The 115,343-nt window shown below is 72.8% G+C and carries 92 protein-coding genes, 1 tRNA gene, 2 pseudogenes and 1 riboswitch (2 of these 96 cut by a window edge); of the genes and pseudogenes, 31 read left to right on the forward strand and 64 right to left on the reverse strand.

Features of this window, described 5'->3' with window-relative positions; genetic code table 11:
• The 11 genes and pseudogenes from AB0J21_RS01565 to AB0J21_RS01615 form a co-directional block, all read right to left on the reverse strand.
• Positions 1–633 carry the start of an anthranilate synthase family protein gene (locus AB0J21_RS01565; RefSeq protein ID WP_363143723.1) on the reverse strand. Its footprint begins 1,302 nt before the window's first position, so the window shows 633 of its 1,935 coding nt (coding positions 1–633); its start codon is at positions 631–633; the stop codon falls past the left edge of the window.
• The gene (locus AB0J21_RS01570) at positions 630–1,253 is read right to left on the reverse strand and encodes an isochorismatase family protein (RefSeq protein ID WP_363143724.1); all 624 of its coding nucleotides are present in this window, start codon (positions 1,251–1,253) and stop codon (positions 630–632) included. Before AB0J21_RS01570 ends, AB0J21_RS01565 begins: the two co-directional genes overlap by 4 nt.
• A gap of 97 nt (positions 1,254–1,350) precedes the next feature.
• Complete coding sequence (locus tag AB0J21_RS01575; RefSeq protein WP_363143726.1) at positions 1,351–2,148, reverse strand: 2,3-dihydro-2,3-dihydroxybenzoate dehydrogenase; 798 nt, start codon at positions 2,146–2,148, stop codon at positions 1,351–1,353.
• Positions 2,149–2,201: 53 nt separating this feature from the next.
• A complete protein-coding gene (locus tag AB0J21_RS01580; protein WP_363143727.1) occupies positions 2,202–3,371 on the reverse strand; it encodes a 3-deoxy-7-phosphoheptulonate synthase in 1,170 nt (389 codons plus the stop codon).
• Positions 3,372–3,524: 153 nt separating this feature from the next.
• Entirely contained in the window at positions 3,525–5,165 is a 1,641-nt protein-coding gene (locus AB0J21_RS01585; protein ID WP_363143728.1) for a carboxylesterase family protein, read from the reverse strand.
• 244 nt (positions 5,166–5,409) lie between these two features.
• On the reverse strand, positions 5,410–6,633 hold the full coding sequence (locus AB0J21_RS01590; protein ID WP_363143729.1) for a transposase: 1,224 nt from the start codon (positions 6,631–6,633) through the stop codon (positions 5,410–5,412).
• A gap of 1,129 nt (positions 6,634–7,762) precedes the next feature.
• Complete coding sequence (locus AB0J21_RS01595; protein ID WP_363143730.1) at positions 7,763–9,790, reverse strand: AfsR/SARP family transcriptional regulator; 2,028 nt, start codon at positions 9,788–9,790, stop codon at positions 7,763–7,765.
• A gap of 194 nt (positions 9,791–9,984) precedes the next feature.
• Positions 9,985–10,932, reverse strand: coding sequence for an AraC family transcriptional regulator (locus AB0J21_RS01600; protein ID WP_363143731.1), 948 nt, complete (start codon positions 10,930–10,932; stop codon positions 9,985–9,987).
• Between the two features lie 228 nt (positions 10,933–11,160).
• Positions 11,161–11,331, reverse strand: a pseudogene (locus AB0J21_RS01605) (chorismate synthase); the annotation flags it as partial.
• 362 nt (positions 11,332–11,693) lie between these two features.
• Positions 11,694–12,005 carry a LysR family transcriptional regulator gene (locus AB0J21_RS01610; RefSeq protein ID WP_363143732.1) on the reverse strand — a complete coding sequence of 104 codons (312 nt, stop codon included), beginning with the start codon at positions 12,003–12,005 and terminating at the stop codon, positions 11,694–11,696.
• 275 nt (positions 12,006–12,280) lie between these two features.
• On the reverse strand, positions 12,281–12,955 hold the full coding sequence (locus AB0J21_RS01615) for a ScbR family autoregulator-binding transcription factor (RefSeq protein WP_363143733.1): 675 nt from the start codon (positions 12,953–12,955) through the stop codon (positions 12,281–12,283).
• Positions 12,956–13,144: 189 nt separating this feature from the next.
• On the opposite strand from AB0J21_RS01615, the gene AB0J21_RS01620 reads away from it, so the two are divergent.
• Positions 13,145–14,125, forward strand: a complete 981-nt coding sequence (locus tag AB0J21_RS01620; RefSeq protein ID WP_363143734.1) for a ScbA/BarX family gamma-butyrolactone biosynthesis protein — start codon at positions 13,145–13,147, stop codon at positions 14,123–14,125.
• Between the two features lie 219 nt (positions 14,126–14,344).
• On the opposite strand, the gene AB0J21_RS01625 is transcribed toward AB0J21_RS01620, so the two are convergent.
• Positions 14,345–15,109, reverse strand: coding sequence for a glucose 1-dehydrogenase (locus AB0J21_RS01625; RefSeq protein ID WP_363143735.1), 765 nt, complete (start codon positions 15,107–15,109; stop codon positions 14,345–14,347).
• A gap of 207 nt (positions 15,110–15,316) precedes the next feature.
• Between AB0J21_RS01625 and AB0J21_RS01630 the strand changes: the two genes are divergently transcribed.
• A complete protein-coding gene (locus AB0J21_RS01630) occupies positions 15,317–16,342 on the forward strand; it encodes an NAD(P)-dependent oxidoreductase (RefSeq protein WP_363143736.1) in 1,026 nt (341 codons plus the stop codon).
• Positions 16,343–16,893: 551 nt separating this feature from the next.
• Here AB0J21_RS01630 and AB0J21_RS01635 read toward each other — a convergent pair.
• A pseudogene (locus tag AB0J21_RS01635) lies at positions 16,894–18,634 on the reverse strand (discoidin domain-containing protein).
• A gap of 475 nt (positions 18,635–19,109) precedes the next feature.
• Here AB0J21_RS01635 and AB0J21_RS01640 point away from each other — a divergent pair.
• Genes AB0J21_RS01640 through AB0J21_RS01650 form a run of 3 tightly spaced genes read left to right on the forward strand, consistent with a single transcriptional unit; the run spans position 19,110 to position 22,322 of the window.
• Entirely contained in the window at positions 19,110–20,000 is an 891-nt protein-coding gene (locus tag AB0J21_RS01640) for an alkaline phosphatase family protein (protein ID WP_363143737.1), read from the forward strand.
• A gap of 1 nt (position 20,001) precedes the next feature.
• Complete coding sequence (locus tag AB0J21_RS01645) at positions 20,002–21,300, forward strand: MFS transporter (protein ID WP_363143738.1); 1,299 nt, start codon at positions 20,002–20,004, stop codon at positions 21,298–21,300.
• On the forward strand, positions 21,297–22,322 hold the full coding sequence (locus AB0J21_RS01650; RefSeq protein WP_363143739.1) for a TolB-like translocation protein: 1,026 nt from the start codon (positions 21,297–21,299) through the stop codon (positions 22,320–22,322). Before AB0J21_RS01645 ends, AB0J21_RS01650 begins: the two co-directional genes overlap by 4 nt.
• 234 nt (positions 22,323–22,556) lie before the next feature.
• On the opposite strand, the gene AB0J21_RS01655 is transcribed toward AB0J21_RS01650, so the two are convergent.
• A tRNA-Pro gene (locus AB0J21_RS01655) sits at positions 22,557–22,630 on the reverse strand.
• A 153-nt stretch (positions 22,631–22,783) separates the two neighbouring features.
• Here AB0J21_RS01655 and AB0J21_RS01660 point away from each other — a divergent pair.
• Both AB0J21_RS01660 and AB0J21_RS01665 read left to right on the forward strand, forming a co-directional pair.
• Positions 22,784–23,500, forward strand: coding sequence for a transketolase (locus tag AB0J21_RS01660; protein ID WP_363143740.1), 717 nt, complete (start codon positions 22,784–22,786; stop codon positions 23,498–23,500).
• Between the two features lie 71 nt (positions 23,501–23,571).
• Positions 23,572–24,480 (forward strand): transketolase, encoded by a 909-nt coding sequence (locus AB0J21_RS01665; protein WP_363143741.1) that lies wholly within the window; start codon positions 23,572–23,574, stop codon positions 24,478–24,480.
• A 22-nt stretch (positions 24,481–24,502) separates the two neighbouring features.
• Here AB0J21_RS01665 and AB0J21_RS01670 read toward each other — a convergent pair whose 3' ends face one another.
• The 8 genes from AB0J21_RS01670 to AB0J21_RS01705 all read right to left on the reverse strand — a co-directional run bounded on the left by AB0J21_RS01670 (position 24,503) and on the right by AB0J21_RS01705 (position 31,811).
• Positions 24,503–25,783: an MFS transporter gene (locus AB0J21_RS01670; RefSeq protein ID WP_363144071.1), complete on the reverse strand. Its 1,281-nt coding sequence runs from the start codon at positions 25,781–25,783 to the stop codon at positions 24,503–24,505.
• Positions 25,784–26,059: 276 nt separating this feature from the next.
• A complete protein-coding gene (locus tag AB0J21_RS01675; RefSeq protein ID WP_363143742.1) occupies positions 26,060–26,449 on the reverse strand; it encodes an MmcQ/YjbR family DNA-binding protein in 390 nt (129 codons plus the stop codon).
• A 71-nt stretch (positions 26,450–26,520) separates the two neighbouring features.
• Positions 26,521–27,477, reverse strand: coding sequence for an alpha/beta hydrolase (locus tag AB0J21_RS01680; RefSeq protein ID WP_363143743.1), 957 nt, complete (start codon positions 27,475–27,477; stop codon positions 26,521–26,523).
• 82 nt (positions 27,478–27,559) lie between these two features.
• Entirely contained in the window at positions 27,560–28,129 is a 570-nt protein-coding gene (locus tag AB0J21_RS01685) for a GAF domain-containing protein (RefSeq protein ID WP_363143744.1), read from the reverse strand.
• Positions 28,126–28,728, reverse strand: a complete 603-nt coding sequence (locus tag AB0J21_RS01690; RefSeq protein ID WP_363143745.1) for an ATP/GTP-binding protein — start codon at positions 28,726–28,728, stop codon at positions 28,126–28,128. Before AB0J21_RS01690 ends, AB0J21_RS01685 begins: the two co-directional genes overlap by 4 nt.
• A complete protein-coding gene (locus tag AB0J21_RS01695; protein WP_363143746.1) occupies positions 28,706–29,077 on the reverse strand; it encodes a DUF742 domain-containing protein in 372 nt (123 codons plus the stop codon). Before AB0J21_RS01695 ends, AB0J21_RS01690 begins: the two co-directional genes overlap by 23 nt.
• A gap of 11 nt (positions 29,078–29,088) precedes the next feature.
• Positions 29,089–29,550, reverse strand: a complete 462-nt coding sequence (locus AB0J21_RS01700; RefSeq protein ID WP_363143747.1) for a roadblock/LC7 domain-containing protein — start codon at positions 29,548–29,550, stop codon at positions 29,089–29,091.
• Between the two features lie 104 nt (positions 29,551–29,654).
• Positions 29,655–31,811 carry an ATP-binding protein gene (locus AB0J21_RS01705; protein WP_363143748.1) on the reverse strand — a complete coding sequence of 719 codons (2,157 nt, stop codon included), beginning with the start codon at positions 31,809–31,811 and terminating at the stop codon, positions 29,655–29,657.
• A gap of 599 nt (positions 31,812–32,410) precedes the next feature.
• Here AB0J21_RS01705 and AB0J21_RS01710 point away from each other — a divergent pair.
• Positions 32,411–33,052, forward strand: a complete 642-nt coding sequence (locus AB0J21_RS01710) for a hypothetical protein (protein ID WP_363143749.1) — start codon at positions 32,411–32,413, stop codon at positions 33,050–33,052.
• Positions 33,053–33,084: 32 nt separating this feature from the next.
• Here AB0J21_RS01710 and AB0J21_RS01715 read toward each other — a convergent pair whose 3' ends face one another.
• A complete protein-coding gene (locus tag AB0J21_RS01715; RefSeq protein WP_363143750.1) occupies positions 33,085–34,140 on the reverse strand; it encodes a LacI family DNA-binding transcriptional regulator in 1,056 nt (351 codons plus the stop codon).
• Positions 34,141–34,405: 265 nt separating this feature from the next.
• On the opposite strand from AB0J21_RS01715, the gene AB0J21_RS01720 reads away from it, so the two are divergent.
• Both AB0J21_RS01720 and manD read left to right on the forward strand, forming a co-directional pair.
• Positions 34,406–36,352, forward strand: coding sequence for a cellulase family glycosylhydrolase (locus AB0J21_RS01720; protein WP_363143751.1), 1,947 nt, complete (start codon positions 34,406–34,408; stop codon positions 36,350–36,352).
• 71 nt (positions 36,353–36,423) lie between these two features.
• Positions 36,424–37,665 (forward strand): D-mannonate dehydratase ManD, encoded by a 1,242-nt coding sequence (gene manD / locus AB0J21_RS01725; RefSeq protein WP_363143752.1) that lies wholly within the window; start codon positions 36,424–36,426, stop codon positions 37,663–37,665.
• 58 nt (positions 37,666–37,723) lie between these two features.
• On the opposite strand, the gene AB0J21_RS01730 is transcribed toward manD, so the two are convergent.
• Complete coding sequence (locus AB0J21_RS01730; RefSeq protein WP_363143753.1) at positions 37,724–41,062, reverse strand: GH92 family glycosyl hydrolase; 3,339 nt, start codon at positions 41,060–41,062, stop codon at positions 37,724–37,726.
• Positions 41,063–41,523: 461 nt separating this feature from the next.
• Between AB0J21_RS01730 and AB0J21_RS01735 the strand changes: the two genes are divergently transcribed.
• Entirely contained in the window at positions 41,524–42,087 is a 564-nt protein-coding gene (locus AB0J21_RS01735) for a DinB family protein (RefSeq protein WP_363143754.1), read from the forward strand.
• 567 nt (positions 42,088–42,654) lie between these two features.
• On the opposite strand, the gene AB0J21_RS01740 is transcribed toward AB0J21_RS01735, so the two are convergent.
• The 3 genes from AB0J21_RS01740 to AB0J21_RS01750 form a co-directional block, all read right to left on the reverse strand.
• On the reverse strand, positions 42,655–43,863 hold the full coding sequence (locus AB0J21_RS01740) for an MBL fold metallo-hydrolase (RefSeq protein WP_363143755.1): 1,209 nt from the start codon (positions 43,861–43,863) through the stop codon (positions 42,655–42,657).
• Positions 43,864–44,006: 143 nt separating this feature from the next.
• Complete coding sequence (locus tag AB0J21_RS01745; RefSeq protein WP_363143756.1) at positions 44,007–44,816, reverse strand: SGNH/GDSL hydrolase family protein; 810 nt, start codon at positions 44,814–44,816, stop codon at positions 44,007–44,009.
• A gap of 254 nt (positions 44,817–45,070) precedes the next feature.
• On the reverse strand, positions 45,071–45,817 hold the full coding sequence (locus AB0J21_RS01750; protein WP_363143757.1) for a LysM peptidoglycan-binding domain-containing M23 family metallopeptidase: 747 nt from the start codon (positions 45,815–45,817) through the stop codon (positions 45,071–45,073).
• 4 nt (positions 45,818–45,821) lie between these two features.
• Positions 45,822–45,982: riboswitch (cyclic di-AMP (ydaO/yuaA leader) on the reverse strand.
• 348 nt (positions 45,983–46,330) lie between these two features.
• On the opposite strand from AB0J21_RS01750, the gene AB0J21_RS01755 reads away from it, so the two are divergent.
• On the forward strand, positions 46,331–47,128 hold the full coding sequence (locus tag AB0J21_RS01755) for a tyrosine-protein phosphatase (RefSeq protein WP_363143758.1): 798 nt from the start codon (positions 46,331–46,333) through the stop codon (positions 47,126–47,128).
• 21 nt (positions 47,129–47,149) lie between these two features.
• Here the strand turns inward: AB0J21_RS01755 and AB0J21_RS01760 are convergent, their stop codons facing one another.
• The 18 genes from AB0J21_RS01760 to AB0J21_RS01845 all read right to left on the reverse strand — a co-directional run bounded on the left by AB0J21_RS01760 (position 47,150) and on the right by AB0J21_RS01845 (position 67,698).
• Complete coding sequence (locus AB0J21_RS01760; protein ID WP_363143759.1) at positions 47,150–47,398, reverse strand: DUF6126 family protein; 249 nt, start codon at positions 47,396–47,398, stop codon at positions 47,150–47,152.
• Positions 47,395–48,060, reverse strand: a complete 666-nt coding sequence (locus tag AB0J21_RS01765) for an XRE family transcriptional regulator (RefSeq protein ID WP_363143760.1) — start codon at positions 48,058–48,060, stop codon at positions 47,395–47,397. The genes AB0J21_RS01760 and AB0J21_RS01765 overlap by 4 nt, the downstream gene beginning before the upstream one ends.
• Positions 48,061–48,148: 88 nt before the next feature.
• Positions 48,149–49,591, reverse strand: coding sequence for an aspartate aminotransferase family protein (locus AB0J21_RS01770; protein WP_363143761.1), 1,443 nt, complete (start codon positions 49,589–49,591; stop codon positions 48,149–48,151).
• Positions 49,588–51,480 carry a 1-deoxy-D-xylulose-5-phosphate synthase gene (gene dxs / locus AB0J21_RS01775; RefSeq protein WP_363143762.1) on the reverse strand — a complete coding sequence of 631 codons (1,893 nt, stop codon included), beginning with the start codon at positions 51,478–51,480 and terminating at the stop codon, positions 49,588–49,590. The genes AB0J21_RS01770 and dxs overlap by 4 nt, the downstream gene beginning before the upstream one ends.
• 180 nt (positions 51,481–51,660) lie before the next feature.
• Complete coding sequence (hpnH, locus tag AB0J21_RS01780; RefSeq protein WP_363144072.1) at positions 51,661–52,683, reverse strand: adenosyl-hopene transferase HpnH; 1,023 nt, start codon at positions 52,681–52,683, stop codon at positions 51,661–51,663.
• A gap of 5 nt (positions 52,684–52,688) precedes the next feature.
• On the reverse strand, positions 52,689–53,363 hold the full coding sequence (locus tag AB0J21_RS01785; protein ID WP_363143763.1) for a 1-hydroxy-2-methyl-2-butenyl 4-diphosphate reductase: 675 nt from the start codon (positions 53,361–53,363) through the stop codon (positions 52,689–52,691).
• Positions 53,363–55,342, reverse strand: a complete 1,980-nt coding sequence (gene shc / locus AB0J21_RS01790; RefSeq protein WP_363143765.1) for a squalene--hopene cyclase — start codon at positions 55,340–55,342, stop codon at positions 53,363–53,365. The genes AB0J21_RS01785 and shc overlap by 1 nt, the downstream gene beginning before the upstream one ends.
• Positions 55,343–55,495: 153 nt before the next feature.
• Positions 55,496–56,647, reverse strand: coding sequence for a polyprenyl synthetase family protein (locus AB0J21_RS01795; RefSeq protein ID WP_363143766.1), 1,152 nt, complete (start codon positions 56,645–56,647; stop codon positions 55,496–55,498).
• Entirely contained in the window at positions 56,644–58,044 is a 1,401-nt protein-coding gene (gene hpnE, locus AB0J21_RS01800; RefSeq protein ID WP_363143767.1) for a hydroxysqualene dehydroxylase HpnE, read from the reverse strand. The genes AB0J21_RS01795 and hpnE overlap by 4 nt, the downstream gene beginning before the upstream one ends.
• Positions 58,045–58,201: 157 nt before the next feature.
• On the reverse strand, positions 58,202–59,140 hold the full coding sequence (gene hpnD, locus AB0J21_RS01805) for a presqualene diphosphate synthase HpnD (RefSeq protein ID WP_363144073.1): 939 nt from the start codon (positions 59,138–59,140) through the stop codon (positions 58,202–58,204).
• Between the two features lie 8 nt (positions 59,141–59,148).
• Positions 59,149–60,057 (reverse strand): squalene synthase HpnC, encoded by a 909-nt coding sequence (gene hpnC / locus AB0J21_RS01810; RefSeq protein WP_363143768.1) that lies wholly within the window; start codon positions 60,055–60,057, stop codon positions 59,149–59,151.
• Between the two features lie 455 nt (positions 60,058–60,512).
• Entirely contained in the window at positions 60,513–61,304 is a 792-nt protein-coding gene (locus tag AB0J21_RS01815) for an ABC transporter ATP-binding protein (protein WP_363143769.1), read from the reverse strand.
• Positions 61,291–62,232, reverse strand: a complete 942-nt coding sequence (locus AB0J21_RS01820; protein WP_363143770.1) for an ABC transporter permease — start codon at positions 62,230–62,232, stop codon at positions 61,291–61,293. The genes AB0J21_RS01815 and AB0J21_RS01820 overlap by 14 nt, the downstream gene beginning before the upstream one ends.
• Before the next feature lie 92 nt (positions 62,233–62,324).
• On the reverse strand, positions 62,325–63,197 hold the full coding sequence (locus AB0J21_RS01825; RefSeq protein WP_363144074.1) for a glycosyltransferase: 873 nt from the start codon (positions 63,195–63,197) through the stop codon (positions 62,325–62,327).
• A 23-nt stretch (positions 63,198–63,220) separates the two neighbouring features.
• Entirely contained in the window at positions 63,221–64,000 is a 780-nt protein-coding gene (locus AB0J21_RS01830) for a CDP-alcohol phosphatidyltransferase family protein (RefSeq protein ID WP_363143771.1), read from the reverse strand.
• Positions 63,978–65,039, reverse strand: coding sequence for an iron-containing alcohol dehydrogenase family protein (locus AB0J21_RS01835; RefSeq protein WP_363143772.1), 1,062 nt, complete (start codon positions 65,037–65,039; stop codon positions 63,978–63,980). The genes AB0J21_RS01830 and AB0J21_RS01835 overlap by 23 nt, the downstream gene beginning before the upstream one ends.
• On the reverse strand, positions 65,027–65,779 hold the full coding sequence (locus tag AB0J21_RS01840; protein WP_363143773.1) for a phosphocholine cytidylyltransferase family protein: 753 nt from the start codon (positions 65,777–65,779) through the stop codon (positions 65,027–65,029). The genes AB0J21_RS01835 and AB0J21_RS01840 overlap by 13 nt, the downstream gene beginning before the upstream one ends.
• Positions 65,776–67,698 (reverse strand): DUF5941 domain-containing protein, encoded by a 1,923-nt coding sequence (locus AB0J21_RS01845; RefSeq protein WP_363144075.1) that lies wholly within the window; start codon positions 67,696–67,698, stop codon positions 65,776–65,778. The genes AB0J21_RS01840 and AB0J21_RS01845 overlap by 4 nt, the downstream gene beginning before the upstream one ends.
• Positions 67,699–67,936: 238 nt before the next feature.
• Between AB0J21_RS01845 and galE the strand changes: the two genes are divergently transcribed.
• The 3 genes from galE to idi all read left to right on the forward strand — a co-directional run bounded on the left by galE (position 67,937) and on the right by idi (position 70,797).
• A complete protein-coding gene (gene galE / locus AB0J21_RS01850; RefSeq protein WP_363143774.1) occupies positions 67,937–68,923 on the forward strand; it encodes a UDP-glucose 4-epimerase GalE in 987 nt (328 codons plus the stop codon).
• Positions 68,924–69,133: 210 nt separating this feature from the next.
• Entirely contained in the window at positions 69,134–70,069 is a 936-nt protein-coding gene (locus AB0J21_RS01855; RefSeq protein ID WP_363143775.1) for a cation diffusion facilitator family transporter, read from the forward strand.
• 134 nt (positions 70,070–70,203) lie between these two features.
• Complete coding sequence (idi, locus tag AB0J21_RS01860; RefSeq protein ID WP_363143776.1) at positions 70,204–70,797, forward strand: isopentenyl-diphosphate Delta-isomerase; 594 nt, start codon at positions 70,204–70,206, stop codon at positions 70,795–70,797.
• 58 nt (positions 70,798–70,855) lie between these two features.
• Here idi and AB0J21_RS01865 read toward each other — a convergent pair whose 3' ends face one another.
• Positions 70,856–71,308 carry an ATP-binding protein gene (locus AB0J21_RS01865; protein ID WP_363144076.1) on the reverse strand — a complete coding sequence of 151 codons (453 nt, stop codon included), beginning with the start codon at positions 71,306–71,308 and terminating at the stop codon, positions 70,856–70,858.
• Positions 71,309–71,647: 339 nt separating this feature from the next.
• Between AB0J21_RS01865 and AB0J21_RS01870 the strand changes: the two genes are divergently transcribed.
• From AB0J21_RS01870 to AB0J21_RS01890, 5 genes are all read left to right on the forward strand, one after another.
• Positions 71,648–72,511, forward strand: a complete 864-nt coding sequence (locus tag AB0J21_RS01870; protein ID WP_363143777.1) for a hypothetical protein — start codon at positions 71,648–71,650, stop codon at positions 72,509–72,511.
• Positions 72,512–72,663: 152 nt separating this feature from the next.
• Positions 72,664–72,789 (forward strand): LPFR motif small protein, encoded by a 126-nt coding sequence (locus tag AB0J21_RS01875; RefSeq protein WP_363143778.1) that lies wholly within the window; start codon positions 72,664–72,666, stop codon positions 72,787–72,789.
• An 83-nt stretch (positions 72,790–72,872) separates the two neighbouring features.
• The gene (locus AB0J21_RS01880; protein WP_363143779.1) at positions 72,873–75,329 is read left to right on the forward strand and encodes a Tex family protein; all 2,457 of its coding nucleotides are present in this window, start codon (positions 72,873–72,875) and stop codon (positions 75,327–75,329) included.
• Between the two features lie 272 nt (positions 75,330–75,601).
• Positions 75,602–76,423 carry an SAM-dependent methyltransferase gene (locus tag AB0J21_RS01885; RefSeq protein ID WP_363143780.1) on the forward strand — a complete coding sequence of 274 codons (822 nt, stop codon included), beginning with the start codon at positions 75,602–75,604 and terminating at the stop codon, positions 76,421–76,423.
• Complete coding sequence (locus tag AB0J21_RS01890) at positions 76,420–77,208, forward strand: SAM-dependent methyltransferase (RefSeq protein ID WP_363143781.1); 789 nt, start codon at positions 76,420–76,422, stop codon at positions 77,206–77,208. Before AB0J21_RS01885 ends, AB0J21_RS01890 begins: the two co-directional genes overlap by 4 nt.
• Before the next feature lie 393 nt (positions 77,209–77,601).
• Here the strand turns inward: AB0J21_RS01890 and AB0J21_RS01895 are convergent, their stop codons facing one another.
• On the reverse strand, positions 77,602–77,865 hold the full coding sequence (locus AB0J21_RS01895; protein WP_363143782.1) for a hypothetical protein: 264 nt from the start codon (positions 77,863–77,865) through the stop codon (positions 77,602–77,604).
• Between the two features lie 209 nt (positions 77,866–78,074).
• Here AB0J21_RS01895 and AB0J21_RS01900 point away from each other — a divergent pair, with 209 nt between their 5' ends.
• Positions 78,075–78,917, forward strand: coding sequence for a helix-turn-helix transcriptional regulator (locus AB0J21_RS01900; protein ID WP_363143783.1), 843 nt, complete (start codon positions 78,075–78,077; stop codon positions 78,915–78,917).
• Positions 78,918–79,112: 195 nt separating this feature from the next.
• Here AB0J21_RS01900 and AB0J21_RS01905 read toward each other — a convergent pair whose 3' ends face one another.
• The 3 genes from AB0J21_RS01905 to AB0J21_RS01915 all read right to left on the reverse strand — a co-directional run bounded on the left by AB0J21_RS01905 (position 79,113) and on the right by AB0J21_RS01915 (position 84,327).
• Positions 79,113–81,077 (reverse strand): LamG-like jellyroll fold domain-containing protein, encoded by a 1,965-nt coding sequence (locus AB0J21_RS01905; protein ID WP_363143784.1) that lies wholly within the window; start codon positions 81,075–81,077, stop codon positions 79,113–79,115.
• 209 nt (positions 81,078–81,286) lie between these two features.
• The gene (locus AB0J21_RS01910; RefSeq protein ID WP_363143785.1) at positions 81,287–82,924 is read right to left on the reverse strand and encodes an ABC-F family ATP-binding cassette domain-containing protein; all 1,638 of its coding nucleotides are present in this window, start codon (positions 82,922–82,924) and stop codon (positions 81,287–81,289) included.
• A gap of 71 nt (positions 82,925–82,995) precedes the next feature.
• Complete coding sequence (locus AB0J21_RS01915) at positions 82,996–84,327, reverse strand: DUF3616 domain-containing protein (RefSeq protein WP_363144077.1); 1,332 nt, start codon at positions 84,325–84,327, stop codon at positions 82,996–82,998.
• Between the two features lie 282 nt (positions 84,328–84,609).
• Here AB0J21_RS01915 and AB0J21_RS01920 point away from each other — a divergent pair, with 282 nt between their 5' ends.
• Positions 84,610–85,590, forward strand: a complete 981-nt coding sequence (locus tag AB0J21_RS01920) for an FAD-dependent oxidoreductase (RefSeq protein ID WP_363143786.1) — start codon at positions 84,610–84,612, stop codon at positions 85,588–85,590.
• Positions 85,591–85,617: 27 nt separating this feature from the next.
• Here AB0J21_RS01920 and AB0J21_RS01925 read toward each other — a convergent pair whose 3' ends face one another.
• The 4 genes from AB0J21_RS01925 to AB0J21_RS01940 form a co-directional block, all read right to left on the reverse strand.
• Positions 85,618–86,889: a M14 family metallocarboxypeptidase gene (locus tag AB0J21_RS01925; RefSeq protein WP_363144078.1), complete on the reverse strand. Its 1,272-nt coding sequence runs from the start codon at positions 86,887–86,889 to the stop codon at positions 85,618–85,620.
• Positions 86,890–87,185: 296 nt separating this feature from the next.
• The gene (locus AB0J21_RS01930; protein ID WP_363143787.1) at positions 87,186–88,082 is read right to left on the reverse strand and encodes an oxygenase MpaB family protein; all 897 of its coding nucleotides are present in this window, start codon (positions 88,080–88,082) and stop codon (positions 87,186–87,188) included.
• A 104-nt stretch (positions 88,083–88,186) separates the two neighbouring features.
• Positions 88,187–88,486 (reverse strand): hypothetical protein, encoded by a 300-nt coding sequence (locus AB0J21_RS01935; RefSeq protein WP_363143788.1) that lies wholly within the window; start codon positions 88,484–88,486, stop codon positions 88,187–88,189.
• Between the two features lie 567 nt (positions 88,487–89,053).
• Positions 89,054–90,295 (reverse strand): ROK family transcriptional regulator, encoded by a 1,242-nt coding sequence (locus AB0J21_RS01940; protein ID WP_363143789.1) that lies wholly within the window; start codon positions 90,293–90,295, stop codon positions 89,054–89,056.
• A gap of 239 nt (positions 90,296–90,534) precedes the next feature.
• Here AB0J21_RS01940 and AB0J21_RS01945 point away from each other — a divergent pair, with 239 nt between their 5' ends.
• The 4 genes from AB0J21_RS01945 to AB0J21_RS01960 all read left to right on the forward strand — a co-directional run bounded on the left by AB0J21_RS01945 (position 90,535) and on the right by AB0J21_RS01960 (position 96,858).
• On the forward strand, positions 90,535–91,908 hold the full coding sequence (locus AB0J21_RS01945) for an extracellular solute-binding protein (RefSeq protein WP_363143790.1): 1,374 nt from the start codon (positions 90,535–90,537) through the stop codon (positions 91,906–91,908).
• Positions 91,909–92,009: 101 nt separating this feature from the next.
• Complete coding sequence (locus tag AB0J21_RS01950) at positions 92,010–92,858, forward strand: sugar ABC transporter permease (RefSeq protein ID WP_363144079.1); 849 nt, start codon at positions 92,010–92,012, stop codon at positions 92,856–92,858.
• Positions 92,858–93,760, forward strand: coding sequence for a carbohydrate ABC transporter permease (locus tag AB0J21_RS01955; protein ID WP_363143791.1), 903 nt, complete (start codon positions 92,858–92,860; stop codon positions 93,758–93,760). The genes AB0J21_RS01950 and AB0J21_RS01955 overlap by 1 nt, the downstream gene beginning before the upstream one ends.
• A gap of 50 nt (positions 93,761–93,810) precedes the next feature.
• The gene (locus tag AB0J21_RS01960; RefSeq protein WP_363143792.1) at positions 93,811–96,858 is read left to right on the forward strand and encodes a glycoside hydrolase family 38 C-terminal domain-containing protein; all 3,048 of its coding nucleotides are present in this window, start codon (positions 93,811–93,813) and stop codon (positions 96,856–96,858) included.
• Between the two features lie 84 nt (positions 96,859–96,942).
• Here AB0J21_RS01960 and AB0J21_RS01965 read toward each other — a convergent pair whose 3' ends face one another.
• From AB0J21_RS01965 to AB0J21_RS01975, 3 genes are all read right to left on the reverse strand, one after another.
• Positions 96,943–98,064 (reverse strand): glycoside hydrolase family 76 protein, encoded by a 1,122-nt coding sequence (locus AB0J21_RS01965; RefSeq protein ID WP_363143793.1) that lies wholly within the window; start codon positions 98,062–98,064, stop codon positions 96,943–96,945.
• 986 nt (positions 98,065–99,050) lie between these two features.
• Entirely contained in the window at positions 99,051–100,049 is a 999-nt protein-coding gene (gene gap / locus AB0J21_RS01970; protein ID WP_363143794.1) for a type I glyceraldehyde-3-phosphate dehydrogenase, read from the reverse strand.
• Positions 100,050–100,157: 108 nt separating this feature from the next.
• Positions 100,158–101,114, reverse strand: coding sequence for a helix-turn-helix domain-containing protein (locus AB0J21_RS01975; RefSeq protein WP_363143795.1), 957 nt, complete (start codon positions 101,112–101,114; stop codon positions 100,158–100,160).
• 121 nt (positions 101,115–101,235) lie between these two features.
• Between AB0J21_RS01975 and AB0J21_RS01980 the strand changes: the two genes are divergently transcribed.
• Positions 101,236–102,015, forward strand: a complete 780-nt coding sequence (locus tag AB0J21_RS01980; RefSeq protein ID WP_363143796.1) for a MerR family transcriptional regulator — start codon at positions 101,236–101,238, stop codon at positions 102,013–102,015.
• 87 nt (positions 102,016–102,102) lie between these two features.
• Here the strand turns inward: AB0J21_RS01980 and AB0J21_RS01985 are convergent, their stop codons facing one another.
• From AB0J21_RS01985 to AB0J21_RS01995, 3 genes are all read right to left on the reverse strand, one after another.
• Positions 102,103–104,289 (reverse strand): 3-hydroxyacyl-CoA dehydrogenase NAD-binding domain-containing protein, encoded by a 2,187-nt coding sequence (locus AB0J21_RS01985; RefSeq protein WP_363143797.1) that lies wholly within the window; start codon positions 104,287–104,289, stop codon positions 102,103–102,105.
• Positions 104,290–104,356: 67 nt separating this feature from the next.
• Positions 104,357–105,571 (reverse strand): acetyl-CoA C-acetyltransferase, encoded by a 1,215-nt coding sequence (locus AB0J21_RS01990; protein WP_363143798.1) that lies wholly within the window; start codon positions 105,569–105,571, stop codon positions 104,357–104,359.
• 33 nt (positions 105,572–105,604) lie between these two features.
• Positions 105,605–106,756: a CaiB/BaiF CoA-transferase family protein gene (locus tag AB0J21_RS01995; protein WP_363143799.1), complete on the reverse strand. Its 1,152-nt coding sequence runs from the start codon at positions 106,754–106,756 to the stop codon at positions 105,605–105,607.
• A 141-nt stretch (positions 106,757–106,897) separates the two neighbouring features.
• Here AB0J21_RS01995 and AB0J21_RS02000 point away from each other — a divergent pair, with 141 nt between their 5' ends.
• Complete coding sequence (locus AB0J21_RS02000; RefSeq protein ID WP_363143800.1) at positions 106,898–107,347, forward strand: DUF523 domain-containing protein; 450 nt, start codon at positions 106,898–106,900, stop codon at positions 107,345–107,347.
• A gap of 12 nt (positions 107,348–107,359) precedes the next feature.
• Here the strand turns inward: AB0J21_RS02000 and AB0J21_RS02005 are convergent, their stop codons facing one another.
• The gene (locus AB0J21_RS02005) at positions 107,360–108,058 is read right to left on the reverse strand and encodes an endonuclease V (protein ID WP_363143801.1); all 699 of its coding nucleotides are present in this window, start codon (positions 108,056–108,058) and stop codon (positions 107,360–107,362) included.
• A gap of 265 nt (positions 108,059–108,323) precedes the next feature.
• On the opposite strand from AB0J21_RS02005, the gene AB0J21_RS02010 reads away from it, so the two are divergent.
• Positions 108,324–108,737, forward strand: a complete 414-nt coding sequence (locus tag AB0J21_RS02010) for an SsgA family sporulation/cell division regulator (protein WP_363143802.1) — start codon at positions 108,324–108,326, stop codon at positions 108,735–108,737.
• A 204-nt stretch (positions 108,738–108,941) separates the two neighbouring features.
• Positions 108,942–109,925: an acyl-ACP desaturase gene (locus AB0J21_RS02015; protein WP_363143803.1), complete on the forward strand. Its 984-nt coding sequence runs from the start codon at positions 108,942–108,944 to the stop codon at positions 109,923–109,925.
• A gap of 120 nt (positions 109,926–110,045) precedes the next feature.
• Here AB0J21_RS02015 and AB0J21_RS02020 read toward each other — a convergent pair whose 3' ends face one another.
• On the reverse strand, positions 110,046–110,294 hold the full coding sequence (locus tag AB0J21_RS02020; protein ID WP_363143804.1) for a WhiB family transcriptional regulator: 249 nt from the start codon (positions 110,292–110,294) through the stop codon (positions 110,046–110,048).
• Between the two features lie 130 nt (positions 110,295–110,424).
• Entirely contained in the window at positions 110,425–113,025 is a 2,601-nt protein-coding gene (locus tag AB0J21_RS02025; protein ID WP_363143805.1) for a lectin, read from the reverse strand.
• Positions 113,026–113,690: 665 nt separating this feature from the next.
• Here AB0J21_RS02025 and AB0J21_RS02030 point away from each other — a divergent pair.
• On the forward strand, positions 113,691–115,070 hold the full coding sequence (locus tag AB0J21_RS02030; RefSeq protein ID WP_363143806.1) for a glycoside hydrolase family 76 protein: 1,380 nt from the start codon (positions 113,691–113,693) through the stop codon (positions 115,068–115,070).
• An 18-nt stretch (positions 115,071–115,088) separates the two neighbouring features.
• Here the strand turns inward: AB0J21_RS02030 and AB0J21_RS02035 are convergent, their stop codons facing one another.
• A protein-coding gene (locus AB0J21_RS02035; RefSeq protein WP_363143807.1) for a VOC family protein crosses the window boundary here: on the reverse strand, positions 115,089–115,343 show its 3' portion. 537 nt of this gene lie beyond the right edge of the window; the window shows 255 of its 792 coding nt (coding positions 538–792); its start codon lies beyond the right edge, outside the window; its stop codon occupies positions 115,089–115,091.

Consider the following 115,343-nt stretch of genomic DNA (forward strand, 5'->3'; position numbering starts at 1 on the left):
GATGTGCCGCTCCGGTGTGGCGCCCACGAGGGTGCGCTCGCCGGTGTGCACGACGAAGGTCCAGTACGCGCCCTTCTCGCGCTCCAGGAGCCGTTTGAAGAAGGTCAGGGCGCTGTGCGGGGTGTAGTCGCAGATGTCGACGGTGAAGGTGCGCTTGATGACGAAGTTGGCGCCCTCGCCGGTGCCGATCTCCTCGGTGATGACGCGCCGGACCGTCTCGGCGTAGGCGTCGTCGCCGACGTCGAAGTGGGCTCCGGTGGTGTGGATGGGTGTGTCGGGCAGTCGTTGCAGTACGGCGGCGAGGGAGGCGGTCTCCTGCCGGGTGACGCTCAGCGCCACCAGGGGGGTGCCGTCGTCGTGCCCGGCGAAGCCCCGTTCGGCGATCTGCCGGTAGGGCACGAGGGCGAGGACGTCGTGGCGGGGGGCGCCGGGGACGCCGGACGGCTCGGGCAGCGGGATACCGGCCAGGGTCGCGGGGTGCGACACCTCGCCGACGAGGATGTCGAGGACTCCGGCGCCGGTGGCCTCGGGGCGGTGTAGCAGGGCGAACGGCGGGGGCGTCGGGCCGAGGATCTCCGTCAGCAGGTCCGCCCGTTCGGGGCGCTGGGCGCGGGGGCCGGTGGTGCCGGTCATGCCAGGACCTCCTTGGCGGTGGTGACGACCGCGCAGCGCGCGGCGGCGTACTCGACGGCCATCCGGTGCCGGCTCTCGTCGAAGTCGGCCACGGCGTCCGCGATCAGGAAGGTCTCGATGTCGTGGCTGAACGCCTCGACGGCGGTGATCAGCACCCCGACGTGGGCGTAGACGCCGCAGACGAGGAGCTGGTCGCGTCCGTGGGCGCGCATCCGCTCCAGCAGGTCGGTGTGGTGGAAGGCGCTGTAGCGCCACTTGGTGACCAGCCAGTCGTCCTCCCGGGGGGCGAGCGCGTCGACGACGGCGCGGTCGGCGGGCGCGGGGCGCATGCCCGGGCCCCAGAAGTCCTTGAGCAGTCCGCGCTGTCTCGCGGTCATGCCGCCGGGCTGCGCGGTGTAGGCGACGGGGATGCCGAGCGTGGCGCAGCGTTCGCGCAACTCCGCGGCGTTGCGGACCAGTTGACTGCGGAGCGGCTCGGGGAAGGGCTTGAGGAAGTAGCGCTGCATGTCGTGCACGAGGAGTACCGCGCGGGCGGGGTCGCAGACCCACGGCGCGGTGTTCGCCGGGAGGTCCGGCGGGGTCGGCAGCGGATACGACTCGATGGTCGGGAGGCCGGCCATGGCGGGGGTGTCCTTTCTCGGGCGGGGACCGCTCTCGGCGGTGTCCGCCAGGTGCGGGTCGGTGAGCGTGCGGGCGGGGGCGGGGCGTGGGCCGGTGTCAGGCCGCGCCGAGGGCGGCGCCGCCGTCGACGGTCAGGGTGTGCAGGGTGATGTGGGACGCGCGGTCGGACAGCAGGTAGGCCACGGCGTCGGCGACGTCGGTGGGGCGGGCGAGCTTGCCCAGCGGGATGCCGACGCGGAACGCGTCGAGGTTGCCGGCGAGGGTGGCGCGCGGTCCCGAGTCGTCGTGCCACATGGAGCTGAGCATCGGTGTGTCGGTGGAGCCGGGGGCGACGATGTTGCAGCGGATGCCGTGCCGGGCCACCTCCAGACCGAGGCTCTTGGTGAACATCTCCGCCGCCGCCTTGGAGGCGGCGTACGCGGCCATCCCGGTGCGCGGGGTGGCGGCCGCGTTGGAGGCGACGGTGACGACGGCTCCCGCGCCGCGCCGCACCATGCGGCCCACCACGGCGCGCGAGAGGTGGAAGACGCCGGTGGTGTTGACGGCGAAGGTACTCGTCCAGTCGTCGTCGGTGCACGCGGTCACCTCGCCGAGGCGCAGGACTCCGGCGGCGTTGACGAGGTAGTCGACGGGGCCGAGGTCCTCCTCGATCCGGTCGACGACGGTGTCCACGGCGGCGCTGTCGGTCACGTCGGCGGCGAACGCCGTCACCGGCAGCCCGTCCGCGGCGAGTTTGGCGGTCTCCTCCTCCAGGCGGCCGGCGTGGCGGTCGACGGCGGCGACGAGGACCCCCTGTTCGGCCAGGGTGCGGACGACGGCCGCGCCGATCCCGCCGGCGGCCCCGGTGACCAGGGCCAGCCTGGTCCCGCTGTCTCTCGTGTGTGCGCTGTGCATGTCGTACCTCTCCTTCACATCCGTTGGGGGGCGGAACTGACGTGCCGGGCGGCTCACCCGTGCCAGGCCGAGACGACGGAGACGGCCTGGCCGGCGTTGAGACGGGGGTCGCAGAAGCTCTCGTAGTCGTCACCGACCAGGTGGGCGGTGCGCGCGTCGGGGACGCACTCCATGACCGCGTCGGGCGTGGTCTCCAGGTGCAGGCCGCCCGCGGTGCCGCCGTGGTCGGTGACCGCCCGGTGGAAGGCGATGACCTCCCGTTCTGCGGCCTCCACGTAGCGGGTCTTGAAGCCGCCCGGCGTGGTGACGGTGTTGGCGTGCAGCGGGTCGGTCAGCCAGATGACCGGGTGCCCGGCCGCGTGCACCGCCGCGACCAGCGGGGGCAGCGCCTCGGCCACCTTGTCGGCGCCCATCCGCGCGATGAGCGTGAGCCGTCCCGGTTCGCGGTCGGGGTCCAGGCGCCCGCACAGGTCGAGCAGCGCCTCGACGCTGGTGGTGGGCCCCACCTTGCAGGCCACCGGGTTGGTGACACCGGCGAGCAGGGCGACATGCGCGCCGTCCGGCTGCCGGGTGCGCTCGCCGATCCAGGGCCAGTGCGTGGAGGACAGCAGCAGGCCGTCGTCCTCGCGGCGCAGCAGCGGCACCTCGTAGTCCAGCAGCAGCGCCTCGTGGCTGGTCCAGACCGGGGGGTCGATGCGGTCGGCGCCGTCGGCGCGCCGCCAGCCGAGGTGGCGCATGATGTCGTCGGCCGCCATGTAGCCGGTCAGCAGGCGCAGCGGGTCGGGGCGGCGGCCTTCGGGTGTGGGCTCGGGGTCGTTGACCATGTGGCCGCGGTAGACGGGCAGTTCCAGGTCGCCGACGCGTTCCGTCGACTGGGAGCGCGGTTTGGTGAACTGCCCCGCGATGCGCCCGGCCCGCAGGACGGGCTTGCCGGTGACCAGCCGGAGGGCTCCGGCCAGCAGGTCGAGCACGGCGGCCTTGCGGGCCACGTGCGCGGGGGTGCACTCCAGGGGGTCCTCGGCGCAGTCCCCGGCCTGGACGACCAGGGCCTCGCCGGCGGCCACCCGGGCCAGGCCCCGGCGCAGGGCGCGGACGTCCTCGGCGCGGACCAGCGGGGGGCGGCCCGCCAGGTCGGAGCGCACGCGGCGCACCTGGGCGGGGTCGTCCCAGTCGGGCTGCTGAGGGGCGATCTTCAGTTCGATGTCGACAAGAGCGTCGTCCACTGGTGTCTCCAGACACGTGCGGTGGCCGGCACGGCGGTGCCGCGGTGCGGGCAGGGGCGGGTAGGGACTCGGCGGTACGGAGCGGGCGGAGGTGGTCGGGAGGAGGGTGGCCGGTGTGGCCGGCCACCGGGTCTCGCGGCGGGCGTGGGCGGGTCAGGGACGCGGGGACCAGCCCACGGCGTCCCAGAAGTCCAGCTGGGCGAGTTTCGGGGTGCGGGTGACCTCGGCGAGGCGGGGTCCGCCCAGCACGAGCGTGCTGGGCCGGCCGGGGGTGTACGGCGGCCAGTCGGGGGTGTGCGCGGTGTGCGGCGCGGACGTACGGGCGAAGGCGGCGACGATGTCGACGAACACGTCGGACAGCAGTCGCTGCGCGGGCCCGTCGCCGAACATCCCGGCGAACTGCGGCAGCCGGTGGGTGCCGAACAGGAACGGCGAGGTCGCCTCGTGCGGGGTGCCGAAGTGGGGCGCCCGCGCGGGGTGGGCGAACTCCATCGCGTACAGCGGGGTGCGGCCCAGGCGGGCGTGGCGGTCGGCGAACCGGACGATCTGGTGGCGGAAGAAGGCGTCGCCCCAGATCTCGGTCCACAGCGACCGCGGGTCGTCCGGCAGTCCGGACTGCCGGGCCGCGGACCGGTGGGCGGCGGCGCAGGCGTGGGCGAGGGCCTCGTCGGCCTCCGGTTCGGCCAGGCTCAGCACCTCGCGCACGGCCCGCACCAGCTCGGCCTCGTCCCGGGGGGCGGGCAGCGGGTCCGGGGCGGCGGGGCCCGTGTAGAACGAGCCCTCGGTGCTGGTGTGGACGCTGAGCACGGGCACGTCGGGCGTGGGCAGGAGATGGTCGGGGGCCGGCATGGTGCGGCCGTCGACGACGGGGCCGCGGTACCAGCGTCCGCTGGAGACGATCCGGTCCCCGGGCGGCGGGGCGAACAGTGCGGTCCAGGCGTCGGTGAGCGCACCGGCCGGTACCTCGCGCAGTCCGGCGACCGTGGTGCCCAGGCGACGGGCGAGGGCGGCGTAGGCGGCGTGCGAGTCCTCGGGGGTCAGCGCGGTCCCGGGCGCGGTGGCGTGGCTGGGGCTGATGCAGACCAGCCGCCGGACGAGGCCGCGCACGGCGGGCAGCAGGGACAGTTGCCAGGCGGTGGCGCCGCCCGCCGAGGTGCCGCACACGGTGATGTCGTCCGGGTCCCCGCCGAAGGCCGCGGCGTTGTCCCGCACCCAGTGCAGCAGGGCGGCCTGGTCCTGGAGTCCCCAGTTGGCGGCGTGGCCGGTCCCGGCGTCGGCGAGGTCCTCGTGCAGGCCGAAGCCGAGGACGCCGAGCCGGTAGTTGAAGGTGACGACGACGAGGTCGCCGCGCTCGGCGAGCCGGGTTCCGTCGTACGCGGGCATGCTGCCGGCGCCCGCCTGCCAGCCGCCGCCGTGGACGTAGACGAGGACGGGGCGGCTGCCGGTCGGGGCGGGCGTGAACACGTTGGCGTACAGCGAGTCCTCGCTGCCGGGCGGCACCGGGCGGTTGGGGATCGCCGCCTGAAAGGAGACGGGTGAGAAGCGCACCGCCTCGCGGACGCCGCTCCAGGGTTCGGGCGGCCGGGGGGAGGCGAAGCGCAGCGGGCCCAGCGGCGGCCGGGCGTAGGGGATGCCGCGGAAGACACAGACGCCGCCGGCGTGCTCTCCGGCCACCTGCCCGCCCGAGGTGCGCACCACGACCCGGGGGCCGGTGGCGGCGGGGCGGGGCGGTGGTTCGGTGACGAGGGCGGCAGCTCCCCGCCACTCGCCTGCGGCCTGCGGCTGGCTGGCCATGGTGACCTCCTGGGCACTCGGTCGGCTGTTGCGCCGATCGTGTGCCTCCCGTTCGGGGGTCGCCAAAGGAGGCCCGGGCAATCCGTCAGCTGCCGGGGAGAGTCCGTCAGCTCCCGGGCCGGCCGGCCGGGGAGCTGACGTACCGGGCGGGAGGAAGGCTGAGATCCTCCCGCCCGGCTCTACACTGCGCCGCCCTCGTCGCGGGCGGGCAGGTCCGCGCGGGCCGCCCGGCCGCTCGCGGTGATCACGCGGCCACCTGTTCCGGCTGCGGCTCGGGGGTGGGAGCGCCCGACAGGACGGCGACGGCGTGGGCGGCGGAGGCGAGGGTGGCGTGGCGGTGCCAGCCGCTGAAGGAGCGGCCGGAGAAGTCCTTGATGCCGACCCGCTCGGCGATGTCGGCGAAGTCCCGGTCCACGCGGCGGGTCAGCCGGCTCAGCCTCAGCAACTGGGCGGGGTGCAGGTCGGTGAGGTCGGTCAGCCACAGCTCGGCCGGCCAGCGCCCGCCGTTCTCGCCGATGCCGAGGAGCACCAGTTCACGGCCCGGGGAGGGGCGGCGTCCGGGGCGCCGGGGCAGTTCCACGCGGACGGCCGCGGTCAGGGCGGCGCGGGCGGGGCCGTCGGTTCCGGGCCGGCGCTGGATGACCGGCTGGCGCAGCGGGCGGGCCATCATCATGATCTGATGCGCCGTCAGTTCGGTCTCGGCGACCGAGCGCGGCAGCCCGGGATCGGTGGCCGCGAGCCGCCGGTTGGCGCTGACGCGCAGCAACAGGGGCGCGTCGGCGGCCTGGAGCCGGCGCACGGTGGCGACGACGTCGGCCTCGCGGGCGTCCATGACGGCGGGCCGCACCGGCAGGCCCCAACCGCGGGTGATGCCCAGATATGCCTCCACGCCGCACTGGTCCATGGTCTCCGGCGCGGCGCTCTCCGGGATGGAGGCCTGGCGGCGCCGGGTGGCGTCGTCCAGCCAGGTCTCGGGCAGGTACAGCCGCCAGTTGACGGGGGTGCTGTGCTCCTCCGACACGGCCCACACCCCCACTGCCTGCTGGACGTTGGTCATCTGGCCGCGGCCGGGGTCGAAGCGGCGGTCCACCCCGACCGAGCTGTCGCCGGCCTTGGGGATCACCATCGGCCGCAGTACGTAGGCGCGGGCCGGGGACACCTCCTCCAGGTGGTGGGCGAGGGCGCGGCGGACGGGACCCCAGTCCCAGGTGGAACCGCTGATGAAGTGGTGCAGGCTCTGCTCGGCCGCCTCTCCGCCGAAGAGGGAGGAGATGTTCCGTATCGACTTGCGGCCCTGAACACCGAGCAGCCCCTGGACGTACTCCATTCCCCGGCGTCGCTGGTCACTGCGCGGCAGGGACTCGAACAGGGCCGCGCCCAGCTCTTCCAGTACGCCGTTCCTGGACATCGCCCGCTGCGCGCTGATCATCTCCGTGTCCCCGGTGCGTTCCTGCAGTCCGGTCTGCATCCCGTCGTCCCCCATCGCCATTCGGTCGACCCGTCCCGGCGGCAAGGCCGCGGCCCGTGTCTGTGCGGTTGACACCTGGCTGGCAGTGGTCCGCGCCCCGGTGGACCCGGTCTTCCGGCTGCCGGACTGGAGCCTGTGGCCGGGTGTCCAAGGCGGGGCCAAGCCGCGGGAAACGCGCAGGCCGGGCGGGGACGGGGGTGAACGCTGTGCGCGGGTGGGGCCGGTGCACGGGTGGCCGGACGGTGCCCGGGTTCGGCGCGAGACGCGGCGAGCCGGTGCCGGCACGAGGATGTCGCCGAGCGGGCCGTACGGGCCGTACGGGCCGTACGGGCCGTACGGGCCGTACGGGCGGGCCGGCGGCGCCACGGGCCGGGGACGTCCCGCTGGACGGGGCACGACGGCGGGCAGAGCGTGCCGTGGATCGCCGAGCACGCCGACAGCCGGCTGAGGTACCGCCTCCGACGGTCCAGCGGCGTCGGACGACGGCGACGTGGCGGGAGGCGGCGGCTCGCCCGGCAGCGGCCTCACTTCGCGTCAGCAGCCGTTGGTGGATGCCCCGGGCGCGGGTACGTCCACCGGCCGGTGGACGAGGTGCTCGACGGCCCGCCGAGCGCGTTCTACGCCACCGCGCCACTTCCCCGCGCGCGAGCGGGCGCACCTGGTCCGCGCGGCCCGGGTGCGGGCCGCAGAACGGCGACGGCACCACCCCTTCGGCGAGGGTGGTGCCGTCGTGCCGTCGTGCTGTCGTGCTGTCGTGCTGTCAGGGGCGTGGCGGCCTCGGCGGACCCGCCGGGGGCCGGGCGCCGCAGTGGCGGCACACGGCCGCGTGGCGAGCGGTGTCGCTTCGCGGCGGGACGGGCGGGTGCGGGGGGTCGAGATCGATGTCCACACCGGCCGGCACCATCAGCCAGCGGGCCGGTGTCCCCTCGTGCTCGTCGAGCGGCATGCCGCCTCCTCGGGTCGGGGGCGCCGTCCGGCTCCTCCGGTCGCCACCCCATCGCCACCAGACTCCGCCGGGGCGGTCCAGTCCGGGTGAAGGCCCGGCCAACGGCCTGCACCCGGGCGGGAAGCGGGGCACCCCGCGGCCCGCGCCGACGTGGCGGGCGCCGCGTGGGGCGCTCCGGCGGATTCAGCCCGCGGCGGTGAGGGTCCGGGGGCCGAAGTCGCGGTCGGCGCCCCGCAGGACGCGCAGCCCGGTGTCCTCGGGGGACGGCAGCGCCAGACGGACGAGCTGCGGGACGCGCAGGGCGAGCGCGGAGGCCCGCGCCCGCGGTGCCCTCACCACCACGTGGTGGTCGAGCAGCCGGCCCACCAGGGACTGGGCCGCCCAGACGTCGCCGCCCAGCAGTTCCTGCGCCCGGGCCATGCCGAAGTCCTCCCGCGCGCCGGCCGCCAGCAGGGCGAGCGCCCGGCGCAGCGGTCCGGGCAGCCGGACGAGGGCGCCGGCGACGCGGGCCAGCACGTCGCACGTCTCGTCGTTGAGTTCGGCCGCGAGGCGGTCCTCGTCGACCAGGCCGAGGGCCAGGTCGCCCAGCGTCCACATCGGACGGTCCGCGAACTTCTCCCCCACGGCGCGCAGGGCGAGCGGGAATTCGCTCATCAGCCGGGTCACCGCACCGAGCGTCTCGGGGTCGCCCGCGACCCGTTCCGCACCGGCGACGCGGGCGAAGAAGGCCGCCGCGTCGGGAGCGGGGAGCGGGCCGAGGGGGAGGGTGCGCGCGCCGGGCAGGCCGGGCAGCCGGACCCGTGAGGTGAGCAGGACGAGACCGGTGTCGTCGGCGGGCAGCAGCGGCAGCACCTGGTCGGTGCCCGCGGCGTCGTCCAGCAGCATGAGCAGCGACCGGCCGGCGCTGAACGAGCGGAACATACCCGCGAGTTCGTCGGTGTCGCGGGGCAGTGCGGCCGGGTCGTGCCCGCAGTCGCGCAGCAGGGCGCGCAGGACGGCGCGGGTGGGGCGCGGCCGGTCCTCGTCGTCGTGCAGCCGGGCGTGCAGCACCCCGTCCGGGAACCGCTCGGCCAGCCGGTGCGCGCCGTGCACGGCGAGGGCGCTCTTGCCCACGCCGACCGGCCCCAGCACCACGACCACCCGCGGTCCGGCGCCGGGGGCGCCCCGTCCGGCCGCGGACCCGGCGCCGACGCGTGGGCCCTCGTCCACGAGGGCCGCCAGCCGGGCCAGTTCGACCGCCCGCCCGGTGAAGTCGGGGGTGTCCAGCGGGAGCCGCCCGAGGACCGGTCCCCGGCCCGCCGCGGCGCGGGGCGCGGACTGCCCGGTCCAGGCGGCGGGCGGCTCCCCGGCGGGCGCGTTTGCCTCGGGCCCGGGCAGTTGTGCGGTCAGCACCTCCTGCTGGAGGCGCTGGAGGTGCTCCGACGGTTCGATGCCCAGCTCGTCGACGAGCCGGCGGCGCAACCGCGCGAACGCCTCCAGGGCGGTGGCGCGCTGCCCCGAACGATGGGCGGCGGTCATCAGGTACGCGGTGAACTCCTCGTTGAGCGGGTGGTCGGCCGTCAGCTGCCGCAGCTCCCCCGTCAGGGCCCGGTGGCGGCCCAGGTGCAGATCGGCGGTGATGCGCGACTCCAGGGCGCTCAGCCGCAGGTCGGCCAGGGGCGGGAGCTGCGCCGAGAGCAGCGGCCCGGTCTCCAGGCCCGCGTACGGCTCTCCGCGCCACAGGGCGAGGGCCTCGCGCAGCAGGGTCGCGGCGGTGCGGGGGTCGCCCTCACTCAGCGCGGCGCGGGCGCGCCGGACCCCGTGCTCGAACTCCCACAGGTCCAGCTCGCCGGGCCGCAGGTCGATGCGGTACCCGTTCGGGCCGGTACGGATCCGTTCGCAGGGGTGCACCGGGCAGTGCAGTGCCTTGCGCAGCTGGTAGACGTAGGTCTGGACGGTCTTGCGGGCGAGGCGGGGCGGGTCGGTCTCCCACAGCTCCTCGATCAGGGTGGAGTTGGAGACCAGGCGGTTGGCGTTCAGCAGCAGTACCGCAAGTACGCGCCGCGCCATGGGTGCGGTGGGCGTACGGTCCTCGCCCTGGGCGCGGACCTCCAGGGGCCCGAGCACGCGGACGCGCAGCGCCCCGGCGTCCTGCCCGGCTTCCCGCTGTCCGGGGCCTCGTTCCCGGGCACCCGATGCCCCCACGTTCGCTGTCCCGGCGTCCTGCCGCATGACGTCCTCGTTCCCTTCCGGCCCGCGCGGCGGGCGCCTCGTGGCGGACGGCCGTGACGGCCGCGCCCTGTGACTCGTACCAGTGCCGTACACGGGCCCTTCGGGCCCTGCGGAGCCTGCCGGCGCCGTCCCGGGAAGCTCCTCGGCGAGCGGGTGGGCGTGGCTCCACCGGGTCTCACCGCCCTCGTCGCGCGTCACGGGGTGCCACGCTCCTTGCGGTACTCGCGGGGCGTGGTGCCGTAGCGGTCCCGGAAGAGCCTGCTGAAGTGGGAGGCGCCGTAGAGTCCGGCCCGTTCACCGATCAGGGCGACCGGCAGGTGGTCCAGGAGCGGGTCGGCGAGTTCGCTGCGGCAGCGCGCCAGCCGCTCGTCGCGGATCCAGCGGGCCGGGCTGATGCCGTGTTCCTGGAAGATCTTCTGCAGGTAGCGCAGGGAGACGTGGTGGGAACGGGCGAGGGTCACGGCGTTCAGGCCGGGTTCCGCCAGCCGCGCGCGGACGGAGGACTGCACCTTGAGCATCAGTGCCTGCCGGGCGATCCGCGGGTCCTCGGCACCCTCCCGCATGCGCTCCGCGAAGAGTGCGGCGGTGAGCCCCACGACGCTGCCGCCGAGCAGGTCGACGGCGGTCGCCACCTCCCTGCCGTGCCGACCGAGCCCTTCGAGCAGGGAGGAGAGCAGGGCGGCCAGGCCCTCGCCTCCGGACCAGGGCCGGGCGGTGAGCGCCGCGGCCTCGGCGGCGGTCAGGCCGACCAGCCGGTGCGCGACCGTGACGTCGACCAGGCGGAAGTCCCCCTGCATGGACGCCTTGTAGGGACGGGTGCTGTCCAGGCAGATCAACTGCGGGGCGCGTACCGCCCCGTGGCGGTCGTCCTGCACGGCCCAGACGGCTCCGGTCAGGGGCCGCAGGACACGCAGCACGCCCTCACCGGCCGGGGCGGTCGGCCGGACCGGCCGGATCAGCTCCCGGGGGCCCTCACCCTGGACCACCGCCACGCGCACCCCGCCGAACTGGTGCGTGCTGATCGTGCCGTCGAGCAGCTCGTCGTGGACACGGACGATCTGCACGCCGCCCGGCGCGGCGCCGCGGGGCAGCACCGGGCGCACCACCGCGGGCGCCGGATCGAGTTCCTCTAGACGTGGCACCGCATCCCCCATCCGTCCGTGTGTCGGGACGGAGCGCCGGCAAGTGCGCGATCCGTCCCCCCACATCATGAAAACATACCCGCATGCCGGTATCACCATCTCATCGAAGGGTTCGATGGCAGGTTCCGCGGGCGGACGGGCCGTCAGCGGCCCGTCCGCAAGGGGGCGCGGGGCCCGGACGGGCGGCGCCGGGCCCCGCGTCCGGGCACCCGGCGGGGCGGCGGCGACTCAGCGAACGGTCAGGTGACGCAGGTAGGAGCCGTGGTTGCGGGCGGTCTCGGGGACGCTGTCGCCGCCGAACTTCTCCAGCGCCGCGTCCGCGAGGACCAGCGCGGTCACGGCCTGGGCGACCACGGTGGCGGCCGGCACCGCGCACACGTCGGAGCGCTGGTGGTGGGCGACGGCGAGTCCGCGGCCTTCCCCCGGCGTGTCACCGTCGGCACCGAGCACGCCGCAGTCGAGGTCCGGAGCGGTCCGGAGCGGTCCGTCCGACGGCCACGGCGGTTCGACAACCGCCACTCCAGGAACGACCAGAAAAGGCCAATTACCGTGCAGCGCACCGGCACTGGCGGAATCACGCACCCCGTGGCGCACCCCGGGCGCGGGCGGAGTTCGCGCTCACGTCCCGCACGCGGACAGGCTCGTCCTGACGGGCTCGCGCGGTCCCGGCGCGGGCGCTCTCACGCGCGAGGGCCGGTCCGGGGACCGGCCGTGGCGGGACGCGAGACGCGAGCAGGGCGCGGGGCGGGGCCCGCGCCGGCTCAGTTCAGGGCGCGCGCGGACGCCGTCCGCCGGCGGGAGCGGCGCGCCGGGGGGTGTGCCTCGGCGACCTCCCGCCGCGCGAGTTCGGCGAGTTCGATGATCCGCTCGGCGTGCGGCAGCAGCCGCTGCCCCGCCTCGGTCAGCGCGAGCTGACGCCGACTGCGGTCGAACAGCTCGGTACCGACGGCCTCTTCGAGGTTCTTGACCTGAGCCGTCACGGTCGACTGGGCGTAGTGCAGGTTTCTGGCGGCCCGCGTGAAACTCAGCTCGGCCGCCACCTCCCGGAACGCGCGCAATTGCTGGAACTGCATGACACCACCCTCCCCCGGACTGCGATTAACATACCAGCCTGCCTGTATTTTTGTGCCCCTCGGTGCGGCGGCTTCCCAGTCGGTCGACGCCCACGACCGCGGCGGGCGCAGGCCCGCGTACGGCCCCAAGGGGGCACCGACCGCCCCGAAGAGCGGGCATCCCGAGGAGCGGAGCGCGGCAGCCGTCGTGCGGGGACGGGTGCCGCGGAACCGCTCCCCCCGGGCGGGGGTCCGCCGCCGGCCTGTCACCCGCGGCGGAACCGGCCGCCACCGGGCTACTGCCCGGCGCCGACCCGCGCGCCCGCGGTGACCCTGGCCATGAGCCGCTTGCCCCGGTCGGGGGCGATGTCCAGCCGGCCTGCCGTCTCGGGCGTGACGACGGCGCGGGCGAGTCCGCGATAGAGCACCGCGACCCGCTCCTCCAGGTCCTTGCGTTCGCTCATCACCTCGGCCATCAGCTGCACGCCGCTGAACGAACCGACGATCATCTGCGCCGCGTCCTCCACGTCGGTGCCGGGCAGCAGTTCGCCCCGCGTCTCGGCCTCGGCGAGGATGCCGACGTGGACGTCGATCCACGCCTGGTACGGGATCCGGCGGTTGATCTCGTGCCCCTGGTCGACCGCGAGCCGGATACTGCCCTGCAGCATCCGGTCGAAGGTCAGCCGGTGCCCCACCAGCAGCCCGATGTCGACGACCTCCTGGAACTTGACCGCGTCCCCCGTCGCGGGCACCTCCAGGTAGCCGATCTGGCCACTCACCTGCTCGTCGAGCACGGCCTGGGCCAGCTCGTCCTTCGAGGAGAAATGGAAGTAGAAGGCTCCCTTCGTCACCCCGCACCGGGTGTACACGTCGTAGATCGTGGCCCCGGCGTAGCCGTGTTCGGCGAACACCTCACCGGCTGCGCCCAGGATTGCTTTCCTTGTCCTGACCGCACGCTCCTGTCGTGCCACGCGGCCTCCCATCTGTTCGAGCCGTCCGGAGGGGGCGGCTCCGTGCGATTGCTTGCCCTGGGCTGTCGTCAGCTCATTGAAAAACAAACCCGCATGCCTGTACCTTACCGACCGCGGGGGGAGATCGGCCATACCCCACGTCGTCCTGCACCTTCACCTTCGACAGAAGAGGCAACGACCTTGCGCGCTATGGCTTCTACAGTCCGGGACATCCACACGGAGGCGCACCGCGCCGTACTCCCGGACATCACAGCAGGCGGACCGCCCAGCCTTCCGGCACTGCCGGTGGAGAAGACACTCGTCCACCGGGCCCGGCTTCGCGATGTTCTGCCCACACGGCTCAGACGCCACGACGACACACACTTCACGGTCTCGGTACGCCGGCCGCGCACCCACCAGCTCTTCGTGAGCCCGGACGGCCGGTCCACGGCCTCCATGGTGCTGGAGGCGATCCGCCAGACCACGCTCCTGGTCTCCCACGCGGAACTGGGGGTGCCGCTCGGACACCACTTCGTCATGTGGGACCTGTGCCACCGTCTCGACGCGGAACTGCCGGCCCTGCCCACCGAGGCCACCCCGGAAGACGCGCTGACGCTCGACGTGCACGTCGTCGACCTGCGTCGCCGGGGAGCGGTGCCCGCCAGTGCGCATCTGGAGATGCGGCTGCGGACGCAGGGCCGGCTGATCGGCTCCGGTTCGATCCGCTTCCACATCACCTCGCCCGCCGCCTACTCGCGCATACGCGGCCAACTGCCCGGCTCCGGGAGTGCCGCCGCGCTCACCTCGCTCACCGAGCCGGTGGAGCCTTCGACCGTCCACCACACGCGGACCTGCGACGTCGTCCTCTCCCCCGCCGACGGCCCCGGCCGGTGGCAGTTGCGCGCCGACCCGCGCAACGAGTTGTTCTTCGACCGCGTCAACGACCACGTCCCGGCGATGGTCCTGGTGGAGGCGGCCCAGCAGGCCGCGCACCTGCGCTTCGCGCCCGGCCGGTTCGTCCCCTCGTCCTCCGAGATGCGCTTCAGCCGGTACGTCGAGTTCGGCGCGCCCTGCACGGTCGAGGCCCATCCCGTCGCGGGTGCGGACGGGACGGACTCGGTCAGCGTCACCGGGCACCAGGACGGGCAACTCGCCTTCGTCGTCCGGTTCGCCGGGTCCGTCGTTCGCTAGGCGACGCCCGCCCCCGGAGCCTCCGGAGTACGGCAGGCCCTCCTCACCGCCTTCTGAGCGGGGTTCCCCCCACGCCGTCGTCCTCCGCCTTCTTTCCCTCCTCGCCGCACCACGCCTCCTTCGGCACCCGGCGCCAGGAGGAGCGCTGTCTCTTCACGGCCGGTCCGCGACCGCTGTCGCGTCCGAGGACAGGCCCCCACGTCGGCGCCCCCGTGCTGCTCAACGGATGGTCCAGCCACCGTCCACCGGCACGGTGGCGCCGACGACGAAGGAGGCCCGGTCGCTGCTGAGCCAGGCGGCCGCCTCGGCGATCTCCTGGGGATCGGCGATCCGCGGCAGCGGCGCGGCCTCGCGCAGCAACTCCTCCGCAGCGGGGTCCTGTTCGAGCCACTCGTCGATCATCTCGCTGCGCGTCGAGCCGGGCGCGAGAGCGTTGACCCGGATGCCGTGCCGCGCGTACTCGGCCGCCGCCGCCTTCGTCAGACCCACCACCGCGTGCTTGGAGGCGATGTAGGGAGCCGCGACGGGGGTGGCGACCAGGCCGGCGGTACTGCTGGTGTTCACGATGGCGCCGCCGTGGGGCAGCATCGCCGCGATCTGGTGGCGCATGCAGTTCCACACCCCCCGGACGTTCGTGTCCATGATCGTGTCGTACAGCTCGTCCGCCATCACGTGCAGGGGAACCTGCGCGGCGCCGACCCCGGCGTTGTTGAAGGCGACGTCCAGTCGGCCGAAGCGGGCCAGCGTCCGGTCCACCGCGGCCGCCACGTCGGCGCCGCGCGCGACATCGGCCACCGCGTACTCGGCCTCGTACCCCTCGCCCAGGAGTTCCCGGGTGAGAGCGGCCAGTTTCTTCTCGCGGCGGGCCACCAGCATGACGGCGGCGCCCTCGCGGCAGAACACGCGGGCGGCGGCGGCTCCGATACCACTGCTCGCTCCACTGATGAAGGCGGTCTTACCCGCCAGAAGCCCCTGGTTCGTCATGATCCCGAGCTGCCGGAACAGGGCCCCGCACCGTGGTTCGGGCGCACAACGGGCCTGGCTCCTCCCGTGGCGCGGCACCGGCGGGCCGCTTCCCGCCGGGCGTCCGGTCCGCGCACCAAGGCGACGCGCACGGCGAGCTGCGGGCGTCCGCACACCCGCCACGACCTCATGGAACGACTCCGCACAGGCTTGAAAGGGTTGAGCGACATGGCAGCTCCTCGCATTCTGATCACTGGTGGCGCGGGTTTCGTCGGCAGCCGCACCGCCGCGCTCCTCGCCTCGGGCGTCTCCACGTCCGAGCCCCCGCTGCTGCGGCTGCTGGCCCACCGCTCGCGGCCCGCGCCGTCCGGGCCGGGCCGGGTGGAGGTGCGCCGGGGGAGCCTGACCGAACCGGACTCGCTGCGCGGCGTGTGCGAGGGCGTCGACACCGTCCTCCACCTGGCCTCGCAGATCGGCGGTGACCCCGGACTGTGCGGCGCGGTCAACGACACCGGCACCGGTGCGCTGCTCGCCGAGGCACAGCGCGCCGGGGTTCGGCGGGTCATCCAGCTCGGCACCACGGCCGTGTACCGGGACGGCTGCCATCTACGGGCGGCGGAGGGTGAGTTGCCGCTGGGACCGGCCTCCCCGACGAGCGTTTCCCGGCTGGCCGGGGAGCGTCGGGTGCTCGCGGCGGGCGGCCTGGTGATACGTCCGCACCTGGTGTACGGCCCCGGCGACGTATGGGTCGTCCCGGCCCTGGCCGAGTTCGCCGGCTTCCTGCCGCACTGGGTGGACGAGGGGCGGGCGCTGATGTCGGTGATCGGAGTGGACGATCTGGCGTGGGTGGTCGCCACTCTCGCCTTGCGGGAGTCGGTCCCGGCCGGCGAGGTGCTGCACGCCAGTCGCCCCCAGCCGGTCAGCGCGCGCGAGCTGATCACGGAGACCGCAAGGATCACCGAAATGCCGTTGCCGCATGGCGAGTTGACGTACCTACAGGCCAAGGAGTGGCGCGCCGCCCGGGAGGATACCGGCTGGCAGCGGCGACTGTCGCTGCTGGCGATGGACCACTGGTACGACTCCTCGCGTCTGTGGCGGCTGCTCGGCGCCACCCCCCGGCTGGACTTCCGCGAGGACTTCGCGCGCGCCGCCGACTGGTACCGCGGGCGGCTGCGCGGGCCCCGCGCGGGCGGCCGGACCGTACCGGTGGGTGGCCCCCCGCATGCTGCCGCCGGGGCGCGATCCGCGGGATGACCCGCGGTGAGCCGAGTCCCTCGGGCGGGCAGGACCGGCAGCTCGCCCTCTCGTCCAGCTCGTCCAGTTCCTCGGTGTGCTCGCGTGCGGCCGGGCCCGGGCCACCGGCCGGTGCGGCCGTCCACGGCCGGTCCGCCGACGCAGTGCACCTCGCCGGCGGTCCCGGGCGCGGCGCCCGGGACGCCCCCGGGTTCGTGCGGCCCGGTGGCGGAATCGGGAAGGACGCTCATCCCAGCACCTCGGAGTCCCTTCGCGGACGGGTGGACGGGCCGGCCGCGGACAGTCCGCTCGCCGGGCCTCGTCACCACGCTAGGGGGACCGGGGCACTCGCTCTCCGCCGATCGCGCACGCCTTCTGAGAAGTTCGCGCACGGGCGGCCCACCCGGGCACGCCGTCCGGTGACCACAACGGTCCGCGCGGACCGGCCGCTCAGAACGTCCGGGGCGGTCCGGATTCCTCCGGGACCGCCCCCTGGCGGAGACTCCCCACGTCAGGCCACACCGGGACGGCGGGAGGTGCCCGCCCGGCCACCAAGACGGGGGGCACCGCGACTACTGCCAGACCTTCACGTAGTCGACGCTCATCTTCTGCGGGAAGCGCGTGGTGGCGTCCGGGGCTCCGGGCCAGTCACCGCCCACGGCGTTGTTGAGGATCAGGAAGAAGTCGTGGTCGAAGACCCACGGGCCGCGGGTGCGCTCCAGGGTCTCCTTGTCGACCCTGTGCATCACCTGCCCGTCGACGCGGAAGGTCATGCCCTTGCTGTTCCAGTCCACGGTGAAGGTGTGGTACCCGGCCGCGAAGTCGGCGCCGCCGGGCAGGGTGTAGGGCGAGCCGAAGCCGTTGGCCCCGTTGTAGGCGGGCGCGTGCAGGGTGGAGTACGTCGTCCCCGGCTCCTTGCCGACGTGTTCCATGATGTCGATCTCACCGGTGTAGGGCCACGGCCGGCCCTGGTCGAAGTAGTCCGCGCCCAGCATCCAGAAGGCCGGCCACAGGCCCTGCGTCCCGGACACCTTGATGCGCGCCTCGACCCGGCCGTAGGTGAACTTGAACGTGCCGTAGGTGTTCAGCCGTGCCGAGGTGTACTGGCAGACGCCACTGCCGGACAGCGGGTCGCGGGGGCAGGCCGAGCCGGGCGTCACCTCCTTGCGCGCTTCCAGGACGAGGCTGCCCGCCCCGTCGAGCGCGGCGTTCTTGTTCGCGGTGTAGTACTCCAGCTCGCCGTTGGGCCCCGGTCCGGTCTCGGGGACCCACTTGGCCGGGTCCGGGGCGCGGCCGGCCGGGCCGTCGAAGTCGTCGCTGAACACCAGCTTGGTGTAGCCGGGATCGGCCGGGAGCGGGGGCGGGGTGACGGGCGCCCCGCCCGTGCCCCAGACCTGGAACTCCCACAGGGAGTAGCCGTAGGCGCCGCTGCGCTGGGTGCCGTACAGGCGCACGTGCCGGCCGGTGGCGTTGATGTCGAGGGTCTCCTTGAAACCCTTGCCGGTGGTGGTCTGGTAGACGGTGCGCCAGTTGCTGCCGTCGTCCGAGACCTCGATGCGGTAGGCCTTCGCGTAGGCGGGGTCCCATTGGAGGACGACGCGGTGGATCTCGGCACGGGCGCCGAGGTCGACGGCGATCCAGCCGGGGTCGGTCCAGCCGCCCTCGGGGCTGGTGGCCCAGCGGCTGGCGGGGTCACGGTCGAAGGCCTTGTCCGGCGTGCACTGCCAGCAGGTGCCGTCGTTCTGCGCGGTGGAGGCGGTGCCCTGCTTGCCGTAGGACAACAGGACGTCGCCCCCCCGGCTGCTGGTCGCCGCCGTCGGCCGAGTACACCTGGAACTCGTAGAGCGAGTAGCCCCATTGGGTGGCCCGCTGGGTGCCGAGCATCCGGACGTAGCGCCCGGTGCCCGAGACGGTGAGGGTCTCGTTACCGCCGGTCCCCGCCGTGGTGGTGTGGATCGTCGTCCACTGCTGGCCGTTCGCCGACACCTGGATCTGGTAGCCCTTGGCGTAGGCGGCCTCCCAGCGCAGCACGATCTGGCCGATCGCCGTGCTGCCGCCGAGGTCGACCTGGAGCCACTGGTTGTCGGTGAACTCGCTGGACCAGCGCGTGCCGTTGTCGCCGTCCACGGCGGCGGAGGGGCCGAAGGGGCCCTCACTGCTGGAGGCGGTCGCGGGTTTGCCCTGCGAGACGAGTACGGGTGCGGCGGCGACGGCCCGGCCGGGAGCGGTCACCACCGCGAGGGAGAACAGGAGGGCCACTGCGGCCAGGACGGCCAGGACACCACGGGGGTGTGGTCTTCGACGGGTGGTCATGCGAACTCCTCGCAGAGTTACGGGGGTTGGGCCGAGAGAGCGCTCCCCTCCGCACAGGGAGACTCCTAGCGGCGGTGTCACCCGTCAAGAGAGCCGACCAGTTGATTCAAGAGGCGACGGCGGTTTGGCCTGATCCTGGAACGGGCGGCCGGTTCACGCTCCGCACGGTTCGGGAGATGGAGGCTCACGGCACCGCGCTCCGCCGTCGTGCACAACTCTTGACGCGGCGGAAACAGCGGGTCAATCATGCTGCTCACCCGAGAGAGCACTCCCCGCCCCTTTCCCCACCGGCCGCCGTGCCCCGCGGCGCGCCGTTCCGCCTGCCCCGCGCGGGCCCGTCCGCGCCCGGCGAACCCGAGGGTTCACCGACGATTCACGCGTCCGGCCGCCCTACGTGACACCGGAGATCCTTGGCGTGTGCATGCTCTGCCTTGCACCGCCAAGATCCCGTTCCCCCACGTATCGGAGGTCCCTCGTGTCCGGCAGATCGTTCCTCAGGCGCGCCCGCGGAAAGGCAGCCGCCTCGGCCCTCGCCCTGGCGGCCGCCGCCACCGGTGGCTGGCTCGCGTTCTCCGGCGCCGCGCCCGCCCAGGCGGCCACCGCCGTGCCCACGCCCGATCACACCGTCGTGGTGGTCTTCGAGAACCACGCCTACAACCAGGTCATCGGCTCCTCCAGCGCGCCCTACCTCAACAGCCTCGCCACCGGCGGAGCCAACCTGACGGCCTCGTACGCCGAGACGCACCCGAGCCAGCCGAACTACTTCGCGCTCTTCTCCGGCTCCACCCAGGGCATCACGGACGACAGCTGCTACACGCCCGGCTTCTCCTCCGCCCCGAACCTGGCCTCGGAGCTGATCGCCGCCGGGAAATCGTGGGGCAGCTACAACGAGACCCTGCCGAGCCAGGGGTCGACCACCTGCTCGTCCGGCAACTACGCCCGCAAGCACAACCCGTGGTTCGGTTTCAGCAACGTGCCGACCTCGTCGGCGAAGACCTTCGCCCAGTTCCCCTCGGACTACTCGACGCTGCCCAAGGTCTCCTTCGTCGTCCCGAACCTGTGCAGCGATATGCACGACTGCTCGGTCGGCACGGGCGACACCTGGCTCAAGAACAACCTGAGCGCCTACGCGACCTGGGCCAGGACGCACAACAGCCTTCTCGTCGTCACCTTCGACGAGGACAACCGTCTCAGCGGCAACAAGATCCCCACCGTGCTCTACGGCCAGCAGGTCAAGTCCGGCGCCACGTCCGCCACCACGTACAACCACTACGACCTGCTCCGCACCCTGGAGGACATGCACGGCCTTCCGCACGCCGGGCAGGCCGGGAACGGCAAGGACATCACGGGGATCTGGGCGTCCTGACATGTATGTAGCGGACAGCCGCGCCTCCACTCCGGCGCAGACGTCCGCGGAGCCCGCCGGCCGGCCTCGGGCCGGACGGCGGCGCGCCGCGGGCCCCGTCGTCCTCGCCCTCGGCACGGTGAGCCTGATCACCGACGTCTCCTCCGAGATGGTGACCGCGGTCCTGCCCCTGTACCTGGTCACGGGTCTGGGCCTCAGCCCACTCGGCTTCGGTCTGCTGGACGGCGTCTACAACGGCTTCTCGGCCCTGGTGCGCCTGGTCGGCGGCCGTTTCGCGGACAGCGGTCCGGGGCGTCACAAGACGGTGGCGGTACTCGGCTACGGCCTCTCCGCCCTGTGCAAACCGCTGCTGTTGCTGGCCGGTTCACTCCCGGCCATCGGCGTGGTCCTCGCCGCCGACCGCACCGGCAAGGGCCTGCGCACCGCCCCGCGCGACGCGCTGATCTCCCTCAGCAGCTCCCCCGAGAACCGGGGCCGGGCCTTCGGTGTACACCGCGCGATGGACACGGCGGGCGCGCTGCTCGGACCGCTGGTCGCCTTCCTGATCCTGCGCGCGACGGTGGACGGCTATGACGCGGTGTTCACGGTGAGCTTCTGCGTCGCCGCACTGGGCGTGGCGGTCCTGGTCCTGTTCGTCCCCCGCAACGGGCGCGGCGCCGGGCCCGTCGGCCCCCGCCCCGAAACGGCCGGGCGGGCGCGCCCCACCCGCCCCTCGCCCGCCCTGCTTCGTATCACGCTGTGCGCGACCCTGCTGGGCCTCGCGACGGTGAGCGACGCCTTCGTCTACCTGATCCTCCAGCGCCAACTGGGGGTTTCCGAAAGGTGGTTCGCGCTCCTGCCGCTGGGTACGGCCGCGGCGTTCCTGATCCTGGCCGCTCCCCTGGGCCGGCTCTGCGACCGTATCGGTGCCTGGCCCGTGTTCCTCGGCGGCCATCTCGCCCTGCTCGCCGTGTACGCCCTGCTGTTCACCCATGCCCACAGCCCCGCCCTGCCGTACGCCGTGCTGCTGCTCCACGGCACGTTCTACGCGGCGACGGACGGCGTGCTGATGGCGGCGGCCTCCGCCGGACTGTCCGAGGCCCGCCGTTCCTCGGGGCTGGCGGTGGTGCAGACCGGGCAGGCCGCCGCCCGCTTCGCGTGCTCGCTGGGTTTCGGCGCGGCCTGGACGGCGTGGGGAGACCGTACGGCGCTGGGGACGGCCGCCGCCCTGCTCGGCGTGTGCGGCGTGGTGTCGTACGCCCTCCGCCCCTCCACGCACTCACCAACAGAACAGACAGAAAAGACAGAGGTGACGGCATGAGCCATCGCGGCAAGTTCTCGGTCCTGGTCGCCGTGGTGCTGGTGCTCGCGGTGGTGGCCACCGTGTCCGTCCTGCGCGCCTCGGCCCGCGCCGACCGACGCGACCAGGCCCGCCCCGACGGCCCGCGGGTGACGACGGGCGAGGTGGGCCTCGGCCCGGGGGCGCGGCGCATGGTCTTCCGCAACATGGCCTGGGGCCCGCACCGCGACGAACTGGCCTCCACCGCGGCGAGCGCTCCCGCCGGGACCCGCACGGCCACGGCCGGCGGCCTCACATGCCTGCGGTTCCACGCCGCTTCGGGCACCGGCGTCTGTCTGCAGGCGGTGCACGGGGCCCTCACGGACACCTACCGCGCCACGGTGGTGGACGCGCGTCTGCACGAGGGGGCGCACTATCCGGTCCCGGGCATCCCCTCCCGGGCCCGGGTCTCGCCGAGCGGGCGGTACGCGGCGTGGACCGCGTTCGTCGGCGGCGACAGTTACGCGGGCACGGACTTCTCGACCCGGACGGCGATCCTGGACACGCGCACGGGGAAGCTGACCCCGTCCCTGGAGGTGTACGGCATCGTCAAGGACGGGCGGCGCTACCGGTCCGCGGACGTCAACTTCTGGGGGGTCACGTTCGAGCGCGACGACCGGCACTTCTACGCGACGCTGGCCACGGGCCGCAAGACGTACCTGGTGCGCGGCGACATGCCCACCCGCACGGTCACCGTGCTGCACCAGAACGTCGAGTGCCCCTCCCTGTCCCCCGACGGCACCCGGATCGTGTACAAGAAGCGGGTCGCGGGTCTGCCCGCGGACGCCCCCTGGCGCCTGTACGCGCTCGACCTGCGCACGATGCGGGAGACCGCGCTCGCCGAGTCCCGCAGCGTCGACGACCAGGCGGTCTGGAGCGACGACCGGCACGTGACGTACGCCCTGCCGGGCGACTTCGGCGCCGACCTGTACACGGTGCCCGCGGACGGCCGGGGCACCCCGCACGAACTGGTCAAGGCCGCCGTCTCCCCGGTCTACCTCTGACCGCGGGCGGCGGCCCCGCCGTCTGGCCGTCGAACGATCCCCCGCCCCACCGTCGTGCGCTCGGCGCCGTGATCATCGATCACGCCGTCGAGCGCACGGCGCGCGAAACCGTACCGCCGACGGGCACATCCGCTCGGCCGCGCAGGACACCGGGGCCCCGCCGACCCCCCGGAAACGACCAAAGGCCGCTCCCGGATCTCTCCGGAAACGGCCCTGATCTGCGACTTCGTAAAGTCGGGACGACAGGATTTGAACCTGCGACCCCTTGACCCCCAGTCAAGTGCGCTACCAAGCTGCGCCACGTCCCGTTGCGCGAGTGACCTGGGCTTTCCCTGGCCGAACGCGCACAGAAACCATACCGCACTCCGACGGGTGGTCGCGCACGCCTTTTCCCTCCCCCGGAAGGTCCGCACGAGCCGGCGGCTTGACCTCAAGTTCGCTTGGGGTTTTAGCGTCGCCGCATGACGACGACCTCAGCGTCCGCCCCCGGCAGCCTCGGGTACGCGGAGCTTCCCCGGCTCATGGAACGACTCACCGGCGACGAGAAGCACGGGCCCGCCGCGACCTCGACCCTCGACGTGCTGTGGGTCCTGTACGACCAGGTGCTGCGGGTCTCCCCGGGCTCCGTCGACGATCCGGAGCGGGACCGGTTCCTGCTGTCCAAGGGGCACGGCCCCATGGCGTACTACTCGGTGCTCGCCGCCAAGGGGTTCCTGCCCGAGGAGTGGCTCGACGGGTTCGGGTCCTTCGGGTCACGGCTCGGTCTCCATCCGGACCGGACGCTGGTCCCCGGCGTCGAGATCGGTAGCGGCTCCCTGGGGCACGGGCTCCCGCTCGCGGTCGGTGTCGCCCTGGGGCTGCGGGCCCAGGGGCGCGGCGGGCCCGCGGTCTGGGCGCTGGTCGGCGACGCGGAGCTGGACGAGGGGTCCAACCACGAGGCGGTCGCGTTCGCGGGTCCCGCCGGGCTCGACCGGCTGCACACCGTCGTGATCGACAACTCCTCCGCCCGGCACGCCCGCCCCGGCGGCATCGCGGAACGCTTCCGGGTCGGCGGCTGGGAGACCCGGACCGTGGACGGCCGCGACCACACGGCACTGCTGTCCGCCTTCACCACCGCGCACCCGGGCCGGCCGCTCGCCGTGGTCGCCCGGGTGGAGCCGAAGACCTCGGGTGCCTGACCCCGCCGTACGCACACCGCCCCGTGCAGGAAGCACCGCGCACACCGTTCTCCCGAAAGGACCGCACCGCCGTGGACACCATGCGTGACCGTTTCGCCACCACCGTCTCCGAGCTGCTGGACGAGGACCCCCGGATCGCCCTCGTCCTCGCCGAGATCAGCGCCGACCGCTTCACCCGGGCCGCGCGCCGCCACCCCGAGCGGGTCGTCAACGTCGGGATCAGGGAGCAGTTGCTCGTCGGGGCGGGGGCCGGACTCGCGCTGAGCGGTCTGCGGCCCGTGCTGCACACGTTCGCGAGTTTCCTCGTGGAGCGGCCCTTCGAGCAGCTCAAGCTGGACTTCGGCCATCAGGACGTGGGCGGGGTGCTGGTCAGCTCCGGGGCCTCCTTCGACATCGCCTCGGGCGGGTTCACCCACATGTCCCCCGGTGACATCGGCCTCCTCGACACGCTCGACGGGTGGACCGTGCACGTCCCCGGCCATCCGGACGAGGCCGAGACGCTGCTGCGGCACGCGGTGGCCGCGGGCGGGCAACGCGTCTACGTACGGCTGTCGGACCAGGTCAACGCGGTGGGCCGGACCGTCGACGGGGCCCGCGCGAGCCTCGTGCGGGAAGGGCGGGCCGGGGTGGTCCTCGCGGTCGGGCCAGTGCTGGACGAGGTGCTCGCGGCGACGGAGGGGCTCGACGTGGCGGTGCTGTACGCGACGACGGTGCGGCCCTTCGACGGGGCCGGGCTGCGGCACGCCCTGGCGGGGGCGGTCCCGGACGTCGTGCTGGTGGAGCCGTACTACGCGGGGACCTCCACCTCGGTGGTCGCCGAGGCGCTCGTGGACCGGCCGCACCGCGTGCTGGGCCTCGGCGTGGGCCGCCGGGAGCTGCGGCGCTACGGGACGGCGGCCGAGCACGCCGCCGCACACGGTCTGGACGCCGCCGGCCTGCGGCAGCGCGTCACGGCCTTCCTGGACTCACGGGCCGGGTGACCGGCGGCGGGTGCCGGGGCGCTCAGCCGGCCCGGGTCGGCGGGGCCTTGCGGTCGTCGCGCGAGCGCTCGGTCCCCCGTGGTCGCGGGGCGAGGTTGCCGTGGCGTTCCGGTGGCGCGTCGACGCGGGTCAGGCGCCGGATGTCGGGCACGGCGAGAAGGGTGAGGCCGACCACGACGATCACCACCCCGCCGGTGAGAAGGACGGTGTCGGTGCCGAACAGGGAGGCGGCGGGCCCCGCGAGCGCCTGGCCGACCGGCATCAGCGCGAGGGAGCCGGCGACGTCGTAGGCGTGGATGCGGTTGAGGACGTCCGGGCGCACCTGGGTCTGCACCGTCGTCGCCCACATCACGCCCCAGAACGCGGAGCCGGCTCCGGCCACCAGCGAGCACGCCGCCATGCCCGCCACCGGGAACCCGGCGCCCACACCGGCGGGGAAGAGGCACACGCCGAGAAAGGCGAGGGCCCCGGCGCGCAGCATCCGGCGCGGGCGCAGCCGCAGGGCGAGCAGCCCGCCGATCACGGTGCCCGCGCCGAGCGCCGAGTTGACGAGCCCGTACGCCTTCGGGCCGTGGTCCTGGACGACGGAGGTCGCCACGAGCGGTACCGCCGGGCCCCACGCGGCGATCGTGAACAGGCCCCAGACGGCGATGACCGCCCACAGCCAGGTGCGGGAGCGGAACTCGTACCAGCCCTCGACGAGGTCGGCGCGGAACCGGGTGGCGCGGGGCGCGGCGGCGGGGGCGGCGGCTGGCAGCCGCAGCAGGATCAGGCACAGGGCGCTGACCAGGTAGGTGCCGGCGTGCACGACGAAGACGCCGCCCGCGGAGGCGAACCCGACCAGGAGCCCGGCGAAGGCGGGGCCGCCCAGGCTCGCCACCGACTCGGCGACCCGGACGGCTCCGTTCGCCTTCTGCACGTCGGCGGCGAGCCGGGGCACCGTACTGGCGACCCCGGGCTGGAACAGGGCGGAGGCCGCCCCGTTGACCGCGCCGATCGCGCAGACCTGCCACAGCACGACGTGTCCGGTGAAGAAGAGCACGGCCGCGAGGGACTGCGTCACGACGCGGACGCTGTCGGCGCCGATCATCAGCAGCCGGGTGTTGAACCGGTCCGCGAAGACGCCGCCGAAGATGACGAGGCCCGCGAAGAGGGCCACCGAGGAGGCCATGGCGAGGCCGACCGCGCCGGCCCCGTACCCCTCCTGGAGGAGTCCCGTGGCGAGGGCCACCGGCAGCATCGTGTCGCCCAGTTTGGCGACGGCGCGGGCGGTGAAGAACAGCCCGAAGTCGCGGGTCCACAGCGGCTGTCGGCCCCCGGGAAGGGGGTCGTCCAAGGGGCCGCCGACGGGGGGAGCGGCGATCCCCGGGGGCGCCCCGGGGGCGGCGGGCGCCGGGCGCACCGGCCCCTCGGCCGCTGCCGCCGCTGTCCCCGTCTGTGGGTCCCTGTCCCGCGCTTCCGGTTCTCCGGCCATCCGTGCCGTGTCCTCCCGTATCTGTCGGCCTTGCCGCCTCGCGTGGATCATGCCACGGCGGGCGCCGGGAGGCGCCGGTGATTCCGGCGGGCGGACGAGCGTCCGTCAGCGCGGGCCGTGGGACTCCGGCCGGGGGCACAGTTCCGGGTGGGCGGCCAGCAGGCGCGGCGGGGCCGCCTGGGACCACGAGTCGGTCAGGATGTCCCGCAGTTCGGCGGCGTCGTCGAGAGCGGCGATCCGGACCCGGACCCACGCCGAGAACGCCTCGTGCTCGGCCACCCAGAACTTGTGCGGCTCGGCGAGGACCAGTTCGTCCCGTTCCTGTTTCGGGCAGCGCACCGCGAAGGAGGTCTCGTCGTCGGGCACGGTGACGAACATCTTCCCGGCGACCCGGAAGGTCGGCATGGACCAGGCCGTCTTCTCGACGGTCTCCGGCAGCGCGAGGCAGATCGCGCGGACGTCGGCGGAGGTGGGCGCGAAGGGGGCTTCAGACATGACGAGACCGTAGGGCACGGCACCGACAAAGTGGCGCCGGGCGACGCGGGGCCGGGCGACGCGGCCCGGGCTCACAGCGCGTGGGCGTCCAGCCAGTCGGTCAGGTCCGCGTGCACCTGCTCGCGCACCGTCTCGTTGAGGATCTCGTGGCGGGCCCCCTCGTACCCCTTCCAGCTGAGGTCCTCGACGCCCAGGTACCGCAGGTCCTCCAGCAGTTCGTAGATCAGGGTCATCCGCTGGTTGCACGGGTCCTCGGTGCCGGAGGCCACGTGGACGGGCAGGTCGCGCGGCATGCGGGCGAGGCGCTCGGGGTCGTTGACCCGGCGGGAGGCGCGCACCCAGTCGAGGGACAGCCCGGCACAGAACGGGAAGCCGCAACGCTCGTCCGCGACGTACGCGTCCACCTCCGCCTCGTCCCGCGACAGCCACTCGAAGCCGGTGCGGTGGCGGAAGGGGTCGTTGAAGGAGGCGAAGAGACCGGGCACGAAGGAGGAGAGGTGGTCGCGGCCGTGGGTGTCGATCTCCTTCTCCAGGACGGCGATCGAGGTCTCCGGCTCGGCGCCGGGCAGCGAGCGGAAGGCGCCGGTGAGAATCAGCCCGGCCAGGTCGTCCGGGTACTCCTGGGCGTACTCGCGCGCGAGCATCGAGCCGAGGCTGTGGCCGAGCAGCAGCAGCGGGGTGCCCGGGTGCAGCGCCCGCACCTGGTCGCCGACGGCCTTGAGGTCGGCGAGGATCGCGCGCCAGGTGTCGGCCCCCGTGTCCCCGGTGACGCCGAAGCCGCCGGTGGACTGGGCGCTCGCCCCGTGGCCCCGGTGGTCGGAGGCGACGACGCCGTAGCCCTGGGCGGTCAGGTGCCGGGCGAAGCGGTCGTAGCGCTGGGCGTGCTCGGCGGCGCCGTGCGCGATCTGCAGGAAGGCGCGCGGCCGGCTCCCCGCCTCGGGCAGCCAGGTGTACGTGGCCAGGGCCACTCCGTCACCGGTCTGGAGCACGCCGGGGGTACGAGTGGTGTCGGCGCTGGAACTGGTCATCGCGGTCGGGTCCTTCCGGTGGGGTACGGGGCGGGTGTGCCCGTGACGGCCTGCCCCTCCCCTCTCCCCCGCGTGCGCGAGGTCATGCCCCCGCGTGGGCCGACCGGCCCCCCGCGCCCGTGCTCGCGGCGGGGGCTCGCGGTACCTCGCGCGTGAGTTCCTCGCCGAGTTCCGCCGCGAGCGTCTTCACCACGTCGAGGCCCTCGCCGCCCCACGCACGGGGTTCGCGCGTGGCGGCGCACACGGTGCCGAGGGCGAGTCCGTCCCCGTCCATGAGCGGGGCGCCGAGGTAGGCGAGCACCCCCCACTGGTAGACCACCGGGTTGGTCGCGAAGCGCGGGAACTGACGCACGTCCTCCAGCACCAGGGCCTTGCGGCGGACGACGACGTACGGGCAGTAGCCGTGGTCGCGCGGCAGGGTCCGGCGTACCGTCGAGGGCTGCGCGCAGGGGTGGCGTCCGGCGAGGAACTGGTGGACGGGCGTGACGAAGTTGACCGCCGCGTAGGGCACGTCGAGCCGGTCGGCGAGCCGCTGCGCGACCGCGTCGAGCGCCGGCTCGGGCCGCTCGCCGAGGCCCAGCGCGCGCAGGCGCTCCAGCCGGGCGGGGGCCTGCGCGTCCTCGGGGGTGAGCAGCAGCCTGCCGAAGGTCACGCCCTGACCCCTTGGCTGCTCGCGGCGGTCGGTTCGGTGCTCGTCAGCAGGTGCTGGACGAGTCTGAGCAGGGTCTGGATGCCGGAGCTGGAGATGCGCGCGTCGCAGCGCACCACGGGCACCTCGGGGGCCAGGTCGATGGCGGCCCGTACTTCCTGCGGGTCGTAGCGGTGGGCGCCGTCGAACTCGTTGACGGCCACGACGAAGCCGAGTCCGCGTTGTTCGAAGAAGTCGACGGCGGCGAAGCAGTCCTGGAGTCTGCGGGTGTCGGCGAGCACGACCGCGCCGAGCGCCCCCTCGGACAGTTCGTCCCACATGAACCAGAAGCGTTCCTGGCCCGGGGTGCCGAACAGGTAGAGCACGTGGGAGCGGTCGAGGGTGATGCGGCCGAAGTCCATCGCGACGGTGGTGGTGGTCTTCTGCTCGACCCCCTCCAGGTTGTCGGTCTCGGCGCTGGCGCTGGTCAGCAGCTCCTCGGTGCTGAGCGGGGCGATCTCGCTCACGGCGCCCACGAAGGTCGTCTTGCCCGCCCCGAAGCCGCCGGCGACCAGGATTTTGAGCGCCGTGGGGAAGGTGTCAGAGCCGTCGTCGTAGTCCATCGAGCAGTGCCTCCAGTAGGGACCGGTCCGTGGGGTTGTGGAAGGAGTCCGGGGGTTTGCTGACGAGCGCGCCGCAGTCCACGAGGTCGGACAGCAGCACTTTGGTGACCACGACCGGCAGCCGTAACTGCGCGGCCAGCTCGGCGACGGAGGCCGGGGCCCCGCACAGTCCGAGGGCCTGGTTGTGCTCGGGTCCCAGGTGGGCGGGGGCCGGGGTGCCGGTGGCGAGCACCTGGGAGAGCAGGTCGAACCTGGTGGCGGGTTCGGTCCGGCCGCCGCTGACGGTGTAGGGCCGCACGAGCCGGCCCGCCGCGTCGTCCAGCCAGGGGCCGTCCTGCCCGATCGTCACGGCCAGGGCCCTCAACGGGTCCTCGCCGGTGCCGCCGTGACGGCCGGGCGCCGGGCCGGGACGGCGAGGTAGGGGCGCACGCTCTTGACGAGCATCGCCATCTCGTAGCCGAGGACGGCGGGGTCGGCCTCGTTGCCGGCGAGCACCGCGAGACAGGTGCCCGAGCCCGCCGAGGACACGAACAGTAGGGCGGTGGACAGTTCGACCACGACCTGGCGTACGTCCCCGCCGTCGGCGAAGCGGGCGCCGGCGCTGCGGCCGAGGGAGTAGATCCCGGAGGCGAGGGCCGCGAGGTGGTCGGCGCTGTCCACGTCGAGGCCGTGCACGGATCTGACCAGTCCGTCCGCCGAGAGCAGGACGGCGCTCGTACTGTGCGGTACGCGCTGCACCAGGCCGCTCAACAGCCAGTCGAGGTCGGAGACATGGCCGGTGGTCACGTCCTGGGCATGGCCCGTGGGCACTTCGCTCGCCATGGGGTCGGCTCCTTGGAGTACGGGGGCGGGAGGTCGGGGCGCGCGCCGCGCGGGTGCGCGGGCCGGTCCTTTGCCGGCCCGGGATGCGGGGACGGGTGGGGCCATCAGCCGGCGGGCGGGTGGGGCCGGTCGGCGTGCTCGGTGCCGGGTGGCTCTTCGAGCCGGGGTTCGGGGACGCGTACGCCCGGCGGTTCGCCGGCCTCGCCCCGGCCGAAGCCGGTACGGAAGGCGGCCATGAGGCCGGGATCGTGCCCGACGTAGGCGTCCTCCTCGGGACGGTCGGGCTGCGGTCCGCGCCGCAGTTGCGGGGCCATGTGTGTCTGCGCCTGGCGGCGGGGCAGTCCGGGGGGCCTGGCGGGGCCGGCCACCGGGGTGCCGTCCCGCAGGGTGAGGGCCGTGATACCGCCGGGGGCGTCGGCGGGCGTCAGCTCGCCGGGGCGGATGCCGGGGCGGGCCTCGGCGGGGTTCGGGCGTTCCCGGTCGGCCCCGCGTACCGGGAGCCTGGGGGCGGACGCCCGTCCGGTTCCGGTGGGTTCCGGTGGCGGAGTGCGGCGGGTGGTGGGCTCCGGTGGCGGAGTGCGGCGGGCGGCGGGCTCCAGTGACGGGGTGCGGCGGGCGGCGTGCGAGCCCGGTGCGCCCCGGACGGGCAGCGGCGGCGGGGCCCCCTCGCTCGTGTCCCCGCCGGGTGCGCGGTGGGCCTGCCGCTGGGGGACGACGGGGGTGCGCGGGGCGGCGGGCGCCTGCTCCGCGACGGGGGCGGGGGCAGGGGCAGGGGCGGGGCGCGCGGTGGCCTCGCGGGTCCGGCGGGGCGTGGCGGGCGGAACGGGGCCGTCGGCCGGCCGCCTGTCCGGCCCCGGTCCGGACGTCTCCTCCCGCTTCGGCCCTGTCACGCCGGGCCCTGGCGCGCCGGTCGTCCAGGTCGTCACGTCCCGCCCCGGCCCGGTCTGCGTGGGCTGCTTGGGCTCGGGTCGTGCGGGGAGGGCCGGGGGCGTGGCCGGGCGTGCGGAGCGCGGGAGGGGGATCGCCGGGGCGGGGCTGTTCTCCGCGACCGGTTCGAGCGCCTCGGGTTCCTCCCCGAGCAGAGTGGCGGGCAGGACGAGGACGGCCTGCACGCCGCCGTAGATGTTGCTCTGGAGGCGGACGGCGATGCCGTGCCTGCGGGCCAGGGTGGCGACGACGTAGAGGCCGATCCTGCCGTCCTGGAGCAGGCTCGCCATGTTGACCTGGTCGGGGTCGGCGAGCAGCGCGTTCATCCGGTGCTGTTCGGCGACCGGCAGGCCCAGGCCCCGGTCCTCGACCTCCACGGCGAGGCCCGCGGCGACCCGGCCGGCGCGCAGCAGCACCGGGGTGTGCGGGGAGGAGAACTGGGTGGCGTTCTCGACCAGTTCGGCGAGCAGGTGGATCACGTCGGCGACGACCTGTCCGCGCAGCGTGCCCTCGACGGGCGGGACCAGCTTGACCCGGGAGTACTGCTCGACCTCGGCGACGGCCGAGCGCAGCACCTCCGTCATGGTCACGGGCCGGCTCCACTGGCGGCGGGACATCGCACCGCCGAGCACGGCGAGGTTCTCGGCGTGCCTGCGGGTGCGGGTGGCGAGGTGGTCGACGTGGAAGAGGCCCTTGAGCAGCGCCGGATCCTCGATCTCGTTCTCCAGCTCGTCCAGGAGCTGGATCTCGCGGTGCACGAGGGACTGAAGGCGGCGCGCGAGGTTGACGAAGACCTCGACCTTCTGCTCGCTGCCGGCCTGGCTGGAGAGTTTCGAGGCCTGCACGACCGAGGCCATCGCGACGTCGTGCGAACGGCCGAGCTCGTCGGCGAGCAGGTCGAGTCCGTCCCCTCCCCGGTCGGGCCGCGGCGAGGAATCGCGTACGGGGGTGACCTCGCCCCTGCGCAGGCGGTCGACGAGCCCGCGCAGTTCGCTCTGGCGCCGGGCGCTGGTGCTGCGCAGGACGGCGATGCGGTCCAGCAGGGTGCGGGTCGCGCGGCGCGCGGCGAGGACGGCGCCGCACAGGGCGGCGACCGCGACGGCCGCGGCCACGGCGAGCACGACCCTGACGGCCGTACTGGGATGCGGGCCCGCGCCGAGCACCATGAGGACGGCAGCCGTTCCGCTGAGGGCCACGGCGACCGCCGGGAGGACCGCTGTGCGCAGCAGAAGGGTCCGTATGTGCGTCTCGGGCAGGGGGCTGCCCGGCCGGCCGTGCCGCGCCCCGCCGTCTGGGCGGTCTGCGCGGGGGGCCGGTGCGCGGAGGTGTGACATCGGCGTCCTCGGTACGGGTGTGTGGGCTCCTGCTGAGTACTGCTGGGTGCGCGCTGCCGCGCCGCCGGCACCCCTGCTCGGGTGACCGCCGGAGAACACACAGTAGTCACCAACTGAACAGGGGCCGCGACCAGTTGACAATCCCGTACGCGCAGGGTCCCGCTCTGGTATGAGCGCTGGTACACATGAGCGAGACATCGATGGGCACACACGTGCGAGCGGGCTCGCGGTTCGCACGCCTGATCCAGGCGGAACGGGGGCGCCGACGACACGTCATCGCGCCTGATGCTGTTTTTTCTCGCGCGAGCCGCTGCGTACGGGGCTCCGCGGCACGGGGCCCGATCGGCCTCTTCCCGCGCCTGCGACCACGGCCTGCCGGCGTCCGGCGGGCGTGACCCTTCCCTGTCCTCCGGCCCTCTACGGCGTCCTGAGACCTCCGGCCCCCGAGTGGCGATCTGGGTTCCAGAGGCGCCCGCAGGCCCGCACAACGCGATCTCCCGGGTCCCGGGCAGTGGTTGTGCGAGACCGTGCCCTTCCCGGACCGGGCCACCGGCCCCCGCGGAGGGCGGACCCGGGTCCGGGCGGGCAGACTGTCCCGTATGACCGCTTCGGGCGCCGGGGTACGGCGGGGACGACTGCTGTTCGACGGCTGGATCGCGGGGGTGGGCACCGCCTCGGGCACCCGGCTGGTCCTCGGCCACTGGCCCCGCTCGCCGTTCGGCCCGTTCAGCGACGTCATGCTCCAGGGCCCGGACGGGCGGCGCACGTTGTTCGCCCCCTCGGGGCCGGTCGCCGAGTTCGTCGCCGCGACCTACACCTTCGACCGGGTGCGGGTCGTCCCCGTGGCGGTGGAGGTGGCGGGCGCGCGGTGGAGCGTGACGGCGGGCCCGCTGCGCCTGTGGCTGGCCGTCGGCTCCCGGACACCGCTGGGGCGGCTGTTGCGCGCGGTCCCTCCGCAGCTGGCCCGCAGCAGGAGCTGGGCGCGTCTGTGCGACGTGCCGGCCCGTCTGCTGCCGGGGGTGCGCACGCTCGGCAGCGCCGGGGCCGGGCGGCGCGAGTGGTACGGCGCGCGGGATCTGCACTCCCTGCGCTCGGCCCGGGCCGAGCTGGACGGGCGTGACCTGGGCGCGCAGGCGCCGCTTTCCCCGCCGGTGACCTTCGGTTTCGGTTCCGCGCCCCGGACCCCGGCGCTGGTCCGGGTGTGCAGCACCGTCGAGCTGCCGGACGAGCGGGCGCGGTAGGGACCGGTGCCGGGCCGCCGCGTCCGCTCCCGCTACGGGGGCGGCGCCGTGGACTCGCGCACCACCAGTCGCGGCGGGGCCACCACCGTCTCCCGGTCCACGCCCTCCTCGCCGAGGCGCCCCAGCAGGTCCAGCGCGGCGGCGCGGCCGAGCTGGGCGAGGTCCTGGCGGACGGTGGTCAGCCGCGGGTGCAGCATCCGGCCGACGGGCAGGTCGTCGTGGCCGACGACGGAGAGCCCGCCGGGTACGTCGACGCCCAGGCGGCGGGCCGCGGAGACCCCCGCGAGGGCCATCATGTCGCCTGCGAAGACGATCGCCGTGGGGGCGTCCTCGCGGCCGAGCACCTCGGTGACCACCTCGCCCGTGGTGTGGCCCGCGAAGTCCGAGGTCAGCAGGTGGCTGGGCGACAGGCCGCGGCGGCGCAGCGCGTCGAGGAACACCTGTCGCCGGTAGCCGGTGTGGACGCGGTCCTCGGGCCCGCCGACGTAGGCGATGCGCCGGTGGCCGAGGGCGACGAGGTGGTCGACCGCCTCGGTCAGGCCCTGCTCCTGGCCTGCGGCCTGGACCGTGGGGACCGGGTCGGGCTGCCAGGGCGTGCCGACCAGGACGGCGGGCAGGCCGAGGGTGCGCAGCAGGGCGAACCGGCCGTCGCCCACGCGGCTCTCGGTGAGGATCACCGCGTCGACTCTTCGTTCGTCGGCCAGCCGCCGGTAGGCGCGTTCCTCGGCGCCCGGCTCCTCCCCGACGATGTGCAGCAGGAGACCGTAGTCGCGCGGGGCGAGTTCGCTCTCGATACCGGCGATCAGCAGGGTGAAGTACGGATCGGAGTTGAGCAGGTCGGGGTCGCGCCCGGCGATCATGCCGATGGCCCGGGTCCTGGCACCGCGCAGCGCCACAGCGGCGGCCGAGGGCGTCCAGTTGAGCTGGGCGGCGGCCCGGCGCACCCGTTCCCGGGTAGCCTCGGGGAACGAGCCCTTGCCGTTCACGATCTTCGAGACGGCCGAGGGGGACACCCCCGCCAGGGTCGCCACGTCGGCGATCGTCGTCCGGCCGCTCCCGCCGCGGCCCGGCTTCGTCCCTCCCGCCATGAGAAGCGAGCCCCTCCTCTGTAGGACCTCCGCAGGACCTCTGCGGGACTGCGCCACACCCGGCCCGACGGCGCCGGACCACGCGTGGACGGCAGGCCCCGGAGGCGAGCGCCGTCACAGTACCAGTCGGCCGGACGCCGGGAGCGGCGGCGGTACGGAAGCCCGGAGGGAAATCGATTTACCAAAGGCTGAACAGCCTCTCGACAGAGCTTCAGTCAATCGATATACCTGTGGAGGATCTTCCGATTCGACCGACAGGACTCTCATGCATCGCAACGCGGCCAAGCTCGGCACGGCGGACCGGCCCACGGTCTGGGTGGGCGTCAACTACTGGTCCCGTACCGGCGGCCCGCTCATGTGGCGTTCCTACGACCGCGCGGTCGTGCGGGAGGAGCTGGAGGTCCTGCGCGAGCACGGCATCACGCTCACCCGCTCCTTCCTGTACTGGCCCGACTTCATGCCGGAGCCCGACCGTCTCGACGAGCGGATGCTGGAGCGCTTCGACGACTTCCTGGAGCAGCACCGCGCCCTGGGCATGACGACGATCCCCACCTTCCTCGTGGGCCACATGTCGGGGCAGAACTGGGATCCGGTGTGGCGCGAGGGCCGCGACGTCTTCGCCGACGAGTGGTTCGTGGAGCGTCAGGCGTGGTACGTCCGCGAGTGCGCCGCCCGGTGGAAGGACCACCCCTCGGTCGCGGGCTGGCTGCTGTCCAACGAGATACCGATCTACGCCGACTGGCGCTCCCGCGGGATCGGCACACTGGAGCACGAGCGGGTCACCGCGTGGGCGGGGACCCTGATCACGGCGGTGCGCGAGGCGGGGGCGACCCAGCCGGTCTCGGTCGGCGACGGTTCCTGGGGCGTGGAGACGACCGGGGCGGACAACGGCTTCCGGGTGCGCGAACTGGAGCCGCTGATCGACTTCCACGGCCCGCATGTGTACCGCATGGAGGACGACCCGGTACGGCAGTTCCTCGGGGCCGCCTTCACGTGCGAACTCCTCGACCTGGGCGGGAAGCCGGTGGTGATGGAGGAGTTCGGGGTGAGCTGCGACTACACCTCGCAGGAGAACGCCGCGCACTACTACCGCCAGACGCTGCACAACACGCTGCTGGCCGGTGCGACGGGCTGGATTCCCTGGAACAACACCGACTACGACGCCCTGGCCGACCAGGAGCCGTACTCCCACCACCCCTTCGAGATGCACTTCGGGCTCACCGACGACCAGGGGCGGCCCAAGCGGCAGTTGCTGGAGGTGAAGCGGTTCACGGAGGTCCTGGAGCGCACGGACTTTCCCCGGCTGTGGCGCCCCGACACGGACATCACGCTCGTCGTGTCCTCGTTCCTGGAGAAGATGTACCCCTTCACCCAGCCCGAGGACCCCGCCGCGGTCCTGTCGGTGACGCGGCAGGCGTACGTGGCCGCGCGCGAGGCGGATCTGCCGGTGGGGGTGGCGCGGGAGGCGGACGGGCTGCCCGGGGACAGCGCGCTGTACCTGGTGCCGAGCACGAAGGCGCTCACGGCGCCCACCTGGCGGACGCTGCGCGCGCACGCCGAACGCGGCGCCACCGTGTACGCCTCGTACTTCGTGGGTACGCACGGCAACCAGCGCGGCTCGTGGTGGCCGAAGCTGGACGAGACCTTCGGGGTGCGCAAGCAGGTGCGGTACGGGCTGACCGACCCGATCGAGGACGACGAACTGCGCATGGTCTTCCAGAAGGACTTCGGTGCGATCAAGGCCGGCGAGGAACTGGTCTTCCCGGTCGCGGGCACCGTGCACTCGCGGACCTTCCTGCCGGTGGTGCCGGAGAGCGCCGAGGTCGTGGCCACCGACGCGCACGGCCGTCCCGCCCTGCTGCGCAGGCGCGTCGGATCGGGTCAACTCGTGCTGTGCACCTACCCCTTGGAACACATGGCGGCCAGTGTCCCGGCGGTCAACCCCGAGCCGACCTGGCGGCTGTACGCCGCGCTCGCGGCCGAGTCCGGCGCGAGTCCGGTGGTGACCGTGGACGACGGGCGGGTACTGAGCGCGGAGATGGAGCACACGGACGGCCGGCGCTTCGTGTGGTTCGTGAGCCAGCACCCGGCCCCGTTGACCGTCACGCCCGAGGTGCGCCGGGGCAGGCTCACTGATCTGGAGGGCGCGCCCCTCACCAGCGTCGCGCTCGACACGTACGGCGTCGTGGTGGCCGCCCGTTGTGAGGACTGAGCACCAGGGAGCCGTAACGGCACCAGCTTCCCCAGCCCCACGCACCCACCAACGGTCATCCAGGAGGAACCGTGAGAATCACCGCCGCGGACACGGTCGTCACGAGCCCGGGACGCAATTTCGTCACTCTGCGCATCACCACGGACGACGGGCTCAGCGGGCTCGGTGACGCGACGCTCAACGGCAGGGAACTGGCCGTGGAGGCCTACCTGCGCGAGCATGTGGCCCCGCTGCTCGTGGGCCGGGACGCGAGCGCGATCGAGGACACCTGGCAGTACCTGTACCGGGGGGCGTACTGGCGCCGGGGCCCGGTGACCATGGCCGCGATCGCGGCGGTGGACACCGCCCTGTGGGACATCAAGGCGAAGGCGGCCGGTCTGCCGCTGTACCAACTGCTCGGCGGTGCCTGCCGCACCGGCGCCCTGGCCTACGGGCACGCCTCGGGCCGGGACGTGCCCGAACTCCTCGACTCGGTGCGCGCGCACCTGGCGGACGGCTACCGCGCCATCCGTGTCCAGAGCGGCATCCCCGGGCTGGACTCGGTGTACGGGGTGGCCGCCTCGGCGGCGGGCGGCGGGGAGCGTTACGACTACGAACCGGCCCGGCGGCCGGCGGGCGGCCCCGCGCGGCCCGCCGAGGAGGTGTGGGACACCCGGGCGTATCTGCGGCACATGCCGGCCGTGTTCGAGGCGGTACGCGCTGAGTTCGGCCCCGGGCTGCCGCTCCTGCACGACGGACACCACCGCATGACGCCGATCCAGGCCGCGCGGCTGGGCAAGGACCTGGAGCCCTACGACCTGTTCTGGCTGGAGGACGCCACCCCCGGCGAGGACCAGTCGGCGCTGCGCGTGATCCGTGCGCACACCACGACCCCGCTGGCGATCGGCGAGGTCTTCAACTCGGTGCACGACTACACCACTCTGCTGCACGAGCGGCTCATCGACTACGTCCGCTCCGCCGTCACCCATGCCGGCGGGGTCACGGGGATGCGCAGACTGCTCGACCTGGCCGCGGTGTACGGCGTGCGGTCCGGGATGCACGGGCCCACCGACATCTCGCCGGTGGGGATGGCCGCCGCCCTGCATCTGGACCTGGCCGTGCACAACTTCGGCATCCAGGAGTACATGCGGCACTCCCCGGAGACACTGGAGGTGTTCCGCACCTCGTACAGCTTCACGGACGGCCTGCTGCACCCGGGCGAACTTCCGGGGCTGGGCGTGGAGTTGAACGAGGAGGCGGCGGCGCGCTTCCCGTACCGGCCGGCGTACCTGCCGGTGAACCGGCTGACCGACGGTACGGTCCACGACTGGTGAGAGGCCGCCTTCCGTGGACCGGGCGACTGCTCGCCCGGTCCACGGAAGGCGGCGGGGATCAGGCCGTCGCCGCGGCGAAGACGTGCAGGACGCCTCCTTCGGTGGTCTTCGGCAGGGTCACGCTCGCGAGTTGCTTCCCGGCCTGGAGCGGTACGGGCGCGGTGGCGAAGATCTCGGCGCCCACCGGGTCCTTCTCTCCGCCCGTGGCGAGCCGGTAGTCGGTGTGCACGGCGATCGTGTTGCCGAAGGAGGGCTCGTCGGCGCCCGCGGCGAGTGTCCAGTCGCTGAACCCGATGTCGGCCTGCTGCGTACTGCCGTCGGTGTAGGTCAGCGTCGCCGTACCGCTCGCCGTGCCCTCGGCGGCGCTGCCGAGCAGGCTCAGCTTGGTGGCGCCCTGGGTCGCGGGGACGGCGAGGACCTGTCCGCCGCCGGTCACCTCGATGTTGTCGGGGTCACCGGGTTTGGTGTCCGGCCAGGTGAAGTCGAAGCCGCCGGAGGAGACCGTGGAGCCCGGCTTCGCGCCTCCTGCCGCGAGCGCCTTCGCGGAGTAGCTGAAGCCCTCCCCGTCGAAGTTGCCGTCGGCGCCGCTGTCCTCGGTGGTCACTGCCTGGTTGTTGAGGTTCCACAGCAGGCTGTTCTCGGGCGCGACGGTCACGGAGAGCGAGGTCTTCGGCAGTTCGGCGCCGGAGGCCGACTTCAGCGTCACGGGGACGGAGTAGAAACCGGGTTTCGTGCCGGCCCCGGCGGCCACGGAGAGGGTGGCGCTCGCGGAACCCGCGCCGGGCACGGCGATCTGCCCGTTCGCGGGCGTCACGGTGAGCCCGTCGGGTGCGGTGGCCTCCCAGCGCACCGTCTCGGCCTTGTCCTGGAGGGTCCGCACCGTGACGGAGGCCTTGGTGTCCGCACCGCCGGGTTCGGTCTTCACCGTGCCGGGCTGCGTGCCGGTGAAGTACGTGTCGCCGCCGCCGGGGAAGGAGGGCGGGGCGTCGGCCTCGGCGCCGCCCCAGGAGGTGTCGGGCTCACTGCCGAGAGTGAAGTCGAGCGTGCCGCCGTGCTCGACGAAGGAGGCGGGCACCCAGGGCTGGTGCGAGCTGCGGCCGTCGGTCCGCAGTCCGCGGATGTACTTGTTGTCCTTCGAGGCACCCGGGGCGTTGATGGTGAGGGTGCGGCCGTGCCCGGCGTGGACCACCGCGTGCGGGAACAGCGGGGCGCTCAGCGCGAGGTCGGCGCGGCTCGGGTTCTGGGGGTAGACGCCGAGCGCGGAGAACACGTACCAGGACGACATGGTGCCCGCGTCGTCGTTGCCGGGGATGCCGCCGGGGCTGTTGGTCCACAGCTGGTCCAGCTCGGCGCGGACCGTCTCCTGCGTCTTGTAGGGGGCGCCCAGGTAGTCGTACAGGTAGGGCGCGTTGATGTCGGGCTCGTTGGTCGGGTCGTAGCGGGTGTCGTCCTTCGCGGAGAAGTCGAACGTCCCGTCGGCGTCGCGGAAGAAGGCGTCGAGGCGCTCCACCGTCCTGTCCCTGCCGCCCATCGCGCGGGCCAGCCTGGCCACGTCGGAGTAGACCATCCAGCTGTAGCGGGCGCTGGTGCCCTCGACGAATCCGGCGCCGGTGGCGGGGGTGAAGGTGCCCGCCCAGGTGCCGTCCGCCTTGCGGTCGCGGATGTATCCGCCCTCGGGGGTGGCCGTCGGGTCGAAGACGTTCGTCCAGTTGCCCGAGCGGTCGAGGAACCGCTTCTGCGCGGCCTTGTCGCCGACGGCGCCCGCGAGTTCCGAGAGGCCGTAGTCGGCGGCCGCGTCCTCCAGGGTCTCGGCGGCGCCGCCCCAGCAGTGGCAGTTGTCGGCCGGTACGTAGCCGAGCTTGAGGTACTGGTCGAGCGCGGGCCGCTGGCCGACGCACTCGACGTTGCAGCCGGCGCTGTCGGAGTCGTTGGCGGTGGGGACGGTGGCGGCCTTGACGAGTGAGGCGACGGCGCCCTTGACGTCGAAGTCGCGCCCGCCGAAGGCGTAAATGCCCGCCAGGGCCGCGTCGGAGGGGTCGCCCGACATGACGCTGGTCTTGCCGTGCTCCAGCAGCCAGCGATCCCACTCGCCGCCGCGCTGTCCGGCGTAGTTGTAGAGGGACTGGGCGTAGTCGCTCCCGGCCTTCGGGTTCAGGAGCGTCAGGAGCTGTACTTGGGCGCGGTACTGGTCCCAGCCGGAGAAGGTGCCGTACTGGGCGCGCTGACCGTGCGCGAGGCGGTGCGTCTTTCCGTCCGCACCCGTGTAGGTGCCGTCGCTGTCGCTGGTCAGCGTCGGTTCGAGCATCGAGTGGTAGAGCGCCGTGTAGAAGGTGTTGTACTGCTCCTCGCCGCCGCCGCCGACCTCGACGGTGCGCAGCGCCTTCTGCCAGGCCTCTGTCGCCTCGTGCTCGACGGCGTCGAAGCTCTTGTGCGGCGGGTTCTCGGCGCGCAGGTTGGCCTCGGCGCCCCGGTCGCCGACGTAGGAGACGGCCACCTTGGCGCCGACCTCGGTGGTGCCGGCCGGGAAGGTGACGTAGGCGCCCGAGCCCTTGCCCGCGACGGGGTTGCCCGAGGAGCTGTAGCCCGTCCCGCCGGTGGCCGAGGTGGCGGACGGCTGGAGCGAACCGTCCTTCCATGTACCGGACTTCGCGAAGGGCCGGTCGAAGTGCACGGTGTAGTGGAGGGTGTAGAGGTCCTTGCGGTTGTTGGCGTTCTGCGGTCCGCAGAAGTTGCCGGCGCTGATGGAGCCGGTCACGGTCCGGGCGGCCCGGTCCACGTGGATCCGCGCGTCGGCGCTGCCGGACTCGGCGTTGGAGCCGCGCACCAGCATGCTCGCGGGTTTCCCGGCGGGGAAGGTGAAGCGGCCGGAGCCGGTGCGCTCGGTGGCCGTCAGTTCGGCCGAGGCCCCGCTGTCGAGCGCGACCTTGTAGTAGCCGGCCCGGGCGGTCTCGTTCGCGTGGGAGAAGGTGGAGGCGTACGTCGCGTCCTCGGTGTCGGCGGTGGGTGAGGAGTCCACCCCCCCGGGGTACGGCATGATCGGCACGTCGCCGTTGGCCCCGGAGCAGCCGACCCCGTCGAGGTGGGTGAGGCTGAAGCCGCGGATCTTCTTGGCGTCGTACTGGTAGCCGCCGGGCGCCGGATTGGACACCTGCTTGCCGTTGGAGGTCTGCGGGCTCCAGGACAGCATCCCGAAGGGCCGTACGGCGCCCGGGTAGGTGTTGCCCGCGTTGGCCGAACCGATCAACGGGTTGACGTGGGCGGCCGGATCGGTGACGGCGGCCGGGTGGTCGTGGGCCGCGCTCGCGGGTGTCGCCGTGGCCGAGAGGCCGAGGGCCGCGAGGGCCAGGACCACGACGCCACCGGCCGCCCGGCGCACCGGGCCTCTACGGCGTGTCACTGTGTCGGACACTCTTCCTGCCCTTCTGTCGGACGGGCGGCCACCTTGCGCCTGACGGAGGATCAGTGCGCGTCGGTCCACACCCACCGCTCACCCCGCCCCCGAAGTGGCCACCGCCGGGACAACGTTGTCAAAGCTGAACCGGATGGTCCTCCCATCGATCTGACGGTGTCAAGGGGGCGGAATCCCTGGTTCGACTTCGCGGCGGGCCGACGGAACCGGCCGACGAGACGTCGCGGAGACGCCTCCGGAGGGCGAGCGCGGCCCCCTTCACCGGCCCGGACCGCCACTGCCGCGCGCCGGAGCCGGCTCCGGCTCCGGCCCAGTGAATGGATCAGAGCCCTCCCAACTCATGTCTACACAGGCAGACAAGGCAAAACGATCGGTTCCCGGGCACGATCTTCCCCCCGCCCCCCAGACGGCGACGATCACTCTGCCCGACGGGTCTGTAGTGTGCGGCGATGACAAGAAGCGAGCGGCTCGCGGAGCAGTCGGACTGGTACTGGCGCAAGAACCTGCGGCCACGGCTGGACGGTCTTACCGACGAGGAGTACTTCTGGGAGCCGGTGCGCGGCTGCTGGAGCATCCGCCCACGTGGCACGTCGGCCGCACCGATGCTGGAAGGCTCGGGGGAATGGACGATGGACTCCGCGTCCCCTGCACCGGTCCCGGCACCGGTGACCACGATTGCCTGGCGGCTGGCGCACATCATCGTCTCGTGCCTGGGCTATCGGGTCGGGTGGTACTTCGGCGGCCAGGATGCCGACTCTGAGACATTCGCCTACGCGGGGACCGCTGACGAGGCGCTGAAACAGCTCGATGAGATGTACGGGAGATGGAACGCGGGGGTCCGCGAGCTCTCGGACGCCGACCTGGACAACCCGCCCGTGGTGGGTCCCGAGCGGTTTCCCATGGAGAACCGGGTCCTGCACGTCAACAGGGAGCTGATCCATCACGGCGCCGAGATCTCCCTGCTGCGCGACCTCTACCGCTGGCAGGACGGAGCCGGACCGCACCGAATATGACTTTCGGTAATCGGCGATCGGGCTGCGGAGACTTACGTGGAATCCGTGACGCCCCATGGCTGCGGCCGCCGATGGGCCTCACGGTCTTCAGCCTTTTCCGTGCGTCGCTGTTGCCGTTTGAAGCAACCCCGCGCTGATGCTCCCCGCCTGCCCGATTCACGGCCGGTCGCCCTTGACCGGCGCACACCCGAGGTAAGACCGGATGTCGCGAGGTGGTGAATCGGTGCCCGGACCGCCTGCCAGGGGAGGCTCGGCGTCGGGTCGAAGCGATGAGGCAGACATCCGCAGCACCCTGGAGGCTGCCAACGACACTGGCCGGGCAGTGCAGTCGGGCGCCGGGCCGACCGGGCCCCTCCTACGCGCTCAACGCCTCACCGCGCGTGTTCGGATGACGACCCCAGACGTGTCTTCAGGGGACAGCGAGGGCCTGACACTCCGCGCAGGAGCTTGCCGCTCCGCCCCGAGCGCCCTTTCCCAGGCCCGGGCCACACCGTCGCGCTCCGGCCGGGAGACACACCAGCATCCGGCGCGTCTCTCCGGACTCGGCCCAGGTATCCGCGGCCGACGTCACTGCCCCCCAGCGAGGTCAAGTTCGCCCTTGCTCGTTCCGGCCACGCCCTCAGCCCTGTCGTCGATCATCCGGGGGCGGCGCCACGGACGCGCGATCGGCGCGGACACCGTCCGCCACCACGGCTCCCCCGGCACCTCTCCCGACGGCGTGAACGGCTCGCCCGGACGGGGGAACGCCACCGCCTGCCCCGCCTCCTCGGCCGCGTCCCTCGTCCACTCCCCCGGCTCCGCCCATGCGTGCTGGGCGAGGTTGAAGGTGCCCCAGTGGATCGGCAGCAGGACACCGGACGGGGAGCCGCCCTGGAGGTCGAGGTGGGCCCGGAGACCTTCCTCGGGGGTCATGTGGATGTCCGGCCAGTACGGGGAGTAGGCGCCGATCTGGATCATCGTCACGTCGAAGGGGCCGTGCGCGGTGCCGATGTCGCGGAAGCCGGGGAAGTAGCCCGTGTCGCCGCTGTGGTAGACGCGGTGCTCGGGGCCGGTGACCGCCCAGGAGGCCCACAGGGTGTGCTGCTGGTTGCGCAGGCCGCGGCCGCAGAAGTGCCGGGCCGGGGTCGCGGTGAAGTCGAGGCCCGCGATACGCGTCGACTCGTGCCAGTCCAGCTCCCGCAGCCGCTCGGGCGCCACGCCCCAGCGCTCCAGGTGGGCGCCGATGCCGAGCGGGACCACGAAGACGGTGCCGGTCCGGGCGAGGCGCTGGATCGAGGGCAGGTCGAGGTGGTCGTAGTGGTCGTGCGAGATGACGACCGCGTCGACCGGGCCGAGCGCCTCCAGCGGCACCGGGGCGGGGTGCAGCCGCTTGGGTCCGGCGAAGGAGAACGGGGAGCAGCGCTCGCCCCACACCGGGTCGAACAGGACGCGGGCGCCGTCGATCTCGGCGAGGACGCTGGAGTGTCCCATCCAGGTGATCCGCAGTCCCGGGGCGGGCTCGCGCGTGAGGTCCGCGAGAGTGGTGGGGTGGACCGGCAGGGTGCCCTCGGGGGCGCGCAGCGCACGCTGGTCCTTGCGGAAGAAGTTCTGGAGGAACTCCAGGCGCGAACCGGGCGGCGGGGCCTTCGGTCCGTCGGGGTTGCGGAAGACGCCGCGGTCCCGGTCGAAGTGCGGGGACTGGTGGATGCGCTCCAGCCTGGCACCGGTGGCGTCCGCGCCGAAGGCGAGGGGCCGCAGCGAGCGCAGTTCGGAGCGCAGGGAACGGGCGTCGGTCACGGCGCCTCCTCAAGGTCTCGGGGCGGGCTGCCCGTCGTCTCGGTGGGCTACCCATTATGTGCGGGGCCCGGGCGGGCCCGCCCGGCGGCCGTCCCCTCCGGGCGCGGTCGGCGCCGGGGGCCGCCGGGGCGGTGCGCGCGGCGTTACAGGGGCAGCAGGTCCGGGCGCTTGGCGTGCGCGTGGTCGCCGGAGGACTCGCCACGCAGCCGGCGGCCGATCCACGGGACGAGGTGGTCGCGCGCCCAGGTGATGTCGTCGCGGCGGTGCTCCAGGGTGCCGCGCGGGGGCAGCGGCGGCCAGGGCTGTTCCGGGTCGGCGGGCACGTCGAGGCCGAGGACCTGGGCGGCGCGCAGGGCGACCCGGGTGTGCCCCTCGGGCCCGAGGTGGAGCCGGTCGGCGTCCCAGGCCCGGCGGTCGCGGACCGAGCGCAGCGACCACAGGTCGAGGACCGGGCAGCCGTGGCGGTCGGCGACTGCGCGCACGTGGGCGTTGTACGTGGCGATCTTTCCGCGCAGCCGGCGCAGCACCGGGGTGTCCCGGGTGTCGAAGCCGGTCGCGACGAGGACGGTGCCGACGGCGGAGGTGAGGTCGGCGACGGCGCTCTCGAAGCGGGCCGCGACGTCGTCCGGGTCGCTGCCGGGCCGCAGGATGTCGTTGCCGCCGGCCACGAAGGTCACGAGGTCGGGGGCGAGTTCCTTGGCGCGGGGCACCTGGTCGGCGACGATCTGGTCGAGGAGTTTGCCGCGCACCGCGAGATTGGCGTAGCGGAAGTCGTGTTCGGGGAGCCGGTCGGCGAGCTGGACGGCGAGCCGGTCGGCCCAGCCGACGTAGACACCGCCGGGGCCGGGGTCGCCGACGCCTTCGGTGAAGCTGTCGCCGACGGCCGCGTACGACGCGATGATGCCCTCTCCCGAAAGGGCGCTGCTACGGGGGAACCTCGATTCTTGTGCCACCTCGGCATCATTCACCTGGCCGAGTGACCTACGCCACCGTAGGCAGGGGTTGACGGGGGGTGAGAAAGACCACCGGTCAAATCTCGCCCAATTCAGGAATAGGGCGGGCCTGGTGTGACTGAGTCGGAGAACGGATCGTTGTCGCTTTTCCGTCGCCGCCGCGATGGGGGGCGCGGGCCCCGTGGAGTGCGCGTCGGCCCGCCCGCCGCGCGGGGCGCGGGCGGGCGGGCCGGTGCGGTCCGGGAGGGGCCGGATCAGGCGTTGACGCCGTGCTGGGCGAGGAAGGCCAGCGGGTCGATGTCGGAGCCGTAGTCCGGGCCGGTGCGGATCTCGAAGTGCAGGTGCGGGCCGGTCACGTTGCCGGTGGCACCGGAGAGGCCGATCTGCTGGCCCTCGGTCACGGTCTGCCCGACGGACACGCCGATCGAGGAGAGGTGGCCGTACTGCGAGTAGTGGCCGTCACCGTGCTTGATGACGATCTGGTTGCCGTAGGCGCCGCCGTCTCCGGCGGCGATGACGGTGCCGTTGGACACGGCCTTGACCGAAGTGCCGGTGGAGACGGGGAAGTCGGCGCCGGTGTGGCCGTGCGACCACAGGTTGCCGGAGTTGCCGTAGCCGCCGCCCTTGACGCCGACGACGGGCGCGGTCCAGCCGGAGTCCGCGGGGGCGGGCTTCGCGGCGGGGGCCGCGGCCTTGGCGGCCTCCAGGGTGATCTTGAGGCCCGGCTTGATGATGCTCGGGTTGGCGCCGACGGCCTTCTTGTTGATCTCGTAGAGCTTCTTCCAGCCGCCGTCGACGTGGTGCGTCCTGGCGATCTTGGCCAGGGTGTCGCCCTTCACCACCGTGTAGGTGGTGTCGGCCTTCTGCGGGGCGGCCTCGGGGGCGGCGGCGTGCGCGCCGGCCGCGGCGGTCAGCGGGAGCACCACCGCGGCGGCACCGGTGGTGCCGATCAGCGCGAGGCGGTGGGACAGCGAACGGCGGTTCTTACCCTGTGCGGGCATGGTGGTGTTCTTTCTCCGTCGCCTACGAGGTGAGCTGTCGGGTTCGGGCTGGAGCTGCCCGGCCGCGTGAACGCGGCTTCACCCCTAGCCGTCCGGTGGACCGGGCGGCGGTGATGCCTGTGGGTCCCCCGTTCCTGCCGGTACGGGTGTGAGTGGAGCGGGAATCCGGGCGGCGGCAGGATTGGGCGTTCCGGCCGGACTGAGGGTGACCGTAAAGGAGTGGGAACTCGCCGGACAAGCCATACCTTTCCCGCGTGTATCCCTTTTAGTGATCCATTGAGCGGATTTCTGTCACGCTCCGTGGAATTTTGATCTTCACTTCCCTGCATCCGCCGGAGGAATGCGGCCTCGACGGAAAGGGCGGCCGGTACGGACCGTCACGGTTATGACGCTGCTCACCCCGGCCCCTCAGGACCGTCCGACGTCCTGTCGGGGGGACGGGCGTCTGTCGTAGGGTCGGGCTCGCGCCGTGCCGGCGAGCCGCGCCGGCGGCCCACCGGAAAGGGAATCCCCGTGACGCAGCAGGTGCCGCAGGCCGAGCCCGAGCTGACCGCCGTACGCAACTTCCGGGACGTGGGCGGGCTGCCCACGGTGGACGGCGGGCGGGTGCGCCCGGGCCGGCTCTACCGCAGCGGCCACCTCGCGCACGCGAGCGCCGAGGACGTGAGCTTCCTCTCCTCGCTCGGCCTGCGCACCGTCTTCGACTTCCGCAACGCGGCGGACCAGGCACTGGAGGGCCCGGACGTCGAGCTGCCCGGGGTGCGCAACGTGCACCTGCCGCTCAACGACCCCGCGGACGGCGCCGAGTTCTGGCGGATGGTGCGGCACGGGGAGCTGGCGCAGCTGCGGGAGCTGCTCGGCGAGGGCCGGGCGGAGGCGCGGATGGCGGCCACCTACCGGGAGCTGGTCGAGGAGCGGACCGACGAGTACGGGCGGCTGCTGCGCGCGATGGCGACGGACAGCCTGCCGGCCCTCCTGCACTGCGCGGCCGGGAAGGACCGCGCGGGCACCTCCATAGCGCTCACGCTGCTCGCGGTGGGCGTCGAGCGGGAGGCGATCGAGGCGGACTACCTGGAGTCGAACGCCCCGCACCGCCGCTACCTCGTCCGGCGCGGCAGCGACTCCCCCGAGGCGATGGCGCCCGAGGTGATGGAGTTGCTCAACCCGTTGTTCGAGGCACGAGTGGAGTACCTGCGGGCGGCCCTGGAGGCCGTCGACACGGTGTGGGGCGGGCCCGAGCGGTACTTCGGCGAGGTGCTCGGGCTCACCCCGGACCTGCGGGAGGGGCTGCGGGCGCGGCTGGTCGAATGACCGGCCCGGGGCGCCCGGGGCTCACTGGTTCCTGGCGCCCAGCTCGAACAGCAGGTACAGGAACGCGGCGAGTCCGTGGCCCGCGACGATGTAGACGAACAGCCTGATGGCGAGCCCGCGCGGGATCTTGTCCTCCACGAACCGGCGCACCCCGCGCGGGGCGTCCCCCTCCTGGTCCGGGGCCGCCTGCGCCTCGGAGCCGGGGGCGGCGGGAGGGGCGGTCCCGGATACGGGTTCGGGTTCGGGTTCGGGTGCCGGGCGGGACATCATGCGCCTCCTGGGCGTGCGTCACCGAGGCAGAGCGCGCCGAGCGGGCTCTGCATGAGGGTGTGGACGAAGAGCAGTCCGGCGCCGTCCTGGTCCACGGCGGCGATCCGGTGCGGGGTGAGCGAGTCGAAGTGCGCGCTGTCACCGGGGTCCAGCAGGTGGGTGCTGTCGCCGAGCCGGAGCCTGAGCCGGCCGGTGAGGACGTACAGCCACTCCTCGCCGGGGTGCACGCGGACGATGTCGCCCTGGCTGCCGTAGGGGACGTGGACGCGCAGCGCCTGCATCCCGCGTCCCGGGCCGCCGGCCTGCCAGTAGGTCCAGCCGCCCGCGGCGGTCGGCTCCATCGCGGTGGCACGGACGACGGCCTGGCGTCCCTCGGTGTGCTCGCCGAGCAGTTCGGAGACGGCCGTACCGTAGGTGCGGGCCAGGGCGAGCAGCATCGGCAGGGAGGGCTGGCGGCGGCCGGTCTCCAGCCGGGACAGGTGCGCCGGTGAGAGTCCGGCGGCCTGGGCCGCGGCTTCCAGGGTCAGCCCGGCGCGGCGGCGCAGTTCCCGCAGCTGCGGGGCGACGGCCGCGGGCAGGGCGAGCGGGGCGCCGTCAGGTGCGTCGGCGTGCTGGTCCGGCGGGTCCGGGAGGTCCCGTCCGCCGGGGGTGGCAGGGCTCATACCTCTGATTGAGCCAGGGAAAGGCCTCCCGGGCAATTTTTTTGCCCGGGAGGCAAATTCTGGCTCGGTCCGGCCGTCCGCTCCCTGCTCAGCGGTTGGCGACCGCCTGCTTCACGAGTGTCTTGCCGAAGTCCCACATGAGTCCGCCGTTGTGCGCGTCGTCCATGACGGCGGTGAAGGCGTCCACGAAGCGGTCGGCCTCCTTCTCCCCCACCACGAGCGGCGGGATCAGCTTGATGACTTCGAGGTGGTCGCCCGAGACCTGGGTCAGGATGCGGTGCTTCTGGAGCAGCGGTACGACGACCATCTGCGCGAACAGCCCCTTGCGGGCGGCCTGGAGCATGGTCCAGCGGCTGCGCAGTTTGAGGGAGTCGGGCCGGCCGAACTCGATGCCGATCATGAGGCCGCGGCCCCGGACGTCGGCGAGCATCTCGTAGCGCGGGATCAGCTCGGCGAGGCGGTTCTTCAGGTAGTCGCCGGTGCGCCGGGCGTTGGCGACGATGTTCTCGTCCTCCATGACGGAGAGCACCGCGAGCCCGGCCGCCATGGCCTGGGCGTTGGCGCCGAAGCTCGCCGAGTGCACGAGGACCCGGTCCATCGAGGAGTAGACCTTCTTGAAGATCCAGTCCTTGCCGAGGGTGGCGCTGACCGGGACGTAGCCGCCGGACAGGGACTTCGCCACGCACACGAGGTCGGGTTCGACTCCCTCCTCGTGCTGGTAGGCGTAGAAGTCGCCGGTGCGGCCGAGGCCGGTCTGCACCTCGTCGGCGATGAGCAGCGCCTTGTGCTTGTGCAGGAGTTCCTGGGCGGCCCGCAGATAGCCGGGCGGGGTGTCGTGGACGCCCTTGCCCTGGATGGGCTCGATGATGAGCCCGGCCACGTCGCCCTTCTTCAGCTCCTTCTCCAGCGCCTTCAGATCGCCGATCGGGACGGCGGTGTCGGGCAGCAGCGGGGCGAAGCCCTCGCGGAAGCCCTTCTCGCCGTTGACCGAGAGGGAGCCGGTGGTCAGCCCGTGGAAGGCGTGCGCGCAGTACAGGACGCGTTTCCTGCCGGTCGCGAACCGGGCGAACTTCAGCGCCGTCTCGACCGCCTCGGTGCCGCTGTTGCCGAAGAACACACGGTCCAGGTGCGGGCTGTGGGCGAGCAGCTTCTCGGCGAGCAGTCCGGGCAGCGGCTGGCAGTCGAAGCGGGTGAGGTCGGCGAGCTGCGCGTCGAGGACGTCGTGCAGGGCCCGGCGGACCACGGGGTGGTGCCGTCCCAGGCCCATGACGCCGAAACCGGCGAGCATGTCGAGGTAGTCGTTGCCCTCGGCGTCCCAGAAGTACGCGCCCTCGGCCCGCTCGTAGACCCGGTCGAAGCCGATCGTGTGCAGCATCCGGGGCAGCTGGTGGTTGAGGTACTTGGTGTGCAGCTCGTACCGTTCCTGGCCGCGCTCGGCCAGCAGCGCGCCGAGGTCGAAGCCGGAGCGCCCGGACTCCCGCTGTCCGGGGCCGGTCTGCGCGCCGGTGGTGCCACTCGTGCCGGTTGTCATGCCTGCTTGTTCTCCTTACGGGCCATGCGGGCCCCGATCCGGCCGGCGATCTCGACCGGGGTGAGGCCGATGTCTGCGAGCAGTTCACCGCGTTTGGCGTGCGGGAGGAACTGTTCGGGGATGCCGAAGAGCCGTACGGGCACGTCGACGTCGGCGTCGCCGAGGGCGGCGGCGACGGCGGTGCCCACCCCGGCGCTGCGGCTGTTGTCCTCGACCACGGCGACCAGCCGGTGCCGTTCGGCGAGGGCGGGGAGCGCGGGGTCGACGGGTTTGACCCAGCGCGGGTCCACGACGGTGCAGCCGATGCCGCGCTCGCGCAGCAGTTCGGCGGTGCTCAGGCAGACGGGGGCCATCACGCCGACCGCGACGAGCAGGACGTCGGGGTCCTCGCCCGCGCCGGGCTCGGCGAGGACGTCCATCCCGCCGACGCGGCGCAGCGCGGGCACCTCGGGCCCCGCCGTCTCCTTGGGGTAGCGCACGAGGGTCGGGGCGTCGTCGACGGCGACGGCCTCGCGCAGCTGGGCACGCAGTTGGCCGGCGTCGCGCGGGGCGGCGATCCGCAGTCCGGGCACGACCTGGAGGACGGACATGTCCCACATGCCGTTGTGCGAGGCGCCGTCGGTACCGGTGACCCCGGCCCGGTCCAGGACGAAGGTGACCCCGCACCGGTGCAGGGCGACGTCCATGAGGAGCTGGTCGAAGGCCCGGTTGAGGAAGGTCGCGTAGAGGGCGACGACGGGATGCAGCCCGCCGGTCGCGAGCCCGGCCGCGGAGACCGTGGCGTGCTGTTCGGCGATGCCCACGTCCCAGATCCGGTCGGGGAAGCGCTCGGCGAACGGGGTCAGGCCCACCGGGTCGAGCATCGCGGCGGTGATCGCCACGACCTCGGGCCGCTCCTCGGCGATGCGCACGAGTTCCTCGCCGAAGACGGAGGTCCACGAGGGGCCGCCCGAGGGGGTCAGCGCCTCGCAGGTGAGCGGGTCCATCGCGGCGACGGTGTGGAAGCGGTCGGCCTCGTGGGCGAGGGCGGGTTCGTAGCCGCGGCCCTTCTCGGTGAGGCAGTGCACGATGACGGGTCCGCCGAAACGTTTGGCTCGGTGCAGCGCGGACTCGACGGCCTCGATGTCGTGCCCGTCGATGGGGCCGAGGTACTTCAGGCCCAGGTCCTCGAACATGCCCTGCGGGGCGAAGGCGTCCTTGAAGCCCTTCTTCGCGCCGTGCAGCGACTCGTAGAGCGGGCGGCCGACGACGGGGGTGCGGTCCAGGACGTCCTTGCCCCAGGCGAGGACCTTCTCGTAGCCGTTGGTGGTGCGCAGGGTCGCGAGGTGGTTGGCGAGGCCGCCGATGGTCGGGGCGTAGGAGCGCTCGTTGTCGTTGACGACGACGACCAGCGGCTGGTCCTTGGCGGCGGCGATGTTGTTGAGCGCCTCCCAGGCCATTCCGCCGGTGAGCGCCCCGTCCCCGATGACGGCGACCACGTGGTGGTCCTCGCCCCGTACGTCGCGGGCCTTGGCGAGCCCGTCGGCCCAGCCGAGCACGGTCGAGGCGTGGCTGTTCTCGATGACGTCGTGCTCGGACTCGGCGCGCGAGGGGTAGCCCGAGAGGCCCCCCTTTCCGCGCAGCTTCGAGAAGTCCTGTCTGCCGGTGAGCAGTTTGTGCACGTAACTCTGGTGCCCGGTGTCCCACAGGACGCGGTCGCGGGGCGAGTCGAAGACCCGGTGCAGCGCGACGGTCAGTTCCACGACGCCGAGGTTGGGACCGAGGTGGCCCCCGGTCCTGGCCACCGCCTGGATGAGGAACTCCCGGATCTGCGCGGACAGTTCGACCAGCTGTTCCCCGGTCAGCGTCTTCAGGTCCTGCGGCCCGTGGATGCCTTCCAGCAGTGTCACGTCTCAGCCCTCTCTCTGGGGACGTCCGGCTCGCCGTCCCTGCGGGCGGCGGGCCGCTTCTCGTGGTGGCGCGGGGCCCGCGGACGACGCGGCGGCCCCTCGACCGGCTGCCCGCTCGGGGCGGCGCGGTCGAGGGGCCGGGGCGGTCCGGGTGGTCCGGGCCGCGGGCGTCTCGTCACCTCAGGAGCGGTTGCTCGCGACGGTCTCCCTCGCCGCGCGCAGCGACTCCTTGAGCGATCCCATGGTCGCGAGGACAGCGGTGGGCTCGTAGCCGCAGTGCGCCATGCAGTTGGCGCAGCGGTCGTCCTTCCCGCGGCCGTACTTGTCCCAGTCGGTGTCCTCGATGAGCTGACGGTAGGTCGGGACGTAGCCGTCGGCCATCAGGTAGCAGGGCCGCTGCCAGCCGAACAGGGAGTAGTTCGGGATGGCCCAGGCCGTGCAGTCGTAGTCGGTCTTGCCCTCCAGGAAGTCGAGGAAGAGCGGCGAGTGGTTGAGCCGCCAGCGGCTGCGGTTGCCCCCCGCGAAGGTCTTCTTGAACAGCTCGCGGGTCTGCTCGACCCCGAGGAAGTGCTCCTGGTCGGGAGCCTTCTCGTAGGCGTAGGCGGGGGAGATCATCATCTCGTCGACCTGGAGGTCGTCGTTGAGGTAGTCGAGCACCTCGATGATGGTCTGCGGGGTGTCGGTGTTGAAGAAGGTCGAGTTGGTGGTGACCCGGAAGCCGCGCCGCTTGGCCTCCTTGATCGCGGCGACCGCCTCGTCGAACACCCCCTCCTTGGCGACGGATTCGTCGTGCCGCTCCTTCAGCCCGTCGATGTGCACGGTGAAGGCGAAATACGGCGAGGGCTTGAACTTGTCCATCTTCTTGCGCAGCAGCATGGCGTTGGTGCAGAGGAAGACGTACTTCCGCTTGGCCACGAGCTGGCGGACGATCTCGTCGATCTGCGGGTGCATCAGCGGCTCGCCACCGGCGATGGACACCATCGGCGCGCCCGATTCCAGCACCGCGCCGACGGCCTGGGCCACGGGCATACGCTGCTTGAGGACCCCCGCCGGATGCTGGATCTTGCCGCAGCCCTCGCATGCGAGATTGCACGCGTAGAGCGGTTCCAACTCCACGATCAGCGGGAATTTCGTCCGCTTGCGGAGTTTCTGTTCCATCAAGTACGTCCCGACCCTGATGGTCTGGCGCAGCGGCATGGCCATCTGGCTCACCTCCTGGGGAGCAGCGAAGAACGGTGCCATTCATAGAAAGCAGGTAGGACGGCACGGAGTACGCGGAAGGCAGATATTCCCCCGCGCACCGTGCCGATTCTGACTAGTTCGTGCTCGGGTGCGTCCACGATCACTCGTACGGCGGCAACCGGACGGGCCCCCTGGCCGGGGGCCTCAAGCGCCGTACGCAGGCTCACGGCGGACTCCATGTCCACCGCGACCGCGCCCGTCGCGCGCAGTTCGGCCCGTTCGGGTCCGCGCACGACGTGGTCGGAGCCGGCCAGCACCCCGGTGTGGACGGTGCGGCCGGGTACCGCGCGGGAGACCGCCTCCGCGAGGGCGGCGGTCCGCGAGCACTCGCTCGCGCCCGACTCGTCCCGGGTGCGTTCGGCGACGACGAGGTCGCCGGGGTGCATCCCGGGGACGAGCCCGGCGCAGAATCCGGTCGCGAGGACCGCGGCCTGCGCCAGGTCCCCGCTCAGAGCGTGCCGTACGGCACGCTCCGCGGCCCGCGGTCCCATTCCCGTCCGCAGGACGGTGACGGGACCCGGTGCCGTTTTCCTTCCGCGGCCCCCGCCGCTGCGCAGCGCGAGGTGCTCGATGCCGAGCGCGCAGGCGACCAGCAGCGGTACGGGCTCCGGGCGCTGCCCGGCCTCGGGGGCCTGGTCCATCAGACGGCCCCCGGCCCGGTGCGGTGCACGTAACGGCCGAGCGCCGTCACCGGGAACACCTGCCGGTACAGGTGGTAGTTGATGGAGAAGTCCCAGGGGAAGCCGGTACCGGTGAACCAGGGCTCGTCCCAGGTCCCGTCCTCGGTCTGGGTCTCGACCAGGTAGGCCACCCCGCGGCGCACCGGCTCGGACTCCCGCTCGCCGGCCGCGAGCAGGGCCAGCAGCGCCCACGCCGTCTGGGAGGCGGTGGAGGCGCCCCGGCCGTGCCAGGCCGGGTCGTTGTAGGAGCGCAGGTCCTCGCCCCAGCCGCCGTCCTCGTTCTGCACGGCGGCCAGCCAGTCCACGGCCCGCCGGATCGCGGGGTGGGAGGCCGCCAGGCCCGCGGCGACGAGCGCGGGGACGACGGCCCCCGTGCCGTAGACGTAGTTGACGCCCCAGCGGCCGAACCAGGCGCCGTTGGGCTCCTGGTTCTTCAGCAGCCAGTCCACTCCGCGCCGGGTGCGCGGGTGGTGGGCGAGACCTTCCTGCGCCAGCATCTCCACCACGTGGGCGGTGACGTCGGCCGACGGCGGGTCGATGACCTCGCCGAAGTCACTGAAGGGCAGCCGGTTGGGGAAGGAGCTGGTGTTGTCGGCGTCGAAGGCGCCCCAGGCCCCGTTCTTCGACTGCATCCCGGCGTTCCAGTCGACGGCGCGGCGCACCGCCGCCTCGACCCGGTCCGGGTCGGGGTGCTGGACCCGGCGCAGCGCGAGCACTACTTCGGCGGTGTCGTCGATGTCCGGGTAGTTGTCGTTGTGGAACTCGAAGGCCCAGCCGCCCGGCGGCAGGTCGGGGCGGCGCACGATCCAGTCGCCGGGGCGCACGATCTGCTCGCTGAGCATCCAGTCGGCGGCCTTGACCATCTGCGGGTGGTCGGCGGGGACCCCGGCGTCGGCCAGGGCGACGGTGGCCAGGCAGGTGTCCCAGACCGGGGACTGGCAGGCCTCGATCATCCGGGCGCCGTCCTCGCGCCAGACCGCGAACCGGTCCAGCGACTCCAGGCCGGTGCGCAGCACGGGGTGGTCGAGGTCGTAGCCGAGCAGGTACAGGGCCATCACCGAGTAGACGGCCGGCGGCTGGATGCCGCCCCAGCAGCCGTCGTTCTCCTGGCGCTCGATGATCCAGCTCGCGGCGGCGTGCATCGCGCTCTCGCGCACCTTGCGCGGGGCGATGCGGCGGTAGCCGTGCATGATCTTGTCGAGCCGCTCGAAGACCCCGTCCCAACTGGCCACCGGCGACAGCGGCTTGGCCGGGTTGGGATCGGCCGGGTCGGTGTGCAGTTCGTCGAGCGCGAAGGGCGCGGGGCGCACCGGGCGCTTGGCGCACACCACGGTGAGCGGCACGATCGTCTGGCGGGCCCAGCAGCCGAAGTCGTAGATGTTGAGCGGGAACCACTTCGGGAAGAACATCAGCTCCGGGGGCATCTCCGGAAGGTCGTCCCACTTCCACCAGCCGAACAGGGCCAGCCAGATGCGGGTGAAGACCCTCGCACGGGCGATGCCGCCGTGGTCCCGGACGAAGGCCGCGGCCTTCGCCATGTGCGGCTGCTCGGGGCGGTCGCCCGCGAGGCGCAGCGCGACGTACGCCTCGATGGTCGCGGAGAGTTCCCCGGGGCCGCCGTAGAAGGTGGCCCAGGTGCCGTCCTCCCGTTGTTCACCGCGGATGAAGAGCGCGGCGGCCTGTGTGGTCCGCTCGTCCCTGATGCCGAGGAACTGCCTCAGCAGCAGGTCCTCGGCGTCCATGGTGACGTTGGTGGCGAGATCGCCTTTCCACCAGCCCTCGCCGTCCTGCCGGGCGAGCAGATAGTCCACGGCGCGCCGGGTGGCGCGTTCGGCCGCCCCCTGGGCGGTCTCGTGGTTCGCGGCAGGGTCGAGTGGTGCACTGGCCGTGGCAGCGCGGGGCGTCACGGCCCCGGTGCTTCCATCGGTCGTCGCTGTCATGGCTTCCCCTTCGTGCAGTCATGTTCATCTGCTGTGGGTCCGCCGTCGGCCGGAACCGGGCCCGCTCCCCCGCCGTCTCCTGGTACGGCGGGGGACGTCGCCCGGACCGCCCGGCGACTGCGCGTTATGGACGGTGTGGCTGTCTGATGGTGATCATCTCTTCCGGACGACGATGAAATCAGCGAGCGCCACGAGGGACGCGCGCACGTGGGTGGGCATCGGGACCGAGTCGAGCGCCTCGATCGCGACGGTGTACTGGCGACGGGCCTCCTGGCTCGTCCACTCGCGGCCGCCGGCTTCCTCGATGAGCGCGGCGCGGGCCGCGAACTCCTCCTCCGAGAAGGCGTCCTCGGGCTGCCCGGCGTCCTGGGCCTCCGCGTCGGCCGCGAGCAGCGACGCGAGCTTGTCGGATGCGGGTCCGCCGGCGGCGAGGGCGGCGACCACGGGCAGCGACTTCTTGCGCTGGCGCAGGTCGCTCCAGGTCTGCTTGCCGGTGGCCTCCGGGTCGCCCCAGATGCCGAGCAGGTCGTCGACCGCCTGGAAGGCGAGGCCCATGTGGTAGCCGTAGGTCTCCAGCGTGTCGGCGGTGCGGTCGTCGGCGCCGCCGAGGACGGCACCGATGGACGCGGCGCAGGCGAGCAGCGCGCCGGTCTTGTTGCCCTCCATCTCCAGGCACTCCTCGACGCTGACGCGCCGCCGGTGCTCGTAGGAGATGTCCTGGGCCTGACCGTCGATCAGGGCCCGGGTGGCGGAGGTCAGGCGGCGCGTGGCGCGGCCCGCCTCGGGGGTGGCGAGTTCCAGCAGGACCTCGTTGGCGAGGGCGAACAGGGCGTCACCGACCAGGATGGCCTGGGCGGGGCCGTGCACCTTCCACACGGTGTCGCGGTGGCGGCGCTGCTCGTCCCCGTCCATCAGGTCGTCGTGCAGCAGCGAGAAGTTGTGCACGAGTTCCACGGCGACCGCTCCGGGCACGCCCACCTCGGGGGCGGCGCCGGTGACCTGCGCGGAGATCAGGGCGAGCGCGGGGCGTACGGCCTTGCCGCCGTCGCCCTCGGCGGGCCGGCCCTGGGCGTCGGTCCAGCCGAAGTGGTAGGCGGCCACGGCGTCCATGGGCGGGGCCAGGCGGTCCACGGCGGAACGCAGCACCGGCGTCGCCAGGGCCCGGCTGCGCTCCAGGAGCGCGGTCACGTCCACGGTGTCGGTGTCGCCAGCCGTATCGGCCGAGGGCACAGTCGGCACAGTCTCTCCTCTAGTTCCGGTCCTGCGGTCGGTCCGGGCAGCCGATCCCGGAAGGTCTAGCCTCATGCCGCCTCCTCGAAGAGATGGTCGTGGGCACGGCCCAGGGTGCGGAGGGCTTCGGCCGCCGCGGCGGTGCCGCTGCGTACGGCGCCCTCCATGGTCGCGGGCCAGCCGGTGGCCGTCCACGCGCCGGCCAGGTAGAGCCCGGGGAAGGCGGTGCGGTTCCCCGGTCGCAGACGTCCCGATCCCGGTGCCGGGTCGAAGGTCGCGGTGCGCTCCCTGGTGACGAAGAAGTCGCGGACACCGGCGCCGCGCGTGGCGGGCAGCAGGCGTTCCAGTTCGGGCAGGTAGCGGGCGCGCAGGGCGCTGACGGGGGCGTCGATCTCGTCCTGCGCCGCCGACTGGGACAGGGCCAGGTACTGGCCGGGCCCGGTGAGCCCCGAGGGGGCGGTGCGGTCGAACACCCATTGCACGGGGCTACCGAGCGCGGCGAAGAAGGGCCGGCGCAGCACCTTGCGGTCGTAGACGACGTGCACGTTGAGGATCGGGGAGGTGCCGAGCCGGGTGAGCCGGTCCTGTTCCTCGATCGCGCCCCCGGGAAGCAGGGCGTGCGTCTCGCGCTGCGGTACGGCGAGCACGACGGTCGCGGCGCGCAGCTCCTCGTCCTCGGTGACCACCCGCCAGGTGCCGTCCTCCTCGCGGTGGACGGCGCCGACCCGGGCGCGCAGTTCGGTGCGTACCCCGGCCTTGTCGAGGGCGCGGCGGGCGAGGGTGTCGTGGAGTTCGCCGAGCGGGACGTGCGCCCAGCCGATGTCGGCGGCGCCGGGCTCGGAGAGCAGCCCGGTCCTGAACACCTTGGCGGCCAGGGCGAGGGAGGCCCCGGCGGCGCGCGCGTTGAGGGTCGCGACCCCCACGAGGTCCCACAGCGCCTCGATCGTGCGCGGGCTCTGTCCGTGGCGGTGCAGCCAGCTGCCGAAGTCCTCCTCGTCGAGCGCCGGATCGGCCGGGTCCAGGCGCCCGAGGGCCAGGGTCGCGCGGGCGACGGAGGCGCGTTCGGCGAGCGACAGGTGCCGGAAGCCGGCGAGGGAGGCGGCGAGGTGCAGCGGCACCGGGGCGGCGGTACGGCGCAGCCGGGCGAGCTTGCGGGTGTCCGCGTCCAGCACGGGGACGTCGAGGCGGTCCTGGACGGGGGCCAGCCGGCTCGCGTCGATGCGGTCGAGGAACCGCGTGTAGGCCGTGCAGCAGCGCAGGTACACGTGCTGTCCGTTGTCGACGGTGAGTTCCCCGCGCCGGAAGGAGAAGGCGAGCCCGCCGAGGCGCGGGCGGCCCTCAAGGAGCGTCACGTCCAGTCCCGCGTCGGCCAGTCCGAGGGCGGCGGTGACTCCGGCGAGTCCTCCGCCGACGACCACGGCGTGCCGGGTGGTCTCGTGCGGTGCGGTGAGCGGGTCGTCGTGTCCGGTCATACGTCCTCCCTGGCGACGGCCGCTGTCACGGTCGGGCAGGGCGTCGACGCTGTGAGGGACGCGGCGGCCGACCGGAGGGTTGCCCGGGTGCGCGGGGAGATCCACACGGCCGACCGGACGGTGGTGAGCTGGGACGTTCTCTTGGTTTTCGCCCGGTTCACGGATGGCCGCCGATCCTGGGCCGCGCGGCCGCCCGGGCGTCGACTCCGGCGAGGCCCCGCACCGCGACGTACGCCTTCTCGTGGGCGGGCAGCGAGACCCGGCCGCGCAGGACGGCGGCGGGGTCCTGCTCGATCCGGTCGAGCAGCCGGTAGTAGATGCCCGCCATCGCGGACACGCAGGCGGCACCGCGCCGGTCGAGCATCGGCAGCAGCTGGTAGCCCTCGGCGAACAGGGCGCGGGCGCGGCGGGCCTCGAAGTGCACGAGCCCGTCGAAGTCGGAGCCCTCGGGTGGTCTGGGTCCGGCGAAACCGGCGGAGCAGCCGAACTTGGCGAGGTCCTCGGCCGGGAGGTAGGTGCGCCCGTTGCCCGCGTCCTCGCGTACGTCGCGCAGGATGTTGGTCAGCTGGAGGGCGAGCCCGAGGGTGTCGGCGTACTCGGAGGCCAGTTCCAGGTCGCGGAACCCGGCGCGCAGCCCGAAGACGCCCAGCGAGATGCGGCCCACCGAGCCGGCCACGCAACGGCAGTAGGTCTTCAGGTCGTCCCAGGTCTCGTAGGTCTCGCCGCGGACGTCCATCAGGACGCCGTCGATGAGTTCGTCGAGAGCGCCGAGGGGCACCGGGAAGCGGCCGGCGGTGTGGGCGAGGGCGACGGCCACCGGGTCGGTGTCGTCCTCCTCGACCGCGCCTTCGCGTACCCGGTCCAGTGTGGCGCGGGCCGTCTCCAGACGGGTGGACTTGACCTCGGGGCGCAGGGTGCCGTCGCCGATGTCGTCGACGCGCCGTGAGAACGCGTAGACGGCGGACATGGCGCGGCGCTTGTCCGCGGGCAGCAGGCGGATGCCGTAGGCGAAGTTCTTGGCCTCCAGGCCCGTGACGGTCTCGCAGTACCCGTATGCGGCGAGCACCGGTCCGCCCAGCGCGGCTGTCTCCCTCATCGTCAGACTCACCCCTCTCCTCGCAGAACTACTCCCACCTCGCGCAGCAACCGCAGCCTGGCCGGCTTGGGCGGCGCGGCGAGTACGTCGTATCCGGCGTCCGCGACAGCGGCGAGGGCGGCTCGTCCACCGGCGACGAACCCGGCGAGCAGCAGCCGGAGTCTGCCGTGGACGCTACCCACCAGGGCCTCGCCCTCATCCAGCAGGGCGCTGGCGCGTTCGGCCTCGAAGGCGATCAGCGCGCGCACCGACGCGCCCCCGGTGGGGGCGGCCAGATCGGTTTCCGAGACGTGAAAGCGCCTCATGTCCTCGGCGGGCAGGTAGATCCGGTCCCGGGCGAGGTCCTCGGCGACGTCCTGGAGGTGCTCGACGATCTGGAGCGCGGTGCACACCGCGTCGGAGCGGCGCAGGCGTTCGGGGCTCTCGGTGCCGGTGATGCCGAGGACGAGCCGGCCGACCGGGTTGGCGGAGAGTTCGCAGTAGGCGAGCAGTTCGTCCCAGGTCGCGTAGCGGCTGACCTTCTGGTCCTGCCGGTTGGCCTCGACGAGCGCGAGGAAGGGGTCCGGGATCAGCCCGCGCCGCCGGACGGTGGGGCGCAGGGCGCGCAGCAGCGGGTGGTGCGGGGTGCCGGTGGAGCGGAACACGCGGTGCAGGTCGCGCTCGAAGGCGTCCAGCACGGCGAGGCGGTCCTCGGCCTGGTCCTCGGGGACGCCGAGGTAGCGGGCGTCGGCCCCACCCGGCGTCAGGTCGCCGTCGCCGATGTCGTCGACCAGTCGGGCGAATCCGTAGACGGCCATGAGGTCGTCCCGCCACGCGCGGGGCAGGAAGAAGGGGGCCACCGGAAAGTTCTCCTCGGTGGCCTTGCCGAGCGTGTCGCGCTCGGCGCTGCCGGGGGCCGCCCCCCGGACGGGGCTCATCGCCCGCCACCCGGCGCGGGGACGGCGGGTACAGCGTGGAGGCGGAGATCATCCGTAGCCAATGCCGTCACATCTCCCGTTCTACACCGCACACACAAAACTGACTATTTCGGACACGCCGCCCGGCCGCCCCTGGAGCGGTTCGGCGCAGCGAAACCCTCTGTGCGGTATCGCACCACTCGTCGCGATTCGGCACCGGCACAGCTTACGTTGTACAACTCAACGGCTCACGGCGGGGTGTTCAGCACGTCACAAGAACACACCGATTGCCGTCAACCTTCCCGACCTGCGGAGAAGTTGACTGATCTTTGACCCGTCCAACGGGGCGCGGCAACAGCTTTACGGCGCTCACCCGTCCGGGTGCGCGAAGGGCCTCTGCCGGATTTGTCCGACAGAGGCCCGTGCGGTACCCCGGATGCCGCAATCCGCTGAATTCCCGGATTACGGCTCGTCCGTTATTTGCTGGTGAACTTCTCGTACTCCTTCATGACCTCTTCGGTGGGCCCGTCCATGCGCAGCTCTCCGTGTTCCAGCCACAGCACGCGATTGCAGGTGTCCCGGATCGACTTGTTGTTGTGGGACACCAGGAACACCGTCCCGGCCTCCTTGCGCAGTTCCCTGATGCGCGCCTCGGAGCGCTTCTGGAACTTGCGGTCACCGGTGGCCAGCGCCTCGTCGATCATGAGGACGTCGTGGTCCTTGGCGGCCGCGATGGAGAACCGCAGCCGCGCCGCCATCCCGGAGGAGTAGGTGCGCATCGGCAGGGTGATGAAGTTGCCCTTCTCGTTGATGCCGGAGAAGTCGACGATCTCCTGGTAGCGCTCCTTGACCTCCTCGCGGCTCATGCCCATCGCGAGTCCGCCGAGGATGACGTTGCGCTCGCCGGTCAGGTCGTTCATGAGCGCCGCGTTGACGCCGAGCAGCGAGGGCTGTCCGTCGGTGTAGACCTTGCCGCTCTCGGCGGGCAGCAGACCGGCGATGGCCCGCAGCAGCGTCGACTTGCCCGAACCGTTGGAGCCGATCAGGCCGATCGCCTCGCCCCGGTAGGAGGTGAAGGAGACCCCGCGCACCGCGTGCACCTTGCGCACGCCCGGCGAGTCGCCGCGTCGCACGATCCGGTTCAGCGCGGCGGTCGCGCTGCCCTTGCCGCCCTTCGCGCCGTGCACCCGGTACACGATGTGCAGCTCGTCGGCGATGACCGTGGGCATGTGCTCACGGCCCGCGTTGCGTCCCTCAGCCACGGCCATAGCGTTCCTCCGCCTTCCAGAAGTACACGAATCCGAGCGCGCCGATGACCACGGCCCAGCCCACGGCGACGGCCCACACGTGCGGGGGCAGGTACTCGCTGCCGTACTTGTCGATGAAGCCGAAGCGGATGAGGTCCATGTAGACCGCCGCCGGGTTCCACTGGAGCACGTCGGTGACCCAGCCGGGCACGTCCTTGTCGGCCAGCATGGCCGGGAGACTGAACATGACTCCGGAGCCGTACATCCAGGTGCGCATCACGAAGGGCATGAGCTGCGCGAGGTCGGGGGTCTTGGCCCCGAGCCGGGCGAAGATCAGCGCGAGCCCGGTGTTGAACACGAACTGGAGCACCAGCGCCGGGACGACCAGGAGCCAGGAGAAACCCGGGTAGCAGCCGGTGGCCACCAGGATGACGACGAGCACGAGCATCGAGTACAGCAGTTGCTGGAGCTGCTGGAGCGAGAAGGAGATGGGCAGCGAGGCGCGCGGGAAGTGCAGCGCCCGCACCAGGCCCAGGTTCCCCGAGATGGCCCGCACGCCGGCCTGCACCGAACTCTGGGTGAAGGCGAAGACGAAGACACCGGTGACCAGGAAGGGCACGTAGATGTCCTTGTCGATGCCCCTCCGCGCGCCCAGCAGCAGACCGAAGATGAAGAAGTAGACGAGCGCGTTGAGCAGGGGCGTCGCGACCTGCCACAACTGCCCCAGCTTCGCCTGGCTGTACTGGGCGGTCAGCTTGGCCCGGGAGAAGGCCAGGATGAAGTGGCGGCGGCTCCACAGCTGCCGGACGTACGCCGGAAGGCTGGGCCGGGCCCCACTGACCGTCAGCCCGTACTTGGCCGCCAGCTCGGCGCGGCTCAGCGCGTCGTCGGGCGAGGGCGGGGCTGTGCTGCCCACCATCACACCGCTGTCCTGCGTTGTGTCACTCACGGGGGAAACCTTCGTCTGCGGGGCGCCGCGCCCGGGTGGGGCGGGCGCGGAACCGGAACAGGGGGGCGGGACGCGCTGCGGCGACCAGCCTGTCAGATGATCGGCGGTCGGCCCAGCCGGGTCAGCCGCCACACCGTGCGCCACTTCATGGGCCTGCGCGGCCCGCAGGGCGTGCGCCAGCCCTCCTTGAAGCCGCCGAACCAGGCGCGCAGCGCGGGCCCCGAGGGGCGGCGGGCCAGGGTCAGCAGCATCCAGACGCCGAGGTAGACGGGGACGAGCAGCGCGGGCAGGTTACGGCGGGCCAGCCACACCCGGTTGCGGGCCACCATGCGGTGGTAGACGGCGTGCCGCGAGGGGGCCGTCGTCGGGTGCAGCAGCACCATGTCCGCGCGGTAGTCGATCATCCAGCCGGCGTCCAGGGCCCGCCAGGCCAGGTCGGTCTCCTCGTGGGCGTAGAAGAAGTCGTCGGGCAGTCCGCCGACCTCGGCGAAGACCTTGGTCCGTACGGCGTTGGCGCCGCCCAGGAAGGTCGTCACGCGGGAGGAGCGCATCGGGTCGGCGGCGCGCAGCCGGGGCACGTGGCGCCGCTGGGTGACCCCGGTCTCGGGGTCGGCGATGCGGAAGCTGACGATGCCGAGGCGCTCGTCCTCGGTGAAGGCCCGCCGGCACAGCTCGGCCGTGTCGGTGCGGTCGAGCAGGCCGTCGTCGTCGAGGAAGAGGAGGACGTCCACGTCGCGCCCGCCGGGGCCGAAGGCCTCGATGCCGACGTTGCGGCCGCCGGGGATGCCGAGGTTCTCGGGCAGCTCCACGGTGCGCACGCCCTCGGGGACCTCGGGCACCGGGGAGCCGTTGCCGACGACCACGGTGGGCACGGGCTCGCCGTCCTGCTTGGCGATGGAGTCGAGCAGCAGCCGCAGCTCCTCGGGCCGGTTGCCCATGGTGATGACGACGGCGCCGACCTTCAGCGCGGACTGGGACATGTCCTCACTCATTTCAGTCGGCTCGACACGAGGATCGAGACCAGGTGCAGCAGCGTCTGGACGATCGCGATGGCCGCGAGCACGGCGATGCCGAGCCGGGTGAAGAACAGGTCGCCCCTGACCTGGTCGATCACGGCCAGCACGAGGATGAGCAGCGTGGCCTCGATGCCGAGGACCAGCCGGTGGAACTTGAGGGCGGCGGCGGCCCTGCGGGCCAGCGCCATGCCGGAGGAGCGCGGCTCGGAGGCCGCCTCCTTCACGGGCGGCAGCCCGCCCTGGTGGCGGGCCACGCCGACGAGGTCGGTCTCCGCCTTGATCAGGATGGCGCCGAGCGCGGCGAGGGTGCCGAGGAAGGCCCACAGCCAGTCGATTCGGCCGCTGCCGAACAGGTCGGCGCCGCGCAGGCCGAAACCGACCAGGACCGCGGCGTCGGTGAGGTAGGCGCCGACCCGGTCGAGGTAGACCCCGCCGAGCGAGAACTGCTTGCGCCAGCGGGCGATCTCGCCGTCGACGCAGTCGAGCAGCAGGTAGAGCTGGACGGCCACGACCCCGAGCACCGCGCCCGGTATGCCGGGCACCAGCAGGGCGGGGCAGGCCAGGACGCCGAAGACCGTCATGAGATAGGTCAGCTGGTTGGGCGTGATCCTGGTGTTCACCAGGTAGGGGTCGATGTGCAGCGAGATCTCCCGCATGTACATGCGCCCTGCCCAGTGTTCGCCGCTGCGCCGGTCCTTGACCCCGGCGGGGTGGACGACGGGGCGAAGTTCAGCTACCGATGGCCTTGGCATAGTCGGCGTATGCGTCCTTGATCTGATCAGTGGACAGGTTGAGGTGTTCGAGGATCGTGTACCGGCCGGGCCGGGTCTGCGGGGCGAACTCCACGGCCTGGACGAACTCGTCCACGCTGAAGCCGATGTCGCCGGGCAGGACCGGCTGCTCGTGCCGGCGCAGGACCTGCGCCATGTACCGCGACTGCTCGTGCTCCCCGCGCAGGTACATCGCGAAGACCGCGCCCATCCCGCACTGCTCGCCGTGGCTCGCCGCGCGCTTGGGGAACAGCAGGTCGAAGGCGTGGTTGATCTCGTGGCAGGCGCCGGAGGCGGGGCGGCTGTCGCCGGCCACCGACATGGAGATCCCGGTCATCACCAGGCCCTCGGCGAGGGTCTGCAGGAAGCCGTCCTGGCTGACGTCTCCGGGGTGGCGCAGGATCGCCTCGCCGGCCTGCCGGGCCATGGCGGCGGCGAGCCCGTCGATGGACTCGCCGGTGACCCGGTTGGACAGCTCCCAGTCGGCGACGGCCGAGATGTTGGAGATGACGTCGCCGATACCGGAGCGGATGTACCGCGAGGGCGCCTCCCGGATCACCGCGAGGTCGATGACCACGGCGATCGGGTTGGGCACCCCGTAGGAGCCGCGGCCCGCGTCGTTGTCGAGGGTCGCGACCGGCGAGCACAGCCCGTCGTGCGAGAGGTTGGTGGCGACGGCGACCAGCGGCAGCCCGATGCGGGCGGCGGCGAACTTCGCGCAGTCGATGATCTTGCCGCCGCCCAGGCCCACGACGGCGTCGTAGTGGCCGGACTTCATGGCGTCGGCGAGCTTGATCGCGTCGTCCAGGGTGCCGCCGCCCACCTCGTACCAGCTCGCGCCGGGCAGCGCCGGGGCCAGCCGCTCGCGCAGCCGGGCCCCGGAGCCACCGCTGATCGCGATGGCGAGCTTGCCGGACGCCGAGATCCGCTGGTCGCACAGGACGGAGGCGAGATCGTCCAGGGCGCCGGGGCGGATGTCGACGACGACCGGCGAGGGGATGAGCCTCGTCAGTACTGGCACGCGATCTCCCGCCCCCTGGCCAGGTCCTCGTGGTTGTCGATCTCGACCCAGGTGACCTCGCCGATGGGGGCGACGTCGATCGGGAAGCCCCGGTTGACGAGCTCCTGGTAGCCGTCCTCGTAGTAGAGCTGCGGGTCGCGCTCGAAGGTCGTCTTCAGCGCGTCGGCCAGGGCGTCGGCCGCCTCGCCCTCGATGAGGGTGACGCCGATGTACTCACCGGTGGCCTCGGCCGGGTCCATGAGCTTGGTGATCTTCTGGACGCCCTTGGCGGGGTCCACGACGACCTTCATCTCCTCGTCCGCGAGCTTCTTCACGGTGTCGAGGGCCAGGATGATCTTCTTGCCCTCGCCGCGCGCGGCGAGCAGGGTCTTCTCGACGGACACGGGGTGCACGGTGTCGCCGTTGGCGAGGATCACCGAGTGCCGGATGGCGTCGCGGCCGCACCACAGGGAGTAGGCGTTGTTCCACTCCTCGGCCTTGTCGTTGTCGATCAGGGTCAGCTTGAGGCCGTACTTGGCCTCCAGGGCCGCCTTGCGCTCGTAGACGGCCTCCTTGCGGTAGCCGACGATGATCGCGACCTCGGTCAGGCCGATCTCCGCGAAGTTGCCGAGGGTGAGGTCGAGCACGGTGATGCTCTCCTCCTGGCCCTCGGGCCCGACCGGCACCAGCGCCTTCGGCAGGGTGTCGGTGTAGGGGCGCAGACGCCGTCCGGCGCCGGCCGCGAGCACGAGGCCGATCATGCGGGTTCTCCTTCATCGTGTACGGCGGGTGCACCGCGTCGGTGTGCGGTCACCCAGAAGCGGATGCTCTCGAAGAGCACCACGAGGGCCACGATCACGGCGATCACCGTGAGCGCGGTGCTGAGACCGCTCCCGGTGAGGACGGCGGCGGCGATCGTGACCAGCAGCGTCCTGCCGTCCTGTCCGCCGATCGCGGCCGTCAGCCACCGGGGCGGCGCTCCGGTGCCTCCGCGAATGCGGTACACCGTGTCGTAGTGATGGTAGGCGACGGCCGCCACCAGCCCGAAAGCCGCGGGCAGTGCGCCGTTCACCTCGCTGCGGGCGGCGAGCAGCAGCACGGTGCCGTACTCGGCGGCCCGCAGGAAGGGCGGGACGAGCCAGTCCAGGGCGCCCTTGAGGGGGCGGGAGAGGGCGAGACCCGAGGTCAGGACGTACACGGCGGCGCCCAGGACCGGCCAGGCGCTGCCCCGCTCGGTGAACGCGGCGCAGCCGGTGACGGCCGCGCCGCCGACGAAGGCCACGAAGGGCACCCCGAAGGCGGGCATCCGCCGGCCCAGCGGGCGCAGCACCCGGGAGGCCGCGCGGGCGAGCGGGCCGTTGTCGGCGAGGTCGGCGAGGGCCTGGGCCGCGCGGTCGGTGCGGTGGGCCCGGCGGGTCAGCGAGCGCAGCAGGCGTCCGGCGGTCGTGTAGCACGCGGCGAGGGCGCAGCCGATGATCAGGACGACCAGGGTGATGCGCGGCGTGGTGACCGCGGTGAGAACGGCGATCATCGCCCAGCGCTCGCCGATCGGCAGCACGATCATGCGGCGCAGCCACACGGTCCAGCCGACGCTGTCGAGCTTGTCGGAGAGCGCGGCGGTGGGGCTGGTGTTGGCGGTCGCGTCGTGGTTGGCCTCGTTGAACGAGAAGTCCACGACGTGCCGGCAGGTCTGGAGGACCATCGCGCCGAGCGCGAGCGCCCACACGTCGTCGCCCCTGCCGGCGTGGGCCGCGCCGAGCGCGAGACCCGCGTAGTAGGCGTACTCCTTGGCGCGGTCGAAGGTCGCGTCGAGCCAGGCGCCGAGCGTCGAGTACTGGAGGGAGTAGCGGGCGAGCTGCCCGTCGGTGCAGTCCAGGACGAAGGAGGCGAGCAGCAGCACGCCGGCGGCGACGAAGCCGGGGCGGGTGCCGGTGGCCGCGCAGGCCGCCGCGATCAGCGCGGTGACCAGCGAGGCGGTGGTGACCTGGTTCGGGGTGAGGCCGCGGCGCGCGCACCAGCGGGCGAGGTAGCGCGAGTACGGACTGATGCAGTGCGTCGTGAAGAAGCCGTCGCGGGCCTTGACGGCCGAGCGCAGCCGGACGTCCTCCTCGTCGACGCTCTCCACGGACTGGCGGGCCTCGTTGCGGTCCTGCGGTCCGGTGGGGACGGCGGCGACGAGGCTGCCGAGTTCGGGCTGGTGGACGGCGGTGCCGCCTTGGCCGAGGAGGGTGGCGACGCGGTCGGGCAGCGATGTGTCGGCGGTGGTGGCGGGCTCCGGCTCGGGCGCCCGCTCGGGGTTCGCCTCGGCGGGCATCGGCTGGTGCAGCGGGTGGCCCGCGGTACCGGTGCCGGCCGGGGTCAGCGCGCCGGGGGCGGTGGAGCGCAGGGCGCCCTCCAGCGCGCGGCCGAGGGCGGCGCGGGCGGCGGGCTGCGCGGTGAGTGCCCCGGGCACGGCGGCGGCGGGGAAGCGGGGATCGGTGAGGCCCAGTCGCAGGGAGTGCGTGTGGCCCACGAACCGGGGGTCGACGAGGGCGACGCGTTCCCCGGCGGGGACCGCCGCGAGGGCGGCCGGGGCCTGCGTCGCGTCGGTGACGACCCGCACCTCGAAGCCGAGCGCGCGCAGTTCGCCCTCCAGGGGCGAGCCGGGCACCGGCGGACCGGTGAGGATGGCGGTCGGCAGAGGACTCACTCCTTGGAGGCCGGCCCGGCGGGTGGGCCGGACAGCGAGGGTGGGGAGCGCCCCGGACCGGCGCGGCCGGGCGTCGGCTGAGGCTATCGGATGCTGTGCGACAGGCGTTCACCGCCTGTTCACGGTCCGAAAGGAATGGTCTGCTCGACGGCCGACCACGCGATCATCATGGTGGATCACCCGCCCGGTTCCAAACCGCCGGGGGCAATTCGCCATAGGGTGGGCGGCCATGACATGGCTGATCACAGGCGGAGCGGGATATATCGGCGCACACGTGGCGCGTTCCATGGCACAGGCCGGGGAACGCGTCGTGGTGCTCGACGACGGAAGCACGGGGGTGGACTCGCGTCTGCCGCAGGACATCCCCCTGGTACGGGGCTCCTCGCTCGACGCGGAACTGCTGCGCGAGGTCTTCGCGCGGCACGGGGTGAGCGGGGTCGTGCACCTCGCGGCCCGCAAGCAGGTCGGGGAGTCGGTGGAGCGCCCGCTCCACTACTACCGGGAGAACCTGCACGGACTGACGGTGCTGCTGGAGGCGGTCGCCGAGGCGGGGGTGAAGAAGTTCGTCTTCTCGTCCTCGGCCGCCGTGTACGGCAACCCGCCGGACGTGGAGTTCGTCACGGAGGACACCCCGTGCGTGCCGATGTCCCCGTACGGGGAGACGAAGCTCGCGGGCGAGTGGCTGGTACGAGCGGCCGGCCGGGCGCACGGCATCGCCACGGTGTGCCTGCGGTACTTCAACGTGGCGGGGGCGGCGGCGCCCGAGCTGGCGGACACGGGGGTGTTCAACGTGATCCCGATGGTCTTCGAGCGGCTCACCGCGGGCGAGGCCCCGCGGATCTTCGGCGACGACTACCCGACCCCGGACGGCACCTGCGTACGGGACTACGTGCACGTCGTGGACCTCGCCGAGGCGCATCTCGCGGCGGCCAGGTATCTGGAGGGGGCGCCGCAGGCCGGTGACCTGACGGTGAACATCGGTACCGGCCGGGGCGTCTCGGTGCGGGAGCTGGTGACGCTCATCGCGGAGGTGACCGGGGACACCCGGCCCGCTCTCGTGGAACCGCGCCGTCCCGGGGACGCGCCACGCGCCGTGGCCTCGGCCGAACGGGCCGCCGAGGTCCTGGGCTGGCGCGCGCGGCACGAGGTGCGCGACATGGTGGCCTCCGCCTGGGAGGGCTGGCGGCTGCGCCATCCCGAGACGGCCGGGGCATAGGCCGAAGGCGCCGGGGGCGAGTCCCGGGCGCGGGCCCGGCCACCGGGAAGCATCGACTGAGGGTGCCCTGACCTGCGATCATCACCGCAGGTCAGGGCATATGACAACGGTGTTCAGCCCCGTGTTGCCCGATACCCCTGGCGGGTAGTTCACTGGCAGCGGCGGCCGGAGCCGGCCGCCGCCGGCACACGAAGACGGAGGGACGGTCCGATGGGGGCTGGGCACGACCACGGGCACGCGCACACGCCCGCGCCGGGCACGGCCACCTCGGCCTACCGGGGCCGGCTGCGGGCCGCCCTGTGCCTCACGCTCCTGGTGACGGTGGTCGAGGTCGTCGGGGGCGTCCTGTCGCGTTCGCTCGCGCTGGTCGCGGACGCCGCGCACATGGCGACGGACGCGCTGGGCCTGGGGATGGCGCTGCTGGCCATCCACGTGGCGGCCCGCCCGGCGAGCGACCGGGCGACCTTCGGGTACGCCCGCGCGGAGATCCTGGCCGCCCTCGCCAACTGTCTGCTGCTGCTCGGGGTCGGCGGGTACGTCGCCTTCGAGGCGGTGGGGCGGTTCGTCGACCCCGAGCACACCGAGGGGCCGCTCGCCCTGCTGATCGGTGCGATCGGTCTGCTCGCGAACTGCGTGTCGCTGGGGCTGCTGCTGCGCGGGCAGGAGGAGAGCCTCAACGTGCGCGGCGCCTTCCTGGAGGTCGCGGCCGACGCGCTGGGCTCGCTCGCGGTGATCGTCTCGGCGCTCCTGGTGTGGTCGACGGGCTGGCCCTACGCCGACACGATCGCCTCGCTGCTGATCGGCCTGATGATCGTGCCGCGTACCTGGCGGCTGCTGCGGGACACGGTGAACGTCCTGCTGGAGACGGCGCCCAAGGGCGTGGACATGGCACAGGTGCGCGAACACGTCCTCGCGCTGCCCGGGGTCGAGGAGGTGCACGACCTGCACGCGTGGACCATCACCTCGGGGATGCCGGTGCTCTCGGCGCACGTGGTCGTGAGCGCCGACGCGCTCAGCTCGATCGGTCACGAGAAGATGCTGCACGAGCTTCAGGGCTGCCTGGGGCACCACTTCGACGTCGAGCACTGCACCTTCCAGCTGGAGCCGCGCGGTCACGCGGAGCACGAGAGCGGACGGTGCGTGTAGGCCCTGGCCGGTCGGTCCCAGGGCGGGTGGCCGGGGGATCCGGGGCAGGACGCCCGGGGCGCGCGACGGCCGGTTGCGAGGGGCGGGCGCCGCGTACGGCAGACTTGGGGCCAAGCCCGAAGCGAAGGATGCGTATGCCGATCTCATCAGCCACCGCGGCCGACAGCTCGTCCCCCTCGTCCACCGAAGCGATCCTGCTGGAGCTGGTGGACGAGAGCGGTACGACCATCGGGACGGCGGAGAAGCTCGCCGCCCACCAGCCGCCCGGCCAGTTGCACCGCGCCTTCTCGGTCTTCCTCTTCGACGAGCACGGCCGGCTGCTCATCCAGCAGCGGGCCCTCGGCAAGTACCACTCCCCCGGTGTGTGGTCCAACACCTGCTGCGGGCATCCCTACCCCGGCGAGGCCCCGTTCGCGGCGGCGGCCCGGCGCACCTTCGAGGAGCTGGGCGCCTCCCCCTCGCTGATGGCCGAGGCGGGCACGGTGCGCTACAACCACCCGGACCCGGCCTCGGGTCTCGTGGAGCAGGAGTTCAACCACCTCTTCGTGGGCCTGGTCCCGGGCCCGCTGCGGCCGGACCCGGAGGAGGTCGGGGACACCGCGTTCGTGTCCGCGCAGGAGCTGAAGGAGCGGCACGAGCAGGACCCGTTCTCCGCGTGGTTCATGACCGTGCTGGACGCGGCCCGCCCGGCCGTACGCGAGCTGACGGGCGACGCGGCGGGCTGGTGAGGGCCGGGGCGGCCCGCCGGTACGCGCCCCCGGCCGTATCGCGTGGTCACGCGCGCGGTCACCGTACGCGCGTGGTCAGCGGCAGGGCCGCCCAGATGATCTTTCCTCCGCTCGCGGTGTGCTCCACGTCGCAGGCGCCGCCCTCCTCGCGGGCGATCTCCCGCACCAGCAGCAGCCCCCGCCCTCCGGTCTGGGCCGCGTCGGCCTCCAGGGCGGTGGGCCGGTAGGGGTGGTCGTCCTCCACCGACACGGTGATCCACTCGGGTCCGGCCGCCACCTCGACCGCGAGGACGGGCGAGAGCAGCGCCGCGTGCCGTACGGCGTTCGTGACCAGCTCCGAGACGATCAGCAGCAGCCCGTGGGCCACGTCCGGCGAGACCGGTACGCCCTGCCGCTCCAGCAGGTCCCTGACCGCGTGCCGGGCCTGCGGTACGGAGGCGTCCTCGGCGGGCGCCGTGAATCTCCAGACCCCCTCGTGCGGCAGCGACCGTGCGCGCGGCGCCCCGGGCACCCCCTCCCCTTCGCTCGCGCTGTGCCCCGTGCCGGGATCGTCGTCCTCACGCTCTGTTGTCACCACAGGAGGAGTCTTCGGCAGGGCGCAGGTCCGGACCACGCTATTGACCAGAAGTCAGCGTGTATCGACGGGACTTGACCGGCCAACGACGACAGTGGAGAGAAGGTGACCAGTCCGGGTTCCTTCCTGCCCGCTTGGCCGCGGTTCCGGTAGGCCCCGAGGGCGGAGGGTGAGCCGCTCGGAGGGTGAGCGGGCCCCAGCCGTCCGAGGAGCATTCGGCCGCCGCTGCCCGGCCCGCCTCTTCACGTCATACCTACCAGTAGGTAACGTGCCGGTATGACGAAGCTCCCCCCGCGCGCCGCCCGCCGCTGCCACAACGTGATCAACCCGCTGCACTCCCTGCACTACTTCTCGCCCGACCTCGGCGAGGTCATGGGAGAGCTGGGCCTCAAGGACCGCTCGGCCGTGTACCTCGCGACGCGGGCCGCCGCGATGGGGCAGGTCGGGGCGGGTGCGGTGACCGCCACCTTCTACAACTTCTCGCCCCGGCTGGTGGCCGAGCACGTGCCCGCCGTGTGGGGAACCGTGTTTCCCGGGACGGTTCTCCAGGCGCGGCTGCAGGTCGTGGACCTGACCCTGCGGCGGCTGCTCGGTGACGAGGCGGTCGAGTCCCCGGAGATGGCCGAGGCGGCGCGGCTCGCGCTGCGGGCCGCCGAGGCGTGCCGGCCCGAGGCCCGGCCGCTGTACGCCGCGCACGCCGATCTCCCGGTGCCGTCCGAGCCGCACCTCGCGTACTGGCACGCGGCGACGCTGCTGCGCGAGCACCGGGGCGACGGCCATGTGCAGGTGCTGCTGCGCGCGGGGCTCGACCCGGTGGAGGCGCTGGTCACGCACACCGCGACCGGCAGGGGCATGGTTCCCCGTTTCGTCATCGCGAGCCGGGGCTGGCACCGCACCGACTGGGAGGCTGCGGTGGAGCGGCTGCGCGGGCGCGGGCTGCTCGACGCCGACGGCGAGCTGACCGAGGCGGGGCAGGCCCAGCGCCTGGAGATCGAGGAGGAGACGGACCGGCTGGACCTCGCACCGTACGAGCACCTGGGCGCGCCGGACGTGGAGCGGCTGACGGAGCTGGCGAAGGCGTTCACGGGTACGGCGCTCGCGAACGGCGGCTTCCCGGACGGCGTCTTCGGCAAGGGCTGACTCCGGGCGGGTGACCTGCGCGGAGCCGGGGGTTTGCGGGTGGGCGGAGCGGTAACGCGCTGAGCACCGGAGGCGGCGCCTCCGTCCGGGGGCGGCCGCGCACCGGCGTGCCGCCCGTACGTCCGTACTGTCCCCGAGGAAGGGATGCCCCCATGTTCCGCGCCATCGCCGATGTCTTCCGCCAGATCGGCGGCGCGCTCGCGACTGTCGTGACGCTGCCGTTCCGCGCCGTGGCCCGCCTGTTCGGCGGGGCCTCGCAGTCCACCCGGCGCGCCTGAGAGCCCGGTCGAGCCTGATCCCCGCGCCGCCGTGCCGCCTGCCAGAATGGGCCGCAAGCTCAGAGTTAAGGCGGTACGGGAACGTGACAACACCCCGCACAGGGTCCATCGAAGGACGCATTGCCGAGGAACTCGGTGTACGGGAGCGGCAGGTGAGGTCCGCGGTCGAACTGCTGGACGGCGGTTCGACCGTGCCCTTCATCGCGCGCTACCGCAAGGAAGCGACCGAGATGCTGGACGACGCCCAGCTGCGGACGCTTGAGGAGCGGCTCCGCTATCTGCGGGAGCTGGAGGAGCGGCGTCGCGCCGTCCTCGAATCGGTGCGCGAGCAGGGCAAGCTGACCGAGGAGGTCGAGGCCCGCATCCTCGCGGCCGACACGAAGGCCCGGCTGGAGGACGTCTACCTGCCCTTCAAGCCGAAGCGGCGCACGAAGGCGCAGATCGCCCGCGAGGCCGGTCTGGAACCGCTGGCCGAAGGACTGCTCGGCGACCCCTCGCAGGAGCCCTCGGCGGCGGCCGCCGCCTTCGTCGACGCGGACAAGGGCGTCGCGGACGCGCAGGCCGCTCTCGACGGTGCCCGCGCGATCCTGTCGGAGCGGTTCGCCGAGGACCCCGACCTCATCGGTGAGCTGCGTGAACGCATGTGGACGCGGGGCCGGGTCGTCGCGAAGGTCCGGGACGGCAAGGAGGAGTCGGGCGCCAAGTTCGCCGACTACTTCGACTTCACCGAGCCCTTCACCGCCCTTCCCTCGCACCGCGTGCTCGCGATGCTGCGCGGGGAGAAGGAGGAGGTGCTCGATCTGGTGCTGGAGCCCGAGGAGGCTCCGGCCGAGCCGGGCGTGCCCTCGTCCTTCGAGGGGATCGTCGCGCAGCGCTTCGGTGTCGCGGACCGGGGCCGGCCCGCCGACAAGTGGCTTCGGGAGACGGTGCGCTGGGCCTGGCGCACCCGCATCCTCGTCCACCTCGGGATCGATCTGCGGCTGCGGCTGCGCACCTCCGCCGAGGACGACGCGGTCGCCGTCTTCGCCGCGAACCTGCGCGATCTGCTGCTCGCCGCCCCGGCCGGTACGCGCTCGACGCTGGGCCTGGACCCGGGGCTGCGTACGGGGGTGAAGGTGGCCGTGGTCGACGCGACCGGCAAGGTCGTGGCGACCGACACGATCTATCCGCACGCCCCGCGCAACCGCTGGGACGAGGCGCTCGCGAGCCTCGCGCGGCTCGCGAAGCAGCACTCCGTCGAGCTGATCGCGATCGGCAACGGCACGGCCTCCCGGGAGACCGACAAGCTCGCGGGCGAACTCATCGCGCGGCATCCGGAGCTGGACCTCACAAAGGTCATGGTCTCCGAGGCGGGCGCCTCGGTGTACTCGGCCTCGGCCTTCGCCTCCCAGGAGCTGCCGGAGCTGGACGTGTCGCTGCGCGGCGCGGTGTCCATCGCCCGCCGGCTCCAGGACCCGCTGGCCGAACTCGTCAAGATCGACCCCAAGTCGATCGGTGTCGGCCAGTACCAGCACGACCTGTCCGAGGTGAAGCTGTCGCGTTCGCTGGACGCCGTGGTCGAGGACTGCGTGAACGGGGTCGGTGTCGACGTGAACACCGCTTCGGCGCCGCTGCTGGCCCGGGTCTCCGGGATCAGCGCGACCCTGGCGGAGAACATCGTCGGGCACCGGGACGGCAACGGCCCCTTCCGCTCGCGCAAGGAGCTGAAGGCGGTCGCCCGGCTCGGCCCGAAGGCGTACGAGCAGTGCGCGGGCTTCCTGCGCATCCGGGACGGGGAGGACCCGCTCGACGCGTCGAGCGTGCACCCCGAGGCGTACCCGGTGGTGCGCCGGATGGTGAAGGCCACGGGCGGCGGGGTCGCCTCGCTCATCGGCGACACCGGGACGCTGCGCACGCTGCGTCCGGCGGACTACGTGGACGACACCTTCGGCCTTCCGACGGTCACCGACATCCTGCGCGAGCTGGAGAAGCCGGGCCGCGACCCGCGACCCGCCTTCCGCACGGCGACCTTCAAGGAGGGCGTCGAGAAGCTGTCCGACCTGGAGCCGGGCATGGTGCTGGAGGGCGTGGTCACGAACGTGGCCGCGTTCGGCGCCTTCGTGGACGTCGGCGTGCACCAGGACGGGCTGGTGCACGTCTCGGCGATGTCCCGCTCCTTCGTCAAGGATCCGCGCGAGGTCGTGAAGCCCGGGGACATCGTGAAGGTCAAGGTCATGGAGGTGGACATCCCGCGCAAGCGCGTCTCCCTGACCCTGCGGCTGGACGACGAGGCCGCGACCGGCGGCGAGCCGGGCCGTGGCGGTGGTTCCCGCGAGCGGCGCGGCGGAAACGGCGGGAACGGCGGTGACCGGGGCCGTAAGGGCGGCGGGGAGCGCACCCCGCAGCAGCGCCAGCCGCGCGGAGGTGGCGGCGGAGGCGGTGGTGGCCGTCCCGCCCCGGCGTCGGCGCCCGCGAACAGCGCGATGGCGGACGCCCTGCGCCGCGCCGGGCTGACCGGCGGTGGTGGCGAGCGCGAGTCGCGCGGACGTGGCAGGCGCTGATCCGCGAGACGGCCGGGGCCGCTCCCGCGCGCGAGGTGCGCGCGGGAGCGGCCCTCGTCGTCTGTGCGTGTGTGTCACGTCGTACGCGTGTGGGGGTCGTACGTGTACGGGGGCTTCGCCGTACCCGGTGTCCGGCGCCGGACACGGGTGGTTCCGTTCCGTCGCAGGGGCCTCAACTCACGCCGTGCTCACCGCCCTTCACGCATAATGCGCACAGGAGCGCGCCCGCCACGAGCGGGCGGGCCGAGGACGTGCGAGAAAGGGAGTGCGGCATGGCGGACGAGGTGGCGGCGCCTGAAGCGGGCGCGGGGCGGCGGGTCGCCGTCGACACGAGTGCGGCCCATCCGGCGCGGGTCTACGACTGGTTGCTCGGCGGCAAGGACAACTACCCCGTGGACCAGGCGGTCGCCGAAGCGCTGCCGCCGGGCGCCGTCGAAGGGGCCCGGCAGAACCGGGCGTTCATGCACCGGGCCGTCAAGTGGCTTGCCGAGCAGGGCGTCGACCAGTTCCTCGACGTCGGCACCGGGATACCGACCGAGCCCAACCTGCACCAGATCGCCCAGTCCGTGAACCCGGCCGCCCACGTCGTCTACGCCGACAACGACCCGATCGTCCTCGCGCACGCCGAGGCCCTGCTCACCGGCACCCCCGAAGGGGAGACCCACTACCTGCCCGCGGACGTGCGCGAGCCGGAGGAACTCCTCGCGCGCGCCGGGAAGCACCTCGATTTCACGCGGCCGGTGGCGCTCTCTCTCATCGCGCTGCTCCACTTCCTGCCCGACAGCCAGGACGCCTACGGGATCGTCCGCCGGCTCGTGGCCGCGCTGCCCCCGGGCAGCCATCTGGTCCTCACCCACTCCGCCTACGACCTCTTCCCCGAGGCCCTGGAGAAGGCGGCGGCCGACTACCGCAGGGCGGGGATCGAGATGGCCCTGCGCGCACGGCCCGAGGTGGCCCGCTTCTTCGACGGGCTCGACCTCGTACCGCCCGGCCTGGTCACCGCGAGCGAATGGCACCACGAGACAAGCGAGTTCGTCGCGGAGCCGAGCGGCCTGTACGCCGGTGTCGCGCGGGTCCGCAAGGAGGCACGATGACAACCGTCCGTATCGCCGGGGTCGACATCGACACCACGGCCCCGCATCCCGCCCGCGTCTACGACTGCCTGCTCGGCGGCAAGGACCACTACCCGGTCGATCAGCGGGTCGCCGCGAGCCTTCCCGAGGCCGGGGCCCAAGGTGCCCGGGAGAACCGGGAGTTCATGAGGCGGGCCGTCAGGTGGCTGGCCGGGCAGGGCGTCGACCAGTTCCTCGACGTCGGCACCGGCATACCGACCGAGCCGAACCTGCACCAGGTCGTCCAGTCCGTGAACCCGGCCGCCCACGTCGTCTACGCCGACAACGACCCGATCGTCCTCGCGCACGCCGAGGCCCTGCTCGTCAGCAGCCCCGAGGGGGCCACGCACTACCTCCAGGCGGACGTGCGCGAGCCCGCCACGATCCTGCGCGAGAGTCGCGAACTGCTGGACTTCACACGGCCCGTGGCGCTCTCGCTGATCGCGCTGCTGCACTTCCTCCCCGACGACGTGAAGCCGCACGACATCGTCAGGACCCTCACCGGGGCGCTGCCCTCCGGGAGTTACCTCGTGCTGTCGCACGCCGCCTCGGACATCTACCCGGACAAGGCGGCGGAGGTGCGGGAGGGCTACGCGCGCGGGGGCATCCAGCTCGCCTTCCGCGACCGGGCCGAGGTGGCGCGGTTCCACGAGGGGCTGGAGCCGGTGGCACCCGGCCTCGTGGAGACCACGTCCTGGTACCGGGACACGGCCCGCCCGGAGCCCGGCCTCGGCGGGATCTACGCGGTCGTCGCGCGCGTACCGTGAGCCGCGGGCGGCCCGGGCGCCTCCGTAGCGAGGGTCGGTAAGCTCTTCCCCGGTCGGCCGCCCGGCGGCCGGCCGAGGTGCCCCGGCGTCCGTTGCACCGGACACCGGGGCGTCTTCAGCGGTCTGCCGACCGAGGGGCCCCGCCCGTGGCCGAACTACCGGCGGGGTCCTGCACTATGGCCCGCTGTCGCGTGAGCCTGTTCTGCGCCTTCAGGCGGGCGCTCAGAACCTCGGTCGCGCTCAGCTCCCTGAGCTTGTCGGGCGGCACGTCCCACTCCCGTCCGCCGCAGAGCGGGCGAAGCTGGACGACGGCCCCCACGTGTCCCATGACCTCTCCGACCGTGGACGTCCTGACGTCCTCGACCACGGAGCCACGACCGGGGTGGGCACTGGTCACCGCCCGGGGGCGGGCTGGGAACTGGGCAGATCCCTCAGAGCCTCGGCCAGCCGCGAGGCGACCGTGACCGACACCCGCCCCAGTTCGATCAGCGGGGCTCCCCTCTCATAGGAACTGGAGTGCCAGAGCGGGTCCACCCGCAGAGTCGGGAGCGTGATGCCCTGGTCGGCCAGGACATCGCGGAGTGTGTCCACGATCGCCCTGGCCTCCGCCAACATCGTGGGGCGATCCGTCTCGGGGGGCGATCCGGGGGTCGTCATCGAAGCTCCTCACATCGGTGCAGCACTGAATGCGAGCGGCCCTGCGGCCGCTGCCCAGCCACAAGAGTGGTCCATGAAGGCGCGACAAACGGGCAAAATAGGGGCCCAACCTGCTGTGTGGGCAGGCCGTACGGCGCGCACCGTGTCTGACCTGCGCAGCCGCACGACTGTTCACGTGTGACCAGACGCGTGGTCAGGAGGCATGTCGAGTGAGCCGGGACGAGCAGCGCGAGGACTACGAGGAAGGAGTGGAGGATGCCCGCCGCAGATTCGGCACGGAGTGTCGGCACCGACGACTCACCGCCGAAGGCGGTGCGTTGAGTCAGACCGCGTTGGCGCGGCTGCTGAGGACTTCCAAGTCGACCGTCAGCCGCATCGAGACAGGGATTGGCCCCATACCCCCGGGTATCGCCGCTCGACTCGATGAAGCCTTCGAGACGGAAGGGGAGTTCAAGGAGCTGGCGGAGGAGATCACGGCAGGCAGCTTCCCCGTGCTGAACCGGCGCCGGATGACGATGGAGCGCGAGGCGATCGCCATCTTCGAATGGTCGCCGACCCTTGTGCCCGGCCTCTTCCAAACCCCGGAGTACGCGCAGGCACTGTTCACGTGCGGCCTCTGGAGAGCATCGCCACAGGAGATCGCCTCCCGGGTGGCAGGTCGTATCTCACGGCAGGAGCTCCTGAGATCGTCTCCACCACCGGACATGCGGGTGGTTCTGTGCGAGTCGGTGATTCGGCGGACAGTCGGCGGACCCACCACCATGCGCGCTCAGTTGCAGGCGCTTCTGTCTGCCGGCAGTGAACCCAATGTCCGCTTGCAGATTCTCCCGCTTGACGCCGAACCGCATGTACTCATGGGGGGCGCCGTCAGCATCCTGACGATGCAATCCCATGTGCCCGTCGTCTGCGTGGAGGCGTTCCGTCTGGCTGCCATCTACGAGGACGAGGAGCGGGTGCGCACAGCACTGCGCGGCTTCAACGACATGACGTCGGAGGCGTTGTCAGCGCGGAAGAGTGCCGAGCTGATCCACGAACAGATGGAGTCCCTGTGATCGGGGACAGCGAATAGGTATAGCGGAATTCCTCCCCAGTGACAGCGAGGGCGGCGACGGCCGGCAAGGGAGCCCGCCCGAGCGGACGGCGAGGCCGCCGCACGGGCGACGGTCGGCGGCCCTCCCCGCAACGACCGTCCTCCACCTCCGGCCGCCGGACCGGAGGCGGAAGCCGACAAGCGGTCAAGGCCACGGCTACCCGGCGGTCAGGAACTCGCCTTCGCTCAGCGCACGATTGACGATGCGGGTGTCGCCGATGGTGCCGTGGAAGACGATGTCGACCGCGCCCGCGTACTCGTGGCCGCCCAGGAGCCACGGCAGTCCGAGCGAGGTGAGGCCGGTCGAGACCCGGTTCGGGTTGTCCACGACCGGGGCGCCGTCGACGTACAGCTTCGTGAGGCGGCCGTCGTTGACCACCGCCAGGTGCCACCATCTCAGCTCGACCAGGCCATGGCCCCAGTTGGTCGTCGGATAGGTGGTGTTCAGCGGGTAGTGGTTGAACTGCGGCTCGCGGCCGTTGTTCGAGATGGCGAGCTGGAGTACGGGCTCGCCCGGGTCGGTGTTCCTGCCGTGCTTCCCGGCGGCCTCGGCGGATCCCCGCCGGCTGAGGATCGCCGACCAGCCGTTGTTCCCGGCGTCCCAGTCCAGCGGCATCATCACGAAGGTCTCGATCGTGAACCCGGACCGGAACGTCTCGCCGTTCAGCGGAGCCTTCGCCCCGGTCGTCAGATACGCGCCGTGCAGCGGGTTCCGGCCGCCCACGAACTTCAGGCTGGCGTGCCCGGGCTGGTCGGGGTGGTGGTCGGCGGACCAGGTCAGCGCGTCGGCCGCCGTGCCCGGCGTGGTCACCACCGTCAGGTCGTTGCCCCTGCCGGTCAGGTCGCGGACCGTACGGCCCGCGGCGAGCGGGGTGCCGGGGGCGCCCTGTCCGTCGAAGCGCCAGTACGCCAGTGTGCCCTTCACCAGCTCCCTGGAGGCGGGCCGGGCGGGCCGGACCGGTACCGGGGCGAAGCCGGAGAACCGCTTCCCGAAGTCGACCGGGACCGAGAAGTTGTCGACCGGGCCGGTGATGCGGGCGTGCTCGGCCGCCACCTCGCTGCGCCGCTTCGGGTCCTGCGCCAGGATCCACGGATTGATCGTCTCGACGTCGATCGTGTCGCGGACCAGGTCGAAGTGGTACAGCCGGATCATGGCGCCGCCGCCGAAGTAGCGGTTCTGGTAGTTGGTGATGTGCAGGTGCACGTCGTTTCCGGCGGCGTTCTTCCGGGTCGTGCGCCCGGGCGGCCAGTAGTGGCCGTTGAGGGTCAGGAAGATCTGGTCGTTGTCCTTGATCAGCTCGTCCCACATCACCTGACCGTTTCCGGCGAGTTCGGCGTTGTTCTCCGGGTCGCCGGACTTGTACGGGAAAACGTTGTCATCGTACGGCGCGGCGACGATGTCGTGCGAGGTGAGGATCACCGGCATCCTGGGGTGGGCCTTGATCATGTCGTTGGCCCACTGGTAGCCCTGGTCGGTGGTCCGCCAGTCCAGGGCCAGCAGCAGCCACGAGCGGCCGGCCGCCTGGAAGACGTGCGCGGTGTTGTAGCCGGTGGCGTCCGCCCCGGCGAAGGTCCTGGAGCGCTTGAACCGCCGCGGGCCCATGGTCCGCAGGTACGGCGTGTCGCCACGGGTGTCGTCGCCGGTCACGTCGTGGTTTCCGGCCAGCACGCTGTACGCGGCGCCGTGCGAGTCCAGCAGCGCGAAGGCCTTGTCGACCTGCTGGAAGGACAAGGGGTCGGCGTCCTCCGTCAGGTCACCGAGGTGCGCCATGAACACGATGTTGTGGTCGGGGGCGCCGCTGTTGTCGATGACGTAGCGGAACGACTCCTCCTGCGGCTCCCGGTTGACGCTGTCCTGACTCCCCCAGTACAGGAACTGGGTGTCGGGCATGACCGCGAGGGTGAACTGGAGGGACGTGGCGTCCGGGCTCCAGGTTCTGCCCCTCCCGCCGCTCTCCCCGCTCTTTTCGGCGTCCGCGGCGAAGGCGGGCGACGCGCCGAGCGCGGACCCGCCCACTCCCACCGCGGCCGCTCCCGCGGCGGCCAGTGCCGCGTTGCGCAGAAGTCCTCGCCGGCTCTGCCCGTCCGGTGTCTGTGACGGGGTGTCGTCGTGCGTGCACATAGGAGCCCTTCTCGGGTCGACAGGTTGAGGTGGCGACGACGCTACCCACGAGGGGTACGAGCTGGGCAGACTGCGGATGACGAACAGGATCCGGGGCCGGTCCGGGATTTAAGGCCCTGGTCGGGCAACGGCCAGGAACCCTCCGGTCCGAACGGAGGGTGATCGGCCCGCGCGGCCGCGCGCGGGCCCGTCCGGCGGGCTTCCGTGCGCTACCGCTCCGTGACGCGTCCCGCCGCGACCTCGAAGCGCCGCGTCGTGCGGACCGCGTCGAGCATGCGGCGGTCGTGGGTCACCAGCAGGAGCGTGCCCTCGTACGAGTCGAGCGCGGACTCCAGCTGTTCGATGGCGGGCAGGTCGAGGTGGTTGGTGGGCTCGTCCAGGACGAGGAGGTTGACTCCGCGTCCCTGGAGGAGGGCGAGCGCGGCGCGGGTGCGTTCGCCGGGCGAGAGGGTGTGCGTGGGGCGCAGCACCTGGTCGGCCTTGAGGCCGAACTTCGCGAGGAGCGTGCGCACTTCGGCCGGTTCCAGATCGGGTACGGCGACGCGGAAGGCGTCCATGAGCGGGGTGTCCCCGTCGAACAGGGCGCGGGCCTGGTCGACTTCGCCGATCAGGACGCCGGAGCCCAGGGAGGACTCCCCCGCGTCGAGCGGCAGCCGGCCGAGGAGCGTGGCGAGCAGGGTCGACTTGCCCGAGCCGTTGTCCCCGGTGACGGCGACGCGGTCGCCCCAGTCGAGCTGGAGGCTCACCGGGCCGAACGCGAAGTCGCCGCGCCGCACTTCGGCATCCCGCAGGGTCGCGACGACCGCGCCGGAGCGCGGGGCGGCGGCGATCTCCATGCGCAGCTCCCACTCCTTGCGGGGCTCCTCGACGACCTCCATGCGTTCGATCATGCGCTGGGTCTGCCGGGCCTTGGCGGCCTGCTTCTCGCTGGACTCCGCGCGCAGTTTGCGGCCGATCTTGTCGTTGTCGGTGGACTTGCGGCGCGCGTTGCGCACCCCGTGCTCCATCCATCCGCGCTGCGTCTGCGCGCGTTCCTGGAGGGCGGTGCGCTTGCCCGCGTACTCCTCGTACTCCTCGCGGGCGTGCCGGCGGGCGACGGCGCGCTCCTCCAGGTACGCCTCGTAGCCACCGCCGTAGAGCCGCACCTGCTGCTGGGCGAGGTCGAGTTCGAGGATGTCGGTCGCGGTGCGGGACAGGAACTCGCGGTCGTGGCTGACCAGGACGGTGCCGGCCCGCAGTGAGGTGACGAACCCCTCCAGCCGGGCGAGGCCCGCGAGGTCGAGGTCGTTGGTCGGCTCGTCCAGGAGGAACACGTCGTAGCGGGAGAGCAGGAGGGAGGCGAGGGAGGCGCGGGCCGCCTGGCCGCCGGACAGGGCGGTCATCGGGAGGTCGAGTCCCGTGGTGAGCCCGAGGTCGGCGGCGACCGCCTCGGCCCGTTCGTCCAGGTCGGCGGCGCCCAGCGCGAGCCAGCGCTCCAGGGCCTCGGCGTACGCGTCGTCGGCCCCGGCGCGTTCCTCGACCAGCGCCGCGGTGGCCTCGTCGAGGGCCTGCTGCGCGGCGGCGACGCCAGTGCGGCGGGCGAGGAAGGCGCCGACCGTCTCGCCCGGCCTGCGCTCCGGCTCCTGCGGCAGGTGTCCGACGCTCGCGCCCGGCGGGGTGAGCCGCACGGTGCCCTCCTCGGGTGTCCCGAGCCCGGCCAGCAGCCGCAGCAGCGTCGACTTGCCCGCCCCGTTGGCGCCGACGAGCCCCACCACGTCTCCGGGCGCGACGACGAGGTCGAGCCCGGAGAAGAGTGAGCGGTCGCCGTGTCCGGCGGCGAGGTCCTTGGTCACGAGAGTCGCAGTCATCAGGGGTGGGAGTTTATCGGGCCCCGGGCCCCCGTTCCGCCCGATAAAAATCCCACCCCGGCTCCCCGGTCTCAGCCCAGCGTGAACCAGGTGCTGCGGGACTTCTGCCACTCGGGGTGGTCGAGGTCCTTGGCCTGGGTGCCGTCGCCGTACAGGTCGGCGTCGCCGTCGTCGGTGACGAGCTGGACACGGGCACCGGCGCCCGCCGGGGCGGGCACGGACACGACGGACTCCCAGCCCCCGGCGTCGGCGGTGGGGAGGTCCAGGGCCTTGACGGGGGCGTGGCCGGGGACGCCGTCCCAGCGGTAGAGGGCGTAGGGGTCGCTGTTGTCGTCGGCGGCCCAGGAACCGGCGAGGATCAGGTACTCGTCGGCGGCGTTCTTGCGGATGTCGCGTACGGACAGTCCGCCGAGGTCGAGTTCGACGGGGGTGCCGAAGGCCGCCTTCGTGCCCGTGACGACCTTGTCCATGTTCGTCACCGGCACCAGGAGCGCCTTGCCGCCGGTCACCGCCGGGGTCAGCGGGGCGCGGAAGCCGAGGTAGGCGGTGGTGGTCGAGCCGGGCGCGAACTCCAGGCCCTCGACGTTGAAGCCGTCGACGGACTTGGGCACCTTGCCCTTGGCGGTGGCCGCCGCGAAACCGTAGCGGTCGTCGTGGGACTTGTCCCAGGCCACGAGGTCGTCGCGCAGCTTGTGGTAGGCGCTGGTGAAGGAGAGGGAGGTGGTGGCCCCGCTCCCGGACACCTTGGTCGTGAAGACGGTGTTGCGGTCGGCCTTGTACTCGCCGTCCTTGTTGTTGCCGAGGGAGCCGGTCCAGTAGATGGTGTCGCCGACGCGGGTGCCGCCCTCGATGTCGGCCTCCTTGTCGGCGCCGAGCTTGCCGCTCATGTCCCAGGTCTTCACGGGGGCGCCGGAGACCGAGCCGTTGTAGAGGCGCAGGGTGTTGTCCTCGTCGTTGGCGACGACGAGGTAGCCGCCGCCGACGTCGACGGCGGCCGAGGCGTCGCTCGCCCCGGTGAGGTAGCGCGCGTCGGCGGAGTACTGCACGGCGGGGGAAGCCGCGTAGTGCAGGGTCTTCGTCGTGGTCTTCCCGCCGAGTCCGTTGACCCTGACGGTCAGGTCGGTGTAGCCCCGGCCTCGGGCGGTGACGGCGAGCGTCCTGCTGCCGCCGGTGCCCGTCACGCTCACGTCTCCGGTTGCGGCGACCGAGGTCTTGCTGCTCTTGGAGACGTCCACGGTCAGCGCGGAGGCGTCGGCGCCGCTCTGGGACACGGTGACCGCCACCGTCGGGTCGGCGCTCGCTCCGACCGCTCCGGACAGGTACGCGGTGGACAACGAGATCGACGGGGTGCCGTAACTCGCGGCGTGGGCACTGCCGTTCAGCCCGGTGGCGGCGAGCAGCAGGGCTCCGGCGGCGCCGAGGCCCGTTCGGCGGAGGGACGGGGGGACGGGAACGCGCACGGCGAGGCCTTTCGTCTGTGTGCGAGGGCGCGTCCGGCCGGGGGACCGGACACCGAGGAGAAGGCTCGGCCCCCTGCGACAACGCCCGGCGGACGGCGGAGGTACGGGGAGCGAACAGGCGGGGACGAGCGGGGCGGCCCCCCTCCGAGGGACCGGCGGGCGGAGCCCCGACGCCGTTCACACCCCGGGGCCGCCGTCCTCCTCACGGGCGATACCGTCGAACACATGGACAGCGAACACAGGGCCGGCACCTCGGACGTCGTGGTGGTCGGCGGGGGCGTCATCGGGCTGACCACGGCCGTCGCGCTGGCGCGGGCCGGACGGCGGGTGGAGGTGTGGTCGGCGGACGCGGCGCTCGCCACCACCTCCGCCGTGGCGGGCGGTCTGTGGTGGCCGTACCACATCGAGCCGGCCGAGCGGGTCGGCGCGTGGGCGCTGGAGTCACTGGAGGTGTACGCGGGGCTCACCGGCGAGCCGGACCGCACCGGCGTCCGGCTCGTCGAAGGGGTGCACGCGGGGATCTCGCTCGGGGATCTCGGGCCGTGGGCGGAGCGGGTCGCCGGCCTGCGCCCCTCCACCACTCGCGAGTACGCGGGTGGGCCGGGGCTGTGGGCGCGGCTGCCGCTCATCGACATGCCGACCCATCTGGCGTGGCTGACCGGGGAGTTGCTGGCGCACGGCGGGCGGCTCGTGGCGCGCCGGGTGCGTTCCCTGGACGAGGCCGCGCGGCAGGCGCGCGTGGTGGTCGACTGCGCGGGGCTCGCGGCCCGCGAGCTGGTGCCCGATCCCGCCGTCCATCCCGTGCGCGGCCAGCTGGTGATCGTCGAGAACCCGGGCGTGGACACGTGGTTCACGGCGGTCGCCTCGGGCGGCCCGCTCTCGGTGTACTTCCTCCCGCAGCCCTTCGGGCTCATCCTCGGCGGGACCGCCCAGGTCGGCGACGGGCACCGGGAGCCGGATCCGGACACCGCCCGGGAGATCGTGCGCGGCTGCGCGGCGATACGGCCGGAGATAGCGGACGCGAAGGTGCTCGGCCACCGCGTCGGCCTGCGCCCCGGGCGCACCGGCGGGGTGCGGATGGAGACGGAACGGCTCGCGGACGGGACACCGGTCGTGCACAACTACGGTCACGGCGGGGCCGGGATCACGGTGGCCTGGGGCTGCGCGCGGGAGGCGGCCGCACTGGTCGCGGCCGCCTCCGGGTGAGGGGGGGGCCGGACGGCCCGTACGGTGTCAGCAGCGCTCGACCGGGGTCGCGGCCGTCAGCGGGTAACTCGCGCGGGCGTCCAGAAGCAGCGGGATCAGGGCGCGCAGCGACTGGCGCAGCGGGACGAAGGCCCCGCCGCCCGCGCGGTCGGCGTGGACGGCCACTCCGTGCAGGGCCAGTTCGTCGCGGACGTCGGCGTACTGGCTCGCGTCAAGCCGGTAGCCGCACGGCGGGTCGGTGAGTACGTCCTTAGGCGCGGCGGCTTCGTTGTCGGCGCCGCCGAGGTAGACCGGGCCCCGGTCCAGGAGCCCGCTCAGCCGGGCCGTCGTGGTGGCCTTCTCCACGGCCCGGCGGTGCGCGTCGGTGAAGCCGAAGAGGCCGTCGAGCGCGTCGAGCTGGGAGTCGACCCGGCGCCGGTGGTTGAGGGCCGGGTCGGCCTTCTCCTCGGCGGACAGCGCGTCGATCCGGCTCTCGATGAGCAGGCCGACCGCGTGCTTGACGCCGCTCATGTTGCGCAGGATGCGTTCCTGTCCGTCCCCGGCGGTCTGCCGGACCGGGTCCCCGGTCGCGGGGTCGGTCCAGATGCCGTAGGTGCCGATCGAGTGGCCACCCGCGCGGGCGGCGGGGCGGACGTAGCTCTGTGACAGGGCCTGCGCCTCGCGGTGCACGGCGGGCGCGGTGTTGAGGTTGCGCGGCCAGAGGTCGAAGAGGTCCTTGTCGTAGTAGGGCGGGGTGGCGCCGTACTCGTGCAGGTCGTAGACGAGGTCGGGCCTCAGGTCGCGCTGGATGGCGGCCATCGCGCGGGCCTCCGCCGTCTTCAGGGCGAGGTGGTCCCGGTTGATGTCGACGCCGTCGGAGTTGCCGCGCGTGTCGGCCGCGTTGCCGTCGGGGTTGGCGTCGGGCAGCACGAGGACCGTCGTGCGGGAGAGGAAGGCCCGGGTGCGGGCGTCGCGCGCGTAGGCGAGGTCCCGGACGGTCGTCAGGCAGGCCTCGCGCCCCGAGGGCTCGTCGCCGTGCTGGCTGCACACGAGGAGCACCGTGTTGTTCGTGGTGCGCCGCTCCCCGACGCGTACGAGGGTCAGGGGCCTGCCCTGCTTCGTGGTGGCGACGGTCTCGACCCGGGTGCGGTCGCTGCCCCGGTCGACGGCGGCGAGAAAGGCGGCCTCCTCGGGCTGGGTCGTCCAGTGGGCCCCGGCGCTGCGTTCGAACCCGGTGCGGGGCGGTCCGGCACTCGCGGCCTGTGCGGGGGCGCTGACGAGCGGGGCGGCCAGGGCCAGGGCGGCGATCCCGAGCAGCAGGGCCCTCGCACGGCGCGGACCGCGCCGTGCGCCCTCAGGCCGTATGTCTGGCTCGGGCGCGGCGTCCCCCGCGGGCCGTATGCCTGCCTCGGGACCGGTGTCTTCCTCGGAGTGCGCACGTGCGGGCAACTCGGTGCCTCCCGTTGACGACGCGCGCCGGCCGGTTGCGGCGCGGTGACGCGTGGGGGTGCGGTACGAACACGGGTGCGATGCGATACGGGTACGGAGCGCAAGGTACCGGGGCGGCGGGCGGGGCGGAAGAGGGGCGTCGCGAGCGGAGTTGGGGGCCGGGCCGCTCAGGGGCGCGCGTGGGTGTCGCCCGCGCGCCGGGCTGCGGCGCGGGCACTGCGGGCCCTCGGGAGGTAGCGCAGTCGCTCGGGCAGGGCGGGGACGAGCAGGCGCAGCACGGTGCTGAGGCGCCGCAGCCGCCGCTCCTGCCGCTCGCTCCATTCCAGGCCCAGGGCCGCACGGGCCTCGGGCGGCAGGTAGCCGACGGTCAGGAAGCGGCGCAGCCGCAGGAGAGGCGGGAGCAGGAGGGGCCACAGGGCACGCAGGGCCAGGCGCAGGAGGCGGGGGCCGCGGCCGGGCGGGGGCACCGGCAAGTCCACGGAGAGCAGGTCGTGGACCACCTGGTTCGGGCCGATCTCGGCGGCGAGCACCCGGTGGAAGGTGGGCCAGAACTCCTCGACGGTGCGCGGCAGATCACGTTCGCGCAGGCCGAGGACGCGGCCGACCTGCCGCCACTCCGCGTACAACTGCCGTTCCTGCGCCGGGGTGAGCGGCCTGGCCAGGAGACGCAGGCCGTGCCGGTAGACGGGGAACCCGGTGGCGTGCACCCACGCGTAGGTGTCCGGGGCGAGGGCGCGGTAGGGGCGGCCAAGGGTGTCGGTGCCGCGGATCTCGCGGTGCAGCCGGCGCAGCCGCCGCCCCTCGGCGACCGCCTCGTCCCCGCCGTACACCCACAGTTGTACGGAGGCCAGGGAGCGGGCGCCCCGGCCCCACGGGTCCGTGCGGAAGACGGAGTACTCGTTCACGCCCGCGCCGACCGCCGGGTGCGCGACCTGGAGGATCAGCGCCGCCGGGAGCAGGAGGAGGGAACGGATGTCCCCCGCGACGCTCCACAGCACCCCGCCCGGCGGAGGCGGGACGGGTTCGGGGCGGGAGGCCCGGGAGCTCCGGGAGGACGAGGGCACGGCGGCGGCTCCCTGGGACGACGGCGGGGCGGACGCACCCCAGGTTCCCACCGTACGTCCCGATATGCCCCGCCGACGAGCCGCGCCGGGCCCGCCGCCCGTGGCTACAAGCCGCGTGCGGCGACCAGTGCGGCCACCTCGGAGACCCGGTCTCTCAGCTCCGCCTCCGCCCGGACGCGGGCCGCCTCCAGGCTCGACTGGGGGGACGCCGCGCGCCAAGCCCCGGGGGGCGGTGCGGGCGCCGCGGTCACGATGCCGGGGACCGGGGCGCCCGGGGTCGGTGGCGGGGCGGTCCGGGCCGCGCGGCGCAGGGCGCGGGCGTGCCGCAGGAGGGTCAGCGGCGGCAGCGACAGCGCGAGAAGCGCGGCCTTGGGCAGAACCGAACCCGGGGGAAGCAGGTGCATACCCGTGGGCTACCCGTTCCGGCCCGCGCCGCAACCACCTGTCCGGGGGACACCGGAGCCGGACGCGACGCCGCGCCGAGTGATATCGGGGCGGGCGGCTCGGTGGGGGCGGAGGAACAGCCGGAGCCGGTCGCACCGCCGCGTCGAAGGGACGCCGGAGGCGGTCGCGCGGCCGGGCCCGAGGGCGACGCCGGAGGCGGTCGCGCGGCCGGGCCCGAGGGCGACGCCGGAGGCGGTCGCGCGGCCGGGCCCGAGGGCGACGCCGGAGGCGGTCGCGGGCCCGGTCGCGGGCCCGAAGGGATACGGGAGCAGCCGCGCGGCCAGGCATGGCACCCCGGCCGGACGCGTCAGCACTTCGGCCGTATCGGCCCCCAACCGGCGCCAGCTCCGGGGCCGCGTCAAACCTTCGGCCGGTCGGCCCCCAACCCGGCGCCAGCCCTCCACCCACGTCAAACCCCGGCCGCGTCGGCCCCCAACCGGCGCCGCCAGCCCTCCGCCCACGTCACAACCCCCGGCCGGTCAGCCTTCATGCGGCGTCACCTCCCCGCCCGCACCGCCCCCCTGCCGTCAGCTCCCCGGCCGCGTCAGCATCCGCCATCCCGGCGCGTAGTTGCCGTGCAGGACGAGGGAGGCCGCGCCGACCGCGCCGACGGCGTCCCCGATCACGCTGCGCTGGACGGCGACCTTCCGCAGGGCGCGGGTCACCGAGGTCGTGTTGACGGCCGCCTCGATCTCCTCCAGCATGAGCGGCTCGATGCCGTGCAGGGCCTCGCCGCCGACCACCACCTGGCTCACGTCGAGCATCGCGACGGTGCCGCGCGCGGCCTGGCCCACGCGGCGGGCGGCGCGCCGTACGACCTCCTCGGCGGCCGGATCGCCCTTGCGCACCGCGCGGCGCAGCAGCTTCCAGTCGGCGGACACCGCCCCGGGGGCGCCGCTGAGGCCGATGCGCCGGGCCGCCTCGGCGCCGTGCCGTTCGCTCAGCTCGGCGAGGACGGCGTGCGGCCGGACGTAGGGGCCCAGGCAGTTGTTCGCCCCGCACTGGCACACGAGGGGCCCCGGTTCGACGGCCATGTGCCCGAACTCGCCGGCGTTGCCCGAATCCCCGTACAGAACCGTGTTGTTGAGGACGATTCCGGCGCCTATGCCGGTGCCCATGTAGATGAAGAGGAAGCTGCCCGCACGGGCCCGGCCACCTATCCAGCGCTCCCCGATGGCGGCGGCGGTGGCGTCGTTGTTCATGGCGACATCCATGCCGGTGACCCCGGCGAACATGTCGCGCAGCGGAACCCGGCCCCAGGAGGGGAAGTTGGGCGGGGAGACGACGGCGTCGGCGGGGCCGTCGAGCGGTCCGGGCACCGCGACCCCGAGTCCGAGCAGCCGGCCCGAGCCGAGTTCGGCGCCGGCCACCAGGCGTTTGACGGCCGCCGCGCACCGCGCGACGACGTCCTTGGGGTCGGTGAGCCCGGCGAGCCGGGTACGGCGCCTGGCGAGTACCACTCCGGACAGGTCGACCAGTACGGACACGGCGGCGTCCGGGTCGAGTTGGACACCCACCGCGTAGGCGCCCTCGGGGCGGGGCGAGAGCAGGGTGCGCGGTTTCCCGCCGCCGGAGGGGGCCTGGCCGGACTCCGAGACCAGCCCCGCCTCCAGCAGCCGGCGCACCACGTTGGAGACGGTCTGCACGGTGAGCCCGGTCAGCGGCGCGAGTTCGACGCGGCTCACCGATCCGGCCGTACGGATCGCGTCGAGGACGACCGCCTGGTTGTACCCCCCGACTCTGGGGAGGTTCGTTCCCCCTTGCGTCACCACTCCTCCATCTCCCGGCCCGTACGCCTCCACACGGGTCCCGGTTCACTCGGGTCACCGCAGTGAAGGCATCGGGAGAATACACGGTACGAGCGTTGACTTATTACATCCATTGGATTTAGCTTCGCCGACATGCGTGGGCCGAAACCCCCCTGGGACGAGGGGGTTTCGCCCCGTGACGGGCCCTGCGGGGCCCGCCTCTCCCATGGCCGGACGGGCCCTTTCAGTGGAGGTTCAACGTGCGCACGAGACTTGTCATGGCCACCGGCTTGACGCTCGCCCTGGTGGCGGGGGCGTCGGCCTGCGGTTCCGGATCGGGCGGCTCCGGCGACACCATCAAGGTCGTCTACCAGAAGCAGCTCAACAGCAGTAACAAGGTGCAGCCCAACTACCTGGCCGACAAGGTCAAGAAGTTCGAGAAGGCGAACCCGGGCAAGAAGGTCGAGCTGGTGCCCGTCACGGCGAGCCAGGGCGACTACATGACGAAGATCCAGCTGATGATGCGCTCCCCCGCGACGGCGCCGGACCTGGTGTACGAGGACACGGCGACCATCAGCTCCGACGTGGGCGCCGGATACCTCAAGCCGCTCGACGGCTACCTGAAGTCCTGGGCGGACTGGAAGCAGTACGCGGCCCCCGCGAAGGCCGCGATGAAGTACGCGGCCGACGGCAAGACCTACGGCGTCCCGGACAACACCGACACACGCGGCATCTGGTACAACAAGGAGATCTTCAAGAAGGCCGGGATACCCGTTCCCTGGCAGCCGAAGACCTGGGACGACATCCTCGACGCGGCCCGGAAGATCAAGGCGAAGGCGCCCGGCGTGACGCCGATGAACCTCTTCACCGGCACGGCGGGCGGCGAGCAGTCCACCATGCAGGGTCTGGAGATGCTGCTGTACGGGACACCCGCGGCGGGCGACTCGCTGTACGACTCCAAGAGCCGCAAGTGGGTCGTCGGCAGCAAGGGGTTCAGGGACTCCCTCCAGTTCGTGCGCACCGTCTACGGCGACAAGCTCGGCCCCTCCGTCCAGGACGCCCTGGGCTCCAACTTCGCTGCCTCGGTCGCCACCGAACTGCTCCCGCAGGGCAAGCTCGGCATGGACATCGACGGCTCGTGGATGCCCAACAGCTGGATCCGTACCGGCCCCAAGCCCTGGGCGCAGTGGGAGTCGGTCATGGGGACGGCCGCGATGCCGACGCAGAACGGGCAGGGCTCCGGCAAGGTCAGCATGTCCGGCGGCTGGGCCTGGTCGATCCCGTCCAAGGCGAAGAACCCGGATCTCGCCTGGAAGTTCATGAAGTCCCTTCAGACGAAGTCGGCTTCGGCCGAGTGGAACAGCGTGAACGCCACCATCGCGGTGCGTGAGGACGTCGCGAAGGACCCGGGGTACCTCGAAGCGCTGCCCACCAACAAGTTCTTCAGCGCGCTCGTGCCGCACACCTTCTACCGCCCCGGGCTGCCCGTCTACCCCCAGGTGTCCAGCGCCGTCCAGAAGGCCATGGAGGCCGTGACCACCGGCAAGAGCTCCGTCGCCGAGGCAGCCGCCACCTACGACGGCGCCGTCAAGTCCGCGGTGGGCGAGGGCAAGACCGTCCGGGGCACCCGGTGAGCGGCGCCGTCCTCGCGGTGGACGAGCGGGACGAGGGCGGCGCGCGAGGCGGTCCGCACGCGCGGCCGCCGTCCGGGCGGCGGCGCCCGGCACGCTCGGGGCTGCTGCGCGGCCTGCCGCTGCTGCCCTCCGTGCTCCTCATCGTGGTGTTCCTGGCCGGGCCGATCGCGTACTGCGTGTACTACGCGTTCACCGACATGCAGCTCAGCGGGACGACCGCCACGCACTTCGTGGGCCTGGACAACTTCTCCCGGGCCTTCGACGACCCGGAGTTCTTCGACTCGGTCGTCCTGACGCTGGTCTTCGTCGTCGGCTCGGCCATCGTCGGGCAGAACACGCTCGGGCTCGCGCTCGCCGTGCTCATGGAGAAGGCGTCCAAGCCGGTGCGCTCCCTGACCAGCACCGTGGTGCTCGCCGCCTGGGTGCTGCCGGAGGTGGTGGCCGGGTACATGATGTACGCGTTCTTCTTCCGGCGCGGTTCGCTCAACGCGATCCTCGACGCGCTGCACCTGCCGCAGCAGAACTGGCTGTACTCGCTGCCGATCCTGGCCGTGTGCCTGGCCAACGTGTGGCGCGGCACGGCCTTCTCGATGATGGTGTACTCGGCGGCGCTCAACGACGTGCCCAGGGAACTGGTCGAGGCGGCGGAGATGGACGGGGCCGGGCCGTTCAAACGGCTGTGGCACGTCACGCTGCCCGTCATCCGGCGCTCGGTCATGACCAACCTCATGCTGGTCACGCTCCAGACGCTGTCGGTCTTCGGCCTCATCTACACCATGACCTCGGGCGGCCCCGACAACAAGTCGCAGACCCTGCCCATCTTCATGTACAAGCAGGCCTTCCAGAACAGCCTGATCGGCTACGGCACGGCCGTCGCCCTGGTCCTGCTCGTGGTGGGGGCCCTGTTCTCCGTCGTCTACATCCGCCTGCTGAAGATCGAGGAGAACTGATGGCCCTCGCCGACAGCCCGCCCGCGGCCGAGGCCGAGGCCCCCGCCCCGGCCCTCCCGAGCGGCCGCGCCCCCGGCCGCAGGCCCCGGCGCCGGGCCGGCCGGACGGCCGTCAACCTCGTACTCCTCGTCGTGTCCGCCCTGTTCGTGGTGCCGCTGCTGTGGATGCTGGCGGCCTCGGTCGACTCCTCGGCGAGCTTCCGGCTGTCCGCCCCGGACCTGACCGCCGACAACTTCTCGCAGGTCCTGGACGCGGACACGACCTTCCGCCCGATCCTGAACGGGCTGCTGCTGTGCGGCGGCGGCACTCTGCTGTGCGTGGTGTGCTCGGTCCTCGCCGCCTATCCGCTGTCGCGGTTCCGCTCGCGGCTGCGCCGGCCCTTCCTCTACACGATCCTGTTCACGACGGGCCTGCCGATCACCGCGATCATGATCCCGGTCTACAGCATGTTCGTTCAGGTCGAGCTGATCGACTCGATGCCGGCCGCGACCCTCTTCCTCGCCGCGTCCGCGCTGCCCTTCGGCATCTGGCTCATGAAGTCCTTCATGGACGGGGTGCCCGTCGTGCTGGAGGAGGCGGCGCGCACCGACGGGGCCAACGCCATGCAGATCCTGTGGAGCGTCGTCCTGCCGCTCATGCGGCCGGGCGTCATCGTCGTCACCATCTTCACGTTCATCGGGATGTGGGGGAACTTCTTCGTCCCCTTCATCCTGCTGCTCTCGCCGGAAAAACTCCCGGCCTCCGTCAGCGTCTTCACCTTCCTGAGCGCGCACGACCAGACGCAGTACGGGCAGCTCTCGGCCTTCTCGATCGTCTACTCGGTGCCGGTCGTGGTGCTCTACCTCGTGCTGGCCCGCAAGCTCGGCGGCGGCTTCGCCCTGGGCGGGGCCCTGAAGGGCTGAACCCGCCGCGTCCCCACCGGTCACCCGACCACCCTTCCCCCGGAGTTGGCATGCACAGCGATCCCACCGTCATCACCAAACGCCTCACGCGGATACGCGAGCAACGGCTGCGCCCGGCCGTGCACAGCCCCTCGATCCCGCTGTCGGTCGAGGTGTGGCACGTGCCCGGCGAACCGGTACCGGTCGCCGAAGGACTCGCCGCGCCCTACGAGCCCACGAGGGTCGGCGAGCGCTGGGGCCCGGCCTGGTCCACGAGCTGGTTCCGGGTCTCGGCCGTCGTCCCCGAGGAGTGGGCCGGGCGCCGCCTCGAAGCCGTCCTCGACATCGGTTTCGACACGGACGCCCCGGGCTTCTCCGCCGAGGGGCTCGTGCTGCGCCCCGACGGCACCCCGCTCAAGGCCCTCAACCCGCGCAACTCCTACGTCCCGGTCGCCGACCGCGCCGAGGGCGGGCAGGAGATCGTGCTGTACGTGGAGGCCGCCGCCAACCCGGTCGTCATGCACGACTCCCCCGACCTGAGCTTCGCGCGCACCGCCGCCGGCGACCGGGCGCCGTGGCTGAGCGACGAGCAGGCCGAGCCGGGTGAGCCGCTGTACCGGCTGCGCCGGATGGACCTCGCCGTGTTCGAGAGCGAGGTCTTCGCCCTCGTCCAGGACCTCGACGTGCTCGGCGGGCTGCTGCCCGAACTGCCCGAGCACTCCACGCGTCGCTGGCAGATCCTCGAAGCGGTGGAGAGCGCCCTGGACGCGCTCGACCTCCAGGACGTCACGGGCAGCGCCCCGGCGGCCCGCGCGCTGCTCGCCCCGGCGCTCTCCGCCCCCGCGAGCGCCCGGGCCCACCGGATCTCGGCGATCGGCCACTCGCACATCGACTCGGCGTGGCTGTGGCCGCTGCGCGAGACGGTACGGAAGGTCTCCCGCACCGTCTCCAACGTCACCCACCTCATGGACGAGCACCCCGAGTTCCGGTTCGTCATGTCGCAGGCCCAGCAACTGGACTGGCTGCGCCGTGAGCGGCCCGAGGTGTACGCGCGGGCCCAGGAGAAGGCCAAGGGCGGCCAGTTCGTGCCGACCGGCAGTCTGTGGGTCGAGCCGGACACCAACCTCACCGGCGGCGAGTCGCTGGCGCGGCAGTTCGTGTACGGGAAGCGCTTCTACCTGGAGGAGTTCGGCGTCGAGACGCAGGACATGTGGCTGCCCGACACCTTCGGGTACAACGCCGCCCTCCCCCAGCTCATGAAGCTCGCCGGGGTGCGCTGGTTCCTCACGCAGAAGATCTCGTGGAACACCACCAACCGCTTCCCGCACCACACCTTCTGGTGGGAGGGCATCGACGGCACCCGCATCTTCAGCCACTTCCCGCCCGTGGACACGTACAACAGCGATCTGTCGGGCGCGGAGGTCGCGCACAGCGAGCGGAACTTCAAGGAGAAGGCGCGCACCCACCGCTCCCTGGTCCCGTTCGGCTACGGGGACGGCGGAGGCGGCCCCACCCGGGAGATGCTGGCCCGGGCCGAGCGCCTCGCCGACCTGGAGGGCTCGCCCCGGGTCGCGATCGAGCCGCCCGCGGAGTTCTTCACCCGGGCGCAGGCCGAGTACCCGGACGCCCCGGTGTGGTCCGGCGAGCTCTACCTGGAGTTCCACCGCGGCACCCTGACCAGTCAGCTCGCCACGAAGCAGGGCAACCGGCGCAGCGAACACCTGTTGCGGGAGGCCGAGTTGTGGTCGGCCACCGCCGCCGTACGGGCCGGGACGGAGTATCCGCACGACGCGCTCGACCGGCTGTGGAAGACCGTCCTGCTGCACCAGTTCCACGACATCCTGCCGGGCAGTTCGATCTCCTGGGTGCACCGGGAGGCGGAGGAGACCTATGTCCGGGTGCTCGCCGAGCTGGCGGATCTGACCGAGCGGGCCCAGCGGGTGCTGGCGGGCGGCGGCGCCGGGACGGTGGTCTTCAACGGGGCCCCGCACGGCCGCGCCGGGGTGCCCGCGATGGGCGCCGTGGCGCGTGCGGCGGAACCGGCCCTCGTGACGCCGCGGGCCGAGGGGGACGGCTTCGTCCTCGACAACGGGCTGGTGCGGGTGGTGGTCGACGGTCAGGGGCTGATCACCTCGGCCCGTGACCTCGCGGCCGACCGGGAGGCGCTCGCGCCCGGGGAGCGGGCCAACCTGCTGCAACTGCACCAGGACTTCCCCAACGAATGGGACGCCTGGGACCTCGACGTCTTCTACCGCAACACGGTGCGCGACCTGACACAGGCCGATTCCGTCACGGTGCACGAGGGGGCGGTCCGCGTCGTGCGGAGCTTCGGCGACTCGCGGATCGAGCAGACCCTGAGCCTGCGCGAGGGCGCCCGGCGACTCGACGTCGACACCCTGGTGGACTGGCGCGAGCGGGAGAAGATCCTCAAGGCGGCCTTCCCGTTCGACCTGCGGGCGGCGCACTCCACGGCCGAGATCCCCTTCGGGCACGTCGAGCGGCCCACCCACACCAACACCAGCTGGGACGCGGCCAAGTTCGAGATCTGCGCGCACCGCTTCCTGCACGTGGGCGAACCGGGCTGGGGCGCGGCGCTGGTCAACGACTCGACATACGGACACGACGTGACACGCGATGTGCGCGCCGACGGCGGGACGACCACGACGGTGCGGCTCTCGCTGCTGCGCGCCGCGCGCTTCCCCGACCCGGAGGCCGACCAGGGCGAGCACCGGCTGCGGTACGCGCTCGTGATCGGTGCCTCGGTCCCGGACGCGGTGCGCGAGGGGCACCACCTCAACCTGCCCGAGCGCACCGTCCCGGGCACGGCCGAGGTGGCGCCGCTGGTACGCGTGGACCAGGAGGCGGTGGTGGTGACGGCCGTGAAGCTGGCCGACGACCGTTCCGGGGACGTCGTGGTGCGCCTGCACGAGGCGCACGGCGCGCGGGCCCGGGCGACCCTGACCCCCGGCTTCGCGTTCGGCACGGCAGGGGTGACGGACCTGCTGGAGCGTCCGCTCGACGGCGGGGACGAGGACGCCTGTGAGGCGGTGGACGGTGAACTGCGGCTGACGCTGCGGCCGTTCCAGATCCTCACGCTGCGGCTGACCCGGCGGGGCTGACGGCGCGGCGAGCGAGCACCGGGCGGGCCGGGGCGGTGGTGGTGCACCACCGCCCCGGCCCGCCGCGTGCTTGAGGGGTACCGGTTACTTCTGGGTGGCCGCGTTCAGCAGGTCGAGCGCGCTGTGCTGGCAACTGTGGTTGGAGGAGGTCAACGGGCCGTTCCAGTGCGAACCGTAGATGTCCTGGTCGGTACGGTCGTTGGCGTAGGCGGCGTCGGCGTTGCGGTCGAGCCAGCCGGTGTACGGGTGGTCGTCCAGCCGCGAGTTGAGCGCGCCGAGCCCGCGCACGTACGCCCCCTTGAAGGAGGCTCCGTCACCGCTGCACTCCCCCTCCCCCGGCTCGCGCAGCACCCCGTCGGCGGTGATGTCACCGGAGGTGGTGGAGGCGTCGGCCAGTTCCCTGGCGGTGTCGAGGTAGCCGTTGTCGCCGGTGGCCCGGGCCAGTTCGGTGAGCCCGCCGAGTACCACGCCCTGGTTGTAGGTCCACGCGGTCTGCCCGTTGTTGGCGCAGTCGTCACCGAGACCGTCGTTGATCATCTTCGAGCCGTTGATCATGCCGCTGCCGCTGAACCAGTTCCACTCCGCCTTGGCGCGGTCGAGGTACTGGGTGTCGCCGTCGATGCGGTTGTGCAGGGCCGCGGTGAGCTGGAGGTACAGCTCGTTGGTGATGGCGTTCTTGTACGCCTTCGTCTCGTTCCACTGCACCCCGCCGCCGCACTGGTCGTTCCAGTACTCGGCCATGTGGTCGGCGTCGGCGCGGGCGGTGTCCAGGTACTTGGTGTCTCCCGTCTGGTCGTAGGCGTCGACCCAGGCCAGGCCCCACCATCCGGTGTCGTCCAGGTACTCGTTGGTGAAGTTGCCGCCCTGCGCGTCGATGTTGCGGTCGTGGATCTCGGACACCACCGACTCGTAGCCGGAGTCGCCGCTCACCCGCATGTGGTCGATGAGGGAGGTCACGGCGTTGGCCGAGGTCCACCAGCCGTTGCCGTCGAACAGGGCGGTGTCGCTGTCGTACATGGTCATGAGCCCCGCGGCGGCGGCCGAGGCCCGGGTGTCGGCGGCGGCGGCCTGCGGTCCCGCCGCGGACGCGCTGAGGGGCAGGAAGGCCAGGACCAGTCCGCCGACGGCGGTCGCGGCGGCGAGGGTGCTCTTGCGGGAGAACTTGAGCGGGTTCCTGTGCTGGTTCTTGTGGGGGAAGGACTTCATCACTCTCCAGTCCGGGCGTCCGCCGCTCGGGCGGTCGCCGGGATGAGGTCGGGGGTCCGGTGGTCGCGCGCCGCGTGTGGGGGCGGGTGGTGATCGGTGCGGCTCGCTCCTTTCGCTCCCCGGCCGGGGCGCGGCCGTGCGCGCGGCGAACGGACAACGTTGTCATAACCGGCCGTTCGACGCGGTACAGCTGTCGTCCCGGGGCCACGGGGGCTTTCCGGATGGACCGGGACACGGCGGGACGCGGAGGCGGTAGGGGCGCCTCGCGGACCGGTTCGCCACAACCGGTCGGTCCTGGGGTGTCCCCGGGGAGGTCGCGGGCGGCTCTTTCCTGTCAGCGGTCATCCCCGTACGGCTCCCCCACACGCGGAGAGCGCTCTTCGACGCTAGCCAGGGGTGGTAAGCACGTCAACGGTCCGGACCGGGGCGGTTCTCGGCGCGCGCGTCGGGCCGACCGGGCGGCCCGCGTCGGTCGCCGGAGCAGTGCCCGTGTCAACAGCGCCTGGCCCGAACGGCTTTCGGAGGCTTCGAGGCTTCTGCTCGTCGGCCGCCGGGGCAGGGCGACCGGACCTCAGCCGTCAGCTCCCGGTGAAGGGCTGCCACCGCGCCGCCCGTCGGGATCCGCCGGCCGGCTCCACGTCAGGGCGGGAAGGCTGAGCAGCCCGGGCCGCTCGCCGGGCAGGAGCGAGGGTGCCTTCAGCCGGTCGGCCATCTCCGGTGATCTCGGGCCCGGTCGCGCCTCTCCGCAACACGGCCGGTGTGCCCGGCGCGTGCCGGTCCAGTCACGTCTCGATACGCCGCCAGGCGGTCGGTGACCTGGCGTGCCTCGGCCGCCGCGTACTGGGCCTCCAGCAAGCCGTGCGGGTCTCTGCCGTCCATGGCGACCACCGTAGCCGCGGGCTCCGACACCGACCGGCCCCGCCGAGCGCCGTGGACAGGAGGTGCCGGGCGGCGCCGCCCGGGAGGGTGGGCCGCCCGTTCTGCGCTCAGCCGGCCGCGAGGAGTTCGAGCGTGTCGATCACGCGGTGCGAGAAGCCCCACTCGTTGTCGTACCAGGCGACCACCTTGACGTGGCGGCCGTCGACGCGGGTGAGGGCCGAGTCGAAGATCGAGGAGGCCGGATTGCCCGTGATGTCGGAGGACACGAGCGGGTCCTGCGAGTACTCCAGCACCCCGGCGAGCGGCCCGTCCGCCGCGGCGCGGTACGCCGCCAGCACGTCCTCGCGCGTCACGTCGCGGGCGACGGTCGTGTTGAGTTCGACGATCGATCCCACCGGAACGGGCACGCGGATCGAGTCGCCCGACAGCTTGCCGTCGAGCTGGGGCAGCACGAGGCCGATCGCCTTGGCGGCGCCCGTCGTGGTGGGCACGATGTTCACGGCGGCCGCACGGGCGCGGCGGGCGTCGCGGTGCGGGCCGTCCTGCAGGTTCTGCTCCTGCGTGTAGGCGTGCACGGTCGTCATGAAGCCGTGCTCGATACCGGCGAGTTCGTCGAGCACCGCGGCCAGCGGCGCGAGGGCGTTGGTCGTGCACGAGGCGTTGGAGACGATCGTGTGCGCGGCCGGGTCGTAGGTGTGGCTGTTGACCCCGAACGCGAGGGTGACGTCGGCGCCGGTCGCCGGGGCGCTGATCAGTACCTTCCTCGCGCCCGCGTCGAGGTGGGCGCGGGCGGCCTCGGCCGAGGTGAAGCGGCCGGTCGCCTCCAGCACGATGTCCACGCGGTGCTCGGCCCACGGCAGCCGCGCCGGTTCGCGCTCGGCGAGCACGGAGATGCGCCGGCCGTCGACGAGGAGAGCGTCCCCGTCGACCGTGACCGGGCGGCCGAGCCGGCCCGCCGTCGTGTCGTAGGCGAGCAGCCGCGCGAGGGTCGCGGGCTCCGTGAGGTCGTTGACGGCGACGACCTCCAGGTCGCTGTCGCGTTCGAGCAGTGCGCGCAGCACGTTGCGTCCGATGCGGCCGAATCCGTTGATGGCGATGCGAGTCATGAGTGGTGCTCCTTGTGTCCCTGCGGCTTCACCACCAGGTTCCCGCTCGCGGTCCGCCGGTGACAGCGGCGTGATCGCCAGGGTCCGCAAGGATCCCGCCAGGTGGTGCTACCGCCCCTGGGTGAAGGTGCGCCGGTACTCGCTCGGTGTGGTGTCGAGGATGCGCTGGAAGTGCAGCCGCAGGTTCGCACCGGTGCCGAGGCCGACGTCGGCGGCGATCTGCTCGATGCTCCGCTGCGAACGCTCCAGCAGTTCGCGGGCCACGTCGACGCGGGCGCGCATGACCCACTGCATCGGCGTGTACCCGGTGTCCTCGACGAAGCGCCGCGAGAAGGTGCGCGGCGACACCCCCGCGTGTCGGGCGAGCACGTCGAGGGCGAGGGGCTCGCCGATCCGGTGCAGCGCCCACTCCCGGGTGGCGGCGAACCGCTCGCCGAGCGACTCGGGCACACTGCGCGGCACGTACTGCGCCTGACCGCCGCTGCGGTAGGGGGCCGCCACCAGGCGCCGCGCCGCGTGGTTCGACGCGGACACCCCCAGATCGCCGCGCAGGACGTGCAGGCACAGGTCGATGCCCGAGGCGGCGCCGGCGGAGGTCAGGACGCTGCCCTCGTCGACGAACAGGACGTTCGCGTCGACCTGGACGAGCGGTCGTTTCGCCGCGAGTGCCCGCGTGTAGTGCCAGTGCGTCGTGGCGCGCCTGCCGTCGAGCAGGCCGGTGGCGGCGAGCGCGAAGGCCCCCGTCGAGATGGCGGCGAGCCGCGCGCCGCGTTCGTGGGCGGCGATCAGCGCGTCCAGGACCGCCCGCGGCGGGTCCTCGCGGTCCGGGTGCCGGTAGCCGGGCACGAAGACGATGTCCGCCCACGTGAGTGCGTCGAGGCCGTGGGCGACGTGGTACGCCAGGCCGTCGCCGCCGGTCACGAGACCGGGGGCCGCGCCGCACACCCGCACCTCGTAGGGCATGCTCGCGCGGGTCGTGAACACCTGCGCGGGAATGCCGACGTCGAGGGGCTTCGCGCCTTCGAGCACGAGGACGGCGACGTGATGCGGGGGTGAGGCGGGCACGGGCAAAGGGTACGTCGCCGTCCGCGTGCCTCCCGTCTCTTTCACACCACTGGTGAGACAGCAATACTGTTCCACCGAGGACGTGGTGCGGGGTGGCGGTCGGAGAGGCGCGGGTGAGGGCATGACGAGCGAGACGGACACCGCGGCGGCCGGGCCGGCGTTCACGGTCGACGAGCTCGCGGCCCGGGCCGGGGTCACGGTGCGCACCGTCCGCTTCTACGGCACCCGGGGCCTGCTGCCGCCGCCCCGGATCGGTCCGCGCCGGGTCGGGCAGTACGGCGAGGACCACCTCGGGCGCCTCGCGCTGATCGAGGACCTGCAACGCCAGGGGATGACGCTCGCCGCGATCGAGCGGTACGTGGGGCGCCTGCCCGAGGGCACCACGGCGCACGAACTCGCCGTCCACCGGGCCGTGGTGGCCTCCTGGCTGCCGGACGGCACCAGCGAGTGTTCCAGGGCGGAGGCCGAGGAGCAGGTCGGCAGGAAGCTCACGGAGGACGATCTGTGCAGGCTGGAAGCGATGGGCGTCCTCACTCCCCTGCCGCCGGACTCCGCGGGGGCGGGGGCGGACGCGCGGCGGTACGCGCTCGACACGGGGCTCGTACGGCTCGGCGTGCGGCTGCTCGACCTGCCCCTGTCACTGGAGGCGATCCGCTCCGCGCGCTCCCTGCTGCTGGAGCACGCGGCGCGCGCCGCCCACGAGTTGGCCACGCTGTTCAAGGACGAGGTCGGCGAGGCGCCGGCGGGTGAGGCGCGTTCGCTGTCGGCCCACATGCAGCCGATCGTGCTCCAGGCCCTCCTGACGGCCTTCCAGCGTTCGCTGAGCGCCGAGTTGCGTGGCGCGCTCGGGGAGGCGGGCGACGGGGGGCGGGAGACCGGGCGGCGCGGGACGGCGGGCTGAACAGTGCCCCGGGCGGGCTGCGGGGGCGAGGCCCGCGCAGCCCGCCCGTCCGGTCCGGGGCCGGGTGGTCCGTCCCGGCCCGGCGGTTCAGGCCGCGTCGGTGTACCGCTCGCCCCGTTCGGCCTTGGCGACGAGGGAGGCGGGCGGGGTGAAGCGCTCCCCGTAGGCGGCGGCCAGTTCGCGGGCGCGGCGCACGAACCCGGCCGGGCCGCCCTCGTAGCCGTTGACGTACTGGAGGACGCCGCCGGTCCAGCCGGGGAAGCCGATGCCGAGGACCGAGCCGATGTTGGCCTCGGCGACGGAGGTCAGGACACCCTCGTCCAGGAGGCGCACCGTGTCGATGGCCTCGGCGAACAGCATGCGTTCCTGCATGTCGCGGAAGGGGAGACGGGTGCCGGGCCGGGTGAAGTGCTCGCGCAGTCCGGGCCAGAGTCCGGCGCGCTCCCCTTCGGCGGTGTAGTCGTAGAAGCCGGCTCCCCCGCCGCGTCCGGGGCGGCCGAACTCCTCGACCATGCGGTCGATCACCGCGTCGGCGGGGTGCGGGGTCCAGGTGCCGCCCGCCGCCTCGACGGCCGCGCGGGTCTCCTCGCGGATCTTGCGGGGCAGGGTGAGCGTCAGCTCGTCCATGAGGGAGAGGACCTTGGCCGGGTAGCCGGCCTGCGCGGCGGCCTGCTCCACGGAGGACGGCTCGACGCCCTCGGCGACCATCGCGACGCCCTCGTTGAGGAACTGCCCGATGACGCGCGAGGTGAAGAAGCCGCGCGCGTCGTTGACCACGATGGGTGTCTTGCCCAGCTGCCGTACGAGGTCGACGGCGCGGGCCAGCGCCTCGTCCCCCGTACGCTCGCCCTTGATGATCTCGACGAGCGGCATCTTGTCGACGGGCGAGAAGAAGTGCAGCCCGACGAAGTCGGCGGGCCGCTCGACGCCCTCGGCGAGCGCGGTGATGGGCAGGGTCGAGGTGTTCGAGCACAGCAGGGCGTCGGGGGCGACGAGGCCCTGGACCTCCTGGAACACCTGGTGCTTGAGCGCGGTGTTCTCGAAGACGGCCTCGATCACGGCGTCGCAGCCCGCGAGGTCCTTCGGGTCGGCGGTCGGGGTGATCCGGGCGAGGAGCGCGTCGCGCTCGGTCTCGGTGGTGCGCCCGCGTCGCACGGCCTTGTCGAGCAGCTCGCGCGCGTACTCCTTGCCCTTGGCGGCAGCCTGTTCGCTCACGTCCTTGAGGACGACCTCGATCCCGGCGCGGGCGCAGGCGTGGGCGATGCCCGCGCCCATCATCCCGGCGCCCAGGACGGCGGCCCTGCGGACGGTGCGCGGGGCGACGTCCTTGGGGCGCGCGGCACCGGAGTTGACGGCCTGCAGGTCGAAGAAGAACGCCTGGATCATGTTCTTCGCGGTCTGCCCGGTGGCCAGTTCGGTGAGGTAGCGGGTCTCGATGGTCAGGGCGGTGTCGAGGTCGACCTGGGAGCCCTCGACGGCCGCCGCCATGATCGCGCGCGGCGCGGGGTAGGGGGCGCCGCAGGTCTGCTTGCGGAGGGTGGCGGGGAAGGCGGGCAGGTTCGCGGCGAACTTCGGCTGCGCCGGGGTGCCGCCGGGGATGCGGTACCCCGGGGTGTCCCACGGCTGCCGGGACGCGGGGTGGGCGTCGATGAAGGCGCGGGCCTTGGCGAGCAGTTCCCCGGGGCTGTCGGCGATCTCGTCGACGAGCCCGCTCGCGAGGGCGCGGCGCGGCGTGTACCGCGTGCCCTGGAGGAGGACCTTGAGGAGGGCGTCGGCGATGCCGAGGAGGCGGACGGTGCGGGTGACGCCGCCGCCCCCGGGGAGCAGGCCGAGGGTGACCTCGGGCAGGCCGATCCTGGAGCCGGGCGCGTCGAGGGCGACGCGGTGGTGGCAGGCGAGGGCGATCTCGTAACCGCCGCCCAGGGCCGCGCCGTTGATCGCGGCGACGACGGGTTTGCCGAGGGTCTCGATGCGGCGCAGGGCGCGCTTGAGGGCCTGGGCCTCGTCGAAGAAGCGCTGGGCGTCCTCGGGGCGGACGGCGAGCAGGTCGTGCAGGTCGCCGCCCGCGAAGAAGGTCTTCTTGGCGGAGGTGAAGACGATGCCGCGGATGTGCTCGGCCTCGGCCTCGGCGCGGTCGGCGACCGCCTCGATCGCCGTGCGGAAGGCGGCGTTCATGGTGTTGGCGGACTGGTCCGGGTCGTCGAGGACGAGGGTGACGACGCCGGTCTCGTCCTGCTCCCAGCGGACGGCGGGGGCGCGGTGGGTGTCGCTCATGGTGGAGGGGCTCCGTTGGGGTTCCGGTGGCGGGCGGGGCGCCGTGCGGTCGGGGGACGCCGTGCGGTCAGAGGCGTTCCACGACGGTGGCGACGCCCATGCCGCCGCCCACGCACAGGGTCGCGAGTCCGTAGCGCAGCTCGCGCCGTTCGAGTTCGTCCACGAGGGTGCCCAGCAGCATCGCGCCGGTCGCGCCGAGCGGGTGGCCGAGGGCGATGGCGCCGCCGTTGACGTTGATCCGGTCGAGCGGGAGGTCCATGTCGCGGGCGAAGCGCAGGACGACGGCGGCGAAGGCCTCGTTCATCTCGACCAGGTCGAGGTCGGCGGCGGTGAGCCCGGCCTTGGCGAGGGCCTTGCGGGAGGCGGGCGCGGGGCCGGTGAGCATGATGGTGGGGTCCGAGCCGGACACGGCGGCGGAGACGACGCGGGCGCGTGGCCGCAGTCCGTACCGCTGCCCGACCTCCTCGCTGCCGATCGCGACGATCGCCGAACCGTCCACGATGCCGGAGGAGTTGCCGGCGTGGTGGACGTGGTCGATCCTCTCGACCCAGTGGTACTTCTGGAGGGCGACGGCGTCGAAGCCGCCGAGTTCGCCGATGTCGGCGAAGGAGGGCTTGAGCTTCGCGAGGCTGTCGGCGGTGGTGCCGGGCCGCAGGTGTTCGTCGTGGTCGAGGACGACGAGTCCGTTGCGGTCGCGCACGGGGATCACGGACTTGTCGAAGCGGCCCTCCTTCCACGCGGTGGCGGCCCGCTCCTGGGACAGGGCCGCGTACTCGTCCACGTCGCGGCGGCTGAAGCCCTCGATGGTCGCGATGAGGTCGGCGCCGATGCCCTGCGGGACGAAGCCGGTGTCGAGGTTGGTCATCGGGTCCATCGCCCAGGCCCCGCCGTCGGAGGCCATCGGCACCCGGGACATCGACTCGACGCCGCCCGCGAGGACGAGGTCCTCCCAGCCCGAACGGATCTTCGCGGCGGCCATGTTGACGGCTTCGAGGCCCGAGGCGCAGAACCTGTTCTCCTGGACCCCGGCGACGGTGTCGGGCAGTCCGGCGGCGACGGCCGCGATCCGCGCGATGTCGGAGCCCTGGTCGCCGAGGGGGCTGACGACGCCGAGCACGATGTCGTCGATCGCGGCCGGGTCGAGTCCGGGCAGCCGGCGGCGCAGTTCGTGCAGGAGACCGACGACGAGGTCGACGGGCTTGGTGCCGTGCAGGGCGCCGTTCGCCTTGCCGCGTCCGCGCGGGGTGCGGATCGCGTCGTAGACATACGCTTCTGTGGTCACAACAACAGCCTTTCTCGGCCGGGTGGTTCGCGGTCAGGCGGAGGGGGCGGCGAGGTGGGGCAGTTCCCAGTCCGCGGCGACGGAGGCGTTGTCCGCGCCGGGCAGCGCGGGGGCGCCGGGCGGGGAGGTGGGGGTCGCGGAGAAGCGGGGCGCGGGCGCGGGCTGGTGGACGCCGTCCGTCTCGGTGAAGGTGCCGCGCGCGGCGAGGTGGGGGTGGTGCGGGGCCTCCCGCAGGGACAGGACGGGGGCGACGCACGCGTCGGAGTCCGCGAAGACCTCGGTCCACTCGGCGCGGGTGCGGGTCCTGAAGGCGCGGGCGATCTCGGCGCGCAGTTCCTCCCAGCGCCCGAAGTCGGTGCGGCCGGGGGCGGTGTCCTCGATGCCGAGCAGGCGGATGAACTCGGCGTAGAACTGCTTCTCCAGCGCGCCGACCGCCATGTACTGCCCGTCGGCGGTCTCGTAGGAGCCGTAGAAGGGGCTGCCGCCGTCCAGGAGGTTGGTGCCGCGCCGGTCCTGCCAGCCGCCGGCCGCCATCATGCCGTGCAGCATCGTGGTGAGGTGGGCGGCGCCGTCGACGATCGCGGCGTCCACGACCTGTCCCTCGCCGGTGCGCTCGGCGTGGCGCAGGGCGGAGAGCAGGCCGACGACGAGGTAGAGGGAGCCGCCCGCGAAGTCGCCGAGGAGGTTGGCGGGGAAGGCCGGGGGCTCGTCGGTGCGCCCGGCGAGGCCGAGGGCGCCGGTGGGGGCGAGATAGGCGATGTCGTGTCCGGCGCGTCCGGCGAGCGGCCCTTCCTGTCCCCAGCCGGTCATCCGCCCGTAGACGAGGCGCGGGTTGCGCTCCAGGCACGGCCCGGGACCGATGCCGAGGCGTTCGGCGACGCCGGGCCGGTAGCCCTCGATCAGGAGGTCGGCGCGTTCGGCGAGCGCGAGGACCTGCTCGGCTCCGTCCCCGGACTTGAGGTCGACCAGGACGGAGCGCTTGCCGCGGTTGGTGAGGTCGTGGGCCGGGTCCATGCCGAGGGCCTGCTTGCCGGGCCGGTCCACGCGGACGACGTCGGCGCCGAGGTCGGCGAGGAGCATCGCGGCGAAGGGGCCGGGCCCGATCCCGGCGAGTTCCACGACGCGCACCCCGGTCAGGGGGCCGCTCCCGGGCCCGTGCGCGCTTGCTGCTGTCATTCCGACCATGCCCCCAGCGTTGTGACACAACTGATGTAACACCGGCGATGCTATGAACGCCGGGGGCCCGGCACAAGCCCCGGGAAAGCGAGCGCTCAGAAGTGTCGTCCGGCCGCGGCCCCGCCCGGTCCTGCGCGCTACCGTGGGCTCGTGGACGCCGTACTGGTCAGCGCGTGCCTGCGCGGGGTGCCGTGCCGTTTCGACGGGCGGGACAAGGCGGCCGCGGGGCTGCCCGGACTGCTCGCGGGGCGCCGGGCCGTGCCCTTCTGCCCGGAACAGGCGGGTGGCCTGCCGACCCCGCGCCGCCGCGCCGAACTGTCCGGGGGCGACGGCCACGCCGTGCTCGACGGCACCGCCCGCGTGATCGAGGACACCGGCCGCGACGTGACGGAGGCTTTCGTGGCGGGCGCCCGGCTCGCGCTCGCGAGGGCGCTGCGGGAGGGCTGTGCGGAGGCGGTGCTGATGCCGCGCAGCCCGTCCTGCGGCCGGGGCGCGGTGCACGACGGCTCCTTCGACGGGACGCTGGTCGAGGGGGACGGGGTCACGGCGGCGCTGCTGGAGCGGCACGGCATCGCGGTGCGCCGCGCGCCCGGCGTCTGAACGGGCGGGCCGTCACCCGGACCGGACGGCCTCCCGCAGCGCCTGCCGGCACAGGGCGTCGGCCCTGCGGGTGGTCTCGGGCAGCCGGTAGCGCGGGGTCAGGGCGAGGGTGTGCGCGCAGGCGGTGTCGAGGCTCGTGCGGTGACCGACGGACACGTAGACCGGTTTGACGCCGGTACGGGTGCGCAGCGCGCGGCCCACCTCCTCGCCCGCCTCGTCGCGCAGCGCGCTGGCGGCGCCGCGTTCCTCGCCCGGGGCCTCGTAGGTGAAGGTGAACGGGTTCTTCGCGACACCGATGGTCGCCAGCCCGGTCAGGACGCCGAGGTGGCTGGCGAGCCCGAAGCGGCGCGGGTGGGCGAGTCCGTAGCCGTCGCACACGACGAGCCCGGGGTCGGCGGACAGCCGGTCGAGCGCGGCACGCACGGCGGGCACCTCGCGGAAGGCGAGCAGCCCGGGAACGTACGGGAAGGAGACGCGGTCCACGGCGGTCGCCGTGTCCACCACGGCGAGGCTCGACGCGTCGAGGACGACGGCCGCGGCGGCGACCAGGTCGCGTGCGTCGTCGTAGGCCACGTCCACCCCCGTGACGTGGCCCCGGCCGGGCGGGGGCCCGGCCTCGTCCAGGACGAGCCGCTCGCGCAGCAGGTCCTGCGTCCGGCGCGCCGCCTCTTCGGTCCCGGGCCGGCCCTCGACATCCTCGTTGTTCGCCACGGCACACGACTGTAGACGGTGGCCCCCCGGCGCCGCCCGGGGTGCGACAGCGGACGGCTCGGGACAGGCGGCGGACCGCTCGGGGGCAGGAAACGGAAGGCTCGACTCCGGAAAAAGTCGACGGTGACGCAGCTCACTAGGGGGTTTCGCGCACTGAATCCCTCATTCCGGCGTCTGAACAAGTGCCCGGACCGTTCTACCCGCGTCCACAGCCGTGTCGCACCAGACGTCGCCCGGACCCGTCACCAGCGAGGGAGCAGGTTCCTTGTCCACTGTCATCGAACAAGCCGTCAGGGCCCGCGTGGTGGCCACCGCCGCCGCCATGCCGACCGTCGAGGCCACCCTCCGCTACGACCTGAGCGACCCCTACGCCGTACGCATCGACTTCCCCGCCTCGGCGACCCTCGAAGGCACCGAGGTGACCTGGGCCTTCGCCCGCGACCTGTTGTCCGAGGGACTGCGGACGCCCGCCGGGCTCGGGGACGTGCGCGTGCGGCCCTACGGCTACGAGCGCACCGTCCTTGAGTTCCACGCCCCGGAGGGCATGGCGGTGGTCCATCTGCACAGCGCGGAACTGCGCCTCTTCCTGCGGCGCACGGACGCCCTCGCGCCGCGCGGGGCCGAACTGCTGCCGGTGGACCTCGACCGCTGCCTCGCGGAGCTGATGGGCAACGGCTGAGAATCCCCGTCCGGGGAAGGCGAGAGACAGGCCGGCGGAAAACACGCCGGAGAGGGGGCCGCACCTCCGCGCGCGGAGGCCGGCTCTTACGGCACATTTAACCTACGGTCTCGTAACCTACGATTCCGTAGGTACCCGCGCACCGGAGCGCGGCGACCGGCGACCGCTCCCCCTGTCCCCACCCTCCCTTCCCCAGGAGACTCCGTGACGATCATTTCCCCCCGCTCGGCCCCCGGCACCTCGTCCGACTGGAACGACGCGCGCCTGCTGTACGCCCTGGAGGAAGTGGTCGAAAGAGAGCTGAACCGGCATCTCCAGGTCGCCAAGGACTGGATGCCGCACGAGTACGTGCCCTTCGGCGAGGCGCGGAACTACCCCGGTTTCTTCGAGGACGGCGAGCCCTGGGAGAAGAGCCAGTCGAAGGTCACCGACGTCGGGCGCATCGCCCTCGTCGTCAATCTCCTGACCGAGGACAACCTGCCGAGCTACCACCACGAGATCGCGACCCTGTTCGGCCGCGACGGCGCGTGGGGCACCTGGGTGCACCGCTGGACGGCGGAGGAGGGCCGGCACGGCATCGTGATGCGCGACTACCTGCTCGCCTCCCGCGCCGTCGACCCGGACGAGCTGGAACGCTTCCGGATGGCCCACATGAGCGAGGGCTTCACCTCGGACAACGCGCACTCGATGCTGCACTCGGTGGCCTACGTCGCCTTCCAGGAGCTGGCCACCCGTGTCTCGCACCGCAACACCGGGCACCAGTCGGGCGACCCGGTGTGCGACCGGATGCTGGCGCGGATCGCGACCGACGAGAACCTGCACATGGTCTTCTACCGGAACCTGCTGAAGGCCGCCTTCGAGCTGACCCCCGACCTCACGATGCGGGCGGTGCGGGACGTCGTGGTCGGCTTCCGGATGCCGGGGCACGGGATGCCCGGCTTCGAGCGCGCGGCGGCCCAGATGGCGATCGGCGAGGTCTACAACCTGCGCATCCACCACGACGACGTACTCCAGCCGGTGCTGCGCTACCTGAAGGTCATGGAGATCGACGGCCTCGGGCCCGAGGGCCTCGCGGCCCAGGAGGAGCTGGGCCTGTTCATGGGGGGGCTCGACGCGCAGGCGGCCGGTTTCGACGAGAAGCTCGCCGCCCGCAAGGCCAGGATGGCCGCCCGCGCGGCGGCCCGTTAGGTCCGCGCACGACCTGTGCCGCACCGGCACGGCCCTCCTCGGTCCCGGACCGGGGAGGGCCTTTCGCCCGGGTGCCGCACGGCGTGGCCTGCCGGCGCCGGAAGGCCCGAGGCCGGCGGCTCAGCCCTGGCGCAGGCTGCGCAGCCGCTTGCGCTCCTTCTCCGAGAGTCCGCCCCACACGCCGTAGCGCTCGTCCTGCCGCAGCGCGTACTCCAGGCAGTCCCGGCGGATCACGCAGGAACGGCAGATCCGTTTGGCCTCCCGTACCGAGCTGCCGGGTTCCGGGAAGAAGAACTCCGCCCCGATCTGGGCGCACAGGGCGCCCTCCTGCCAGCCCGGCTCCGGTGCGGCCGCGATGTCCAAGTACATACGGGGATGCTGCCGCGTACGGCGAAACAGACGCTCAACGAAGCATCAACGCCGCGTCTCACGGACGGCGCCCCGGCGCTCCGGCACAGCCCCGTCCCGCCGGTACGCCATCACCCGGGCGCGGTACCGGTCAGGAGGGCAGTGTCCATTGCTGGGCCGCGGTGGCGTTGCAGTCGAAGATCTGCAGCTGGGTGCCGTCGCGGTCACTGGACTCGGGGATGTCCAGGCAGCGGCCGGACTGCGGGTTGACCAGCGCCTTGGTGGAGGCGTTGTAGGTCCACTTCTGGTTGCCGCCGCCGTTGCAGCTCCACAGGGCCACCAGAGCGTGGTTGGCGGTACCGCCACCGGTGAGGTCGGCGCACTTGCCCAGGCTCCGCAGGGTGCCTTCGGGGGTCAGGGCGAACTGCTGAGCCGCGGAGTCGTTGCAGGACCATGTCTGGATCCTCGTTCCGTCGGCCGTGGAACCGTGGTCGACGTCCAGGCACTTCCCGGCGATGCCGGACTTCACCGGACCGGTGGGCACCGGCTGCGGGCCGGGCGGCTTGGGACCGCCGTTGCCGCCGTACGACGGCGGAGCGGACGACGCGTCGGCGGCCCAGCCGGTGTTCGCGGTGGTGCCCAGGTCGAGGTTCAGGGTGCCGCCGTCGGCCACGAACGACGGGGGGAGGTAGGCGTTGTTCCAGTTCGATCCGTTGAGGGTGGCGCTCTGGACGTAGGGCGCGGCGGTCGCGGCCTTCGGGGCGTTGACGACCATCTTCTTCCCGTTGCCGAGGGTGACCGTGACATTCGTGAACAGGGGGCTCCCCAGGGCCAGGTCGGCCGTTCCGGGGGTCTGGGGGTAGAACCCCATGGCCGACCAGACGTACCAGGCGCTCATGGTGCCCAGGTCGTCGTTTCCGACGCCCCAGTTCGCGGGCGCGTTGGACCACAGCTCGTTCTGTACCTGCCGGACGACCCGCTGGGTCTTCCAGGGCTGCCCGATGTAGTCGTACTCCCAGGGAAGCTCGATGGAGGGTTCGTTACGCAGATCCGCGTGCGAGCCGCCGCTTCCGCGGATGTCGGACAACACGTTGTCGAGGTAGGCGGCCAGCTTCGCGTTGCCGCCCATGGCGGTGGCCAGACCCCGGACGTTGTGCGGCACCGCACCCGTGTACTGCCAGGACGTGCCCTCGACGAACTCGTCACTGCTGGTGGGACTGAAACCGGAGCGCCAGGAACCGTTCGCCAGCTTCGGCTGCATGAAACCGCTGGCGGGGTTGAAGACGTTGCGCCAGTCCTGGGCCCGGTTGGCGAACTGGTCCCGCGTGGTCGTGTCGCCCAGGGCGCCGGCGAACGCGGAGGTCGCGAAGTCCTGGGCGCTGTACTCGAGCAGGGTCGCCACCGAACCGTAGAAGTCGCGGGGGTACGCGCCGTCCGCGGGCAGGTACCCGTACTTCGTCTGGAGGTCCAGGCCCATCCGGATGGGGTTGGACGTGGTGCCCTGCCCGACCATCGCGTTCTTGGCCGCCGCGGTGTCGAAGTTCCGCGCGCCGAAGGCGTAGTAGTCCGCGATGACCGCCGGTCCCGGGTCGCCGTTCATCACCTGGGTCTCGGCCGAGTTCAGCGACCACTTGGGCAGGAATCCGCCCTGCGCGTAGTCGTTCACCAGGGACTGGGCGCTGTCGCTTGCCTGCTGGGGTGCGACCAGCGCGTGCAGCTGTGCCTGGGTACGGTAGATGTCCCAGCCGGAATAGGTGCCGTACTGGGCCTTCTGGCCGCCACTGACGGTGTGGACCTTCCGGTCGAAGCCCCAGTACTTCCCGTCGCTGTCGCTGAGCAGGTTGGGATGCAGCAGCGAGTGGTAGAGCGCCGTGTAGAACACCTTCTGCTGGTCCGCGGTTCCGCCGGTGATCGCGACCTTGCCCAGCAGGTCGTTCCAGGAGCCGTGCGTGGCGCTGCGGGTGGCGGTGAAGTCCCAGTTCGGGTTCTCGCTCGTCCGGTTCCCTCTGGCGCCGTCGACGGAGACGTAGGACAGGCCGATCTTCGCCTGGACCACCCGGTTGCCCGTCGTGTCGAAGGTGATCGAGTTCCCGCCGTTGAACGTTCCGTTGCTGCTCATCGGCCGGTCGAAGACCATGTCGAAGTGGACGGTGTAGGTCGGGCTGGACGCGCAGAAGAAACCGTTGGTGAGCGACCCGCTGACCTCGGTGGCGCTCACCCGGTCGAAGTGGATGTCGCTGCCCTTGCCGGAACCCATCTTGAACAGCAGGTTGGCCTGTGTGGTCGCGGGGAACGTGAAGCGCGCCATTCCGGAACGGGGCGTGGCCGTCAGTTCGGTACTGACCCCGTTGTCGAGTGTGACCGAGTACGCTCCCGCGTCCGCGGACTCGTTGCCGTGCGAGAAGCCCACCGTCGCGTTGCCGTCGACGGCGCCGGTGGTCGGAAGGATCGGGATGTCACCGAGGGCGCCGCAGCCGGGGCCGGAGAGGTGATTGAGGCTGAACCCCGTGACAACGTTGTCGGAGTAGGCGTAGAAGCCTCCGGGCGGACGGGAGGGCGTATCGGGGCTCCACTGCACCATCCCGAACGGCGCGTCGGCGCCGGGGAAGGTGTTGCCCTCGTTCGAGGTGCCCAGAAGCGGGTTGACCAACGACGCGGGGTCGGACACGGGTGCCGCGTGAGCGGCGGAGACCGGTGCGGTGAGCCCCAAGAGCATGAGGCAGAAGGTCAGAGGGATACGCCATCGTTTCATCGGTGCGGCTCCAGGGATCGCGAGGAACAGAGTGACGCCGGACGTGGCGTCCGGAGCGGGTGCGTGAGTTCGGCGGCCGTCAGCCGCTCACGGCGACGGCCTCGGGGGACTCGGCCGAGGCGACCCCGGACATCGGCGGGGGACGGTACGGCCGCTGAGGCGCGGGTGGACGAACGCGGGTCGCGAGGAGGCGCACAGGAGGGACCGGCGTCCGCGGGCGCGGGGGCGCTCGCGACGGTCGCCCGCACCGGCACCAGCACCAGCACCAGCACCAGCACCAGCACCAGCACCAGCACCAGCACCCGACGGTGACGTCCCGGTCTCCGGACACGTCATCGGCGAGCCCTCGTCCCGGCCGGGACACGCCCCCTTCCGACGGCGACCGTCACCCCACCCCGACGAGATCTCACGAAAGCATCCACATCAGACCGCCGACGCGCAGACGTGTCAATAACTGCGGCACAGTGACGCCCGGTTCACCGAAATGGTCCGTTGCGTTGACGTGCCCATGCCGCATGTCTACTTTCAGAGAGCGCTCTCCACCGGGCAGGGCGTCCTGCACTTGGCCGGACCTTTCGGGAGCCTCCTCGATGAAGCCAGTGAGATCTGCGTCCGCCGCCCTCCGCGGCGTTCTGACAACGTTGTGCGTCCTCGTCGCCGGCGGCGTGTCGGCCGTCCCCGTGGCCGCCGCGCCGACCGCGGCGGTGTGCAACAAGTACTGCGACGCACGGGATCCGTCGCTGAGTCCCCAGGACCGTGTCCCGGCCACCGCCACGGTCTCCGCGCGAACGATCGCCCTGCACTTCGACGACACGGACGCCATGGGATGGGGGTCCATCGACAACGGCGGGCCCGGCGACCACGTCTGGCTGGACCGCTCCATGGACGGCGGCCAAACCTGGACGTCGGGAAGCCTCCTCGGCGACACGGCGGTGCCCTCCGGAGGACGGGGCTGGCGCACGCAGATGTACAACGTCGACGACTGGGGCAGCCAGGGCGTCGGAGCCCTGCGCGCCTGCGGGCAGCCGGCCGGGGGCCCCGTCGCGTGTACCGCCTGGGCCCGCACCACCTGGAACGCGGGGAGCAGGAGCACCGCCGCGGCCACCGCCCTGATGATGTCGTACGACCGGAGCAGCAAGCTCTTCGGCGGGAACGGCTGGTGGACCGGTGCCAACGCGCTGACCGCGATCATCGACAACATCAGGATCAGCGGCATGGGCAGCTACACCTACGCCATCGCCGACACGTACGAGAAGAACATCAACGCGCAGGGCGGGCAGTTCCGGAACGAGTACCTCGACGACACCGGGTGGTGGGGCCTGGCCTGGATCGCCGCCTACGACCTGACCGGGGACCGCCGGTATCTCGACACCGCCCGGGCCGACGCGGACCACATGTACGCCAACTGGAACAGCACCTGCGGTGGCGGGGTGAGGTGGAGCACGAACGGCAACTACAAGAACGCCATCACCAACGAGCTCTTCCTGCAGCTCACCTCGGCCCTGCACAACCGCCTGCCGGGGGACACCGTCTACCTGGAGCGGGCGAGGAGCGAGTGGGACTGGTTCCAGCGCAGCGGCATGATCAACGGCGACCGCATGATCAACGACGGTCTCAACGACGCCTGCGTCAACAACGGGCAGACGACCTGGACGTACAACCAGGGCGTGATCCTGGGCGCGCTGACCGAGTTCCAGCGCGCCACCGGTGACGCCGCCCTCCTGACGACCGCGCGTGGCCTGGCCGATGCCTCCACCGTCCGGCTCCAGACGGACGGCGTCCTGCGCGAACCCGGCGAGGGCGACAGCTGCACGGGAGACGGCCCGAGCTTCAAGGGCGCCTACGTGCGCGGGCTCGGCGCCCTCGACCGCCGGCTGTCGGATCACCCGTACGCGGCGGCCCTGACCCGGTGGGCGGACAGCGCCTACGACCGCGACCGCAACACGCTCGACCAGTACGGGCCGCACTGGAGCGGGGGCAGCGCGACCAACGGCTACGGCTGCCAGCAGAGCGTTCTCGACCTCCTCAACGCCGCCACGGGCTGAGGTGCCGGGGACGACGGGTCAGTTCTGCGGGGGCAGGGGCTGGAGCACCGCGAAGCGGGCGCCGTGCGGGTCGGCGAAGCCCGCGACGCGGCCGACGTCGGGGATGTCGGCGGGCGGTACGCGTACGGTGCCGCCCAGCTCCGTCGCCCTCCCGGCCGTCGCGTCGCAGTCGGCGACGGCGAAGTACGGCAGCCAGTAGGGGCCGCCCCTGGCACCCGCCGGGTCCTCGTCCACCGGGACCATCCCGGCGAACATGTCGTCGGGGGTGCCGCC

This window comes from Streptomyces sp. NPDC049954 (assembly GCF_040656295.1).
In the GTDB taxonomy this organism is placed as follows: domain Bacteria; phylum Actinomycetota; class Actinomycetes; order Streptomycetales; family Streptomycetaceae; genus Streptomyces.

What these genes read in the sequence shown, in the direction of transcription:
- AB0J21_RS01760 (WP_363143759.1), bottom strand. Translation starts at nt 47,398, where the DNA reads ATGATGTCCCGCCCGGCACCCGAACCCGAACCCGAACCCGTATCCGGG.
- AB0J21_RS01795 (WP_363143766.1), bottom strand. Translation starts at nt 56,647, where the DNA reads ATGAGGCTAGACCTTCCGGGATCGGCTGCCCGGACCGACCGCAGGACC.
- AB0J21_RS01870 (WP_363143777.1), top strand. Translation starts at nt 71,648, where the DNA reads ATGACGAAGCTCCCCCCGCGCGCCGCCCGCCGCTGCCACAACGTGATC.
- AB0J21_RS01570 (WP_363143724.1), bottom strand. Translation starts at nt 1,253, where the DNA reads ATGGCCGGCCTCCCGACCATCGAGTCGTATCCGCTGCCGACCCCGCCG.
- AB0J21_RS01875 (WP_363143778.1), top strand. Translation starts at nt 72,664, where the DNA reads ATGTTCCGCGCCATCGCCGATGTCTTCCGCCAGATCGGCGGCGCGCTC.
- AB0J21_RS01960 (WP_363143792.1), top strand. Translation starts at nt 93,811, where the DNA reads ATGCACAGCGATCCCACCGTCATCACCAAACGCCTCACGCGGATACGC.
- AB0J21_RS01715 (WP_363143750.1), bottom strand. Translation starts at nt 34,140, where the DNA reads ATGGCGGGAGGGACGAAGCCGGGCCGCGGCGGGAGCGGCCGGACGACG.
- AB0J21_RS01585 (WP_363143728.1), bottom strand. Translation starts at nt 5,165, where the DNA reads ATGGCCAGCCAGCCGCAGGCCGCAGGCGAGTGGCGGGGAGCTGCCGCC.
- AB0J21_RS01770 (WP_363143761.1), bottom strand. Translation starts at nt 49,591, where the DNA reads ATGACAACCGGCACGAGTGGCACCACCGGCGCGCAGACCGGCCCCGGA.
- AB0J21_RS01675 (WP_363143742.1), bottom strand. Translation starts at nt 26,449, where the DNA reads ATGTCTGAAGCCCCCTTCGCGCCCACCTCCGCCGACGTCCGCGCGATC.
- AB0J21_RS01995 (WP_363143799.1), bottom strand. Translation starts at nt 106,756, where the DNA reads ATGGTCGGAATGACAGCAGCAAGCGCGCACGGGCCCGGGAGCGGCCCC.
- AB0J21_RS01920 (WP_363143786.1), top strand. Translation starts at nt 84,610, where the DNA reads ATGGACAGCGAACACAGGGCCGGCACCTCGGACGTCGTGGTGGTCGGC.
- AB0J21_RS01660 (WP_363143740.1), top strand. Translation starts at nt 22,784, where the DNA reads ATGACGACGACCTCAGCGTCCGCCCCCGGCAGCCTCGGGTACGCGGAG.
- AB0J21_RS01705 (WP_363143748.1), bottom strand. Translation starts at nt 31,811, where the DNA reads ATGTCACACCTCCGCGCACCGGCCCCCCGCGCAGACCGCCCAGACGGC.
- AB0J21_RS01980 (WP_363143796.1), top strand. Translation starts at nt 101,236, where the DNA reads ATGACGAGCGAGACGGACACCGCGGCGGCCGGGCCGGCGTTCACGGTC.
- AB0J21_RS01965 (WP_363143793.1), bottom strand. Translation starts at nt 98,064, where the DNA reads ATGAAGTCCTTCCCCCACAAGAACCAGCACAGGAACCCGCTCAAGTTC.
- AB0J21_RS02025 (WP_363143805.1), bottom strand. Translation starts at nt 113,025, where the DNA reads ATGAAACGATGGCGTATCCCTCTGACCTTCTGCCTCATGCTCTTGGGG.
- AB0J21_RS01700 (WP_363143747.1), bottom strand. Translation starts at nt 29,550, where the DNA reads ATGGCGAGCGAAGTGCCCACGGGCCATGCCCAGGACGTGACCACCGGC.
- AB0J21_RS01905 (WP_363143784.1), bottom strand. Translation starts at nt 81,077, where the DNA reads ATGTGCACGCACGACGACACCCCGTCACAGACACCGGACGGGCAGAGC.
- AB0J21_RS01830 (WP_363143771.1), bottom strand. Translation starts at nt 64,000, where the DNA reads ATGCCAAGGCCATCGGTAGCTGAACTTCGCCCCGTCGTCCACCCCGCC.
- hpnD (WP_363144073.1), bottom strand. Translation starts at nt 59,140, where the DNA reads ATGAGGGAGACAGCCGCGCTGGGCGGACCGGTGCTCGCCGCATACGGG.
- AB0J21_RS01620 (WP_363143734.1), top strand. Translation starts at nt 13,145, where the DNA reads ATGGCTTCTACAGTCCGGGACATCCACACGGAGGCGCACCGCGCCGTA.
- AB0J21_RS01595 (WP_363143730.1), bottom strand. Translation starts at nt 9,790, where the DNA reads ATGCGGCAGGACGCCGGGACAGCGAACGTGGGGGCATCGGGTGCCCGG.
- AB0J21_RS01785 (WP_363143763.1), bottom strand. Translation starts at nt 53,363, where the DNA reads ATGGACCAGGCCCCCGAGGCCGGGCAGCGCCCGGAGCCCGTACCGCTG.
- AB0J21_RS01645 (WP_363143738.1), top strand. Translation starts at nt 20,002, where the DNA reads ATGTATGTAGCGGACAGCCGCGCCTCCACTCCGGCGCAGACGTCCGCG.
- AB0J21_RS01750 (WP_363143757.1), bottom strand. Translation starts at nt 45,817, where the DNA reads ATGCCCGCACAGGGTAAGAACCGCCGTTCGCTGTCCCACCGCCTCGCG.
- AB0J21_RS01895 (WP_363143782.1), bottom strand. Translation starts at nt 77,865, where the DNA reads ATGACGACCCCCGGATCGCCCCCCGAGACGGATCGCCCCACGATGTTG.
- hpnE (WP_363143767.1), bottom strand. Translation starts at nt 58,044, where the DNA reads ATGACCGGACACGACGACCCGCTCACCGCACCGCACGAGACCACCCGG.
- AB0J21_RS01855 (WP_363143775.1), top strand. Translation starts at nt 69,134, where the DNA reads ATGGGGGCTGGGCACGACCACGGGCACGCGCACACGCCCGCGCCGGGC.
- AB0J21_RS01680 (WP_363143743.1), bottom strand. Translation starts at nt 27,477, where the DNA reads ATGACCAGTTCCAGCGCCGACACCACTCGTACCCCCGGCGTGCTCCAG.
- AB0J21_RS01650 (WP_363143739.1), top strand. Translation starts at nt 21,297, where the DNA reads ATGAGCCATCGCGGCAAGTTCTCGGTCCTGGTCGCCGTGGTGCTGGTG.
- idi (WP_363143776.1), top strand. Translation starts at nt 70,204, where the DNA reads ATGCCGATCTCATCAGCCACCGCGGCCGACAGCTCGTCCCCCTCGTCC.
- gap (WP_363143794.1), bottom strand. Translation starts at nt 100,049, where the DNA reads ATGACTCGCATCGCCATCAACGGATTCGGCCGCATCGGACGCAACGTG.
- AB0J21_RS01625 (WP_363143735.1), bottom strand. Translation starts at nt 15,109, where the DNA reads ATGACGAACCAGGGGCTTCTGGCGGGTAAGACCGCCTTCATCAGTGGA.
- AB0J21_RS01765 (WP_363143760.1), bottom strand. Translation starts at nt 48,060, where the DNA reads ATGAGCCCTGCCACCCCCGGCGGACGGGACCTCCCGGACCCGCCGGAC.
- hpnC (WP_363143768.1), bottom strand. Translation starts at nt 60,057, where the DNA reads ATGAGCCCCGTCCGGGGGGCGGCCCCCGGCAGCGCCGAGCGCGACACG.
- AB0J21_RS01890 (WP_363143781.1), top strand. Translation starts at nt 76,420, where the DNA reads ATGACAACCGTCCGTATCGCCGGGGTCGACATCGACACCACGGCCCCG.
- AB0J21_RS01885 (WP_363143780.1), top strand. Translation starts at nt 75,602, where the DNA reads ATGGCGGACGAGGTGGCGGCGCCTGAAGCGGGCGCGGGGCGGCGGGTC.
- AB0J21_RS01690 (WP_363143745.1), bottom strand. Translation starts at nt 28,728, where the DNA reads ATGGACTACGACGACGGCTCTGACACCTTCCCCACGGCGCTCAAAATC.
- hpnH (WP_363144072.1), bottom strand. Translation starts at nt 52,683, where the DNA reads ATGGCCATGCCGCTGCGCCAGACCATCAGGGTCGGGACGTACTTGATG.
- AB0J21_RS01955 (WP_363143791.1), top strand. Translation starts at nt 92,858, where the DNA reads ATGGCCCTCGCCGACAGCCCGCCCGCGGCCGAGGCCGAGGCCCCCGCC.
- AB0J21_RS01710 (WP_363143749.1), top strand. Translation starts at nt 32,411, where the DNA reads ATGACCGCTTCGGGCGCCGGGGTACGGCGGGGACGACTGCTGTTCGAC.
- AB0J21_RS01935 (WP_363143788.1), bottom strand. Translation starts at nt 88,486, where the DNA reads ATGCACCTGCTTCCCCCGGGTTCGGTTCTGCCCAAGGCCGCGCTTCTC.
- AB0J21_RS02020 (WP_363143804.1), bottom strand. Translation starts at nt 110,294, where the DNA reads ATGTACTTGGACATCGCGGCCGCACCGGAGCCGGGCTGGCAGGAGGGC.
- AB0J21_RS01575 (WP_363143726.1), bottom strand. Translation starts at nt 2,148, where the DNA reads ATGCACAGCGCACACACGAGAGACAGCGGGACCAGGCTGGCCCTGGTC.
- AB0J21_RS01985 (WP_363143797.1), bottom strand. Translation starts at nt 104,289, where the DNA reads ATGAGCGACACCCACCGCGCCCCCGCCGTCCGCTGGGAGCAGGACGAG.
- galE (WP_363143774.1), top strand. Translation starts at nt 67,937, where the DNA reads ATGACATGGCTGATCACAGGCGGAGCGGGATATATCGGCGCACACGTG.
- AB0J21_RS01610 (WP_363143732.1), bottom strand. Translation starts at nt 12,005, where the DNA reads ATGCAGTTCCAGCAATTGCGCGCGTTCCGGGAGGTGGCGGCCGAGCTG.
- AB0J21_RS01630 (WP_363143736.1), top strand. Translation starts at nt 15,317, where the DNA reads ATGGCAGCTCCTCGCATTCTGATCACTGGTGGCGCGGGTTTCGTCGGC.
- AB0J21_RS01720 (WP_363143751.1), top strand. Translation starts at nt 34,406, where the DNA reads ATGCATCGCAACGCGGCCAAGCTCGGCACGGCGGACCGGCCCACGGTC.
- AB0J21_RS01815 (WP_363143769.1), bottom strand. Translation starts at nt 61,304, where the DNA reads ATGGCCGTGGCTGAGGGACGCAACGCGGGCCGTGAGCACATGCCCACG.
- AB0J21_RS01735 (WP_363143754.1), top strand. Translation starts at nt 41,524, where the DNA reads ATGACAAGAAGCGAGCGGCTCGCGGAGCAGTCGGACTGGTACTGGCGC.
- AB0J21_RS01840 (WP_363143773.1), bottom strand. Translation starts at nt 65,779, where the DNA reads ATGATCGGCCTCGTGCTCGCGGCCGGCGCCGGACGGCGTCTGCGCCCC.
- AB0J21_RS01590 (WP_363143729.1), bottom strand. Translation starts at nt 6,633, where the DNA reads ATGCAGACCGGACTGCAGGAACGCACCGGGGACACGGAGATGATCAGC.
- AB0J21_RS01910 (WP_363143785.1), bottom strand. Translation starts at nt 82,924, where the DNA reads ATGACTGCGACTCTCGTGACCAAGGACCTCGCCGCCGGACACGGCGAC.
- shc (WP_363143765.1), bottom strand. Translation starts at nt 55,342, where the DNA reads ATGACAGCGACGACCGATGGAAGCACCGGGGCCGTGACGCCCCGCGCT.